At 64.2% G+C, this 104,351-nt stretch carries 101 protein-coding genes and 3 pseudogenes; 62 read left to right on the top strand and 42 right to left on the bottom strand.

Going from position 1 to position 104,351, the window contains the following annotated elements:
• The 9 genes from G559_RS0126060 to metG form a co-directional block, all read right to left on the bottom strand.
• Window positions 1-274, bottom strand: a 274-nt coding sequence (locus tag G559_RS0126060; RefSeq protein WP_028631044.1) for a transposase, incomplete at its 3' end; no start/stop codon positions are given.
• A gap of 104 nt (window positions 275-378) precedes the next feature.
• Complete coding sequence (locus G559_RS0126055; protein ID WP_028631043.1) at window positions 379-558, bottom strand: PA3496 family putative envelope integrity protein; 180 nt, start codon at window positions 556-558, stop codon at window positions 379-381.
• Between the two features lie 107 nt (window positions 559-665).
• On the bottom strand, window positions 666-1,304 hold the full coding sequence (gene nth, locus G559_RS0126050) for an endonuclease III (protein WP_028631042.1): 639 nt from the start codon (window positions 1,302-1,304) through the stop codon (window positions 666-668).
• Window positions 1,304-1,873, bottom strand: a complete 570-nt coding sequence (locus tag G559_RS0126045; RefSeq protein ID WP_028631041.1) for an Rnf-Nqr domain containing protein — start codon at window positions 1,871-1,873, stop codon at window positions 1,304-1,306. Before G559_RS0126045 ends, nth begins: the two co-directional genes overlap by 1 nt.
• Complete coding sequence (locus tag G559_RS0126040) at window positions 1,870-2,478, bottom strand: RnfABCDGE type electron transport complex subunit G (RefSeq protein WP_028631040.1); 609 nt, start codon at window positions 2,476-2,478, stop codon at window positions 1,870-1,872. The genes G559_RS0126045 and G559_RS0126040 overlap by 4 nt, the downstream gene beginning before the upstream one ends.
• Window positions 2,475-3,482: an RnfABCDGE type electron transport complex subunit D gene (locus G559_RS0126035; RefSeq protein WP_028631039.1), complete on the bottom strand. Its 1,008-nt coding sequence runs from the start codon at window positions 3,480-3,482 to the stop codon at window positions 2,475-2,477. Before G559_RS0126035 ends, G559_RS0126040 begins: the two co-directional genes overlap by 4 nt.
• Window positions 3,479-4,858 carry an electron transport complex subunit RsxB gene (gene rsxB / locus G559_RS0126030; RefSeq protein ID WP_028631038.1) on the bottom strand — a complete coding sequence of 460 codons (1,380 nt, stop codon included), beginning with the start codon at window positions 4,856-4,858 and terminating at the stop codon, window positions 3,479-3,481. The genes G559_RS0126035 and rsxB overlap by 4 nt, the downstream gene beginning before the upstream one ends.
• The gene (locus G559_RS0126025) at window positions 4,855-5,409 is read right to left on the bottom strand and encodes an Rnf-Nqr domain containing protein (protein ID WP_028631037.1); all 555 of its coding nucleotides are present in this window, start codon (window positions 5,407-5,409) and stop codon (window positions 4,855-4,857) included. Before G559_RS0126025 ends, rsxB begins: the two co-directional genes overlap by 4 nt.
• Window positions 5,410-5,650: 241 nt before the next feature.
• Entirely contained in the window at window positions 5,651-7,684 is a 2,034-nt protein-coding gene (gene metG, locus G559_RS0126020) for a methionine--tRNA ligase (protein WP_028631036.1), read from the bottom strand.
• Window positions 7,685-7,830: 146 nt separating this feature from the next.
• Between metG and apbC the strand changes: the two genes are divergently transcribed.
• Both apbC and dcd read left to right on the top strand, forming a co-directional pair.
• Window positions 7,831-8,925, top strand: a complete 1,095-nt coding sequence (apbC, locus tag G559_RS0126015) for an iron-sulfur cluster carrier protein ApbC (RefSeq protein ID WP_028631035.1) — start codon at window positions 7,831-7,833, stop codon at window positions 8,923-8,925.
• A 91-nt stretch (window positions 8,926-9,016) separates the two neighbouring features.
• Complete coding sequence (gene dcd, locus G559_RS0126010; RefSeq protein ID WP_028631034.1) at window positions 9,017-9,583, top strand: dCTP deaminase; 567 nt, start codon at window positions 9,017-9,019, stop codon at window positions 9,581-9,583.
• A gap of 260 nt (window positions 9,584-9,843) precedes the next feature.
• On the opposite strand, the gene nadE is transcribed toward dcd, so the two are convergent.
• The 6 genes from nadE to G559_RS0125980 form a co-directional block, all read right to left on the bottom strand.
• Complete coding sequence (nadE, locus tag G559_RS0126005; protein ID WP_028631033.1) at window positions 9,844-10,674, bottom strand: ammonia-dependent NAD(+) synthetase; 831 nt, start codon at window positions 10,672-10,674, stop codon at window positions 9,844-9,846.
• An 11-nt stretch (window positions 10,675-10,685) separates the two neighbouring features.
• Window positions 10,686-11,891 (bottom strand): nicotinate phosphoribosyltransferase, encoded by a 1,206-nt coding sequence (pncB, locus tag G559_RS0126000; RefSeq protein WP_028631032.1) that lies wholly within the window; start codon window positions 11,889-11,891, stop codon window positions 10,686-10,688.
• 322 nt (window positions 11,892-12,213) lie between these two features.
• Window positions 12,214-14,754 carry a penicillin acylase family protein gene (locus tag G559_RS0125995; RefSeq protein WP_028631031.1) on the bottom strand — a complete coding sequence of 847 codons (2,541 nt, stop codon included), beginning with the start codon at window positions 14,752-14,754 and terminating at the stop codon, window positions 12,214-12,216.
• Between the two features lie 82 nt (window positions 14,755-14,836).
• Window positions 14,837-15,487, bottom strand: coding sequence for a glutathione binding-like protein (locus G559_RS0125990; RefSeq protein WP_028631030.1), 651 nt, complete (start codon window positions 15,485-15,487; stop codon window positions 14,837-14,839).
• Between the two features lie 80 nt (window positions 15,488-15,567).
• Window positions 15,568-15,768 (bottom strand): SEC-C metal-binding domain-containing protein, encoded by a 201-nt coding sequence (locus tag G559_RS0125985; RefSeq protein WP_028631029.1) that lies wholly within the window; start codon window positions 15,766-15,768, stop codon window positions 15,568-15,570.
• 7 nt (window positions 15,769-15,775) lie between these two features.
• A complete protein-coding gene (locus G559_RS0125980) occupies window positions 15,776-16,276 on the bottom strand; it encodes an LEA type 2 family protein (protein WP_028631028.1) in 501 nt (166 codons plus the stop codon).
• A gap of 114 nt (window positions 16,277-16,390) precedes the next feature.
• On the opposite strand from G559_RS0125980, the gene G559_RS0125975 reads away from it, so the two are divergent.
• Entirely contained in the window at window positions 16,391-16,954 is a 564-nt protein-coding gene (locus tag G559_RS0125975; RefSeq protein ID WP_028631027.1) for a hypothetical protein, read from the top strand.
• A 42-nt stretch (window positions 16,955-16,996) separates the two neighbouring features.
• Here the strand turns inward: G559_RS0125975 and G559_RS0125970 are convergent, their stop codons facing one another.
• Both G559_RS0125970 and G559_RS0125965 read right to left on the bottom strand, forming a co-directional pair.
• A complete protein-coding gene (locus tag G559_RS0125970) occupies window positions 16,997-17,467 on the bottom strand; it encodes a YchJ family protein (RefSeq protein ID WP_028631026.1) in 471 nt (156 codons plus the stop codon).
• A gap of 3 nt (window positions 17,468-17,470) precedes the next feature.
• Window positions 17,471-17,968, bottom strand: coding sequence for a DUF6231 family protein (locus G559_RS0125965; RefSeq protein WP_028631025.1), 498 nt, complete (start codon window positions 17,966-17,968; stop codon window positions 17,471-17,473).
• 130 nt (window positions 17,969-18,098) lie between these two features.
• Here G559_RS0125965 and G559_RS0125960 point away from each other — a divergent pair, with 130 nt between their 5' ends.
• The 4 genes from G559_RS0125960 to G559_RS0125945 all read left to right on the top strand — a co-directional run bounded on the left by G559_RS0125960 (window position 18,099) and on the right by G559_RS0125945 (window position 20,766).
• The gene (locus G559_RS0125960; protein ID WP_028631024.1) at window positions 18,099-18,788 is read left to right on the top strand and encodes an OmpA family protein; all 690 of its coding nucleotides are present in this window, start codon (window positions 18,099-18,101) and stop codon (window positions 18,786-18,788) included.
• 96 nt (window positions 18,789-18,884) lie between these two features.
• Window positions 18,885-19,610 carry an OmpA family protein gene (locus G559_RS0125955; RefSeq protein WP_028631023.1) on the top strand — a complete coding sequence of 242 codons (726 nt, stop codon included), beginning with the start codon at window positions 18,885-18,887 and terminating at the stop codon, window positions 19,608-19,610.
• A 123-nt stretch (window positions 19,611-19,733) separates the two neighbouring features.
• The gene (locus tag G559_RS0125950; protein WP_028631022.1) at window positions 19,734-20,012 is read left to right on the top strand and encodes a DUF1145 domain-containing protein; all 279 of its coding nucleotides are present in this window, start codon (window positions 19,734-19,736) and stop codon (window positions 20,010-20,012) included.
• Window positions 20,005-20,766, top strand: coding sequence for a hypothetical protein (locus G559_RS0125945; protein ID WP_028631021.1), 762 nt, complete (start codon window positions 20,005-20,007; stop codon window positions 20,764-20,766). Before G559_RS0125950 ends, G559_RS0125945 begins: the two co-directional genes overlap by 8 nt.
• A 34-nt stretch (window positions 20,767-20,800) precedes the next feature.
• Here G559_RS0125945 and G559_RS0125940 read toward each other — a convergent pair whose 3' ends face one another.
• Window positions 20,801-21,265, bottom strand: coding sequence for a CopD family protein (locus G559_RS0125940; protein ID WP_028631020.1), 465 nt, complete (start codon window positions 21,263-21,265; stop codon window positions 20,801-20,803).
• 98 nt (window positions 21,266-21,363) lie between these two features.
• Here G559_RS0125940 and dinG point away from each other — a divergent pair, with 98 nt between their 5' ends.
• The 5 genes and pseudogenes from dinG (at window position 21,364) to pdxH (ending at window position 28,794) form a co-directional block, all read left to right on the top strand.
• Window positions 21,364-23,508, top strand: a complete 2,145-nt coding sequence (gene dinG, locus G559_RS0125935) for an ATP-dependent DNA helicase DinG (RefSeq protein WP_028631019.1) — start codon at window positions 21,364-21,366, stop codon at window positions 23,506-23,508.
• Between the two features lie 175 nt (window positions 23,509-23,683).
• Window positions 23,684-26,011 (top strand): beta-galactosidase, encoded by a 2,328-nt coding sequence (locus G559_RS0125930; protein WP_028631018.1) that lies wholly within the window; start codon window positions 23,684-23,686, stop codon window positions 26,009-26,011.
• Window positions 26,012-26,095: 84 nt separating this feature from the next.
• Window positions 26,096-27,244 (top strand): EstA family serine hydrolase, encoded by a 1,149-nt coding sequence (locus tag G559_RS0125925; RefSeq protein WP_028631017.1) that lies wholly within the window; start codon window positions 26,096-26,098, stop codon window positions 27,242-27,244.
• Between the two features lie 191 nt (window positions 27,245-27,435).
• Window positions 27,436-28,095 (top strand): annotated as a pseudogene (locus G559_RS0125920) (OmpA family protein); the annotation flags it as partial.
• A 51-nt stretch (window positions 28,096-28,146) separates the two neighbouring features.
• The gene (pdxH, locus tag G559_RS0125915) at window positions 28,147-28,794 is read left to right on the top strand and encodes a pyridoxamine 5'-phosphate oxidase (RefSeq protein ID WP_028631015.1); all 648 of its coding nucleotides are present in this window, start codon (window positions 28,147-28,149) and stop codon (window positions 28,792-28,794) included.
• A 6-nt stretch (window positions 28,795-28,800) separates the two neighbouring features.
• On the opposite strand, the gene G559_RS0125910 is transcribed toward pdxH, so the two are convergent.
• Window positions 28,801-29,040 carry a hypothetical protein gene (locus G559_RS0125910; protein ID WP_028631014.1) on the bottom strand — a complete coding sequence of 80 codons (240 nt, stop codon included), beginning with the start codon at window positions 29,038-29,040 and terminating at the stop codon, window positions 28,801-28,803.
• Window positions 29,041-29,198: 158 nt separating this feature from the next.
• On the opposite strand from G559_RS0125910, the gene G559_RS0125905 reads away from it, so the two are divergent.
• From G559_RS0125905 to G559_RS0125870, 8 genes are all read left to right on the top strand, one after another.
• A complete protein-coding gene (locus G559_RS0125905; protein ID WP_028631013.1) occupies window positions 29,199-29,663 on the top strand; it encodes an outer membrane lipoprotein in 465 nt (154 codons plus the stop codon).
• Window positions 29,664-29,893: 230 nt separating this feature from the next.
• Window positions 29,894-32,689, top strand: coding sequence for a monovalent cation/H+ antiporter subunit A (locus tag G559_RS0125900; RefSeq protein WP_028631012.1), 2,796 nt, complete (start codon window positions 29,894-29,896; stop codon window positions 32,687-32,689).
• Window positions 32,689-33,024 carry a Na+/H+ antiporter subunit C gene (locus G559_RS0125895; RefSeq protein ID WP_028631011.1) on the top strand — a complete coding sequence of 112 codons (336 nt, stop codon included), beginning with the start codon at window positions 32,689-32,691 and terminating at the stop codon, window positions 33,022-33,024. Before G559_RS0125900 ends, G559_RS0125895 begins: the two co-directional genes overlap by 1 nt.
• Entirely contained in the window at window positions 33,021-34,520 is a 1,500-nt protein-coding gene (locus G559_RS0125890) for a monovalent cation/H+ antiporter subunit D (RefSeq protein WP_028631010.1), read from the top strand. The genes G559_RS0125895 and G559_RS0125890 overlap by 4 nt, the downstream gene beginning before the upstream one ends.
• Window positions 34,517-35,017 (top strand): Na+/H+ antiporter subunit E, encoded by a 501-nt coding sequence (locus G559_RS0125885; RefSeq protein ID WP_028631009.1) that lies wholly within the window; start codon window positions 34,517-34,519, stop codon window positions 35,015-35,017. Before G559_RS0125890 ends, G559_RS0125885 begins: the two co-directional genes overlap by 4 nt.
• Window positions 35,002-35,271, top strand: coding sequence for a K+/H+ antiporter subunit F (locus G559_RS0125880; protein WP_028631008.1), 270 nt, complete (start codon window positions 35,002-35,004; stop codon window positions 35,269-35,271). The genes G559_RS0125885 and G559_RS0125880 overlap by 16 nt, the downstream gene beginning before the upstream one ends.
• A complete protein-coding gene (locus tag G559_RS0125875) occupies window positions 35,268-35,615 on the top strand; it encodes a Na+/H+ antiporter subunit G (protein WP_028631007.1) in 348 nt (115 codons plus the stop codon). The genes G559_RS0125880 and G559_RS0125875 overlap by 4 nt, the downstream gene beginning before the upstream one ends.
• Window positions 35,616-35,699: 84 nt before the next feature.
• Entirely contained in the window at window positions 35,700-36,605 is a 906-nt protein-coding gene (locus G559_RS0125870; protein WP_028631006.1) for a DMT family transporter, read from the top strand.
• 115 nt (window positions 36,606-36,720) lie between these two features.
• Here G559_RS0125870 and gap read toward each other — a convergent pair whose 3' ends face one another.
• Both gap and G559_RS0125860 read right to left on the bottom strand, forming a co-directional pair.
• Window positions 36,721-37,719: a type I glyceraldehyde-3-phosphate dehydrogenase gene (gene gap, locus G559_RS0125865; protein ID WP_028631005.1), complete on the bottom strand. Its 999-nt coding sequence runs from the start codon at window positions 37,717-37,719 to the stop codon at window positions 36,721-36,723.
• A gap of 71 nt (window positions 37,720-37,790) precedes the next feature.
• Entirely contained in the window at window positions 37,791-38,462 is a 672-nt protein-coding gene (locus G559_RS0125860; protein WP_028631004.1) for a COG3650 family protein, read from the bottom strand.
• Window positions 38,463-38,596: 134 nt separating this feature from the next.
• On the opposite strand from G559_RS0125860, the pseudogene G559_RS31305 reads away from it, so the two are divergent.
• Window positions 38,597-38,686: pseudogene (locus tag G559_RS31305) on the top strand (DUF488 domain-containing protein); the annotation flags it as partial.
• Here the strand turns inward: G559_RS31305 and G559_RS0125855 are convergent.
• Window positions 38,671-39,270 (bottom strand): short chain dehydrogenase, encoded by a 600-nt coding sequence (locus G559_RS0125855; RefSeq protein WP_028631003.1) that lies wholly within the window; start codon window positions 39,268-39,270, stop codon window positions 38,671-38,673. The pseudogene G559_RS31305 and the gene G559_RS0125855 overlap by 16 nt on opposite strands.
• A 122-nt stretch (window positions 39,271-39,392) precedes the next feature.
• Between G559_RS0125855 and G559_RS0125850 the strand changes: the two genes are divergently transcribed.
• Entirely contained in the window at window positions 39,393-40,310 is a 918-nt protein-coding gene (locus tag G559_RS0125850; RefSeq protein WP_028631002.1) for a LysR family transcriptional regulator, read from the top strand.
• 3 nt (window positions 40,311-40,313) lie between these two features.
• Here G559_RS0125850 and G559_RS0125845 read toward each other — a convergent pair whose 3' ends face one another.
• The gene (locus tag G559_RS0125845) at window positions 40,314-41,267 is read right to left on the bottom strand and encodes a LysR family transcriptional regulator (RefSeq protein ID WP_028631001.1); all 954 of its coding nucleotides are present in this window, start codon (window positions 41,265-41,267) and stop codon (window positions 40,314-40,316) included.
• A gap of 179 nt (window positions 41,268-41,446) precedes the next feature.
• Between G559_RS0125845 and G559_RS0125840 the strand changes: the two genes are divergently transcribed.
• The 5 genes from G559_RS0125840 to G559_RS0125820 all read left to right on the top strand — a co-directional run bounded on the left by G559_RS0125840 (window position 41,447) and on the right by G559_RS0125820 (window position 46,736).
• The gene (locus G559_RS0125840; RefSeq protein ID WP_028631000.1) at window positions 41,447-42,955 is read left to right on the top strand and encodes an efflux transporter outer membrane subunit; all 1,509 of its coding nucleotides are present in this window, start codon (window positions 41,447-41,449) and stop codon (window positions 42,953-42,955) included.
• A gap of 9 nt (window positions 42,956-42,964) precedes the next feature.
• A complete protein-coding gene (locus G559_RS0125835; protein WP_028630999.1) occupies window positions 42,965-45,184 on the top strand; it encodes an FUSC family protein in 2,220 nt (739 codons plus the stop codon).
• Entirely contained in the window at window positions 45,174-45,374 is a 201-nt protein-coding gene (locus tag G559_RS0125830) for a DUF1656 domain-containing protein (RefSeq protein ID WP_028630998.1), read from the top strand. Before G559_RS0125835 ends, G559_RS0125830 begins: the two co-directional genes overlap by 11 nt.
• Before the next feature lie 7 nt (window positions 45,375-45,381).
• Window positions 45,382-46,293 (top strand): efflux RND transporter periplasmic adaptor subunit, encoded by a 912-nt coding sequence (locus G559_RS0125825; RefSeq protein ID WP_028630997.1) that lies wholly within the window; start codon window positions 45,382-45,384, stop codon window positions 46,291-46,293.
• A 179-nt stretch (window positions 46,294-46,472) separates the two neighbouring features.
• A complete protein-coding gene (locus G559_RS0125820; protein ID WP_028630996.1) occupies window positions 46,473-46,736 on the top strand; it encodes a DUF2790 domain-containing protein in 264 nt (87 codons plus the stop codon).
• 234 nt (window positions 46,737-46,970) lie between these two features.
• On the opposite strand, the gene G559_RS0125815 is transcribed toward G559_RS0125820, so the two are convergent.
• Window positions 46,971-47,759, bottom strand: a complete 789-nt coding sequence (locus G559_RS0125815) for a helix-turn-helix transcriptional regulator (protein ID WP_028630995.1) — start codon at window positions 47,757-47,759, stop codon at window positions 46,971-46,973.
• A gap of 134 nt (window positions 47,760-47,893) precedes the next feature.
• Between G559_RS0125815 and G559_RS0125810 the strand changes: the two genes are divergently transcribed.
• The 5 genes from G559_RS0125810 (at window position 47,894) to G559_RS0125790 (ending at window position 53,127) form a co-directional block, all read left to right on the top strand.
• Window positions 47,894-48,709, top strand: coding sequence for a carbon-nitrogen hydrolase family protein (locus tag G559_RS0125810; RefSeq protein ID WP_028630994.1), 816 nt, complete (start codon window positions 47,894-47,896; stop codon window positions 48,707-48,709).
• 85 nt (window positions 48,710-48,794) lie between these two features.
• Window positions 48,795-50,117 carry an APC family permease gene (locus tag G559_RS0125805; protein WP_028630993.1) on the top strand — a complete coding sequence of 441 codons (1,323 nt, stop codon included), beginning with the start codon at window positions 48,795-48,797 and terminating at the stop codon, window positions 50,115-50,117.
• Between the two features lie 107 nt (window positions 50,118-50,224).
• The gene (hpaR, locus tag G559_RS0125800) at window positions 50,225-50,647 is read left to right on the top strand and encodes a homoprotocatechuate degradation operon regulator HpaR (protein ID WP_028630992.1); all 423 of its coding nucleotides are present in this window, start codon (window positions 50,225-50,227) and stop codon (window positions 50,645-50,647) included.
• 285 nt (window positions 50,648-50,932) lie between these two features.
• The gene (locus G559_RS0125795; RefSeq protein ID WP_028630991.1) at window positions 50,933-52,102 is read left to right on the top strand and encodes a p-hydroxyphenylacetate 3-hydroxylase oxygenase component; all 1,170 of its coding nucleotides are present in this window, start codon (window positions 50,933-50,935) and stop codon (window positions 52,100-52,102) included.
• Between the two features lie 86 nt (window positions 52,103-52,188).
• The gene (locus G559_RS0125790) at window positions 52,189-53,127 is read left to right on the top strand and encodes a p-hydroxyphenylacetate 3-hydroxylase reductase component (protein ID WP_028630990.1); all 939 of its coding nucleotides are present in this window, start codon (window positions 52,189-52,191) and stop codon (window positions 53,125-53,127) included.
• 231 nt (window positions 53,128-53,358) lie between these two features.
• On the opposite strand, the gene hpaI is transcribed toward G559_RS0125790, so the two are convergent.
• The 7 genes from hpaI to G559_RS0125755 form a co-directional block, all read right to left on the bottom strand.
• Window positions 53,359-54,159: a 4-hydroxy-2-oxoheptanedioate aldolase gene (gene hpaI / locus G559_RS0125785; RefSeq protein WP_028630989.1), complete on the bottom strand. Its 801-nt coding sequence runs from the start codon at window positions 54,157-54,159 to the stop codon at window positions 53,359-53,361.
• 85 nt (window positions 54,160-54,244) lie between these two features.
• Entirely contained in the window at window positions 54,245-55,048 is an 804-nt protein-coding gene (gene hpaH / locus G559_RS0125780; protein ID WP_028630988.1) for a 2-oxo-hept-4-ene-1,7-dioate hydratase, read from the bottom strand.
• Between the two features lie 7 nt (window positions 55,049-55,055).
• The gene (locus G559_RS0125775) at window positions 55,056-55,466 is read right to left on the bottom strand and encodes a 5-carboxymethyl-2-hydroxymuconate Delta-isomerase (protein WP_028630987.1); all 411 of its coding nucleotides are present in this window, start codon (window positions 55,464-55,466) and stop codon (window positions 55,056-55,058) included.
• 11 nt (window positions 55,467-55,477) lie between these two features.
• On the bottom strand, window positions 55,478-56,401 hold the full coding sequence (gene hpaD, locus G559_RS0125770) for a 3,4-dihydroxyphenylacetate 2,3-dioxygenase (protein WP_028630986.1): 924 nt from the start codon (window positions 56,399-56,401) through the stop codon (window positions 55,478-55,480).
• 89 nt (window positions 56,402-56,490) lie between these two features.
• Entirely contained in the window at window positions 56,491-57,951 is a 1,461-nt protein-coding gene (gene hpaE / locus G559_RS0125765) for a 5-carboxymethyl-2-hydroxymuconate semialdehyde dehydrogenase (protein ID WP_028630985.1), read from the bottom strand.
• A 5-nt stretch (window positions 57,952-57,956) separates the two neighbouring features.
• Complete coding sequence (locus G559_RS0125760; RefSeq protein WP_028630984.1) at window positions 57,957-58,730, bottom strand: fumarylacetoacetate hydrolase family protein; 774 nt, start codon at window positions 58,728-58,730, stop codon at window positions 57,957-57,959.
• 10 nt (window positions 58,731-58,740) lie between these two features.
• Complete coding sequence (locus tag G559_RS0125755) at window positions 58,741-59,400, bottom strand: fumarylacetoacetate hydrolase family protein (protein ID WP_028630983.1); 660 nt, start codon at window positions 59,398-59,400, stop codon at window positions 58,741-58,743.
• A gap of 167 nt (window positions 59,401-59,567) precedes the next feature.
• Between G559_RS0125755 and hpaA the strand changes: the two genes are divergently transcribed.
• A complete protein-coding gene (hpaA, locus tag G559_RS0125750; protein WP_028630982.1) occupies window positions 59,568-60,485 on the top strand; it encodes a 4-hydroxyphenylacetate catabolism regulatory protein HpaA in 918 nt (305 codons plus the stop codon).
• 151 nt (window positions 60,486-60,636) lie between these two features.
• On the opposite strand, the gene G559_RS0125745 is transcribed toward hpaA, so the two are convergent.
• Complete coding sequence (locus G559_RS0125745) at window positions 60,637-61,884, bottom strand: OprD family porin (RefSeq protein WP_036997898.1); 1,248 nt, start codon at window positions 61,882-61,884, stop codon at window positions 60,637-60,639.
• A 381-nt stretch (window positions 61,885-62,265) separates the two neighbouring features.
• On the opposite strand from G559_RS0125745, the gene G559_RS29395 reads away from it, so the two are divergent.
• Genes G559_RS29395 through G559_RS0125730 form a run of 3 tightly spaced genes read left to right on the top strand, consistent with a single transcriptional unit; the run spans window position 62,266 to window position 65,144 of the window.
• Window positions 62,266-63,288, top strand: coding sequence for a TRAP transporter substrate-binding protein (locus tag G559_RS29395; RefSeq protein ID WP_036997895.1), 1,023 nt, complete (start codon window positions 62,266-62,268; stop codon window positions 63,286-63,288).
• 6 nt (window positions 63,289-63,294) lie between these two features.
• Window positions 63,295-63,825, top strand: a complete 531-nt coding sequence (locus tag G559_RS0125735) for a TRAP transporter small permease (protein WP_028630980.1) — start codon at window positions 63,295-63,297, stop codon at window positions 63,823-63,825.
• A complete protein-coding gene (locus G559_RS0125730; protein ID WP_028630979.1) occupies window positions 63,822-65,144 on the top strand; it encodes a TRAP transporter large permease in 1,323 nt (440 codons plus the stop codon). The genes G559_RS0125735 and G559_RS0125730 overlap by 4 nt, the downstream gene beginning before the upstream one ends.
• 264 nt (window positions 65,145-65,408) lie before the next feature.
• Here the strand turns inward: G559_RS0125730 and G559_RS0125725 are convergent, their stop codons facing one another.
• Window positions 65,409-66,656, bottom strand: coding sequence for an MFS transporter (locus G559_RS0125725; protein WP_028630978.1), 1,248 nt, complete (start codon window positions 66,654-66,656; stop codon window positions 65,409-65,411).
• A gap of 209 nt (window positions 66,657-66,865) precedes the next feature.
• Between G559_RS0125725 and G559_RS0125720 the strand changes: the two genes are divergently transcribed.
• The gene (locus G559_RS0125720) at window positions 66,866-67,159 is read left to right on the top strand and encodes a hypothetical protein (protein ID WP_028630977.1); all 294 of its coding nucleotides are present in this window, start codon (window positions 66,866-66,868) and stop codon (window positions 67,157-67,159) included.
• Between the two features lie 149 nt (window positions 67,160-67,308).
• Here the strand turns inward: G559_RS0125720 and G559_RS31300 are convergent, their stop codons facing one another.
• Both G559_RS31300 and G559_RS0125710 read right to left on the bottom strand, forming a co-directional pair.
• Entirely contained in the window at window positions 67,309-67,635 is a 327-nt protein-coding gene (locus G559_RS31300; protein ID WP_028630976.1) for a hypothetical protein, read from the bottom strand.
• Window positions 67,636-67,724: 89 nt separating this feature from the next.
• Window positions 67,725-69,059, bottom strand: a complete 1,335-nt coding sequence (locus G559_RS0125710; protein WP_028630975.1) for an aspartate aminotransferase family protein — start codon at window positions 69,057-69,059, stop codon at window positions 67,725-67,727.
• 240 nt (window positions 69,060-69,299) lie between these two features.
• On the opposite strand from G559_RS0125710, the gene G559_RS0125705 reads away from it, so the two are divergent.
• The 3 genes from G559_RS0125705 (at window position 69,300) to feaR (ending at window position 73,346) form a co-directional block, all read left to right on the top strand.
• Window positions 69,300-70,787, top strand: coding sequence for an aldehyde dehydrogenase family protein (locus tag G559_RS0125705; protein WP_028630974.1), 1,488 nt, complete (start codon window positions 69,300-69,302; stop codon window positions 70,785-70,787).
• A gap of 38 nt (window positions 70,788-70,825) precedes the next feature.
• Window positions 70,826-72,235: an APC family permease gene (locus G559_RS0125700; RefSeq protein ID WP_028630973.1), complete on the top strand. Its 1,410-nt coding sequence runs from the start codon at window positions 70,826-70,828 to the stop codon at window positions 72,233-72,235.
• A gap of 160 nt (window positions 72,236-72,395) precedes the next feature.
• On the top strand, window positions 72,396-73,346 hold the full coding sequence (gene feaR, locus G559_RS0125695; RefSeq protein ID WP_028630972.1) for a transcriptional regulator FeaR: 951 nt from the start codon (window positions 72,396-72,398) through the stop codon (window positions 73,344-73,346).
• A gap of 71 nt (window positions 73,347-73,417) precedes the next feature.
• Here feaR and cra read toward each other — a convergent pair whose 3' ends face one another.
• On the bottom strand, window positions 73,418-74,407 hold the full coding sequence (cra, locus tag G559_RS0125690; RefSeq protein ID WP_028630971.1) for a catabolite repressor/activator: 990 nt from the start codon (window positions 74,405-74,407) through the stop codon (window positions 73,418-73,420).
• 205 nt (window positions 74,408-74,612) lie between these two features.
• Here cra and ptsP point away from each other — a divergent pair, with 205 nt between their 5' ends.
• From ptsP to G559_RS0125610, 16 genes are all read left to right on the top strand, one after another.
• Window positions 74,613-77,474: a phosphoenolpyruvate--protein phosphotransferase gene (gene ptsP, locus G559_RS0125685; protein ID WP_028630970.1), complete on the top strand. Its 2,862-nt coding sequence runs from the start codon at window positions 74,613-74,615 to the stop codon at window positions 77,472-77,474.
• Window positions 77,474-78,430: a 1-phosphofructokinase gene (gene pfkB / locus G559_RS0125680; RefSeq protein WP_028630969.1), complete on the top strand. Its 957-nt coding sequence runs from the start codon at window positions 77,474-77,476 to the stop codon at window positions 78,428-78,430. The genes ptsP and pfkB overlap by 1 nt, the downstream gene beginning before the upstream one ends.
• On the top strand, window positions 78,427-80,172 hold the full coding sequence (locus tag G559_RS0125675) for a PTS fructose-like transporter subunit IIB (RefSeq protein ID WP_028630968.1): 1,746 nt from the start codon (window positions 78,427-78,429) through the stop codon (window positions 80,170-80,172). Before pfkB ends, G559_RS0125675 begins: the two co-directional genes overlap by 4 nt.
• A 56-nt stretch (window positions 80,173-80,228) precedes the next feature.
• Complete coding sequence (gene arfB, locus G559_RS0125670) at window positions 80,229-80,642, top strand: alternative ribosome rescue aminoacyl-tRNA hydrolase ArfB (RefSeq protein WP_028630967.1); 414 nt, start codon at window positions 80,229-80,231, stop codon at window positions 80,640-80,642.
• A 338-nt stretch (window positions 80,643-80,980) separates the two neighbouring features.
• Window positions 80,981-81,742 carry an ABC transporter permease gene (locus G559_RS0125665; protein ID WP_051246919.1) on the top strand — a complete coding sequence of 254 codons (762 nt, stop codon included), beginning with the start codon at window positions 80,981-80,983 and terminating at the stop codon, window positions 81,740-81,742.
• A complete protein-coding gene (locus G559_RS0125660) occupies window positions 81,732-83,447 on the top strand; it encodes a GspE/PulE family protein (RefSeq protein ID WP_028630965.1) in 1,716 nt (571 codons plus the stop codon). The genes G559_RS0125665 and G559_RS0125660 overlap by 11 nt, the downstream gene beginning before the upstream one ends.
• Window positions 83,448-83,451: 4 nt before the next feature.
• The gene (locus G559_RS0125655) at window positions 83,452-84,639 is read left to right on the top strand and encodes a type II secretion system F family protein (RefSeq protein ID WP_028630964.1); all 1,188 of its coding nucleotides are present in this window, start codon (window positions 83,452-83,454) and stop codon (window positions 84,637-84,639) included.
• Window positions 84,640-84,727: 88 nt separating this feature from the next.
• Window positions 84,728-85,162 carry a type II secretion system major pseudopilin GspG gene (gene gspG / locus G559_RS0125650; protein ID WP_028630963.1) on the top strand — a complete coding sequence of 145 codons (435 nt, stop codon included), beginning with the start codon at window positions 84,728-84,730 and terminating at the stop codon, window positions 85,160-85,162.
• Complete coding sequence (locus G559_RS0125645) at window positions 85,131-85,544, top strand: prepilin-type N-terminal cleavage/methylation domain-containing protein (protein ID WP_028630962.1); 414 nt, start codon at window positions 85,131-85,133, stop codon at window positions 85,542-85,544. Before gspG ends, G559_RS0125645 begins: the two co-directional genes overlap by 32 nt.
• Window positions 85,541-85,966 carry a PulJ/GspJ family protein gene (locus G559_RS0125640; RefSeq protein WP_028630961.1) on the top strand — a complete coding sequence of 142 codons (426 nt, stop codon included), beginning with the start codon at window positions 85,541-85,543 and terminating at the stop codon, window positions 85,964-85,966. The genes G559_RS0125645 and G559_RS0125640 overlap by 4 nt, the downstream gene beginning before the upstream one ends.
• Window positions 85,966-86,556: a prepilin-type N-terminal cleavage/methylation domain-containing protein gene (locus tag G559_RS0125635; RefSeq protein WP_028630960.1), complete on the top strand. Its 591-nt coding sequence runs from the start codon at window positions 85,966-85,968 to the stop codon at window positions 86,554-86,556. The genes G559_RS0125640 and G559_RS0125635 overlap by 1 nt, the downstream gene beginning before the upstream one ends.
• Window positions 86,546-87,592, top strand: coding sequence for a type II secretion system protein GspK (locus G559_RS0125630; RefSeq protein WP_028630959.1), 1,047 nt, complete (start codon window positions 86,546-86,548; stop codon window positions 87,590-87,592). The genes G559_RS0125635 and G559_RS0125630 overlap by 11 nt, the downstream gene beginning before the upstream one ends.
• Window positions 87,534-88,619, top strand: coding sequence for a hypothetical protein (locus tag G559_RS0125625; protein ID WP_169338783.1), 1,086 nt, complete (start codon window positions 87,534-87,536; stop codon window positions 88,617-88,619). Before G559_RS0125630 ends, G559_RS0125625 begins: the two co-directional genes overlap by 59 nt.
• Window positions 88,616-89,215 (top strand): hypothetical protein, encoded by a 600-nt coding sequence (locus tag G559_RS0125620; RefSeq protein WP_245586551.1) that lies wholly within the window; start codon window positions 88,616-88,618, stop codon window positions 89,213-89,215. The genes G559_RS0125625 and G559_RS0125620 overlap by 4 nt, the downstream gene beginning before the upstream one ends.
• A gap of 75 nt (window positions 89,216-89,290) precedes the next feature.
• Window positions 89,291-89,842: a hypothetical protein gene (locus G559_RS30740; protein ID WP_169338782.1), complete on the top strand. Its 552-nt coding sequence runs from the start codon at window positions 89,291-89,293 to the stop codon at window positions 89,840-89,842.
• Window positions 89,826-92,102: a secretin N-terminal domain-containing protein gene (locus G559_RS0125610; protein WP_028630955.1), complete on the top strand. Its 2,277-nt coding sequence runs from the start codon at window positions 89,826-89,828 to the stop codon at window positions 92,100-92,102. Before G559_RS30740 ends, G559_RS0125610 begins: the two co-directional genes overlap by 17 nt.
• A gap of 122 nt (window positions 92,103-92,224) precedes the next feature.
• On the opposite strand, the pseudogene G559_RS30555 reads toward G559_RS0125610, so the two are convergent.
• A pseudogene (locus tag G559_RS30555) lies at window positions 92,225-92,410 on the bottom strand (IS3 family transposase); the annotation flags it as partial.
• A gap of 376 nt (window positions 92,411-92,786) precedes the next feature.
• Between G559_RS30555 and G559_RS0125600 the strand changes: the two are divergent.
• Genes G559_RS0125600 through G559_RS0125580 form a run of 5 tightly spaced genes read left to right on the top strand, consistent with a single transcriptional unit; the run spans window position 92,787 to window position 97,053 of the window.
• Window positions 92,787-93,437, top strand: coding sequence for a membrane protein (locus tag G559_RS0125600; protein ID WP_036997890.1), 651 nt, complete (start codon window positions 92,787-92,789; stop codon window positions 93,435-93,437).
• A 28-nt stretch (window positions 93,438-93,465) separates the two neighbouring features.
• A complete protein-coding gene (locus tag G559_RS29390) occupies window positions 93,466-94,626 on the top strand; it encodes a hypothetical protein (protein ID WP_155945763.1) in 1,161 nt (386 codons plus the stop codon).
• A gap of 14 nt (window positions 94,627-94,640) precedes the next feature.
• Window positions 94,641-95,090 (top strand): putative periplasmic lipoprotein, encoded by a 450-nt coding sequence (locus tag G559_RS0125590; protein WP_028630953.1) that lies wholly within the window; start codon window positions 94,641-94,643, stop codon window positions 95,088-95,090.
• Entirely contained in the window at window positions 95,090-96,019 is a 930-nt protein-coding gene (locus G559_RS0125585; RefSeq protein ID WP_028630952.1) for a WASHC3/CCDC53 family protein, read from the top strand. The genes G559_RS0125590 and G559_RS0125585 overlap by 1 nt, the downstream gene beginning before the upstream one ends.
• A 20-nt stretch (window positions 96,020-96,039) precedes the next feature.
• A complete protein-coding gene (locus tag G559_RS0125580; protein ID WP_028630951.1) occupies window positions 96,040-97,053 on the top strand; it encodes a hypothetical protein in 1,014 nt (337 codons plus the stop codon).
• Between the two features lie 235 nt (window positions 97,054-97,288).
• Here the strand turns inward: G559_RS0125580 and G559_RS0125575 are convergent, their stop codons facing one another.
• The 3 genes from G559_RS0125575 to G559_RS0125565 all read right to left on the bottom strand — a co-directional run bounded on the left by G559_RS0125575 (window position 97,289) and on the right by G559_RS0125565 (window position 101,571).
• Window positions 97,289-98,620: an MFS transporter gene (locus G559_RS0125575; RefSeq protein WP_028630950.1), complete on the bottom strand. Its 1,332-nt coding sequence runs from the start codon at window positions 98,618-98,620 to the stop codon at window positions 97,289-97,291.
• Window positions 98,621-98,690: 70 nt separating this feature from the next.
• Complete coding sequence (locus G559_RS0125570; RefSeq protein ID WP_028630949.1) at window positions 98,691-99,767, bottom strand: C45 family autoproteolytic acyltransferase/hydolase; 1,077 nt, start codon at window positions 99,765-99,767, stop codon at window positions 98,691-98,693.
• A gap of 76 nt (window positions 99,768-99,843) precedes the next feature.
• Window positions 99,844-101,571, bottom strand: coding sequence for an amidohydrolase (locus G559_RS0125565; protein WP_028630948.1), 1,728 nt, complete (start codon window positions 101,569-101,571; stop codon window positions 99,844-99,846).
• Window positions 101,572-101,679: 108 nt separating this feature from the next.
• Between G559_RS0125565 and G559_RS0125560 the strand changes: the two genes are divergently transcribed.
• A complete protein-coding gene (locus G559_RS0125560) occupies window positions 101,680-102,597 on the top strand; it encodes a LysR family transcriptional regulator (RefSeq protein WP_028630947.1) in 918 nt (305 codons plus the stop codon).
• Between the two features lie 136 nt (window positions 102,598-102,733).
• On the opposite strand, the gene G559_RS0125555 is transcribed toward G559_RS0125560, so the two are convergent.
• Complete coding sequence (locus G559_RS0125555) at window positions 102,734-103,159, bottom strand: VOC family protein (RefSeq protein WP_028630946.1); 426 nt, start codon at window positions 103,157-103,159, stop codon at window positions 102,734-102,736.
• Between the two features lie 118 nt (window positions 103,160-103,277).
• Window positions 103,278-104,186, bottom strand: coding sequence for a LysR family transcriptional regulator (locus tag G559_RS29385; RefSeq protein WP_051246911.1), 909 nt, complete (start codon window positions 104,184-104,186; stop codon window positions 103,278-103,280).
• Window positions 104,187-104,351 lie beyond the last annotated feature (165 nt).

The raw sequence follows: 104,351 nt of genomic DNA, 5'->3' as shown, positions 1-104,351 counted from the left end.
CCTCGACATTGCGCCGGCACTCGGCCTCCAGGCGACGGGAAGAGCGGATGCGCTGGAAGTAGCCGTACAGGTAGAGCTTGAGCAGGTCCGCCGGGTCGTAGGGCGGACGCCCGGTTCGACCCGGCTGCGCCTTGCTGAAACCCAGCGCCTGCAGATCCAGCCGCGCCACGTAGACCTCGATCACCCGCACCAGGTGGTCTTCGGGAACCAGCTCGTCCAACGACGGCGGAAACAGGCTGTCCTGACCGCGCGCCTCTCCCTGGATGTAGCCCATAAACGACAATGCCCGTATCGATCGATACGGGCATTGTCTTCAGCTTCGACTCAGACGGCTAGGTTTTCACACAGTCTGGTCGGCGGGGCTTTGGAAGTAGCCGATTACAGGTCGAAGTCGTAATCGGAAAGTTGCTTCTGCAAACGTCGTTCTTCGAGGTAGTTGTCGATGATGCGGCGCTTGGTGAGGTTGGTTTTCGCGGTTTCTGCCGGGGCTTCCGAGTCTTCGGCATCCTCGGAAACGAATTCTTCTTCGAGCTCGATATCGTCTTTGGCTGTGCTCATAAGGTCACTCCACAAAGCGGGGCGCTATTGGCGCACCTTATAAACGCAAAGCAGAGGCCGGTAAAAAAGATTTTTTCAATCGGATACTTGAGTGAATCAATAGGTTTTCAATCGTCAGAGGTCTTCGCCTTGTACTCGCACAGATCTTCGATGCGGCACGCGCCACAGCGGGGTTTGCGGGCCACGCACACATAGCGCCCGTGCAGGATCAGCCAGTGGTGGGCGTCCAGCAGGAATTCTTTTGGAACGAATTTCACCAGCTTCTTCTCCACCTCCAGCACGTTCTTGCCGGGGGCGATGCCGGTGCGGTTGCTGACCCGGAAGATGTGCGTGTCCACCGCCATGGTCGGCTGGCGGAAGGCCGTGTTGAGCACCACGTTGGCTGTCTTGCGGCCGACGCCGGGCAGGGCTTCGAGGTCTTCGCGGTTGTCCGGGACGACGCTGCCGTGCTTCTCGATGAGGATGCGGCAGGTTTCGATGACGTTCTTCGCCTTGCTGTTGTACAGGCCGATGGTCTTGATGTACTCGGACAGGCCTTCGACGCCCAGGGCATGGATGGCTTCCGGCGTGTTGGCCACCGGGTAGAGCTTGGCTGTGGCCTTGTTCACCCCGACATCGGTGGCCTGGGCGGAGAGGATGACCGCGATCAGCAGCTCGAAGGGCGTGCTGTAGGCCAACTCGGTGGTGGGGTTGGGGTCGTCGTCGTGAAGGCGGCGGAAGATTTCGTAGCGTTTTGCGGCGTTCATCAGGAATCAGCGGTCCGGTTGGTCAGGCGGCGCGACAGTGCCAGTAGCGTACCGAGCAGGATAAAGGCTCCGGGCGCGAGGGCGAACAGGGGAATGCCATCGGCGCCGAACTGCAGGCGCCAGCCCAGGGCGGTGGGGCCCAGCAGCCAGTCGAAGTGGGCGAACAGGCTGGCGTGGCCCAGGACTTCCCGCAGCGTGCCCATAAGCAGGGCGAGCAGGCTGAACGCCAGCCCCGTGCGCAGGCCGTCGAGGGCGTCTGTGGATTCTTTTGCCGCGAGCTGCAGGCAGGGCAGTACCAACAGGTAGACGTAAGGGCCGAGGGCGCGGTGCAGTTCAAAGGCGCCGGCTTGCAGCAACAGGTTGGCCAGGCTGGCCAGCAGTGCGGCCAGCAGGAGGGCGCCGAGCCAGTAAGCGGCACCGCCCAGTTGCCGCCGCAACGTCGGTAGCGCCAGGCCGAAGAGCAGCAACATGGGCAGGTTGGCGAGTGCCAGGCCAACGCCCTTGATCAGCAGGTCGGTGGCTCCTACCAGCAGGGCCACGCCCATCAGGCCAATGTGGCTGGCTTTCATGGCGACGTGCCTCCAAGCAGCAACGGACGATGGCCGTCGAAGAACTGCAAGGCGTGCTGGGTGGCGCTGACCACCGCGCGGGAAGTGATGGTGGCGCCGGCGATCTGGTCGAACTGACCCTTGTCGGCCTTCACTCGCCATTCCGCTTCCGGATGGTTGGCGAGCGAGGCGTCGGTGAATACCTGCAACCAGGCACTGCGGGATGGCTCGATGCGGTCACCAATGCCCGGCGTTTCGCGGTGGCCGAGTACCTTGGTGGCCAGCAGTCGGCCGTCCGGGCGGATGGCGAGCAAAAGGCGGATCGGACCTTTGTAGCCCTTGGCGGTGGCCGGCAGTAACACCGCGACCGGGGTCCCTTCGCGTGTGGCCAGCCAGGCTTGCGTGGGTGCCGGAATGCCCAGCAGCTCGCTGGCGGGCAGGGCGATGGGGTGGGCAAGGGGATGGTTGTCATAGCTGCCGGGGGGCAGCAGATCGAGCAGGGCGCGCTCGTCGGCAGTCTGGCGCTCGGCGTCGATGCGGCCGGCCAGCAGCCGGTCGGTAGCGATCAATACGATCAGGCCAGTCACGGCCAGCAGGAGGAGGAGCGCCAGGCTGCGGCCGTTCACGGCTGCGCTTCCTGGCTGCGCGGAGCGTAGCGGTCGAGGGTGGGGACCAGCAGGTTCATTAGCAGGATGGCGAAGGTCATGCCGTCTGCGTAGCCGCTCCAGGTGCGGATCACGTAGACCAGCAGGCCGGCGCCGACGCCGAACAGCAGGCGGCCGCGGTCGCTGGCGGCGCCGGAGACCGGCTCGGTGGCGATGAAGAAGGCGCCGAGCATGGTGGCGCCGCTGAGCAGGTGGAACAGCGGCGAGCCGTTGGAGTCCGAGCCGGAGCCGTTCCAGCACAGCAGGCTGGCGATGAAGAGCCCCGCCAGCAAACCGACGGGTGCGTGCCAGCGGATGACCTTGCGTTGCAGCAGGAACAGGCCACCCAGCAGGAACGCCAGGTTGACCCATTCCGCGCCACGCCCGCCAAAGCCGCCGAAGGCGGAGTGGCTGGCGAAGAGTTCGTCGATGGTCAGGCGATCGTTGTGCTTGAGGCTGTCCAGGGCGGTGGCCTGGCTCCAGCCATCCACCAGTCCGCCGCCAAGGCCCAGTACCTGTAGCAGGGACTCACTCAGGCCAGGGTGCTGACCGGGTGTGGGCCACTGGTTGAGGTGGGCGGGGAAGGCCACCAATACCAGCGCGTAGCCGAGCATGGCCGGGTTGAAAGGGTTCTGCCCGAAGCCGCCGAACAGCGCCTTGCCGAACAGCAGGGCGAAGGCGCAGGCGCTGGCGGTCAGCCACCAGGGCGAGTAGGGCGGCAGGGCCAGGGCCAGCAGGGTAGCGCTGACCAGTGCGCTGCCTTCACCCAGCAGCGGCAGGTTGAACAGGGAGGCTTCGGCGGTGACGGCCTGCCCCGGCTGGCGGCGCACCAGGGCCTCGCACAGCAGGGCGACCGAAACAGCCACCAGCAGTTGCAGCACACTGCCCCAGCCGTATTGCCAGAACAGTGCGAGCAGGCCCGGCAGGCAGGCGACCAGCACCAGCTGCATGCTGGGGCGTGGGTCGAAGGCCGGGCGCGTGGTCATGGCGACGGCGACTGTTCGGCGAGGGCCCGTTCAGCCTTGGCCAGACGCTCGCGGGCCTGGGCCAGTGCCGCCGGATCGGCTTCGGCCTGGCGCTCCAGCTTGCTGACGTCGGCGCGGGCAAAGGCCAGTTCGGTCTTCATGGCACGCACGGCCGGGTCCACCGGGCGCTTGTCGATGCGCTGCAGGTTGGGTGGCTGCTTGCCCGAGGCGTCTTCGGCGGCATGCAGGGCCGCTTCGGCGTCGACCAGGGCTTGGTGCAACGTCGCCAGTTGGGCCTCATCGGCACCGCTCAGCTCGGCGCTTTTCAGCTCGGCGCGACGGCTGGCGAGGGCGATCTTGGCCTGCTTGAGTCGTGCCTCTCCTTCACTGGCGGCAGGCGCGGTAGGGGTACCCTGGAGGCCATCCAGGTGCTGCTGGGCTTGGTCCACGGCATCGCGCAGTTCGGCCAGTTGGGCTTGTTGTTCCGCTGTGGGGGATTCACCGAAGGCTTTTTCGGCCTTGCTCAGTTGGGCCCGACTCATCGCCGCGGCGATCTTCGCTTGCTTGAGGGCCGCTTCGTCCACCTGTGGGGTCGGTGCTTCCATGGCGGCTTTGAGGGCAGCCTGGGCCTGGTCATTGGCGGCGCGCAACTCGGTGACCTGGGCCAGCAAGTCGGAGGTGCCATAGACCTCGTACTGGGCCTCGGCCTTCTTCAGCGCCACCTGGGCCATGGCCGCTTCGATCTTCAGGCGCTTCTGCTGGTCGCTCAGGCTCGGGGTAGCGGCTTTCTGCGCCTTCACCCGTTCGATGGCGGCCTGCACCGCGTCCGTTGGAGCCGCAGCGCTGCTTTGCTGGGCCTGTGCTGCGCGGGCCGCACGGGCTTCGCGTTCGGCCTGGCGGCGTGCTTCTTCCCGGGCCAGACGGGTATTGCGGAATTCGAAGCGCTGACGGAACTGGTCGGCGCGATGGCGCTGGGCGCTGGCGGCCGGTTCAGCCAGTGGCAGGATGTCGATGCAGTCGACCGGGCAGGGCACGACGCAAAGCTCGCAGCCGGTGCACTCATCAGTGATGACGGTGTGCATCTGCTTGGCGGCGCCGACGATGGCATCCACCGGGCAGGCCTGGATGCATTTGGTGCAGCCGATGCATTCGGCCTCTCGGATGAAGGCGATCTGCGGCGGAACCGGGCCATTGGGGGCTTCCAGGGGCAGCGGCTGAACGCTGAGCAGGTCGGCCAGCGCGATGATGGTCGCGGTGCCGCCGGGCGGGCACTTGTTGATCGCTTCGCCCTGGGCGATGCCTTCGGCGTAGGGCTTGCAGCCGGGGTGGCCGCACTTGCCGCATTGGGTCTGTGGCAGCAGGGCGTCGATGCGCTGGATCAGGCTGGCCTGGTTCATTGCGCCCCCATGCCGTTGAAACCGAGGAAGGCCAGGCCCATCAGGCCGGCGCAGACCAGCAGCATGGGCGTGCCGCGAAAGGCGGCGGGCACCCTGGACTCGTCCACTTGCCCGAGCAGGTCGTCGAACAGGGTCAATACCAGCCAGAAGCCCAGGCCACCGCCAAGGCCAAGGCCGAGGGCTGCGCTGAAGCTGCCAGCGCTGCCGATCAGCATGGCACCCAGCGCCGCACCGTTGGCCAGCAGCAGCGGCCAGAGGCCGTCCTGAGTGAGCGCTGGGCGCAGGCGTGCGAGCAGGCGCAGGCAAAGCCAGGCGAGCGGTGCCAGCAATGGCAGGAAGAGGAACAGTCGCAACGAATCGAGACCCAATGGCGCCAGCATGAGCTGGTCGAGCAGCCAGGCAAGCGGCGTGGCGAGGGCGATCAGTGCACCACCCGCCAGGGCCAGTGCCCGGCTGCGCGGCTGGCGCAGACTGTCGGCACCCAGGGGCAGGCCGAGAATGAGGTTGTTGACCAGCGCTGCACCGAGCAGGGCAAAGATGAAGTCGGTCATAAGGCGTGGCGTCGCCGGGCTGAAAAAGGGCCGCGTATTATCCGGAATGCTGCCGCAGCGGTACAGGGGCGCGGCCGCGGTGGCCAGTGTCCTGATACAAGGCTAGCTCAGGTCCATGCGGATTCGGTTGGCGGGCTTAAGCCAGCGATCGGTCTCGCTTCGCTCCACCACAGCCTACGTATCCGGTGCTCCTGAACAAAAATGCCCGCAGGAGCGGGCATTTTTGCTGGAGCGAGTGGTGTTACTTGACGCGCTGACCCGGCTTGGCGCCGCTGTCGGGGCTGAGCAGGTAGATTTCCTCGCCGCCGGGGCCGGCAGCCAGGACCATGCCTTCGGAGATGCCGAACTTCATCTTGCGCGCCGCCAGGTTGGCGACGTACAGGGTGAGGCGGCCTTCCAGCTTGCTCGGGTCCGGGTAGGCGCTCTTGATGCCGGAGAAGACGTTGCGCTTGGCATCACCGATATCCAGGCTCAGGCGCAGCAGCTTGTCGGCGCCCTCGACGAACTCGGCCTTCTCGATCAGCGCGATGCGCAGGTCGACGGCGGCGAAGGTGTCGAAGGCGATTTCCGCCGCCAGGGGGTCTTTCTCCAACTCGCCATTGCCTTTAGGGGCTGAGGCGGCAGCCAGGTCTTCCTTGGAGGCGGCGACCATGGCTTCGATCTTCGCCGGCTCGATGCGGGTCATCAGGGGGTTGAAGGCATTCAACTGATGGTCGGCGAGCAGTGTCTCGTGGTCGTCCCAGGTCAGCGGGGCGACATTGAGGAACTGCTCAGCGGCGGCGGCCAGTTGCGGCAGTACCGGCTTGAGGAAAGTCACCAGCTGGCGGAACAGGTTGACACCCGCTGCGCAGACGGCCTGCACCTCGGCCTGCTTGCCTTCCTGCTTGGCCAGGGCCCAGGGCGCCTTGTCGGCGATCCAGGCGTTGGCACGGTCGGCGAGCGCCATGATCTCGCGCATGGCGCGGGCGAAGTCACGGTTCTCATAGGCTTCGGCGATGCTCGGCACGGCGGCCTTGAAGTCGGCGAACAGTTCCGGTGCGGCGTTTTCAGCCACCAGCTTGCCGGCGTTGCCCTTGTGGATGAACCCGGCGCAGCGGCTGGCGATGTTGACTACCTTGCCCACCAGGTCGGAGTTCACCTTCTGCACGAAGTCGTCGAGGTTCAGGTCGAGGTCGTCGACGCTGCGGCTCAGCTTGGACGCGTAGTAGTAGCGCAGGTACTCCGGCTGCAGGTGGTCCAGGTAGGTGCGCGCCTTGATGAAGGTGCCGCGGGACTTGGACATCTTCTGCCCGTTCACGGTCAGGTAGCCGTGTACGTTCAGCGCGGTCGGCTTGCGGTAGCCGGCGCCTTCGAGCATGGCGGGCCAGAACAGGGCGTGGAAATTGACGATGTCCTTGCCGATGAAATGGTACAGCTCGGCGTTGGAGTCCTTGTTCCAGAAGGCGTCGAAGTCCAGCTCGGGACGGCGCGCACAGAGGTTCTGGAAGCTGGCCATGTAGCCGATGGGGGCGTCCAGCCAGACGTAGAAGTACTTGCCGGGGGCGTCGGGGATCTCGAAGCCGAAGTAGGGCGCGTCACGGCTGATGTCCCATTCCTGCAGGCCGGCGTCCAGCCACTCGGCGATCTTGTTGGCCACCGACTCCTGCAGGGCGCCGCTGCGGGTCCATTCCTTCAGCATGGCGTCGAAGTTCGGCAGCTTGAAGAAGTAGTGCAGGGATTCCTTGAGCACCGGGGTGGCGCCGGAGATGGCGGACTTCGGGTTCTTCAGCTCGGTGGGGGAGTAGGTGGCGCCGCAGGATTCGCAGTTGTCGCCGTACTGGTCTTCGGTGCCGCACTTCGGGCAGCTGCCCTTGATGAAGCGGTCGGCCAGGAACATCTGCTTTTCCGGGTCGTAGTACTGGGTCACCGGGCGGGTGCCGATGTGGCCGGCGTCGCGCAGCTTGGTGTAGATGCTGCTGGAGAGCGCGCGGTTTTCTTCGGAATGGGTGGAGTGGTAGTTGTCGAAGTCCACCAGGAAGTCGGCGAAGTCGGTGGTGTGCTCGGCGCGGACGTTGTCGATCAACTGCTCGGAGGTGATGCCCTCCTTCTCGGCGCGCAGCATGATGGCGGAGCCGTGGGCGTCGTCGGCGCAGACGTAAACTGCCTGGTTGCCACGCATCTTCTGGAAGCGCACCCAGATGTCGGTCTGGATGTACTCGACCATATGCCCGAGGTGGATGGACCCGTTGGCATAGGGGAGGGCGCTTGTCACAAGGATTTTGCGGGGCTCGGTCATGGTGCTCGGCTACCGGATACGAAACAAAAGGGAAGTCGGCAACTATATAGGCCCGGCGCGATTTTTTCACGCCTGGAGGACCAAGCGGGCGGGTGGTCGGGTAGGATAGCCGCCTGATTTGCTCGGTCTTTATTTGGAGTCCTGCCATGAGCACCGTTTCCCGCGCCCAAGTCGAAGCGACCCTGCGCCAGTTCACCGATCCCCACCTCGACCAGGACCCGGTCAGCGCCGGTTGCCTGCGCGAAATCGATATCCAGGGCGGCAAGGTCCGTGTGCGCCTGGAGCTGGGTTACGCCGCCGGGCTGTTCAAGTCCGGCTGGGCGCAGATGCTGAAGATGGCCCTGGAGAACCTGGACGGCGTGGACAGCGCGGACGTGCAGGTGGATTGCGTGATCGAGGCGCACAAGGCGCAGGAGCAGGTGCCGGCCCTGGCCAACGTGAAGAACATCATCGCCGTGGCCTCCGGCAAGGGCGGCGTGGGCAAGTCCACCACCGCCGCCAACCTGGCCCTGGCGCTGGCCCGCGAAGGCGCGCGGGTGGGCATCCTCGATGCCGATATCTACGGCCCCAGCCAGGGCATCATGTTCGGCATCCCCGAAGGCACCCGGCCGAAGGTGCGTGACCAGAAGTTCTTCGTGCCCATTGAGGCCCATGGCGTGCAGGTGATGTCCATGGCGTTCCTCACCGACGACAGCACCCCGGTGGTGTGGCGCGGCCCGATGGTTTCCGGCGCACTGATCCAGCTGATCACCCAGACCGCCTGGGAAGACCTCGACTACCTGGTGGTGGATATGCCGCCGGGCACTGGCGACATCCAGTTGACCCTGGCGCAGAAGGTGCCGGTGGCCGGCAGCGTGATCGTCACCACCCCGCAGGACCTGGCCCTGCTGGACGCCAAGAAGGGCGTGGAGATGTTCCGCAAGGTGAACATCCCGGTACTGGGCGTGGTGGAGAACATGGCCGTGCACATCTGCTCCAACTGCGGTCACGCCGAGCACCTGTTCGGCGAGGGCGGCGGCGAGAAACTGGCCGCGCAGTACGGCGTGGAACTGCTGGCGTCACTGCCGCTGTCCATCGCCATCCGCATGCAGTCCGATGGCGGCAAGCCCACCACCATCGCCGACCCGGAAAGCCAGATCGCCATGATCTACCAGCAGATGGCCCGCTGCGTCGGGGCGCGCATCGCGCTGTCCGACCAGGCGGCCACCGCCATGCCGAACATTACGATCAGCGACGACTGACGTTCCGGCCATCCGGCGGGGCCTTTGCCCAGGCCAGCGCCGGACTGTAAGATTCGCGGTCAATTTTTCAGCCCCTGACAGGACGCCCGCCATGACCATCAAATCGGATAAGTGGATTCGCCGCATGGCGCTGGAGCACGGCATGATCGAGCCGTTCGTCGAGCGCCAGGTGCGCGGCGCGGACGATAGCCGGGTGATTTCCTACGGCGTTTCCAGCTACGGCTACGACGTGCGCTGCGCCGCGGAATTCAAGGTGTTCACCAACATCCATTCCGCCGTGGTGGACCCGAAGAACTTCGATGAGAAGAGCTTCGTGGACATCAACAGCGACGTCTGCATCATCCCGCCGAACTCCTTCGCCCTGGCGCGCACGGTCGAGTACTTCCGCATTCCCCGCGATGTGCTGACCATCTGCCTGGGCAAGAGCACCTATGCCCGTTGCGGCATCATCGTCAACGTGACCCCGCTGGAGCCCGAGTGGGAAGGCCACGTGACCCTGGAGTTCTCCAACACCACCAACCTGCCGGCGAAGATCTATGCCCACGAAGGCGTGGCGCAGATGCTCTTCCTGCAGTCGGACGAAGCCTGTGAAGTGTCCTACAGGGACCGTGGCGGCAAGTACCAGGGCCAGACCGGGGTAACCCTGCCCAAGGCTTGAGGCCGATCCGCAACGAAGAAGCCGGGCAATGCCCGGCTTTTTAGTGCCTGCGATAGACGTTCAACTGCGCTGGCTGCACTTCCACTCAGGGGGAGATGCGCGAGCTGAGCCTGATCTCAGGCCCGGTTTCGTAGGTTGCGTAGAGGAACGAAACCCAACGTGTCCCTGCCCATCACCGCGCACTCTGACGGGGCAGGCCTTCGGCCTGCCCCTTCTAAAGGTAAGCGAAGAGCATCAGGCGCGAGCCACCCTTCGCCGCATCAGGGCACCAGCGGCAGGATGCGCTTGTGCTGGGTGTTGTCGTAGGTGCGGACGATGGTGGCGTACGCCTCGGGGCTGACTTCCTGGCCGTGGAGGAAGGCGTCGATTTCCTCGTAAGTCACGCCATGGGCCTCTTCGTCCGGCTTGCCAGGACGCAGTTCTTCCAGGTCGGCGGTGGGCACCTTGTGTACCAGGGAGTCCGGCGCGCCGAGGTAATCGGCGATGCTGCGCACCTGGTTCTTCACCAGGCCGGAGAGCGGAGCGAGGTCGCAGGCACCGTCGCCGAACTTGGTGAAGAAGCCCATCACGGCCTCGGCGGCGTGGTCGGTACCGATCACCAGGCCGTTGTTGGCGTTAGCGATGGCGAACTGGGCGACCATGCGGATGCGCGCCTTGATGTTGCCGGTGACGAAGTCGCGGCGGGCATCGGTGAGGTGGTTCAGGTGCGTGACCTGTTCGGCCAGGCCGATCACGCTGTCGGCGATGTTGACGGTCTCTTCTTCATCGGCGCGGATGAAGTTCATCGCTACCTGGGCGTCCGACTCGTCGTGCTGGACGTTGTAGGGCAGGCGCACGGCGATGAAGCGGTAGCCTGCATCGCCGGTTTCGGCGCGCAGTTCCTCGACGCTTAGCTGGGCCAGGCGCCCAGCGGTGGTGGAGTCGACGCCGCCGCTGATGCCCAGCACCAGGACCTTGAGGCCGGACGTGCGCAGGCAGTTCTTGATGAAGGCCTTGCGGCGTTCGATTTCGGCCACCAGGGCGGCTTCGTTGGCGAAGGGCGGAACAACGTCCAGGGCTTTGGCGATTTCTTGCTGGCGGTTGCTGCTCATGTGCGGAGTCCTTACTGGGCGTCGGTGACGCGGAAAACGTGTTTCAGGTAGGTGACGAAGTTCTCGTCACGGCATTGGGTCTTGCCCTGCGCATCAGAAATCTTCGCCACCGGCTGGCCGTTGCAGCCGGTCATCTTGATCACGATGTTCATGGGCTCGACGCCGGGGATGTCGCAGGTCAGGTTGGTACCGATGCCGAAGCTGACGTGAATCCGCCCGCGCAGGGCACGGTAGAGCGCCAGCGCTCTCGGCAGGTCGAGGCCGTCGGAGAATACGAGGGTCTTGGTCAGCGGGTCTATGCCGAGCTTCTCGTAATGCCGAATCGCTTTTTCCGCCCACTCCAACGGATCGCCGGAGTCGTGGCGCAGGCCATCGAAAAGCTTGGCGAAGTACAGGTCGAAGTCGGTGAGGAAGGCCTGCATGTTGATGCAATCGGTCAGGGCGATGCCAAGCAGGCCTCGGTATTCGCGCACCCAGCAGTCGAGGGCGGCGATCTGGCTGTCGATCAGGCGCGGGCCGAGTTGCTGGTGGGCCATCAACCATTCGTGGGCCATGGTACCGATGGGCTTGAGGTCGTACTCGCGAGCCAGGTGCACGTTGCTGGTGCCGACGAAACGCCCGGGAAAGTCACGCTTGAGGATGTGCACCACTTCCTCCTGGACCCGGTAGGAGAAGCGCCGGCGAGTGCCGAAATCGGCCAGTTGGAAGCCTTCCAGTTCGTCGTCGGTGGCGTTGGCCTTGAGCCAGTCGAGCTTGCGGTAGAGCTGCTCGCGGGCCTGGACCAGCCGGACATCTCGATAACGGTAGCGGTTGCGCACCTCGCTGATGATCGCCAGTAGCGGGATCTCGAAGAGGATCACGTGCAGCCACGGGCCGCGCAGGCGCACGCAGAGCTGTCCGTCCTCGATGCCCAGTTGCAGGTAGCGCAGGTTGAAGCGAAAGAGGCTGAGGAAACGGGTGAAATCCGGCTTGATGAAGGGAATGCGTTCGAGGAAGTTCAACTGGTCCGGGGTGATGGAGATGTCCGCCAGCTGCTCGATCTGGTAGCGAATTTCCGCCAGGTGGGGCGTCAGGTCTTCATCGTTGCGGCAACGGAACTCCCACTCGACTTCCGCGTTGGGGTAGTTGTGCAGCACCGCCTGCATCATCGTCAGCTTGTAGAAGTCGGTGTCCAGCAGGTTCTGAACGATGCGGCCGGAAAAGGCGCTGTCAGCCATGGTCGGGTCTCGAAGCTCCGGGCAGCCGGAAAGGGGCAGGGCGCAGGATGCGGCAAGGTCCCGGCGATGTGCAAGACGGCTGGAATCGGCCAAGCCTTGTAGGGGCCAATTCATTCGCCAACCGGAATGCAGTTCCGGCCAGCGGCATCGAAGGGGGATGCGGTGCATCCCTTGGCAAACGAATTCGCCTCCACAGGAAAAGCGGCTCCCTGCCGGCGGCAGGCAAAAGAAAAGGCGCCCGGGGGCGCCTTGAAATGTGATCTATGGAGTAAGTCCACTGGATCAGAGCGACTGGGCGGTGGGAAGTTCCGCCAGCGCCCGATCATTTTTGCGGGGTCAGCATCAGGCGTTTGGTGCCGTAGACGGCATCGAGGTTCTGCGGCTGGAAGGGGAACTTCATGTAGCGCGCCTTGAGCCAGGCATCAATGCCGTCGGCGTAGTGCGGGCTGGCCGGGTTGCCGGACTGGCCTGAGCTGTTCATGCCGAGCATGGGTTCGGGCTGGCCGAAGTCGACGATGATGCGCATGGCCGGGATGAGCCAGGTGTTGAAGTCCTGCCCCCAGTGGTAGGCCGAGACGTTGAGGGTGCTGTGGTCGCCGCCGGCCGGGTAGGGGCCGCGATCCAGATAGCCCTTCAGGGCATTCAGGCCGGTGCGCTGGCTGGCGCTCATGTGCGGCGCCAGTTGGGTGCTCTCGGTCACCCATTCATAGGTGTGCAGCTTGCCCCATTGCCAGGCCTTGCGGTCTGCGCCCAGTCGGCTTTCGGCGTAGCTGACGGCGGCAGCCAGGCTGCGCGCGAGGATGGCCGGTTTGTCTTCCGTCTGCGGGGTGCTGACGTCGTCCCAGAACGGGCTGTCGACGCGGCCCAGCAGGTGGTCGGCCTGGGCCGAGTAGGAGAGGTCGGCGGTCTGCACCAGGGCGCGCCAGGCCGGGCTGGTTTCCGGGCCGAGTTCGTCGAGGAAGATCTGCCGCGCGCTTTCGTGGAGGAAGGCGCCGTAGTAGGCGGCGTCGGCCGACGTGGGGCTGAGACGGCCGTCGAAGGCCAGCAGGCGGTCGAGTCCTTCCTGGGCCTTGGCGCGGTCGGCGGCCGGCAGGGCGTTGATGGCCTGCTTGAGCGGCTGGGCCATGCCCGGCTCCTGCAGCATGGTCTTGAGCTTGGCCGGGAAGGGGCTGGTCTGGTCGTACTGCATGGCGATCATGCTCTGCCAGTCGTGCTTGCCACTGCCGGCGAGTTCGGCAATGCGCTCGGCGCGCTCCGGGTAGTACCAGGAGTTGGACAGCTGCACACCGTAGCCGCCCTGTACGGTGCGGTGGTTGGCGGTGCCGAGCCAGCCCTGGGCCGGGTCCTGGTCGTAGGGGTGGAGCATGGGGTCGGCGTAGCCGTCCCAATCGTAGCGGCCATCCCAGCCGGGGGAGGGCAGCAATCCGCGGCCTTCGCGGCGGTTCGGATAGCGGCCGGTGACCTGCCAGGCGATGTGCTGGGCGTCGGCATAGAGGATATTCAGGGCCCCGGCGCGGATGTTCCGGGTCGCTTCATGGGCTGCTTCCACCGATTGTGCGCGCGACAGGGCGAAGAAGGCGTCCAGGGACTGGTCGGCCTCGAACTGGCTGGTCTGCAGGGCGATGCCGTAGCCGCTCTTGATCTCCAGTGGCTGCAACGGGTGCTTGCGCTGCCCCAGGACGGAGTTCAGCAGCGGGCCGTGGCGGGTTTCGTAGATCACCTCACGCACTGGGCGCTCGCCCTTGATGAAGAAGGTTTCCCTGCGCTCGCTGGCAGGTATCCATTTGCCGTTGGCCTGGTAATAGAGACGGCTGCCCTCGCGCTTGATCTTTTCCAGGAACAGGTCCTGGTTGTCGCCCATGACCATGGTCATGCCCCAGGCCAGTTTGCCGTTGTAGCCGGCGACTACGGCCGGCACGCCGGCAATGGAAACGCCCGCTGCCTGGAATTTCGGCGAGCGGATCTGCACGAAGTTCCACACCGAGGGCATGGACAGCGGCAGGTGGGTGTCGTTGGCCAGGATGCTGCGGCCGGTTCGACTCTTCTGCGGTGCGATGGCCCAGTTATTGGAGGCCGCGACGCCGAGCATGTTCAGCGCAGCGATCTGGCCGGCGGCGTCGTTCAACGCGGTCAGGCCGGGAATCTGGCCACCGAGCTGCAGGCCCTTGAGCTTCTCGGCTTCTTCGAAGGGCAGCGGCTCATCCGGGTAGATTGGGGTCAGCCAGGCCAGCTTGTCGGCGCCGACCTTCTGCGCCATGACCAGGGAGGCGATTTCTTCCTGCAGGTTCACCGCCAGGCCGAAGTTCAGCAGGCTGAACACCAGCACCGAGTCTTCCGGCTTCCAGTACGCCGGCTTGTAGCCGGACTCGGCCAGGTCCATCGGCAGTTTGTCGCGGTAGCGGTACAGGTAGGCGTTGACACCGCGGGCGTAGACTGCGAAGAACTCCTTCAGGCGCGGCGAGGCGTTCTTGTAAAGGATGTCGGCGCTCTTGCGCAGGTTCACCGCGCGCATGAAACGGTCGATTTCCAGCACACCGGGGCCGGCCATTTCGGCCAGGCGGCCCTCGGCCATCAGACGCAGGCCGACCATCTGGCTGAGGCGGTCGGAGGCGTGGACGTAGCCAAGGGTGAACAGGGCGTCGTGGAAGGTGGTGGTTTCGATCAGCGGCATGCCCAGCGGGTTGCGGCGGATCGAGACGCTCTGAGCCAGGCCCTTGACCGGTTGGAAACCGGAGGTGGGCGGCAGGCTGCTGGAGTAGCGATTGTCCAGCCAGGATTGGCAGCCGCTGAGGCCGATCATGGCGCCAGCGGCGGCGGCAACGCAGAACCGGGGAAGGAAGCGCTTGAAGGCTGGCAAAGCCATGGAACGGGCTCTCCTGAGAGGGGCATCTGATCAAACGCGCTACGTTAGTGAGCCGCCCCGCGCCGTGCAAGCGCCGTCCAGCCTACTTTTTCACGGCAGCCGGATTCACCTGTTCCACCAGCGCGTAGGCGCGAACAGTAGCCGGACGGGCCTGGATGTCCAGGTACCAGCGCTTGAGGTTGGGGAACTCGTCCAGGTTCTGCTCCTGCCACGGGTGGCGGTCGATCCAGGGGTAGATGGCCATGTCGGCGATGCTGTATTCGCTGCCGGCAACATAGCTGCGGTCTGCCAGGCGCTTGTCGAGTACGCCGTAGAGGCGCGCGGTCTCTTTCACGTAGCGCTGGATGGCGTAAGGCAGCTTCTCCGGAGCGAAGCGGTTGAAGTGGTGGTTCTGCCCGGCCATCGGGCCAAGTCCGCCCATTTGCCAGAACAGCCACTGCAGGCATTCCTGGCGGCTGCGCAGGTCCTCGGGGATGAAGCGGCCGGTCTTCTCGGCCAGGTAGAGCAGGATGGCGCCGGACTCGAACAGCGACAGCGGCTCACCACCGTCCGCCGGCTCGTGGTCGACGATGGCGGGGATGCGATTGTTCGGCGAGATTTTCAGGAAGTGCGGCTGGAACTGCTCGTCCTTGCCGATGTTGATCGGGTGGACGCGGTAGGGCAGGCCGGTTTCTTCGAGGAACAGGCTGATCTTGTGGCCGTTGGGGGTGGTCCAGTAGTACAGGTCGATCATCTGGAAGTCTCCAAGGGGTATTTGCTCGGTCCTGAAACGAACAGGCCCGCACTAGGCGGGCCTGGGAAAGTGCGCGGGCGTCAGGCGCCGTGGCACTTCTTGAATTTCTTTTGACTGCCGCAGGGGCAGGGATCGTTGCGGCCCACTTCTTTCAGCGGGTTGCGCACCGGCTCCTGGTGGCCGTGGTTGCAATGCGGGCCATGGACGTGGTGCTGATGATCGTGGTCATGGTCATGGTCGTGGTTGCAGTTCGGACCATGGACGTGGGGTTCTTGACTCATGAAAGTTCTACTCCGGGATGAAACTGCCGGGGATTATCTCGCCATTGCGGCTGAGGTGCACGCTCTTGCCGAACATCAACCCGGTCTTCACTTCGCCCTGGAGGCGGTACTTGATGGGCTCGTCGGGTTTTTCCAGGAGCTTGACGATGTACTTCATGTGGCGCCACAGGTTGGTGCGCACCGGGACATCGAACGTCTGGCTGCCATGGGCAGGCACGGTGAACCAGGTGCTGGATTCGCCTGAAGCGAGCTTCACGTCATTGAGGTGAACGGTGTAGACGAGCCCGCGCACTGGCAGGCTGACATCGTTGGGATTGTCGATGCGAAAGCGCAGCACGAACTGTTGTTCCAGCAGCTTGGCACGCACCACGTCCACCTTGAGCAGGCGCACGTCGGGGTCCTGGAAGCTGTCGCTGATCCAGGTGGAACATCCGCTGAGGCCCGAAAAAGGGAGGGCCAAGAAAAACAATAGGCTGAGAATTCTTATCATTTGCGCCTGGGAAAACATTGCAATACTCCAAGTGACGCTCCAGTGTAACAAGCAACTGCTTGGCCGCAACCTGTTGTGGGCCGAAAAAAACCTGCGCCATACTGCAGGGCAATTCGGACAGGAGTGTGACCAATGGGGCGTTACGAGATCGCCTTTTCCGGGAAGCTGGTATCCGGTGCTCGACTGGAACTGGTGCAGGCCAACCTCGCCAAATTGTTCCAGGCGGATGCCCAGCGGATTGCCATGCTGTTCTCCGGGCGGCGCGTAGTCCTGAAGAACAACCTGGATGAAGCCGCCGCAGAGAAATACCGCTCGACCCTGGAGCGCGCAGGCGCGCTGGTCGAGGTGGTGTTCATGGAGCCTGAAATCGAGGAAGTCGAACTGGCCCCGCCGCCCGAACCCCAGGTCCAGTCCGCGCCGGCAGTTTCCCGGGTCCAGTCCGCCGCGCCGGGCCGTTTGAAGGTGGCGCCGCGCGATGAGTACATGGCCGCCTTTGTCGGAGTGGATGCACCGGACTTTGGTATCGCCCCGGTCGGCGCGGACCTGCAGGACGCCAAGCCGCAGGCAACGGCCCCGCGTTTCGACCTGTCGGCCCTGAGCTTGGCGCCAGTCGGTAGCGATATGGGCCAGGAGAAGTCGCCTCCGGCTGCCCCTCCGCCAGATACCTCCCATCTGCGCCTGGAAGAGCGCAAATAGAGTGCAAGAGGCCCGCAGTTCGCGGGCCTCTTCGTTGGTGGTTCAGAAGTAACTCGAACAGCACTTCTTGAATTTCTGGCCACTGCCGCAGGGACAGGGGTCGTTTCGCCCTGCCTTGACCACGACGGTCGGGTCGAGGAAGTACCAGCGGCCATCCGTTTGGACGAAGGCGGACTTTTCACGGTGGCTGTGTTCACCCGACTGGTCATGCCAGCGCGCGGTGAAGGTGACGAAGGCGTGCTCGGGCTGGCCGCCAAGGAGCTCATGGCCTTCCACCTCCAGGCCGAGCCAGGTACTGGAAAGGCTCCAGGCGCGAATTGCATCGACGTTCAGGTCCGCGCGCTGGGCGGGCAGTGTAGTTTCCACCAGGTAGTCCACCAGCCCCAACACATAGGCGCTGTAGCGAGAACGCATCAGTGCCTCGGCGCTGGCGGCGGGGTGGCCGGCGTGATGGCGGCCGCAGCAGACATCGAGGAGGTTGCCGCTACCACAGGGACAGATCGCAGTGCTCATGGCTTACCACCAGTACTTGCCGAAGTTTTCCGGGTTGGCCCAGAACTTGGCGTTCAGCCAGTCGGGGACCTGCTTGTACTCGCGCAGGTCGTAGGTGAAAAGGGTCAGGGTCTGCTGGTCGCGGCGGAAGCGTTCGCTGGCCTGCAGCGCCAGGGAGAAGAAGTCGGTGTCCTGCCAGCCACAGGCGTTGAGGTCCGCGAGCACGGCTACCCGGCTGGCATTCAGGTTGCGAATGCCACCCAGCAGTTGCAGGCCGGTGCGTTTGGGCAGGTGTTCCAGGCAGTCCGCCAGCAGCGCAAGGTCGAAACGACACCCCGCCTGCTCCGGCGGCAACGGGCCGGCGGGGACCTGCATCACCTGGCTGTCCGGGTGGGCGGCAGCAAAGGCTTCCAGTGCAGGGAGGGGGCTGTTGCCTACCAGAAGCAGGCTGCGCGGGGCATAACGTTCGAGCAGAGCCGCGAGGGCTTGCTGGGGCGTGCGGGAAGAGAAGCTGTCAGTCATTGAAAATCCTCGAACCAGTGGGGCAAGACTAGCCTGAAGGCAAGACATGGCCTAGTGCTGGCGGTTTCCGGGGCTGGCGTCTTTACTCCCTATTTGTCGGTATGGGCCGATTCTAAGAGGAGACTCGCTTATGAGCATTACACGGACAGCTTTACCCCTTCTTCTTGTGACCAGCTTGCTGACCGGCTGCGCCGGCTTGCAGAAAACCGACTGGCCCAAGTGCGCTGCAGTAGGGGGTGTGGTAGGTGCGGGACTGGGTGCGATTGAAAGCAGTACCTATGCTGGCTGGGGCGCCCTGATCGGCGCGGGTACTGCAGCCGCCTATTGCTGGGTTCATGGCGATGGCGACGAAGATGGCGATGGTGTGCTTGATAGCCGCGACAAGTGCCCTGGCACTCCGCCCGGTACCCAAGTGGACGCCGATGGCTGCCCGCTCAAGGTAGAAGAGCCGGTGGTCGAAGAGGTCGTCGAGCATGAAACCATTGTTGTCCGCGACCTGCTGTTCGCATTCGACTCCGCCAAGCTTGACCCGGCCGACGAAGCCAAGCTGGACACCGTTGCCAGTCGCCTGAAGAACGAAGCCCCCGACGCCAAGCTGACCATCACTGGTCACACCGACAGCGTTGGCTCCGATGCCTACAACCAGAAACTCTCGGAGCGCCGTGCTCAATCGGTTGCCGACTATCTGGTGAGCAGTGGTATCCCGGCTTCCAACATTCTCAGTGTGGGTGGTGCGGGTGAAAGCCAGCCGTTGGCCGACAACGCCACTAAGGACGGTCGTGCGATGAACCGTCGAGTGGAAATCCAGATCGACCGCTAAACCCCAGGGAAATCCACGGCGTACGCCTTGTGCGCCGTGGTCTCCGGGTCTTAACTCCTGTGTTACCGGTTTGGCCGGTGGCACAGGAGAATCATCATGGGCAAGCAGCTTCCCCGGGTTGCGATTTCCCTTCTTCTGGTCAGCAGTTTCCTGTCTGGTTGCGCCTCCACGTCCAGTGACGGCAGTGCGGCGTTGAATCAGGGGAATTGGCCAATCTGCAGTCTGATCGGTGGTCTGGTGGGCGGTGGCCTGGGTGCCATCGAGAGTTCCGCGTGGGCGGCCGGCGGTGCCGCAGCCGGCGCGATTGCCGGTGGACTCATCTGTTATGCCCAGGATGGCGATGCCGATGGCGACGGCGTTTTCGATCGCCGTGACAATTGCCCGAATACACCATCCGGTTTGACTGTCGACTCTCGTGGCTGCCCGGAGCGGACCTACCCGCAAGCGCCTGTCGAAGCTCCGCCACCCCAGGATGAAGTGATCGTACTCAGCGACATGGGCAATGTGCTCTTCGCCTTCGATTCCGCCGAGCTGACCTCCACGGCCAAGGAGCAGCTGGTGGCTATTGCCAACCGCCTGACCGGTGCCAATCTGGTCAGCGTCAAGGTGGTAGGCCACACCGACAGCACCGGGGCCGACGCTTACAACCAGGGATTGTCCGAACGCCGGGCGCAGAGTGTGGCGGATTTCCTGGCGAGCGAGGGCGTGCCGGCCGGCAAGTTGACGGCTGAGGGCATGGGCGAAAGCCGGCCCGTGGCGGACAACGGAACGGATGCCGGACGTGCGCAGAATCGCCGGGTAGAAATCCATGTTGATCGCTGAATGACGCTTACACCCGAAACCTAGGGGCCGGCCCCAGCCCCACGCTTATCCCGGCGACGCTCTGGTGCGCCGCCGGCCTTCGGCGTATGTTCCGCAAAACTAAAACAATGCTAGGGGGAAGGCATGCGTCTAATCATGGGGCTGGGCAAGCTGGTTGCCCTGTTGTTCTGGCTGGTGGTGATCGCCAATCTGATCTCACCTTTCGCCAGGCCATTCGAGATGCTGCTGAACGGTGCCGGGTTGTTGCTGATCCTGGTGCACCTGTTCGAAATCATGCTGTTCAATTCGCTGCTTCGCGGCCGTGCCAGTCCCTGGCTGGATCGCATGCAACTGCTCCTGTTCGGCGTTTTTCACCTGCTCAGCATTCCACGTCACGCCGCCAAGGAGGCCGGTCATGCGTAAGTTTTGCTTGCTGGCGGTTCTTGTCGCGCCGATGGCCTTGGCCCAGGGTCAGGTGAAAGTGGATGCCCACAACTTCCTCAAGCTACCGCAGAGAGTAGGCAGTCTCAGCCTCGATCAGGTCGAGGTTGCCGACCACGCTACGCTGCTGATCCCGGCGGGTGTCACCGAGCTGAAGATCGGTGAACTGCGCATGGGGCGCGACGCGCGTCTGGGCATCGCGCCATCCGCGCAGGCGTTCCGCCTGGAAGTGCAGCGAGGAGAGATCGGCACCGGTAGCCATATCACGGCATCGGGTGCGGCCGGCAGCATGAACAGGCCGGCCAGCGCCGGCCGTAACCTCGATCTGCGCCTGGTGGATGTCCGTGTGGACGAGATCACTCTGGACGTGCGTGGCGGCATCGGCGCGCCCGGTCGTCCGGGGCTGGATGGTGCCGATGGTGACGCGGCTGGATGCCTGTGGGGCCAGGCAGAGCGGGGCTGGGATGGCCAGCCCGGCGAGAATGGCGAAACGGGTGGCGCCGGTGGCCAGGTGCGCCTGGAAGTGCCTGCAACCTTCCCGGTGGCGCAGGTGCGCGTCCGCCTGGAAGGCGGTGCCGGTGGTGCGCCGGGCGAGGGGGGCGCGGGTGGGCATGGCGGAGCCAGCAAGGGCTGTCTGCTCTACAAGGCTGACGGCGCCAGGGGTGGACGCGCCGGGCAGCCCGGCCACCCCGGTGCTGCCGGCGCTACCGGCAGCCTCAAGGTCGTACGTTTCTGAACGAGAGATGGCGCACAGGGACGTGCGCCTGAATTCAGAAACTGGGGCGGATGGCGACAATCGTCACCAGTGCCAGCCCGATCAGCAGATTGAACCCCACCACCCGGCGGATGCGACCCAGCACCGCACCACCCTCCGGCCAGTTCTCGGCATTCACCGCCGTGCGCAGCTGCGGCAGCAGCAGGGCGCTGACCCGCAGGAACAGCGCCAGCATCGCCACGTACAAGCCGATCATCATGTGCACGTAGCGCGGCGCCGCTTCCATGCTGGCGTACGACAGGTGCAGCATACCGACCCCGGTAAAGGGCAGTACCAGCACCGCCGGCCATACCCATTGGAAGAAACGGCGGAACACGTCCAGCCACAGGCGTAGTCGGGCCGGGGGTTCCAGGGTGGTGACGGCGGCCGGCCGCAAGATCATCCAGGCGAAAAACATGCCGCCGACCCAGATAAGGGCGGCCAGCAGGTGCAGGGCGTAAAGGGCAGCGTGGGCAGTCATCCGGTGAACTCCATTCGGCGGGCAAAATAAGGCGCGCTATCATAGCCGCCCTGTTAAAGTACTGAAAATTTATCCAGCTCCCGCCTTCATTACTGTCCATGCTCAGCACCGAACTCAAGTCCCAGATCCAGGGCGCCTACAGCCGTTTTCTCGAAGCCAAGGGGCTCAAGGCCCGCTATGGCCAGCGCCTGATGATCGCCGAAGTGGCCAAGGTCCTGGGCGCTATCCCTGTCGACGACGAAGGGCATCGCGAGGGCGAGCCCGCGGTGGTAGCGGTGGAAGCGGGGACGGGTACCGGCAAGACGGTGGCCTACAGCCTGGCGACCATTCCTGCCGCCAAGGCCGCGGGCAAGCGTCTGGTGATTGCCACCGCCACCGTGGCCCTGCAGGAGCAGATCGTCCACAAGGACCTGCCCGACCTGATGCGCAACAGCGGCCTCAACTTCAGCTTCGCCCTGGCCAAGGGCCGTGGTCGCTACCTCTGCCTGTCCAAACTCGACATGCTGCTCCAGGAAGGCCAGGCGCAGAGCGCCACGGCGCAGTTGTTCGAAGACGAAGGTTTCAGGATCGACGTCGATGAGAAGGGCCAGAAGCTGCTCAACCAGATGATCGAGCGCCTCGCCGGCAATCGTTGGGACGGTGATCGCGATTCCTGGCCCGAAGCCATCGAGGACCCGGATTGGGCCCGTGTCACCACCGACCACAGCCAATGCACCAAGCGCCATTGCCCGAACTTCCAGCAATGCGCCTTCTATAAGGCGCGGGAAGGCATGACCAAGGTGGATGTGATCGTCACCAACCACGACATGGTGCTGGCCGACCTGGCCCTGGGCGGCGGTGCCGTGCTGCCGGACCCGCGCGACACGCTTTATGTATTCGACGAAGGCCACCACCTGCCGGACAAGGCCATTGGCCACTTCGCCCATTACACCCGCCTGCGCTCAACCGCCGACTGGCTGGAGCAAGTAGCCAAGAACCTGACCAAGCTGTTGGCGCAGAACCCCTTGCCGGGTGACTTCGGCCGCCTGATGGAAGGCGTGCCGGAACTGGCGCGGGAGATCCGTACCCACCAGCAGTTCATGTTCAACGCCTGTGAGGAAATCGCCGACTTCCGTGCCGGCGAGGACATGGAAGGTCGCGACCGCCCGCGGCACCGATTCGAGGCCGGCGTCGTACCCGAGCACCTGCGGGAACTGGGCATCGAGTTGAAGAAGGGCTTCTCCAGGCTGCATGACGTCTTTACGCGGCTCACCGAACTGCTCAAGGAAGCCATGGACGGTGAAGCCAGCATCGGCATCGCCAGCCACCAGGCCGAGGAGTGGTATCCGCTGTTCGGCAGCTTGCTGTCCCGCGCCCAGGGCAATTGGGAGCTGTGGACCGCGTTCACCGCCGAAGACCCGGAAGACAGCCCGCCGATGGCGCGCTGGCTGACTCTGGCCGAGAGCGGTGCCTTGCATGACATCGAGGTCAACGCCAGCCCGATCCTGGCGGCGGAGACCCTGCGTCGCAACCTGTGGAACGTGGCCTACGGTGCCCTGGTAACCTCCGCCACCCTGACCGCCCTGGGCAAATTCGACCGCTTCCGCATGCGCGCCGGCCTGCCCAAGGTTGCCGTTACCGCCGTTGTGCCGAGCCCGTTCCATCACGCCGATGCCGGTCTGCTGCGGGTGCCTGATCTCAAGGCCGACCCCCGCGATGCGGCTGCCCACACCGCGGCTATCGTCCGTGAGCTGCCTGACCTGGTAGAGGGAGCGCGCGGCACCCTGGTGCTCTTCGCCTCGCGCCGGCAGATGCAGGACGTGTTCGAAGGCCTTGAGCGCGACTGGCGCAAGCGCGTGCTGATCCAGGGCAACCTGTCCAAGCAGGAAACGCTGAACAAACACAAGGCGCGGGTGGACGATGGCGAGTCCAGCGTGCTTTTCGGCCTGGCCAGCTTCGCCGAGGGCGTCGACTTGCCGGGCGCCTATTGCGAGCACGTGGTGATCGCCAAGATTCCCTTCGCCGTGCCGGACGACCCGGTGGAAGCGGCGCTTTCCGACTGGATCGAGGCTAGAGGCGGCAATCCCTTCATGGAGATCGCCGTGCCCGATGCCTCGCTGCGCCTGGTACAGGCATGCGGTCGACTGCTGCGTACCGAGGCAGACCGCGGCACCATCACCCTGCTGGATCGACGAGTGGTCACCCAGCGTTACGGTCGCGCCATCCTGGATGCCTTGCCGCCGTTTCGTCGCGAGATCGCCTGAGCGCCCTGAGCTCGACAGCCCGCCCTTGACGCTGTGCTCCCCCCATCTGCGATGATGCCGGGGTTTTGCGGGTGCCCCGTGGCATCCGCCTCGCCCGCTTCGTTCTGTCGCACCCATGGCGAGAGACGAACTTACTGCGGTCTATGCACTGCATTCTCTTGGGAACTCCGGTCCGATGCTTTCGACATCCAAACACCCCCTTCTCCTGGCCATCCTTCTCGGGCTGTCGGGAATCCCCCTGGCTGCCCAGGCAGAGACCCTGTTCAATTTTGTCCGTCCGCTGGACGCCGTGCAGGTGACCACCCAGGACGCCAGCCTGCCGAGCGTGACTGCCGAATCGACTGCCGAGGGTGAGATCCTGCGCCGGCTCACCTTCAACGTCGCCGAGAAGCCCAGCCTGCGCCTGACCCCGCAGAGCGGCAGCTGGGACTGGTCCAAGGCTGAGGCCATGAGCCTGCGTATCCAGAGTGCGCAAGACTGGGCGATCACCCTGGACGTTGCCATCGAGAGCACCGACGGCAAGGTCCTGACCACCCAGGTGGCGCTGCCGGCCGGCCCGGCGCAGACCCTGCTGGTGCCCCTGGCTGCCACTTCGCCCAATGCCCATGGCATGCGTGCGGCACCTCCAGTGCCCTGGACTCGGGACGGCCAGCGCTCGCTGCCTGCCACGTTGGTCAATGGTGAGTTGGACCGCAGCAAGGTCGCGTCCGTGACGCTTTCCCTGAACCAGCCGAACGCCGCCCAGAACGTGCTGCTTGGACGCTTCGGCACGGTGGAGGACGACCAGCAGGATGCCCTCTATGACGGCCTGATGGACGCCTATGGCCAGTACGCCCGCGCTGATTGGCCGGGCAAGGTGAAGAATGACGAGCAACTGAAGAAGGGCGCCGAGGATGAAGCGAAGCAGCTTGCCGGCTGGACGGCCAAGCTGCCGCAGCAGGATGTCTATGGCGGTTGGCTAGGCGGTGAAACCTTCGAAGCCAGCGGCTTCTTCCGGACGGAGAAGCGCAATGGCCGTTGGTTCCTGGTGACGCCGGAAGGCCATCCGTTCTTCTCTCTGGGCGTGAACGCAGTGACCCCCGGCCTGAGTCAGACCTACGTCGAGGGCCGCGAAGCCATGTTCAAGGCGCTGCCCAAGGACAACGAGCCCCTCGCCACTCACTTCGGCAAGGGCGACGACCGCGCCGAGACCGACGCCAACAAGGGCCGCGCCTTCAACCAGGGTCGTTGGTACGACTTCTATGGCGCGAACGTCGAGCGCACCTACGGCGGCAATGATCCTCAGCGTTGGATCAGCCACAGTCTCGACCGTCTCAAGGCCTGGGGCTTCAATACCGTCGGCAACTGGAGTGATCCGGCCTTCAACAACAGCCAGCGCATGCCCTACACCTTGCCGCTCTCCATCCATGGTGACTACGCCACCATCAAGACCGGCTTCGATTGGTGGGGCGGCATGCCCGATCCCTTCGATCCGCGCTTTGCCATGGCGGCGGAGCGAGCCATTGCCATTGCCGCCCGCGACCACCGTGACGACCCCTGGCTGCTTGGCTTCTTTGCCGATAACGAACTGGCCTGGGGCGGCCACGGTGAAGACCCGAAAGCGCGCTACGCCTTGGCCTATGGCACCCTGCGCCTGACCACCGACGTGCCCGCCAAGCGTGCCTTCCTCAAGCAACTGCGCGACAAGTACCGCAATCAGGCGGGCCTCTCCAAGGCCTGGGGCATCGAGCTGCAAGCATGGGAGCTGATGGAGGACCCGGGTTTCGAACCGCCGTTGCCGAATCCCGAACACCCGGCTATCGAGGAAGACTTCCAGCGCTTCCAGCGCTTCTATGCCGACACCTACTTCAAGACCATCGCTGACTCGATGAAGTGGCACGCGCCCAATCACATGCTGCTGGGGGGACGCTTCGCTGCCACCGTGCCCGAGGCCATCGAGTCCTGCGCGCAGTACTGCGATGTCATCAGCTTCAACCGCTACACCCGCGAGCCGCAGCATGGACTGGACATGGACCTGCTGCGTCGTCTGGACAAGCCGCTGATGATCACCGAATTCCACTTCGGCTCCCGTGACCGTGGCCCGTTCTGGGGTGGCGTTGCGGAGGTCTACAAGGAAGAGGAGCGCGGCGCGGCCTATGCCAACTACCTGAAAAAGGCCGCCGAGGAACCGCTGATTGTCGGCGCACACTGGTTCCAGTACCTCGATCAGCCGGCGACAGGTCGCCTGCTCGATGGCGAGAACGGCCACCTGGGGCTCGTCGCTATCACCGACCGTCCCTGGCAGGGCTTTGTCGATGTCGTGCGCAAGGCCAACCTGGGCCTGGCAGCCGGTATCAACAAGCAGGTGGAGCCGAAGGCGCCGGCCAAGCCTGCGGCAGCGCAGAAACCGGCCGCGCCAGTGAAAGAGGCCAGTCAACCCAAGGACGCACCGGCGGAGCAAACCAAGGCCGAGGAGCCCGCCCAGCCGGCGGCGCCCCAGCAGGAGGAAGCCGGGAAGCCCTGATGGGCGACCCGTCTTCGGCACGGTTCACAAGGGGCGGCAAGGCTGGAACAATGCCGCCTCCATTCATTTTTCAGGAGCAACCCGGTGCAGACCCAGGGCTATTTCGACTTGCGCTTCGAGGCGGCGAGAGACGCGTTCGCCGAACTCTTCGCTGACCCGCAGGAGCGCGGGGCCGCCCTTTGTGTGCAGGTGGGTGGGGAGACGGTGCTCGACGTCTGGGCAGGTGTGTCCGACAAGGATGGCCAGGAAGCCTGGCACAGCGACACAATCCTCAATCTGTTCTCTTGCACCAAGACCTTTGCGTCAGTGACCCTGCTGCAGTTGGTAGGGGAGGGCAAGCTCAACCTGGACGCCCCCGTGGCGCGCTATTGGCCCGAGTTCGCCGCCGCCGGAAAGGAAGGCATCAGTGTGCGTCAGTTGCTCTGTCATCGCTCCGGCTTGCCGGCGATTCGAACGGCGCTGCCGGCTGAAGCGCTCTACGACTGGGACGCGATGACCGCTGCACTGGCCGCCGAAGCGCCCTGGTGGACGCCGGGAAAAGCCCACGGTTATGCACCCATCACCTACGGTTGGCTGGTAGGCGAGCTGATTCGTCGTGCCGATGGCCGTGGTCCGGGGGAATCCATCGTGGCGCGTGTCGCCAAACCCTTGGGACTGGATTTCCACGTCGGCCTGGCGGATGAGGAATTCCACCGCGTGGCCCACATCGCCCGCGCCAAGGGCAACATGGGCGACGCGGCAGCGCAGCGGCTGCTCAAGTGCATGATGACCGAGCCGAATTCACTTAGTACCCGCGCCTTTACCAATCCCCCGTCCATCATGACCAGCACCAACAAGCCGGAATGGCGGCGCATGCAGCAGCCGGCGGCCAATGGCCACGGCAACGCGCGCAGCTTGGCTGGCTTCTATGCCGCCTTGCTGGACGGCCAGTTGCTGGACTCGGAACTGCTCTCCGAACTGACCCGGGAACACAGTCAGGGCGAAGACCTTACCCTGCTGACTGCCACCCGTTTCGGCCTCGGCTGCATGCTCGACCAACCGGACGTGGCCAACGCCACTTACGGCCTGGGCCGTTACGCCTTCGGCCATCCCGGTGCTGGTGGCTCCACCGGCTTCGCTGATCCGGAGCGCGAGCTGGCGTTCGGCTTCGTCACCAACACCCTCGGCCCCTATGTGCTGATGGACCCTCGCGCACAGAAGCTGGCGCGAGTGGTCAAGGACTGCCTGGGCTGAGCCACTCGTCAGATAGACTGTTTTTTTCTTTGCTGATTAAAGGCTTGCCGCCAGAATTTAAGCCAGATTGTGAAATTAAATCGCCATCATCCCGATGTTGGCGTGCGGCCTTCAGCGACTACGGAATCCTGCCCATGAAGCTGTTCAAGATATCCACCTTGATCCTCTGCATGTCTGCGTCCGGCTGCAGCATGCTTGGCCACCAGAAGGCCGAAGCCCCCGCCCAACCCGAGAAGGTTGCTTCTGGCAGCCACGGGTGGTGGCCGTTTGGCGGTGAAGCAAAAGCCAAGGCACCGAAGGTGGCCAAGGTGGACGTCAAGGCCACCCAGGCATGGCTCGACCAGTACGAACCGCGCCTGCGTGAAGCCGCGAAAGACAGCAAGCTGGAAGTGGAGCGCCGCGAGAACGTGCTGGTGGTGATCCTGCCGGTTGACCCATCGTTCAATCCGGATCGCCCGAGCATGCTCCTGCCCGTTACCCTGGGCCCGATTACCCGGGTGGCCAAGCTGGTGGAAGGCGATCCCAAGACCGCGGTGCTGGTGCTCGGCCACGCCGATACCTCCGGCAAGGATGAGACCAACCGCAAGATCAGCCAGGAGCGTGCCCAGTCCGTGGCCGCCATCTTCCGCCTGAGCGGCCTGCAGCGTGATCGCCTCTCCCTCAAGGGACTGGGTTCGGATATGCCGCGCGCGGCCAATGACAGCCAGCAAGGCCGTTCGCTCAATCGTCGTGTCGAGATGGTCCTGACGCCGCAAGCCACACTGGTTGCGCTGCTCGCCCAGTACAACACGCCGGCCAAGCCGCAGCAGTCGGGCAAGGCCGAGCAGGTGGTTGCGGCAGATCAAACCAAGTAGGCCGGGCTTGGGTAAGCTATTGGCTTTCCGACCACAGGACCGCCAATCATGACCCAGACCCTGGCCGATATGCGCCGTGACTACACCCGTGACGGGCTCAGCGAGGAGCAGGCTCCCGCCGAGCCTTTCAGCCTGTTCCAGAGCTGGTTCGGCGATGCGGTGAAGACCGAGCAACTGCCAGTCGAGCCCAACGCCATGACCCTCGCCACGGTGGATGCCGAAGCCCGACCCCATTGCCGGGTGCTGCTGCTCAAGGGCCTGGATGAGCGCGGCTTCACCTTCTTCAGCAATTACGACAGCGCCAAGGGCGAGCAGCTCTCGGCCAATCCCTTTGCGGCCATGACCTTTTTCTGGCCGGCCCTGGAGCGCCAGGTGCGCATCGAGGGAAGGGTAGAGCGAGTGACGCCAGCTGAATCCGACGCCTATTACCAGGTGCGCCCGCTGGGTAGCCGCCTGGGGGCCTGGGCTTCGCCGCAGAGCCGGGTGATCAGAGATCGTGTCGAGCTTGAGTCCCTGCTGGCGCAGACTGAACAACGTTTCCTCGACACGGCGCCCAGTTGTCCGCCGCATTGGGGCGGCTATCGCCTGCTACCCGAGCGCATCGAGTTCTGGCAGGGGCGGCCAAGTCGCCTGCACGACCGCCTCAACTATCGACTTGTCGACGGTGCCTGGGTGCGTGAGCGCCTGGCCCCCTGAACAGGCTCAGCCCTGCGCCTGGTAGCGATCGGCTGCCTGGCGCAGCCAATCCGGAAGCTGGCGCCGCTTGATGCCGGCCTCACGCGCCAGCGCCAGTTGCTCCAGCATGAAGGCCTGCTTGGCCTTGTCGCCTTCAGCCAGGGACAATGCGAGGTCGCGATCCATCCAGCGCTTGATGCGTACATAGAGCCACCAATGGAAGTACAGCCCGGCGGCGGTGGTGATTACGATGATGAAGTAGTCCATGGGCTAACCTTGGGTTACATGGGGCGTGGGAAATTTCCCAGGCTGCTGTCAGAAAACTGAATTCCGGCTGAACGAACCCTGAGTAGTTCGCCTGTTCGAGTGACAGCCTCCGCGGCGCGGAGTCTAATGGATAGGTACTCAATCCTGGAGGAAATGCTATGCGTAAACCCGTCCTGCTGGTCGCCTCTTTCACGGCAGTGGCACTGGCATTGGGTGGCTGTCAGTCGAGCCTGACCGGTGACACCTATTCCCGTGACGAGGCTCGGCAAGTGCAGACCGTGCGCATGGGCATGATCGAATCCCTGCGCCCGGTGAAGATCGAGGGTACCAAGACGCCAATCGGCGCCGGTGCCGGTGCGGTGGTCGGCGGTATTGGCGGCAGCACCATCGGCGGTGGCCGCGGCAGCGCGGTTGCAGCGGTGATTGGCGCGGTCGCGGGTGGCCTGTTGGGTGCTGCGGCTGAAGAGGGCATTACCCGTACCCAGGGTGTAGAAATCACCGTACGTGAGGACGATGGCTCGATGCGCGCCTATGTCCAGGAAGTCCAGCCCAACGAAATCTTCCGCGTTGGCGAGCGCGTGCGCATTCTGACGGTCAACGGCACCAGCCGCGTCGCCCACTGAAGCTAAGCTGCCCCAATCGGGACAGCTTGTTCGTTCCCGTCCAGTCCCGAAAAGAAGGCGACAGCGCCATTGGCCTGTCGCCTTCTGGTCTGGGCGCTATTCGGCGTTACTAGCGTTTTGAAATAATTCAATCTATCGCGATGAATCGATAGTAATGGATAATCGCTGGGTTTTTCGCTTGCCATTTCCGTGACTTGGAAGGAAATGGCGCTGACCTAGGGGAGATATGGATGATCCTGGCGCTCATTGTCGCGCTGCCTTTTCTCGGGGCGCTATTTCCGCCACTGGCCGAGCGCCTTGGTCGTTCCGTATGCGCGGGTGTTGCCGCGCTGGTGCCGCTGACCGGCCTCATCCTGCTGCTGGCCCAGACCGACAGCGTCTTCGCTGGCCATACACTGACATTCGTCCAGCCCTGGCTGCCGGGGTTCGGCCTCAGTTTCAGCTTGCGCCTTGACGGGCTGGGCTACCTGTTCGCCCTGCTGATTCTCGGCATCGGCCTGCTGGTCATCCTCTACGCCCGCTATTACCTGTCGAAGGAAGAGCCCATGGGGCGCTTCTTCGCGTTCCTGTTGCTGTTCATGGGCGCGATGCTCGGCGTGGTGCTGTCCGAGAACCTGCTGCTGATGCTGGTGTTCTGGGAGCTGACCAGCTTGTCGTCGTTCCTGCTGATCGGCTTCTGGGGCTATCGCTCCGACGCGCGCAAAGGCGCGCGTATGGCCCTGGCGGTGACAGGCGGCGGTGGCCTGGCGTTGTTCGCCGGGGTGCTGCTGGTGGGGTACATCGCAGGTAGCTTCGAACTGACTCAGGTGCTCGCCGCGGGCGAGCAGATCCGCGCCCACAGCCTCTACCCGGTGGCCCTGGTATTGGTGCTGCTGGGTGTGTTTACCAAGTCCGCGCAGTTCCCGTTCCATTTCTGGCTGCCCCACGCCATGGCGGCACCCACGCCGGTGTCGGCCTATCTGCACTCGGCCACCATGGTGAAGGCCGGGGTGTTCCTCCTGGCGCGCCTCTACCCCGCATTGGCCGGCTCCGACCTCTGGTTCTATCTGGTCAGCCTGAGCGGCCTGGCGACGTTGCTGTTCGGTGCCGGCATGGCCCTGTTCCAGCATGACCTCAAGGGCTTGCTGGCCTACTCGACCATCAGCCACCTGGGCCTGATCACCCTGTTGTTCGGCCTCGACTCGCCGTTGTCCAACGTCGCTGCGGTGTTCCACATCATCAACCATGCCACGTTCAAGGCCTCGCTCTTCATGGCGGCAGGGATCATCGATCACGAAACCGGCAGCCGTGACATGCGCCTGATAAACGGGCTGTGGAAGTACCTTCCGCACACGGCCGTGCTGGCGATGGTGGCGTCGCTCGCAATGGCCGGTGTGCCGTTGCTCAACGGCTTCCTCAGCAAGGAAATGTTCTTCGGCGAAACCTTGCAGCAGGACCTGTTGGGTAGCTTCAGTTGGGTGGTGCCAGCGGCAGCGACCCTGGCCGGGGTATTCTCGGTGGCCTATTCGCTGCGCTTCGTCCATGACGTGTTCTTCAATGGCGAGCCGGTGGCCCTGCCCAAGTTCCCACCCCACGAACCTCCGCGCTACATGAAGGTGCCGGTGGAGATCCTGGTGTTTCTCTGCCTGGTGGTTGGCATGCTGCCGGGCTACACAGTGGCGCCGTTGCTGGCCGCCGCAGCCTCCGCGAGTCTCGGTGGCACGCTGCCGGAGTACGACCTGGCGATCTGGCATGGCTTCAACCTGCCGTTGGCCATGAGCCTCGTGGCGCTGGTCGGTGGAGTGCTCGTCTATGTAATGCGCAAACCGTTGTTTCGTTGGTATGCCGATTTGCCCGACACCGACGCCAAGGAAGTGTTCGAACAGCAGGTGCAGCGCGCCACCCAGGCCGCCCGCTGGATTACCGGATATCTGGAAAACGGTTCCCTGCAACGCTACCTGGCCTGGTTGCTGGGCAGTGCGGTGGTGCTGGTGGCGCTGTCCCTGGCGCCGCTGCCGCAGATAGCCGGCGAGCGCCCACTGACTCCGCTGGATGGCATCACTGCCCTGGGGCTTGTGGTGCTGGCCGCCTCGGGCGTGTTGACGGCGATCTTCCATCGCCAGCGACTGATTTCGCTGATGGTTCTCGGCGTGGCCGGTCTGCTGGTCGCCTTGGCTTTCGCCCGCTTCTCGGCCCCGGATCTGGCCCTGACCCAGTTGGTCGTAGAAGTTGTGACACTTGTACTGCTGATATTGGCGCTCTATTACCTGCCATCCCGAACACCGGGCGAAAGCTCCAGCCTGCGCGGCCTGCGCGACTTCGCTCTGGCCTGCGGCGTTGGGGTAATGGTGGCGTTGCTGGCCTACGCCGTGCTGACTCGTCCCTATGACGGTATTGCCGGGTTCTTCCTGGCCAACAGTGTGTCCGGCGGAGGCGGCACCAACGTCGTCAACGTGATACTGGTGGATTTCCGCGGCTTCGACACGCTGGGCGAGATCACCGTCCTGGCCATTGCCGCCGTCGGCATCTTCGCCATGCTCTCGGGCTTGCGCCTGACCAATCCCACCTGTGATCCCCAGGGACGCCGATGGGCTCACGCCAAGCACCCGCTGATCCTCGAAACCCTGTCGCGCCTCCTGCTGCCGCTGGCACTGCTGATCTCGGTGTTCATCTTCCTGCGCGGGCACAACCTGCCAGGCGGTGGATTCATCGCCGGGCTGGTGACCGCCGTGGCGTTGGTGCTGCAGTACATCGCCAGCGGCATCGCCTGGGTGGAACAACGCATGCCACTGGATTACCAGCGCATGGCTGGCGCAGGTGTACTGATCGCCGCCCTCACGGGCCTCGGCAGCTGGTTCTTCGGGCGTAATTTCCTCACGTCCGCCTTCGGTCATTTCGAATTGCCGCTGGTTGGAGAATTCGAACTGGCCACCGCCATGCTGTTCGACCTGGGTGTCTATCTGACCGTTGTCGGTGCCACCCTGCTGGTGCTGGTCAACCTGGGGCGGGTGAGCCTGGCTCCCGCAGCGATCAAGGAGATTCACTGATGGAGGCGCTGTTCGCCGTAACCCTCGGCCTGCTTACCACCAGTGGTGTCTACCTGCTGCTGCGGGGCCGGACCTTTCCCGTGGTCCTGGGGCTGACCCTGCTGTCCTATGCCGTCAACCTGTTCCTCTTCGCGATGGGGCGCCTGGTCGGTGAGGCCGCGGTGCTTGGGCGTGACGTGCAGTACGCCGACCCGGTCCCCCAGGCCCTGGTGCTAACCGCAATCGTCATCGGCTTCGCCATGACTGCCTTCGTGGTGGTGCTGGCCCTGCGCGGTGTTGGCGATCTGGGCAGCGATCACGTCGACGGTCGCACCGACGAGGAGTCGGCGCCATGATTCACCTGACGATCCTGCCCATCCTGATTCCCCTGTTCACCGGCGCGCTGCTGCTGGTGCTGCCGTCCAATGAGCGTTTGAAGCGAAGCCTCTCCGCACTCGCCACCCTGGCCCTGGTGCCGCTGGCGTTGCTGCTGATGCAACAGGCCGACGATGGTCAATTGCGCGTCTACGCGCTCGGCAGTTGGCAGCCGCCGTTCGGCATCGTGTTGATGCTCGACCGCCTGGCCGCGCTGATGCTGCTGGCCACCGCCGTGCTGGCCAGCGCCGCGGTGCTCTACGCCGTGCGTGGCGACGACCGCATCGGCCTGCGCTTTCATGCACTGTTCCAGTTCCAACTGCTGGGGATCAACGGAGCCTTCCTGACCGGCGATCTGTTCAACCTGTTCGTATTCTTCGAGATCCTGCTGATTGCCTCTTACTCGCTGCTGCTGCATGGCGGCGGTGGCGAGCGGGTGAGGGCAGGGATGCACTACGTGATCCTCAACCTCGCCGGCTCGGCGCTGTTCCTGATTGCGGTGGGCGCCCTCTATGGCATCACCGGCACCCTGAACATGGCCGACATGGCTCGCCAAGTGGCCGCTGCCGGGCCGGAGAACACCCCGGTCCTGGCCGCCGCCGGGCTGGTACTGCTGCTGGTCTTTGCTCTCAAGGCGGCGCTGCTGCCGCTGTATTTCTGGCTACCACGCGCTTATGCCGCGGCCAGCGCGCCGGTGGCTGCACTGTTCGCGATCATGACCAAGGTCGGCATCTACTCCATCCTGCGCGTCTACAGCCTGGTATTCGGCACCGGTGCCGGCGAGCTGGCCAACCTGGCCCAGCCCTGGATTTGGCCGCTGGCGCTGGCCACGGTGATCCTCGGCGCCCTGGGGGCGCTTGCCGCTACCACCCTGCAAGGACTGCTGGCCTACCTGGTGGTGGTGTCCGCCGGTACCCTGCTGGCGGCCATTGCCCTGGGCACGCCCGAGGCGCAGGGCGCGGCACTCTTCTATCTGCTGCACAGCACCTGGGTAGCGGGGGCGCTGTTCCTGCTCGCCGACCTGGTCAGTCGCCAGCGTGGCGACAAGGCCGGCAACCTCGTCCAGGGCCCGGCGCTGCAGAATCCGGGGATCCTGGGGGCGGCCTTCTTCTTCGGCGCCATCGCCGTAGCCGGCCTGCCGCCGTTGTCGGGTTTCTTCGCCAAGCTCTTGCTGCTCCAGGCCGTACTGCCGGGCAGCGGGGCGCTGCCGTTTTGGAGCGTCCTGCTGATCGGTGGATTCGTCAGCCTGGTGGCTTTGAGCCGCGCGGGTAGCACCCTGTTCTGGCGCACCGGCCATCAGGTGCTCGGCAGTGCCGAACTGGATAGCGGCCGGCTGTTCGCCACCCTGTTGCTGCTGGCTGGCAGCCTCATACTGGTCGCCTTTGCCCAGCCGCTGATGGATTACGTTCAGGCCAGCGCTTTGCAGTTGCACGACCTGGACCTCTATCGCGCGATTCTCGAGGAGGCCGGAGCATGATGCGTCGACTCTTCCCCCATCCCGCCGAGAGCCTGTTGCTGCTGGTCGTGTGGCTGCTGCTGGTGGATTCCTTCGCCTTCGGCCACTGGCTGCTGGGCGCCTTCCTCGGTTGGCTGATTCCGTTCTGTTTCCAGCCGCTGCTGATCGAGCGGCCCAAGCGCTGGCACCCGCTCAAGCTGATGCGTTTCCTGCTGATGGTGATGGGTGACGTGCTGGTGGCCAACTTCCAGGTGGCGCGGCTGACACTGGGGCGCGTCGAGACACTGCGTCCGGCTTTCGTCGAGGTGCCCATCGAGCTGGACAACGAGGTGGCCATCAGTGTGCTGGTGAGCGTGGTGTCCCTGACGCCGGGTTCGCTGGCGGCCGACCTCAGCGCCGATCGCCGCACCCTGCTGGTGCACGGCCTCGACGTGCCGGACAAGGCCGCCATGGTGGCCGGGATCAAGTCGCGCTACGAGGCGCCGCTGAAGGAGATCTTCCCATGCTCGCCTACGTGATACCGCTTTGCCTGGCCATGCTTGGCCTGGCGCTGTTGCTGGCCCTGGCCCGGCTCATCAAGGGACCCTGCCTGCCCGATCGCGTGCTGGCACTGGACACCCTCTACATCAACGCCATTGCCTTGCTGATGCTCTATGGCATCTGGAAGGGCAGCGACCTGTTCTTCGAGGTGGCGCTGCTGATCGCGGTGCTCGGCTTCGTCAGCACCGTGGCAGTGGCCAAGTACATGCTGCGCGGAGACATCATCGAATGAGTGGCGAACCCTTGTCCCTCTGGGCGGAAATACTCGTATCGGCGCTGTTGCTGCTCGGCAGTGCCTTCGTGCTGATTGGCGCCTTCGGCCTGTATCGCCTGCCGGACTTCTTCATGCGTCTGCATGGCCCGACCAAGGCCACCACCCTGGGGGTGGGCGGCGTGGTGGTTGCGTCGCTGGTGTTCTTCTCTGCCGATACCGACGGACTCAGCCTGCACGAACTGCTGATCAGCCTGTTCCTCTTCATCAGCGCCCCGGTCAGCGCCTACATGCTGGCCAAGGCCGCGGTCCTGCAGCAGTTGCCCCTGGACCAGAAGACCCGTGGCAAACCCTGGAACCAGTAAGTGCTACAGTTTTTCCCGCTTGCTGTGCCTGTCTGGCCTTGCGAGCGGCCGCCTAGACTGACGCTTTTCTTCCGGAGGTGAAGCATGGCGCAGCAAGGTCGACTGGTGGCGGTGGCCTGCCTGGTGCTGGCCATGGCGCTCTGGGGCAGCTCCTTCATCGCCCTCAAGCTGGCGTTCCAGGAAGTCGCCCCGCACTGGGTGATCTTTGCCCGAATGGCCCTGGGGAGTCTGGTCTTCCTGGCGGCCTGGCGTTGGCGCGGAGCCCTCGATTACCGTCCCGGTGACTGGAAGTACCTGCTCGGCCTGGCCGCTTGCGAGCCCTGCCTCTACTTCATCTTCGAAGCCCTGGCGCTGCAGCACACCAGCGCTTCCCAGGCCGGGATGATTACCGCGCTATTGCCGCTGCTGGTGGCGGTGGGTGCCTACGCGCTGCTGCATGAACGCATCACCCGCAGCACCCTGGCCGGTTTCCTCCTCGCAGTGGTCGGCGCGGTCTGGCTGAGCCTGGCCAGTGAGTCCGACGGCCATGCGCCTCAGCCACTGCTGGGCAACTTCTATGAGTTCCTCGCGATGCTTTGCGCCACCGGCTACACCCTGCTGCTCAAGCACCTGTCCTCGCGTTATTCGGCATTCCTGCTTACCGCCCTGCAGGCGTTCATCGGCAGCGTTTTCTTCCTGCCCCTGGCCTGGATCACCTCGCCGTTGCCGGAGTCCGTCAGCCCGTTGGGTATCGGCGCCATGATCTACCTCGGCACCGTGGTCACGGTGGGCGCCTACGGCCTCTACAACTTCGGCGTATCGCGCCTGCCGGCCAGCCAGGCCACGGGATTCATCAACCTGATCCCGGTGTTCACCCTGGTCTTCGCCTGGGGTCTGCTCGGTGAGCGCCTGACCAGCCTGCAGATGCTCGCCGCCGGCCTGGTCTTTGTCGGGGTGGCACTGAGCCAATGGAGAAGCGCATCCCCGGCGCCGGCCGGGGTGCTGGATTGATGGCCTTGAACAGCCGCAAGCGCACGGCTGGCCTTTGCGGGGTGTCGACCGTTGACCATCCGGCCCGGCGACCCAACGGCTCACGCGTCGCCACGCTCTGTTTCTGGAGCCCAGGCTAGGGATTCAGCCAGGCCAGCACTACATCCAGCATCCGGTTGGCGAAGGCCCATTCGTTGTCGTACCAGGCCAGCACTTTCACCAGGTCACCCTGTACGCGGGTGTGATTGAGGTCCACCACGCAGGAAGTCGGGTAGCCATTGAAGTCGCTGGACACCAGTGGCAGCGCGTTGCACTCCATCACCCCTGGCAGCAACTCGCGCGCACCGGCCTCCAGGGTGGCATTGATTGCCTCGCGGCTGGTTAGGCGTTCGGCAATGAACGTAAGGTCCAGCAGCGACACGTTGGGCGTCGGCACACGCACCGCCAGGCCATCCAGGCGGCCGGCCAGTTCCGGCAGGACCAGGCCGATGGCCTTGGCCGCGCCGGTGCTGGTGGGAATCATCGACACGGCCGCCGCGCGCGCCCGGTACAGGTCGCCGTGGCTTTTATCGAGCAGGCTCTGGTCGTTGGTGTAGGCGTGCACCGTGGTCACCAGGCCGCTGCGGATACCCACCTCGCGATGCAGCAGCATGGCCAGCGGTGCCAGGCAATTGGTCGTGCAGGAGGCGTTCGAGACGATCTGCTGGCTGCCCAACTGCTCATGGTTGACCCCGTAGACCACCGTCAGGTCAGCGGTGTCCAGCGGGTGGGACAACAGTACCCGCGGCGCGCCGGCGGTCAGGTGCTGCTCCACCTGCGCGCGCTTCTTCATCTTGCCCGAGCATTCCAGCACAAGGTCTACGCCCAGTTGGTCCCATGGCAGGTTCACCGGGTCGCGTTCGCGCAGCAGGTGGATGATCTGGTTGTTCACTTGCAGGCGTTCGTCGTGCAGTGCGACATGGCCGGGAAAGCGGCCGAACGTGGAGTCGAAGCGGGTGAGGTGGGCGAGTGACTCGAAGTCACCGAGGTCGTTGATGGCTTCGATGCGCAGGCGCTGGTCGAGACCCCGCTCGAACAGCGCACGAACCAGCGCGCGACCGATGCGCCCATATCCATTCAGGGCGATTCGCAGCATGGTGCTCTCCTTTCCGGTTGTCCTTCACTCAGCTTAGCGATGAAGGACAAGCGAGCAGTCGCTGCAGGGCCTCAGTCGTTGCGGGCGCCGCCGAAAGACGCACAGCCACGCTGCGGTTCGCCGTCCAGGCGCAACTCGGCGGCCAGGTGCTGGACCGCGCCGCTCATGCTGTCGACGCAGCGTTGCGGCGCCACCCAGAGCTCCAGGCGCTGGCCGTTGGCCTCGCTGGACAGGTTGAAGCGACCGTCTGGCAACTGTTCTTCCATGTAGGGCAGTGCCAGGGAGGGTTGGCCGGGGCGGTCGAGCACCAGGCCCTTGCCGCTGACGCTGACACTCCAGTCCGGCTCATGACCGCTGGCGCGCAACAGCAGGCGCTTGAAGTTGAGGTCTTCGCAGCCATGCCCTTCGCGCTGCAGGCGGTAGAGGGTATGCAGGGCCAACTGGCCGTCGGCGCCTTGCACGCTGGTCGATCCCATGCTGGCGCGAATGTCCGCGAACAGTGTGCCTGGGCCGTCCGCAGAGAGGTTGGCCGCCTCAGGCAGCAGACCGGTGGCACCGCTGTCCACCAGGGTAAAGCGGCGTTTCTCGCCACAGGGGCTGAACATCACCTGGCCCGCGTCTACGCTCAGCTCACCCTGTAAGCGCACCAGATTAGTGGCGGGGGCGGGGGCTTTCTCGGCGAACATCTGGCAAGCGCCGAAGAGAGGCAAGAGGCTGAATAGCAAGGGGCGGGCAAAGCGCATCACGGGTCTCCTTCAGGGAGCGGCCACGTTACCGGTGCAGGACGCCCAGCTCAAGGGTGGAGAGGGCGAATGATCCAGTGCAAGCGCGTCTATGAAGCTGCCTACACCAGCGACAGCGGGTATAGGTTGATCGCCGTTGGCCCCGTGGCTGTTGCAAGGAGGCCCTGGGGCTGGCGGCATGGTTGGAGGAGGTAGCTGAGAGGCGTGCTTACCACACGCGATAGGTCTGACCCGTTTGCGCGCCTTCCGTGCTCTTGGCATAGGCCAGCGCCGCGTCGGCGGCCGGTACCGCCTTGTAGCCCCGGAAGTAGGGCCCGTAGCCCGGCAGGGCTTCCTCGACCACTGTGGGGCTGACGCTGTTGATGCGCATGCCGCGCGGCAGTTCCAGTGCTGCGCTGCGCACGAAGGAATCGATGGCGCCGTTGACCATGCTGGCCGAAGCGCCGTAGCGGATCGGATCGTGACTCAGCACCCCGGAAGTGAGGGTGAACGAGGCGCCGTCGTTGGCGAACTCGCGACCGATCAGCACCAGATTGACCTGGCCCATCAGTTTGTCTTTCAGGCCGACGGCGAACTCGGCTTCGCCCATCTCCGCCAGGGCACCGAAATGCACCTTGCCGGCGGCGCTGATCAGCGCATCGAAGGGGCCGACCTGCTCGAACAGGTGGCGGATCGACGCCGGGTCGGTGATATCCGCCTGCTGGTCACCGCTGCTGCGGCCGACGCGGATGATCTCGTGGCGTTCCTTGAGTTCCTGCTCGATGGCTTGGCCGATGGTGCCGCTGGCACCGACGAGGATGATTTTCATAGGACCGGTTCCTGTGTGAGGGAAGGGATGACCGGTTCAGTGTAGAGTGCCGACTTTGGTTGATAATCCATGCAATTGGAAAACTTTGGTTTTCAAATGGAAACAATGGAACGGTATTTCCCATGAGCGAACTGGACGATCTGGCTGCCTTCGCAGTGCTGATGGACGCAGGTAGTTTCACGGCGGCATCGGAGCGCCTGGGCTGCAGCAAGGGCCAGTTGTCCAAGCGCATTCGTCTGCTGGAGCAAGGGCTGGGCGCCGCGCTGTTGTATCGCACCACCCGGCGCCTGGACCTGACCGCTGCCGGCGCTGCGTTATTGCCGGAAGCGCAGGCCCTGGCCGCCCAGGCCGAGCGCGCACGGCAGTCGGTACGTCGCCTGCAGGAGGACCTGGCCGGCTGCGTGAGGCTGACGTTGCCGGTGTCCCTTGGCGAAACCTTCTTCGATGCGTTGCTGCTGGATTTCACCCGCCAGTACCAGCAGATCCGCATCGAGCTGGACCTGCACAACGGTTATCGCGATCTGGTGGCCGACGGCTTCGATCTGGCCATCCGTTCCGGCATGGACGTGGACGAGCGACTGGTGGCCAAGCCGCTGTTCTCCCTGCAGGAAATCACCTGCGCCACACCGGCTTACCTCGCGGCCCACGGGGAGCCCCAACAGCCGGCGGACCTCGCTCGTCATCAGTGCCTTTTGAATACCCACTACAGCGGCTTCGAGGAATGGCTCTACCACCGCCAGCACCAACTGGAGCGGGTCAAGGTGGCCGGGGCGCTGGCCAGCAACCACTACAGCCTGCTGAAAAAGGCGGCCATGTCGTCGGCCGGTATCGCGCGGCTGCCGTCCTACATGATCTACGACGAACTGGCCGACGGCCGACTGGTGTGGCTGTTGCGCGACTGCCAGACGCGGCAGACCCCGGTGTTCCTGGTCCACCCCTGGCAGGGCGGCCTGCCTCGGCGCACGCAGGTACTGGCGGACTACCTGCTGGCCTGGTTCGAACGCAGCCGCCGGATGCTGGACCAGGCGGGGAATCTGTAGGGGCTACCCGCGCGCACCCAACCTCAGGCTGAACTCCGCTACGGCTCTCTCATCGGCCTCGACCCGTTCCGGGACGAACTCGCGGAGAAACTCCACCCAGGTGCGGATCTTCGCGTCGAGGAACTGCCGCGACGGGTAGAGGGCGTAGATGCCCAGCGGGAACAGATTGTGGTTGGGCAGCACGCGCACCAGGCTGCCGTCCTTCAGGCCGCTGATGGCCGAGTACACCGGCACCACGCCCATGCCTATCCCGGCCTTGATGGCTTCGGTCATGGCGTCCGCTGTATTCACCTGGAAGGGCGTCTGGTTGACGCTGACCATCTCCTGGCCGTCCGGGCCTTCGAACAGCCACTTGTCCAGGGACATCACGTTGTTCACCAAGCGCAGGCAGCGGTGCTTCGACAGCTCTGAGGGTAGGCGCGGCGCGCCGTGCTTCTCGATGTAGCCAGGGGAGGCGCAGAGCACGCTGTAGGTAGTGCCCAGCTGCTTGGAGATGAAGCCCGAATCCGGCAGCTCCTGGGCGATCACCACGGAAATGTCGTAGCCCTCGTCGAGGATATCGGTGGTGCGGTTGGCCAGGGTCAGGTCGAAGCTCACGTCCGGGTACTTCTCGCTGTACTGGGCGATGGCCTTGATCAGGTAGTGCTGGCCGATGCCGGTCATGGCATGCACCTTCAGGTTGCCCACTGGCCGCGCATGGGCCTCGCTGGCTTCCGCTTCGGCTTCCTCGATGTAGCCGAGGATCTGCTCGCAGCGCAGCAGGTAGCGCTGGCCGGCTTCGGTCAGGGCGATGCGGCGGGTGGTGCGGTGCAGCAGGCGGGTGCGCAGGTGGGTTTCGAGGGTCGCCACCGCGCGGGAAATATACGAGGTGGTGAGATCCATGCGCTGGGCAGCGGCGGTAAAGCTGCCGGTCTCCGCCACACAGACGAAGGCGCGCATGTTGAAGAGGATGTCCATGGAGGGTCCTGGCCCGGAAGGGAGGGCGAATTTTGTCACGAAGTGTGTCGGTGGATTATGGCTGATTCAGTACACAATCCTTCATCTATCCGTCGCCTTATCCTTCGCTTGGCCCATCTCTAGAATCGCCGCCGATCCAGGCCCCGTGTCTGGCTACCCAGCATTCAGGATATGCCGCAGTGCACCGCAATCCTTGGCCCGGCGTCGCCCGCGCCAGTCTGTTCGCCGTCATTTCTCTCCTATCCGCTTGTATCGATAGTCAGGGCATAGCCCCCCAGGCCGAACGCCTGGACGTTGCCCAACTGGACCCCGGTTCGACCATTCGCCGCGCCGAGCAAGAGGCCGCCTGGCCCCATGCCCAGTGGTGGCGCGCCTATGGCGACCCGCAATTGAACGCCTGGATGGACCAGGCCCTGGCCGACAGCCCCAGCCTGGCGATGGCCGCTGCCCGCGTGCGCCAGGCCCGTGCCCTGGCCGGGGTGGTGGAGTCGGCCGAGCAGCCGCAGGTGAACCTCGACGCCGACCTGCAGCGCAAGCGCTGGCCCGACGACTACTTCTACGGCCCCGGCGAGCTCGCCCGCACCACCAGTTGGAACAACACCAGCCTGCTGGGCTTTTCCTATGATCTCGACCTCTGGGGACGCGAGCGCAGCCGCAGTCACCAGGCGTTGGACCAGGCCCGGGTGGCGGTGGCCGAAGCGCGCCTGGCCGCGCTGGAGTTGCAGGGCAACCTGGTACGCAGCTACATCCGCCTGGCGCTGCTGCATGGGGAAAAGGACGTTGCCCAGGCCAGCCTTGCACAGCAGGAACACATCCTGCGCCTGGCTGAGCAGCGTTTGCGGGACGGCATCGGCACGCGGTTGGAAATCAGCCGCGCCGAGGCGCCCTTGCCGGAAACCCATCGGCAGATCGATGCGCTGAACGAATCCATCGCGCTCACCCGCAACCAGCTCGCCGCCCTGGCCGGCAAGGGGCCGGGGGAGGGCGAGCGCCTGCAACGTCCGACCCTCGACCTGCAACGCCTGCCCAGCCTGCCGGCGCAGCTGCCGCTGGAATTGCTCGGTCGCCGGCCGGATCTGGTCGCCAGCCGCTGGCAAGTGGCGGCGCAGGCCCGGGGCATCGAGGTCGCCAAGGCCGGCTTCTACCCTAACGTCAATCTGCTGGGCGGCATCGGTTCCAGCGCCACCCAGGGCGGCGTGCTGGACTTCCTGCGTTACGACAAGCTCACCTACAACCTCGGCCCGGCCCTCAGCCTGCCGATGTTCGACGGTGGCCTGCGCCGTGGCCAACTGGGCGCCGCTGCCGCCGAGTACGACCTGGCGGTGGAGCACTACAACCAGACGCTGGTCGGCGCCCTGCAACAGGTGGCCGATGCGCTGGTGCGCATCAAGTCGCTGCGCCAGCAGCAGGCACTCGCCGCCGAGGCAGTGGTTGCCGCACAGAAAACCTGCGACCTCGCCTTGCTGGCTCAGCAGCGCGGCCTCACCGGCTTCGACGCCGTGCTGGAAACCCAACCCACCCTGTTCCAGCGTCAGCTCCAGCAACAGCAGGTGCGCGCGGCCTTGCTCAATGCCCAGGCCGACCTGCTGCTGGCCCTGGGCGGCGGCGCGCTGCCCGAGCCGGTCGGTCCGAGCGACGCCAGCCTGGCGCCGCGGGAACCGCGCCTGCGCTTTCTTCCCAAGCCCTGAGGACCCTTCATGGTGCAATCCTTCAACCGCGCGCTGGCCGATTGGGCACGCAGTGACGGCCTGACCTGGGCCTTCATCTTCAAGGCCCTGCTCACCGTCTTCCTCGCCCTCTGGCTCGCCTATCGCCTGGAGCTGCCACAACCGGGCACCGTGCTGGTGACCGTGTTCATCGTCATGCAGCCGCAGAGTGGACAAGTCCTGGCCAAGAGTTTCTACCGGATCATCGGCACCCTCCTGGGGCTGACCGTGATGGTGGCGCTGATCGCCCTGTTCAATCAGGAGCGGGTGCTGTTCATGCTCTGCCTGGCCATCTGGATCGGCCTGTGCACCGCTGGCGCCGCACGCTATCGCGACTTCCGTGGCTACGCCTGCGTGCTGGCCGGCTACACGGCGGTGATGATCGGCCTGCCGGCCACCACCCACCCGGACGACGCCTTCATGCTCGCCCTCTGGCGCGTGCTTGAGATCAGCCTGGGCATCCTTTGCACCGGCCTGGTCAATGGCCTGATCCTGCCGCAGAGCACCCGCACCGACCTGCGCAACACCCTGCACGGGCGCTTCCGCGACTTCGCCATTTTTGCCTGCGAAGGGTTGGCTGGTGGACTGGACAGCACGCGTTTCGATGCCAGCAATGCGCGCTTCGCGGCGGCCGCCGTGAGCCTGGAAAACATGCGCAGCGCCACCGCCTTCGAAGACCCGCACATGCGCATGCGCAGCGGCCGCCTGGCACGCCTGAACAACGAGTTCATGGTGCTTTCCACCCGTTTTCACGGCCTGCACCAGTTGCTGCGGCGCCTGGCTGTAGGAGTGAGCTTTGCTCGCGAAGGCACGGAGCCGATGGAGTTCGCCAGCAGAGCTGGCTCCTACGGAGACGCGGTGCTGCAGGCCTTGCAGCCTTGCCTCGCCGAAGTGTCGCGGTTGCTCATGCCGTTGCGCGACCGCCTGAGCAGCGAGGCCGACGCGGCGCAGCTCGCCATCCGCCTCGAGGCCTGCAAGCAGGAACTGATGCAGTTGATCCGCAGCGGCCGCGCGCAGCTTGCCATGCAGCGGCCCAGTGAAGCCCAGACGCTGGACTACGACACCGCTGCTGAGCTGCTCTACCGCTTCGCCGACGACCTGCACAACTACGCCCAGACCCACGCTTCGTTGCTGGACGATCACCACGTCCGCGAACAGTGGAAGGAGAACTTCCGGCCCCGCGCCAACGCCGTGGCCGCCGCTGTGGCGGGCCTGCGCAGCAGCCTGCTGATCCTGTCGCTCAGCGTGTTCTGGATGGCTACTGCCTGGCCCAGCGGCGGCACCTTCGCCATGACCATCGGCATGGTTTCCGCGCTGGCGTCTTCCTCGTCCAACCCCAGGCGGCTGTCTCTGCAACTCACCCTGGGTGCGACTGCCGGCGCTTGCCTGGGCATCGTTCTGACCTTCTGCGTGTTGCCCGAAATCGACGGATTCGCGCTGCTCTGCTGCGCCCTGGCGCCGGTGGTCGCCCTGGGTGCCTACCTGCTGGCGCGGCCGCAGCCGGCTGGCGCCGGCCTGGGTCTGCTGGTGTGGTTCAGCATGACCTCGATGCCGGCCAACCAGACCCTGTTCGACCCCCATCGGCTGCTCAACGAATACCTTGCCTCGGTGCTCTCCATGGCGTTGGCCACCGCCGCTGCCGCCGTGCTCCTGCCGCCCAACCGGCCCTGGCTCTGGCGTCGCCTGGAGCGCGACCTGCGCATGTGCGTGGTGCGCGCGGTAAGCGGCCGTTTGAAGGGGCTGGTGTCCGGCTTCGAGAGCGGCACCCGTGATCTGCTGAACCAGGCCTACCTGTATTCCGCCGGCCGTCCGGACGTGCAGCGCCAGCTGCTGCGCTGGATGTTCCTGGTGCAGGAAGTGGGGCACGCGGTGATCGAACTGCGCCTGGAACAGGCGCGTCTACCGGCGCTGTCCTGCTATGCCGAATCCATGCCCTGGCGCAACGCCATCCGTGCCATGGGGCGCGCCCTGGTGCGCCTGTTCATCCAGCCTTCGCAAGCGAATCGCCAGCGCGCCTTGGCTGCCGTGGAACAGGCCATCGACAGCGTGCGCACTACCGCCGAGCCCTGTGCGCCGCAGTTCGACACCTCGCCCCTGCGGCGGCTGCAAAGCTACCTGCATTTCATCCGCAGCTCGCTGCTGGACCCGCAGAACCCCCTGGCCGGTGATGAAGCCCCGGTCCGTTTGCAAGGAGTCGCCCATGCCGCGTGAGATTGCCCTGCACGGCGTCTACATGCCGAGCCTGACCGTCCTGTTCCTGGTCACCTTCCTGTTGGGCTGGGGGCTGGACCGCTTCTTCGCCTGGTGCGGCCTGTATCGCCACGCCTGGCACCCGGCGCTGCTGCGCGTCGGCCTGTTCACCTGCCTGTATGGCGCCCTGGCGCTGACCATCTACCGTTGAGGCCCTCATGTCCCTGAAACGAATCATCAGCGTCGGCGCGACCCTGCTCATCCTCGCCCTGGCGATCGTGCTGGTGCGCACGCTCTGGTCGCACTACATGGACTCGCCCTGGACTCGCGACGGCCGTGTGCGCGCCGACGTGATCAACATTGCCCCGGATGTGGCCGGTCTGGTGGTGGATGTCAGGGTGCGGGACAACCAGCAGGTGAAAGCCGGTGACCTGCTACTGCGTATCGACCCTTCCCACTATGAGGTGGTCGTAAAGCAGGCCGAAGCCCTGGTGGCGGCGCGCAAGGCCGCGCTGGACATGCGTAAGGTCAACGCCGACCGCCGGGCCGACATGGACGACCTGGTGGTCTCCCGTGAAAGCCGCGAGGACGCTGGGCACCTGGCCGCCGCCGCCCTGGCCGAGTACCAGGAGGCGGTCTCCGCCCTGGATGCCGCCCGGCTCAATCTGGCACGCACCGAAGTCCGTGCGCCGGTGGCCGGGCACATCACCAACCTCAACGTCTACAAGGGCGACTATGCCGAGCGCGGCGAAGCCACCATGGCCCTGGTGGATGACCGCTCCTTCTACGTAAACGGCTACTTCGAGGAAACCCGCCTGCCGCGCATCAAGGTAGGGGATCTCGCCGAACTCAGGCTGATGAGCGGCGAGCGCCTCACCGGGCGCGTGGACAGCATCGCCCGGGGCATCTACGACCGTGACAACCCGGAAAGCCGCGAGCTGATCGCCGACGTGAACCCCACCTTCAACTGGGTGCGCCTGGCCCAGCGGGTACCGGTGCGTATCCAACTGGACGAGGTTCCCGAAGGCGTGCTGCTGGCTGCCGGCATGACCTGCACCGTGGTGATAGGGGAGAAGGGCGCCAGGCCGGAAACTTCCGGCTGGCTCGATGGATTGTTGTTCACCCAGTAAACAGTCCTTGTTGTATCCGGCGCTGTTTGTGAAGTTTCCCGACTATTAAAATTAACCCGCCTCCCACGATGAGGCGCTTGCTGCCGTAAACATCACCGAAAGGTGTTGCGCTGTACCTTCGGCCAGTTCGTGGAGAGCTGGTCGAAGTTTCAAACTTCCAAGCACTCGGAAACTATCCAATGAAAACTCTTGCCTTGCTGGCGCTTGCCGGCATGTCTGCCTTCGCCTTGGCTGAAGAACCGGAGGAGACCGCTGTCGCCGGAGAAATCGCTATCGAGCAGTATCACTATGGGATGGAGCTCGATATCGCCAGGGTTATTTCAAAAAGTGAAATCCCCGACGTTTGTGGCGTTGTTCCGGCTTATATGACTTACGAAGACCATCAAGGCAAAATTCATCGCCTGGAATATGTGGTTTTCGGCCAGGGTTGCGGTAGTGGTTGATTCGCAGGAAGTAATTGTTTGAGCCGAACTATCGGTTTGCTTGGCGAATGAATTCGCTATATCTGCGTTGGCTGTTGCGAGAATTTACCCTCGGGCCAAGAGCCTTGTAGGAGCTGGCTTGCCAGCGAAACAGGGCCATTCGCTGGCAAGCCAGCTCCTACGGGCAATGCAGCTGCTTTCGGCATTTAACGCAGACATAGCCAATGAGTTCGCCCCCACAGAAGCGCTACTCCCTCACCCCTTCTGTGCCTTCAGGAACAGGCTGAACAGCTCCGACTGCGACTTGATCCCCAGCTTGCTGTAGATGTGCTTGCGGTGGACCTTCACCGTCTCTGCCGAGATATCCAGCTTGCGGGCGATCTCCTTGCTGGAGCAGCCACTCAGCATCAGCCGGCCGACTTCCAGCTCGCGCGTGGTGAGGGCGGTTTCCACCTTCTGCCCAGCCGCTTCCAGCTGCGCTTCCCAGGCTGGTGCCGGTGGCGGAGGGCTGGCCATGAGTTCCTTCTCGAAGGTCAGGCGCTGGCGCATCAATCCGGCAACCCAGGGCTGGATCAGGCTGAGCAGGGCAAGTTGCTCCGGGGAGAAGGGTTGGCGTGAGCCGAGGGATAGGCAGAGGGCCCTACCGCCGTCCAGGGCCACGTTCAGTTGCACCTCGTCAGCCACCACATTGAGGCGAAAGTAGCGCTGGTAGTAATCGGTCTGTTCAAAGCATTCCGGTGCCACGTCGGCCAGACGGAACAGCCCGCTGGCGTGCTGCTCGCGGCTGGCGATATAGAAGGGGTCGAGCTGGTAGAGGCCGTGCAGGTAGTCCTGGAACAGCGAGTCGGGCCCGCCATCGGCACCGGGGCATTCGGCGAACACCTGCGGCCGGCCATCGCTGAAGAGCAGGGCGACCCAGCTGTCGAAGGGCACATACTGCTCCAGCAGGCGCACCAGTGCGAGCCAGAAACCAGGACGGTCGAGCTGTTCGACCAGCCGGCCGATGGCCTGGTGCCAGGCAATGTCCTGCAAGGTTGGATTCATGTTTCTACCCCCGATGGGTTACCACGCCCGCGTAATTACTCCCGGCCCCGACGCGTTCCATACTCCGGACATGCCAGTGCGGGTGCCGAGCATTGTGACCGTTGCTCGCCCGCTGACAAGAACCAGGAGTACCCATGAAGGTCGAACTCGTCCAACTCGCCGGCCGTGACGGCGACACTGCCTACAACCTCGAACGCACCCTCCAGGCCATCGCCGCCTGCGCGCCGAATACCGACCTCGTGGTCTTCCCGGAAACCCAGCTGATGGGCTTCCCCACAGAAGAGAGCGTCGCTGCCGTTGCCGAGCCACTGGACGGCCCCAGTGTCCAGGCGGTGCAGCGTGCGGCGCGCGAGCGCAATGTCGCGGTGGTCGTCGGCGTAGCCGAGAACGACGCGGGTGCCTTCTACAACACCACGCTGCTGATCACCCCGGAAGGCATCGCCCTGCGTTACCGCAAGACCCACCTCTGGGCCTCGGATCGCGGCATTTTCACGCCCGGCGATCGTTACGCCACGGCGCTGTGGAAGGGCGTCCGCGTCGGAATCCTGATCTGCTTCGATATCGAGTTCCCGGAGAGTGCCCGCGCCCTCGGCCAGTTGGGTGCCGAACTGATCCTGGTGACCAACGGCAACATGGACCCCTATGGCCCTACCCACCGCACCGCCATCATGGCCCGCGCCATGGAGAACCAGGCTTATGCGGTGATGGTGAACCGTGTGGGCGAGGGCGACGGCGACCTGGTGTTCGCTGGCGGCAGCGCGGTGGTCGACCCCTTCGGCCAAATGCTTTGCGAGGCCGGACGCGACGAGTGCCGGCAGATCGTCGAGCTGGACATGTCCCGACTCGCGGCTGCCCGTCGCGACTACCGCTACCTGGACGAGCGGCGGTTCGTGCTGCCGGGTGAGCGCATCGACCACGCCGACGGCCGTCGCGAACTGCTGATCACCTGATTCCTTTTCGGCCGCCTATCGCAGGGTGGCCGCTTCCTGCCGACATCGGCTCTGCCACAACAATCAACAATTCGGAGTAGCGGTAATGGCTCATCTTCAGCGCACCCTGTCGCTGGGGTCGGTGGTGCTTTTCGGCATCGCCTACATGACCCCGATCATCGTCCTGGGCACCTTCGGCATCCTCGCCGACACCACTGGCGGCCTGGTACCGGCCGCCTATGTCGCAGCCTCCGTGGCCATGCTCTTCACCGCCCTGAGCTATGCGCGAATGGCCGCCGCCTTCCCCGTGGCGGGTTCGGCGTACAGCTACGTGCGCAAAGCGATCAACCCCAAGCTGGGCTTCCTCGCCGGCTGGGCAGTGCTGCTGGACTACCTCTTCCTGCCCATGGCCATCTGGCTGATCGGCGCGGCCTACTTGCACTCGGCCTTTCCCGCCGTGCCCCAGGCGGTTTGGGTGCTGGCCTTCATCGGTGTGACCACTGCCATCAACGTGGTCGGCCTGCGCCTGGCGAAGAACATCAACGGCGCGCTGATGCTGGTGCAGTTCCTGGTATTGGTCGCTTTCGTCGTGCTCTGCGTGCACTACGTGCTAGGCGATGCGAGCAAGCCGTTGTGGTCGCTGGAACCCTTCCTCAAGGAGGGTATGCAACTGCCGCTGATCATGAGTGGTGCGGCTATCGCCTGCTATTCCTTCCTCGGCTTCGACGCGGTCAGCACCCTGACGGAAGAAACGCGCGATCCGCGCCGCACCATTCCCCGCGCCATATTGCTGATCACGCTGATCGGCGGCCTGATCTTCATCGTCACTTCCTACTTCGTGCAACTGGCCCATCCATCCACCGAGTTCCATAGCGCCGACTCGGCCGCCTACGAGATCGCCCGCAACATCGGTGGCGACTTATTCGTGTCGATCTTCCTCATCGGCCTGGTCGTCGGCCAATTCACTTCAGGTCTTTCCGCGCAGGCCAGCGCCTCGCGCCTGCTGTTCGCCATGGGGCGCGATGGCGTGCTGCCGCACTCCCTGTTCGGCCGCCTGAGCGAGCGCTTTGGCACCCCGGTGGGCAGCATCGTGCTGTGCGGCGTCGTGGCCCTGCTGGCGCTGCAAATGGACGTGACCACTTCGACTTCGTTCATCAACTTCGGCGCCTTCCTGGCCTTCACCCTGGTGAATCTGTCGGTGATCTTCCATTACTGGTTGAACGGCGAGCGCCGTGGCCCGCGCGAGCTGGTGCAGTTCCTGATATTTCCGCTGATCGGAATGCTCGCGACGCTCTGGCTGATGGTCAGTCTCGACCACTTGGCGATCATCCTCGGCCTGTCCTGGCTGGCGCTGGGGTTGATCTACCTTGGCTGGCTCACCGGCGGTTTCCGCCGCCAGCCGCCGGAACTGAGCTTCGAGGAGGCCTGATGCAGCGGGGGCGGGCCCGACGGTTTCGCCCCTTCATCTTGCGGGAACTGTGGTGGTCCGGCTATTTTCGTTAAAATCTTCACGATACGTCCCGGACCACAGCCACCATGCCCGAAACCAGACCCTCCCTGACCCTCACCCTGTTGCAGGCCCGTGAAGCGGCCATGAGTTTCTTCCGCCCGTTGCTCAACCAGCACGACCTGACCGAACAGCAATGGCGGGTGATTCGCCTATTGCGACAGCACGGCGAACTGGAAAGCTACCAACTGGCTGACCTCGCCTGCATTCTCAAGCCGAGCATGACCGGCGTGCTGGCGCGCCTGGAGCGCGATGGCATGTTGGTGCGCCGCAAGGCCCCGCAGGACCAGCGCCGCGTGTTGGTGAACCTGACTGAAAAAGGCCAGCAGTGCTTCGTGTCCATGAGCTCGGGCATGGAAGCCAACTACCAGAAGATCCAGGATCAGTTCGGCGAGGCGAAGCTCAAGCAGCTCTTCGAATTGCTCAACGAACTCAAGCAGATCAAGCCCTGACGGGTGACCTTGTGGGGGTGAATTCATTCGCCAAGCAGGCCGAAGGTCTGCCTGACGGATTTCATGGGGGCAACTGCGTTGCCCTTGGCGAATGAATTCGCCCCCACAGCAAGTCGCTATGAAAAGTGCAATCGAGACTTCGTAACGTCCATTCTGAGGCCCGGGCCTCGCTTCCATAATCGCCCTGCACCCCACTTGGGTTACCGCCTGCGGCAGCGGCCTGATCCGGCTATCCGGACCGCTTCGGCCCAACGGCGCCACCTCTAACAATAAGCAGGGCCCGACATGAAAAAGCCAAACCCCCTTCTCGACGACCTCAAGGCCATCCTGCCGGCCATCGCCGCCAATGCCGCGAAGGCCGAGCAACTGCGCCAGGTGCCGGACGAGAACATCGCCATGCTCAAGGGCATCGGCCTGCACCGCGCGCTGCAGCCGAAGAAGTACGGCGGCATGGAAATCTCCCTGCCGGAGTTCGCCGATTGCGTGGTTGCCCTGGCCGGCGCCTGCGCCAGCACCGCCTGGGCCTTCAGCCTGCTGTGCACCCACAGCCACCAACTGGCGATGTTCTCTGCACGCCTGCAGGAGGAAGTCTGGGGCGAGGATTCCGACGCCACGGCCAGCAGCTCCATTGCACCGTTCGGCAAGGTCGAGGAAGTCGAGGGCGGGGTTCTGTTCAACGGCGAAATGGGCTGGAGCAGCGGTAGCGACCATGCCGAATGGGCCATCGTCGGCTGCCGTCGCAAGAATGCCGAAGGCGAGCCGGTCTACTGCTTCGCCGTGCTGCCGCGCAGCGACTACGAGATCCGTGACGACTGGTACGCCGCCGGGATGAAGGGCAGCGGCACCAAGACCCTGGTCATCAAGGACGCCTTCGTCCCCAACTACCGCATCCAGGCCGCCAAGGACATGATGGAGGGCCGCTCCGATGGCTTCGGCCTCTATCCGGACAGCAAGATTTTCTACGCGCCTTACCGCCCCTACTTCGCCAGCGGTTTTGCGGCGATCAGTCTGGGCATCGCCGAGCGCATGCTGGAGGCCTACAAGGAAAAGACCCGGAACCGCGTGCGGGCCTACACCGGCGTCAGCGTGGGCACCGCCACGCCAGCGCTGATGCGTCTGGCGGAGTCCACCCATCAAGTGGCCGCCGCCCGTTCCTTCCTTGAGAAGACCTGGCAGGAGCATGCCGAGCACGGCGAGCGCCACCAGTACCCGAGCCGCGAGACCCTGGCCTTCTGGCGCACCAATCAGGCCTACGCGGTGAAGATGTGCATCCAGTCGGTGGACCGCCTGTTCGAGGCTGCCGGCGGCACCAGCTGGTTCGAGAGCAACGAGATGCAGCGGCTGTTCCGCGACTCCCACATGACCGGTGCCCATGCCTACACCGACTACGACGTTTGTGCGCAGATCCTCGGCCGCGAGCTGATGGGGCTGGAGCCGAACCCCTCCATGGTGTGAGCCGTCGCGCCACCATTCCCACCTGCGTGCTACTTGTTCGAACCATCGCGCGGCCGTCCCATGGGGCGGCCGCCAGGAGCTGCGTCATGTCGTCTCAAGAGAATGCTTTCGACTCCCGTGCCTTCCGCCGCGCCCTGGGCAACTTCGCCACCGGGGTCACCATCGTCACCGCCACCGCACCCGATGGCACGCGTGCCGGCGTCACCGCCAACAGCTTCAACTCGGTTTCGCTCGACCCACCGCTGATCCTCTGGAGCATCGACAAGCGCTCCAGCAGCCTGGCGGTGTTCGAGCAGGCCAGTCATTTCGCGGTGAACATTCTGGCCGCCGACCAGATCGAGCTATCCAACCAGTTCGCCCGCCCGCGCGATGACAAGTTCGAGGGCGTGGCGTTCGACAGGGGCATCGGTGGTGCGCCTCTGTTTCCCGATTGCGCCGCACGTTTCCAGTGCGAGTTGCACCAGCAGGTCGATGGTGGCGACCACGTCATCCTGATCGGCAAGGTAATGGCCTTCGACGACTTTGGCCGCTCGCCGTTGCTCTATCACCAGGGCGCCTATTCCATGGTCCTGCCGCACACCCGCATGACCCAGAAGGCTGAAGGCCAGCCAGCGTCCAGCGCCTTTCAGGGACGCCTGTCGCACAACCTCTACTACCTGATGACCCAGGCGGTTCGCGGCTACCAGGCCAACTACCAGCCGAAACAGCTGGCCACCGGCCTGCGCACCAGCGAAGCGCGCATGCTGATGGTGCTGGAGAACGACGCCGGCCTCAGCCTGTGCGACTTGCAGCGCGAAGTGGCCATGCCGATGCGCGAAATCGAGGAAGCCGTGGCCATCCTCAAACGCAAGGGCATGGTGGCCGACGCCGAGGAGCGCTACGTGCTGACACCCGTTGGTGTGGACCAGGCCGAGGAACTCTGGCGCATCGCCCGTGAGCAACAGGAGAAGGTTTTTGCGCAGTTCAGCGAGGAGCAGGTGGAGACCTTCAAACAGATGCTCAAGGCGGTGATTGCGCTGGGTTGAAGCCCTGCCTGGCAATGAAAATGGCGCCCAGAGTGGGCGCCATTTTGCGGGTATGGGGTTCGCTGCCGATCCCATCCCGCAAGGCATGTTCAGCGCGCCGCCGTAGGATGGGTGGAGCTTGCGAAACCCATCAAACCTGGGTTTCGCTTCGCTCTGCCCATCGCTGCAGGCAATTCGCTGGCACAAAAAAGCCGGCGCAATCCGCCGGCTTGCCGTTTCTACCCGGACGATTCAATACACTCCACCACCACTCACCGGAGCCTGCGTCCCTTTGAACGCCGCCGCCAGGCTCTGCAGCCCACGCATCAGCACCGTGGTGTCCACGCCCACGGCGACGAAGGCGGCGCCCAGCTCGATGTAGCGCCGCGCCAGGGTCTGGTCGGCGGAGAGGATGCCAGCGGCCTTGCCGGCATTGCGGATGCGGACGATGGCGTCTTCGATGGCGGCCTGTACCTCCGGGTGGCTGGGGTTGCCGCGGTGGCCCATGGCGGCCGAAAGGTCGGCCGGGCCGATGAACACGCCATCGACGCCGTCCACGGCGGCGATCACGTCCAGGTTGGCCAGGCCTTCGAGGTTCTCGATCTGCACCAGCAGGCACATCTGCTCGTCAGCGTTATCCAGGTAGCCGGGGATGCTGTTCCAGCGCGAGGCACGCGCCAGGGCGCTACCTACGCCACGGATGCCGAATGGCGGGTAGCGCATGGCGCGGACGAGCTCGGCGGCTTGCTCGGCGGACTCCACCATGGGCACCAGCAGGGTCTGGGCGCCGATATCCAGCAGTTGCTTGATCAGCACCGCGTCGCCGACCGGTGGGCGGATGATCGGCTGCGAAGGGTAGGGCGCAATGGCCTGGAGCTGGGCCAGCAGGCTGCGCAGGTCGTTGGGCGCGTGCTCGCCGTCCAGCAGCAGCCAGTCGAAACCAGCATTGGCCGCCAGCTCGGCGCAGTAGGCATCGGCCAGACCCAGCCAGAGGCCAATTTGCGGCTGGCCGGATTGCAGGCGCTGTTTGAAGGTGTTGATCGGCAGGTCCATGGGGACTCCTTGGAAGGCGCTGACTGTAGGAGCCAGCTCTGCTGGCCAAAAGCTTCGCTAGCAAGCTCGCTCCTACAGGAGAGGCTCAGACGAAACGGCAGGCAATGGAGCCCAGTTGGTCGTAGTCGACGTGGAAGGTGTCACCGGGGTTGGCGGCCACCGGGCGGGTGAAGGAGCCGCCGAGGATGATCTGGCCGGCTTCCAGGGTGACGTCGTAGGGCGCCAGCTTGTTGGCCAACCAAGCCACGCCCTTGGCGGGGTGGTTGAGCACGGCGGCGGAAACGCCGGACTCCTCGATCACACCGTTGCGGTAAAGGATCGCCGGGACGCGGCGCAGGTCGATCTCGGTCGGGCGCACGGCGCGGCCGCCCATCACCACGCCGGCGTTGGCGGCGTTGTCGGAGATGGTGTCGAAGACCTTGCGGGTGACCTTGGTGTCCGGGTCGACCTGGTGGATGCGCGCGTCGATGATCTCCAACGCCGGGATCACCCACTCGGTGGCCTCCAGCACGTCGAAGACGGTGCAGTTCGGGCCGCGCAGGGGCTTGCCGAGGATGAAGGCCAACTCCACTTCCACGCGCGGGACGATGAAGCGGTCGAAGGGGATGTCGCTGCCTTCGTCGAAGAACATGTCGTCCAGCAACGCGCCGTAATCCGGCTCGGTGATGTTGGAGGACACCTGCATGGCGCGGGAGGTGAGGCCGATCTTGTGACCCACCAGCTTGCGACCGTCCTTGATCTTCTGCGCCACCCAGGCGCGCTGGATCGCGTAGGCGTCGTCGATTCTGATGGCCGGGTAGTCGAGGGAGAACTGGCGCACCTGCTCGCGGGAGCGCTCGGCGGTGTCGAGGCGGGCGGCGGCTTGCTGGATGATGCTGGCGTCGAGCATGGAAACCTCAGGAACTCTTGTTGAACAGGGGATGCAGGCTGCTGTGCTTGGCATCAAAGACCTGGCCGGGGCTTTCATCGATCTGCAGGGTGACACCGATGGGGCGGCGTTCCAGCAGCTCATCGAGGTGCCCGCGCAGCACTGCCAGCAGGGCGTCACCGACCTGCTTGTGCACGGCCGGACTGCGCCCGGCACCCATGCGCAAGTTGGCGTAGAGGAAGCCGTAGTCGCCCTGGCCATCGGCCACGGCGGCGTGTGCCGCGGGGTAGGCCAGCACGCGAGTGCCGCCGGTGGGGAACACCTGGCGGTCAGCCTCGTCGCGCTGTTCCAGCATGCGGTCGGCCAGCGCGCGGCACAGGCCGCCGATGTCCGTTTCGCGCTCCAGGTCGGGGGTGTAGAGCAGGACCAGATGGGGCATGGCGACGCTCCTTACAGGCGGCTGGTGGAGACGACGCCGGCCGGGTTGGAGGCCTGCGCGGCGGGAATGGCCGAGCCATCCTGCGGGGTGACCGGGAAGATGGCGTTGATCTGGCCGGTACCGGACGAGCCGAAGTAGGGGGTGACTACCTCCGCCTTGCCGTCGTACTTCGACCAGCCCAGCGCGCCCAGCAGCATGGCGGTGTCGTGCATGAAGCCTTCGCCGTGGCCCTTGACCGCGTACTCCGGGAGCATGCCGCAGAAGTCTTCCCACTCACCGTCTTCCCACATCTGCACCACACGGTGGTCGAGGGTTTCCAGGAAGGGGCTCCAGACTTTGGTAGCGAATTCCGGTGCTTGTCCGTTCTGGGCGAAGCGGTGGGACAGCGAGCCGCTGGCGAGGAAGGCGACGGTGCCGTCGTAGTGTTCTTCCACCGCCTTGCGCATGGCCCAGCCGAGGCGGGCGCTGTCGTTCAGGTAATGGGAGGTGCACAGCGCCGAAACCGAAACCACCTTGAAGTGGCGGTCCGTGTTCATGTAGCGCATGGGCACCAGGGTGCCGTACTCAGGACCCAGGGTGGTGGCGTCGTGGGCCATGGTTTCCACGCCGAGGCGGTTGCACTCCTCGGCCAGCAGGCGGCCCAGTTCGGGGTTACCCGGGAAGCCGTATTCCATGTTGGCGATGAAGTGCGGCAGCTCGTTGCTGGTGTACAGGCCTTCGAAGTTCGGCGCGCAGTTGATGTGGTAGTTGGCGTTGACCAGCCAGTGGGTGTCGAACACGACGATGGTATCGACGTTCAGCTCGCGGCAGCGGCGGCTGATCTCGATGTGCCCGTCGATGGCGGCCTGGCGGAAGCCCTGGCGCGGGCCCGGCAGTTCGGACAGGTACATGGAGGGGACGTGGGTGATCTTGGCAGCCAGAGCAAGTTTGCCCATGACGGTAACTCCTGGTCTTGTTGTCGGTCGGTTGCACGCCGGCACGGGGAGGGGAGCGGTACTCCCCTCTTTATGGAGTAGCAGTTATCTCACAGGCCCCATCGCGGGATGTGGTGACTGCCCATGGAAACGCACACGTTCTTGATCTCGGCAAAGACCTCGAAGCTGTACTGGCCGCCTTCGCGGCCAGTGCCCGAGCCCTTCACGCCGCCGAACGGCTGGCGCAGGTCGCGTACGTTCTGGCTGTTGATGAACACCATGCCGGCCTCGATGCCACGGGCCAGGCGGTGGGCCTTGCCGATGTCCTGGGTCCAGATGTACGAGGCCAGGCCGTATTCGGTGTCGTTGGCCAGGCGCAGCGCTTCGGCTTCGTCCTTGAACTTCATCAGGCAGACCACCGGTCCGAAGATCTCTTCCTGGGCGATGCGCATGCGGTTATCGACGTCGGCGAACACGGTGGGCTGGATGAACTGGCCGCGAGCCAGGTGCGCCGGCAGGTTCGCCGGGCGCTCCAGGCCGCCCGCCAGCAGGGTGGCGCCTTCTTCGATGCCGATGCGGATGTAGCCGGTGACCTTGTCGTAGTGGGCCTGGGTGATCATCGAGCCAACCTGGGTTTTCGGGTCCTGCGGGTCGCCGACGATCAGGCGCTTGGCACGGGCGGCGAACTCGGCGACGAACTGGTCGTAGACGCCTTCCTGGATGAAGATCCGCGAGCCCGCGGTGCAGCGCTCGCCGTTCAGCGAGAAGATGGTGAACAGCGCGGCATCCAGGGCGCGGTCGAGGTCGGCATCATCGAAGATCAGCACCGGGCTCTTGCCGCCCAGCTCCATGGAGTACTTCTTCAGGCCGGCGGTCTGCATGATCTTGCGCCCAGTGGCGGTGCCGCCGGTGAAGGAAATCGCGCGCACGTCCGGGTGGCGGACCAGGGCGTCGCCAGCGGTGCCACCGTAGCCCTGCACCACGTTGAGCACGCCTTTCGGGATGCCGGCTTCCAGCGCCAGACGGCCCAGTTCGTTGGCGGTCAGCGGCGACAGCTCGCTCATCTTCAGCACCGCGGTGTTGCCCAGCGCGAGGCAGGGCGCGGTCTTCCAGGTGGCGGTCATGAACGGCACGTTCCAGGGTGAGACCAGGCCACAGACACCCACGGGCTGGTAGAGGGTGTAGTTGAGCATCTGATCGTCCACCGGGTAGCTGTGGCCGTCCATGCGGGTGCAGACCTCGGCGAAGAACTCGAAGTTGTGCGAGGCGCGGGGGATCAGCACATTCTTCGTCTGATGGATCGGCAGGCCGGTATCCAGGGTTTCCAGCTCGGCCAGGTGCGGCACGTTCTGGTCGATCAGCTCACCCAGCTTGCGCATCAGCTTGGCGCGTTCCTTGGCCGGGGTGTTGGCCCACTTGGGGAAGGCGTCCTTGGCGGCGGCCACGGCGGCGGCGATTTCTTCGGCCCCGCCGCTGGCGACTTCGCCGATGGCATCGCCGGTGGCCGGGTTGTAATTGACGAAGACCTCTTTGCTCTCGACTTCCTGGCCGTTGATCCAGTGCTTGATCATGTTGCTCATGCCTCTTGTTGCTTGCTGGCGAAGAAGGCCTCTTCGCTGACGATTCGGTTGACCAGGCGGCCCACGCCTTCCACTTCCACCACCACTTCATCGCCGGGCACCACGTCGGCCAGGCCTTCCGGCGTGCCGGTGGCGATCATGTCGCCCGGCTGCAGGGTCATGAAGCTGGAGAAGTATTCGATCAGGTAAGGGATGTCGAAGATCATGTCCGCGGTGGTGCCTTCCTGTTTCAGCTCGCCGTTCACCCAGGTGCGCAGCTTCAATTTCGAGGGATCGGGCACGTCGGCGGCGTCGACAATCCAGGGGCCGACCGGGGTGGTGGCATCGCGGTTCTTCACCCGCAGGTTGGGCCGGTAGTAATTCTCCAGGTAGTCGCGGATGGCGTAGTCGTTGCAGACGGTGTAGCCGGCCAGGTAGGCGAGGGCGTCCTCGCGCTTGACGTTGCGCGCCGGCTTGCCGATCACCGCCACCAGTTCGCACTCGTAGTGCATGTAGGCGACGTTGTCCGGGCGCCAGGTGGCCTGGTTGTGGCCGGTGTAGGTACCCGGCGACTTGATGAAGGCCAGCGGCTCGGTGGGCGCCTTGAAGGACAGTTCGGCGGCGTGGTCGGCGTAGTTCAGCCCCAAGGCGAACATGCTGCCGGTAGCGGGCGGCAGCCACAGGACCTGGTCTTCGGCGAGCAGGCGGCCATCGGCAAGGCGGACAGCATTGCCTGCTTCCACGGTCACGGCGTGGACTTCGCCCTGGTAACGGATGCGTGCGTGTTTCATCTCGGGCTCCTTATTCCGCAACCACGGTGTTGGCGAGGCGGCCGAGGCCGCTGATTTCCACTTCCACGAGGTCACCGGGCTGCACGTCGACGCGGCCTTCCGGGGTGCCGGTGATCAGCACGTCACCTTCGTGCAGGGTCATGAAGTCGCTGATCTCCTCGATCAACTGGGGAATACCGCGCACCAGGTTGGCGGTAGTGTTTTCCTGGCGCAGTTCACCGTTGACGAAGAGCTTGAGCGTTAGGGTGTGCGGGTCCTGAATCTGCGCGGCGGGGACGAATTCCGGGCCGATGGGGCAGAAGCCGTCGCGGCACTTGGCCTTCACTGCCGGGCGGTAGTAGCTCTCTTCCGGCAGGCTGAACTCGTTGACGATCACGTAGCCGGCCACATGGGCCATGGCGTCTTCGGCACGCACACGGCTGGCGCTCTTGCCGATCACCACACCCAGCGCCGGGCCGGGTTGCAGGTGCTCGACGCCCTTCGGATACACCACCGGTTGGCCGTGGCCGTTGCGGGTATTTGGGGTCTTGATGAACAGCACCGGCTTGACCGGCGGCTTCTGGTAGGGGGGCTGCTGGAATTCGTCCAGACGGCTCTCCAGCAGGCCCTGGTAGTTCAGCGCGACGCCGAACAGGGTGCCGGTGGCGACGTGGTCGAGTGCAGGGCGCATGGTGGTCTCCTGTGGATAAAAAGCGGGTGGACCGTGACAGGGGCGCCACCCGTAACGAGGTTTTCATTAATGTGTTAACGTTATATTTAACATGTTAATGATCGTCAAGCCTTGCGTCTTCGCCTTTCGTCATCGAAGGTGTGCAAAGGCAGCGGAGAAAGGTCGCCATGTCAGAGCGCCAGCCCATTCCCAACATCAACATCGGCCAGGTCTACGACCAGCGTTACGCCGACTCCGAGGTGCATTACGAGGCCCTGGGCAAGCTGGCGGACTTCTTCGGCCGCAACATGCCGGTGCATCGCCACGACCGGTTCTTCCAGGTGCACTACGTGAAGAGCGGTGCGGTGCGGGTGTACCTGGATGAGCAGCAGTACCGCCAGGAAGGCCCGCTGTTCTTCCTCACGCCACCGACCATCCCGCATGCCTTCGTCACCGAGCAGGACGCCGATGGCCACGTACTCACGGTTCGTCAGCAACTGGTCTGGCCGCTGCTGGAGGCCGAGCAGGGCCTGGCTGACGGTCCGCAGATTGCGCCGGTGTGCGTCGCCTTTTCGGAGCTGGGGGAGGAATACCGCGAGGAAGTGCAACGCCTGGATTTACTCTTCGACCAGTTGCGCAGCGAGTTCGGTGCCCAGCGTCCGGGGCGCGAGGCGAGCCTGTCGGCGCTGACGCGGCTGATCTTCATCAGCCTGCTGCGTTTGTCGGCCCGTTCGCTCAAGGCGCAGCCGGCGCGTCACGAAGACCTGCAGGTGTTCCACCGCTTCAACGGGCTGATCGAGGCGCACTACCGCGAGCACTGGCCCCTCGTGCAGTACGCCAGCCAGATGGGGGTGACCGAGGCGCGCCTGAACGACATCTGCCGACGCATCGCCGACCTGCCATCCAAGCGCCTGATCCACGACCGGGTGATGCAGGAGGCCAAGCGCCTGCTGCTGTTCACCGGCAACTCGGCCAACGAGATCTGCTACCAGCTGGGCTTCAAGGACCCGGCCTACTTCAGCCGCTTCTTCGCCCGCAACGCCGGCATGAGCCCCGGGGAGTATCGCCATCGCCGGGCCGGGGACAAGGAAGAGGCCTGGCGCTGATCCGCTCATGGCCCGGACGTTGGGCCTCCTTCCTCGGCGCCAACCTGCGGCAGGACTGCGTCCCGCCTGGCGAATGAATTCGCCCCTGCAGGACCGTGCCGGAGGGAAGCCGGGAATCACCCCTTTCCCCTTGGGAGAGGGGGCGGGCGGTCTACCAGAGCGCCAGGGTGTAGCCGAGGATGATGCGGTTCTCGTCGATGTCCTGGGTCAGGCCGTCGCCTGAGCGGAAGGTGACGTTGCGCAGGCGGATATTGAAGCCGCGCAGGCTGCCGCTCTGCACCACATAGGCGAGGTCGGTGTCGCGTTCCCATTCGCGGCCGTCACGCACTGCGCCCTGTTCCACGCCATCGCCGCTGACGTATCGGGTCATGAAGCTCAACCCCGGAATACCCAGGCTGGCGAAGTCGTAGTCATAGCGCAGTTGCCAGGAGTCTTCCTCGGGCTTGGTGAAGGTGTTGTAGGTCACCAGGTTGACCACGAAGGGATCTCCACCGGTGAGGAAGGGGAAGGCGCTATCGCCGGACAGGCGCTGCCAGGCGGCAGAGAAGCGCTGGGCGCCGGCGGTCAGGCTGAACATGCCGTTGAAGTTGCGGTTGTCGACGCGCCCGGCCTTGCCTGCCCCCGTATCGCGGCTGTCGAAGTAGCGCAGGTCGCTGCGCAGGCTGAGGCCCTCGCCCAGGGGCAGGGTGTGCACCAGGCCGGCGAAGTGCTGGCGGTAGATGTCTTCCAGCTCTGAGGTGTACGCCGTCAGCGCGAGGCTAGGCGTTAGCGCATAGGTGCCACCGGCGAAGTCGAAGTGCTCGCTGGTCTGGCCGGCGTAGCCGATGTCGTCTCGGCTGGAGGAGTCCCGCAGGTTGGTCTCGGTCAAGCGCCCGGCATTCAGGGTCAGGCCATCCAGCTCCTGGCTGGTGAGCAGGCCGCCGGTGAAGGTCGAAGGCAGCAGGCGGGTGTCGTTGTACATCGCCACCGGCAGGGTCGGCTGCAGGGTACCCAGGCGCAGCACGCTCTTCGAGGCGCGCAGCTTGGCGGTCAGGCCCAGCTCGCTGTAGTCGTCCACCGGTTCCTTGCTGGAGGGGCCGAAAGGCAGTAGGCCAGTGCCTCGGCGGTCGCGACTGGAGTCGAGCTTCACCCCCAGCTCGCCCAGGGCATCCAGGCCGACGCCGATGCTCCCCTCAGTGAAGCCGGACTCGAAGCGGGCGATGAAGCCCTGGCCCCATTCGGCTGCCTTCGACTGGGGCGCGCCATCCTGGCGGAAATCGCGGTTGAGGTAGACGTTGCGCAGCTCGAGGCTGGCCTTGCTGTCGCCGGCCAGGTCGGCGACGGCGGGCGTGCTGCAGGCGAGCGCCAGCAGGGTGAGGACGGTTGCTTCACGAGTGCGTTGCAGGTGGGGCCTGATCATTGTTCTTGTCTCCAGAGGCCGTTGCGATGGCGCCGACACCAGGTGGGGCCAAGTGGCGGCGACGCAGATTACTAGCATCTGATTAATATCTTAACAATCAATATTTTTGTGTTTCCCTGCCAGGCTTCCGGCGTCAGGGCTTTGCCGGTAATGATGTGTGAATTTATTAAGTAATTGAGTAATAAGGTTTTTTATTCTGTTCGTGGAATGGGTGTGACGAACATGGCTTCTGGCAAAGAGTTGTCTGTGGTTGACAGTGTCATTATAAAGGTTAATGTGTTAACGAGATCTTGAATCTGTTAACGAGATCGGCGCTGCCGATGCTGCATTGCGGGCTTGGCAGGCACACACGCGAGTACAAGAACAACGAGGCTCACCCCCATGAAGATGTCCAAGCTTGCCGTCCTGCTGGCTGCTGCCTGCGTTTCCTCCGCTGCCTTGGCGGAACCGGTCTACACCCTCAAGGTCGCGCACTTCCTGCCCGCCAATTCCAATGCCCAGCGCAACATCATCGAACCTTGGTGCCAGCAGCTCGCCAGCGAATCGGCCGGCCGCCTGAAATGCCAGCTCTATCCCTCGATGCAGTTGGGGGGCACCCCGGCCAAGCTGGCCGACATGGCGCGCAATGGCGTGGCCGACATCGTCTGGACGGCGCCGGCCTACTCGGCAGGCAAGTTCCCGCGCATCGAGGCCATGGAACTGCCCTTCATGCTGCCGGCGGGGGCCAAGGCAAGTAACCCGATCATCTGGCAGTACTACGAGCAGTACGCCAGGGACGACTTCAAGGGCTACAAGGTGCTGTCCATCCATGGTGACGGCGGCATGGACATCCACACCCGTGGCAAGGCCGTGGCCAGCCTCGATGACCTGAAGAATCTCAAGTTGCGTGCTTCCAGCCGCACCGCTGCGAAACTGGTGGAAGCCCTTGGCGCCGCCCCGGTGAGCATGCCGCCGGCGCAGATGACCGAGTCCATCTCCAAGGGCGTGGTCGACGGTGCTCTCGCCTCTTGGGAAGTGGTGCCGCCGACCAAACTGGACGAGGTAACCGACCACCATTCCTCCATCCCAGCCGGCCAGCCCGCGTTCTCCTACACCGTGCTCGCCATGCTGATGAACGAGCGCAAGTTCAACAGCCTGCCCGAGGACCTGCGTGCCATCATCGAGCGCAACAGTGGCCCGACCTTGAACGAGCGCTTCGCCACGGCCTGGGACAGCTTCCTCGACAAGGCCCGCAATGCGACGCCGGCCGCGCAGATGGTGGCCATCGACGAGTCCGCCTACGCGGCCATGCGCCAGGCTGCCGCCCCAGTGGCCGAGGCCTGGGCGAGTGAGGCCAGCGACAAGGGGCTGGATGGCAAGGCCCTGCTGGAAGGCGCCCGCAGCCTGTCGACCCAGGCCCGGTGACCCGCGATGAACGAGTCCCTTTCCTATGACGCCGCGCCCGAAACGGGGCGCGGCACCGCGGGCCGCCTGTTGTACCGCGTGACCCAGGGGTTCGCCCTGGGTGGCGGGTTGATTCTGCTGGCGCTCGTGGCCATGTCCTTGCTGTCGGTTATCGGCCGCAAGCTGTTCGCCACGCCGGTCCATGGTGATATCGAACTGATGGAGATTGGCGCAGCCGTGGCCATCGCCGCCTTCCTGCCGCTTTGTGAACTGCGTGGCCAGCACATCAAGGTGGATGCCTTCACCCTGAAACTGCCGGCGCGGGCCCAGGCCTGGCTGGATGCCTTCGCACATACCCTCTGTGTGATTGCCGCCCTGGTGCTGGCCTGGCGCACCGGCCTGCAGGTGCTGGAGAGCCGAGAGTACGGCGAAGTTTCGACCCTGCTCTCGGTCCCCCTGTGGATACCCCTGCTGTTGATCGTGCCGAGCCTGCTGTTGCTGGCCGTCGCCGCCGCTGCCCGAACCCTCCATTGCCTTGCCCGGGAGCAACACGCATGAGCGGACTCAGTCTTGGCCTGCTGGCGCTGGCCGCCACCTTCACCCTGTTGGTGCTGCGCGTGCACATCGGCCTGACCATGCTGGTGGGCGGCGCCTTGTGCTTCCTAGCGGTAAACGATGGGGACTTCTCGGCGCTGCTGTTCAGCCTGAACAACCTGGCCTGGTCGCGTCTGTCCAACTACGACCTGGCGGTGATCCCGCTGTTCGTACTGATGGGCCAGTTCGCCACCCACGGTGGCCTGTCCAAGGCCATCTTCCGTTGCGCTGCAGCCTTCGTCGGTCACTTGCGCGGCGGCCTGGGGATGTCCGCCATTGGTGCTTGCGCCGGTTTCGGCGCCATCTGCGGTTCCTCACTGGCCACCTCGGCCACCATGAGCCAAGTGGCGCTGCCGGAGCTGCGCCGGCACAACTATTCCGGTCGCCTGGCCACCGCCACCGTGGCTGCCGGAGGTACGCTGGGCATCCTGATCCCGCCATCGGTGCCGCTGATCATCTACGCGGTGCTGACCCAGGAATCCATCGCCAAGCTGTTCGTCGCGGCAGTGGTACCGGGTCTGCTGGCCGCTGTGGGCTACCTGATCGTGGTGCGCCTGATGGTCGCCCGCGAGCCAGAGGGTCACCAGCACAGCGAGCCGGCCAGCGCGGCCGAGCGAATCAAGGCGTTGCTGCAGGTAGTGCCGGTTCTCGGCGTGTTCCTCGTGGTGATCGTCGGGATCTACGGCGGTTGGACCAACCCCACCGAAGCCGCCTCCATCGGCGCTGCCGCCTGTGGCCTGCTGGCGCTGACGCAGGGCGGCCTGCGTTGGGAAGGTCTGCAACGCTGCCTGCTGGGCACGGCCGAAACCTCGGGAATGATCTTCCTGGTGCTGCTCGGCGCCGACCTGCTCAATGCCGGCCTCGCCCTGACGCAGATGCCTACCGAACTGGCCGAGTGGGTCAAAGCCAGTGGCCTGGCGCCGATCCTGGTGCTCAGCGCCATCCTGCTGCTCTACCTGCTGCTGGGCTGCGTGATGGACTCCCTGGCGATGATCCTGTTGACCATCCCGATCTTCTACCCGGTGATCATGGGCCTGGAGTTCTTCGGCATGACCGAGGTGGAGAAGTCCATCTGGTTCGGCATCCTCGCCCTGATGGTGGTGGAAATCGGCCTGATCCACCCGCCGCTGGGGATGAACCTGTTCATCGTCAACAAGGTGGCGCGCGACGTGCCCTACCTGGAAACCGCGAGGGGCGTGCTGCCGTTCCTCGCCTCCGATCTGTTGCGCATCGTCCTGCTGGTGGCCTTCCCCGGCATCTGCCTCTGGCTGCTCAGCCTCTGATCCCGATGCGCGCTGACCGGTTGGCGTAGAGCGAAGCGAAACCCAACGGGCGGAGCCACGGCCCGGCTCCGCTGGTGGGTCGATAAAGCGCGACCCACCCTTGGCCCGCGTGCTGACCGGTAGGTTGGCGTAGAGCGAAGCGAAACCCAACGGACGGAGCCAAGGCCCGGCCCCGCCGGTAGGTCGATAAAGCGCGACCCACCCTACGGCTGTGCGCTGGCGGTGTTCCGACGGCGTCGCCATCCTACAGATGCAGGATGAGGCTCACTGGTCCTCCTTCGGGGCGCTGGCGATGTCTCGCCCCAATTGGCGCTGTCGAGGCAACAACCAGGCGCAATAGCCCAGCAGCAAGACGCCGGCGCAGGCCATGGCCCAGGGGGCGCCGACGTACTCGGCCAGCACGCCCACCAGCAGTCCGCCGATGGCGTCGAAACCGAAGCGCGTCGAGGTGTAGAGCGATACCACGCGGCCGCGCAGGCGTTCCGGGGCGAGGCTCTGCAGAAGGATGTTGGTGCCGACGTTGCAGTTGGTGATGGCGAAGCCGAGTACGGCCATGGCCAGCAGTGAAACAATCAGTTGTTCGCTCGCGGCGAAGGCCAGCAAGCCCGCGCCGCCCGCCAGCGCACACGCCATGATGCTGTTGACCAGACTTGGCAGCGCGTGGCGATTGGCGAGGAACAGCGTGCCCAGCAACGAGCCCAGTCCAGCGGCGCCCCAGAGCCAGCCCAGGGTGCGTGCGTCGCCAACGAAGATGTCCTTTGCGAACACCGGTAGCAGCACGGCGTAGCTGGACGCGGTGAGATTGACCACCAGCACGCTGAGCATCATCAGGCGGATGGTCGGCCGGCTGGCGACATAGGCAAGGCCCTCGCGAAAGACATCCCCAGTGGAGCCGGCGGCGCGTGGCGTCGGGGCCATGCGGATCACCAGCAGACCGGTCGCCAGGCCCAGGTAGGACAGGGCATTGAGCGCAAAACAGGTCGCCTCGCTGGTGAAGCCCAGCAGCAGGCCGGCCAGCGGCGGGCCGACGAAGCGCGAGCTGTTGAACAGCATGGCGTTGAGCGCCAGGGCGTTGGGCAAGTCCTCCTTGCCGCTGACGAACTGGCTCAGGAGGGACTGGCGCAAAGGTGTGTCGAAGGCGTTGAGGATGCCCAGCAGCGCCGCCATGGTGACGATCAGCGTGGGGCTGATCAGGTCAGTGGCCGTGAGCAGTGCGAGGGCGATGGCCTGCAAACCGAGCAGGCCTTGCACGCCGATCAGCAGGCGGCGTTTGTCGTGGCGGTCGATCCAGGCGCCGGCCAGTGGACCGACGAGCAATTGCGGCAACAGAGACGCAAAGGTCGTGACGCCCAGCAACGCGGCCGAACCGGTGAGGCGATAGATCAACCAGGCCAGCGCCACCTGCTGCAGCCAACTGCCCAGAGTGGAAACGGCCTGGCCGGCGAAATACAGGCGGAAATTACGGTGGCGCAGGGCGCGGATTGCGGTTGGCCAAGGGCGAGGATCAGGCATTCGAGTGAGCACGGAAAGCGGCGAAGGATGAAAGTTAATATATTAACTTGAACCAGTTGCCCCTGTGCCTGCTCGTTGATCTTAAAGGGATCGATTCAACATCAACGACGTTGATGTTCTCTATCTGGAGTGATCACTTCTTAATCAACGCCCCATCCGTAAGATTGGCTCCGTACCCAGTTACCAGCCCCCTCGAGGAGCCCACGATCATGAAAACCCAAGCCTTCGCTGCCCTGTTCATCGCCGCCCTGAGCACCTCCGCCTTCGCCCTGCCGTCCGACTATCAGCCGGTGCTGGGTGAGTCCCGGGAAGCCACCACTCTCCAGGTCATCGAGCCAGTGGCTGCTGAAGGTGGCTTCATGGTGCTGGACCGCGTCGCTGAAGGCGGTTCCGACCGTACTCAAGGTTTCCGTGTAGCCGAAAGTGGCTCCGACCGTACCCATGCCTTCCGCGTCGCTGAAGGTGGTTCGGATCGTCTGCTGCAGGCTCAACGCGTCAGCTGATTCCAACGCGCTGCAACCCCTCGAAGCCCGGCGGACGCCGGGCTTTTTGTTTATGGCCGCACAGCCACTGGCAGGCGCCTGTGCCTGTAGACCGTAGGATGGGTTGAGGTACGAAACCCATCGTCACCGAGTTGATAGGTTTCGCATGCTCACGGAACGCCGCGCCATCGTGTGGGCGAACGAGTTCGAACCCATGCCGAGGTCGAGCTGGCGAGCGAGGTCCTTGTTGGACAGGCCGTCGAGGCGCTGCAGGTCAGCAGCTCCACGACGCGGCGTTCGTCCTGGCACAGAGCCGGTTGCAGTGGGTCGAAATCGCGGTAATGGTCGAGGTAGTCGCGGTGGGGGCGGGCGTCCATGCGCAACAGCTGGAAGTCGCGGGCGCGAAGCTGTGGATCGACCCGGTAGAAGGCGAAGCAGGAAGCCGGGACCACCCGGCTGACGGCGTGCAGGCAGTGCAGGCCGAAGTCATCGTGCATGGCGCATCCTCCTGAACGGAAGAGCGCGGCATGGCCGCGCTCTTGAATGGGCCTGGCGCCTTTAGGTGTCGCCGACGCGCAGCTGATCCTTACCGGGCTTCCTGGAAGCCGATCGCCAGTGCGTTGACGATGGTGTCGATCTGCTCCTTCTCGATCACCAGCGGCGGCGAGAGGATGATCTTGGTGCCCACCGGACGCACCATCACGCCGTTGGCGCGGGCGATCTCGGCCACGCGGTTGGCGTAGCCACCCATGGGGTCGATGGGCTCGCGGCTGGTCTTGTCGCTCACCAGGTCCAGCGCGACCATCAGGCCCTTGCCACGCACTTCGCCCACGGCGGCGAAGCGTTCCGGGAAGGTGGCCAGACTCTTGAGCAGGTAGTCGCCCTGTTTCGCGGCGTTGGCCGGCAGGTTTTCCTTCTGCACGATGTCGAGGTTGGCCAGTGCGGCGGCGCAGGCCACCGGGTGCCCGGAATAGGTGTAGCCATGCATGATGGCGCCGGTGAAGTTGCCATTGCCGGCGAAGGCCTGCTCGATGCGCTCGTTGACCACGGTGGCACCCAGCGGGATGTAGCCGGAGGAGATGCCTTTGGCCAGGCACATGATGTCCGGCTTCACGCCCCACAGGCGGCTGCCGAACATGGAGCCGGAGCGGCCGAAGCCGGTGACGATTTCGTCGGCGATCAGCAGCACGCCGTATTTGTCGCAGACCTTGCGGATCAGCGGCCAGTAGTTCTCCGGCGGCACGATCACGCCGCCAGCGCCCTGGATCGGTTCGGCGATGAAGGCGGCCACGGTGTCCGGGCTCTGGAACTGGATTTCGCGCTCCAGCAGGTCAGCGCAGATCTGCCCGAGTTCTTCCGGGTCCTGGCTGTAGGGGTTGCGGTAGAGCCAGGGCGTGTCGACGTGGAAGCAGCCCGGCAGCAGCGGCTCGTAGTTGCGGCGGAACACGGTGTTGCCGTTGACCGACGCCCCGCCGAAGTGGGTGCCGTGGTAGCCCTGGCGCAGGGAAATGAACTTGGTGCGGTCGGCCTGCCCTTGCAGCTTCCAGTACTGGCGAGCCAGCTTCAGGGCGGTTTCCACGGCGTCCGAGCCACCGGAGCTGAAGGCCACGCGGCGCATGCCCTCCGGTTCCAGCATGTCGATCACCAGGCGAGACAGCTCTTCGGCGCGCGGGTGGCTGATGCCGTCGAACAGCTGGAAGTATTCCAGTTCATCCAACTGGGCGGTAATGGCCGCTTTGATCTCCGCCCGGCCGTGGCCGACGTTGACGTTCCACAGGCCTGCCACGCCATCCACCAGGCGATTGCCCTTGTCATCGATGACGAAGCAGCCCTCGCCGCGGAGGATACGGATGGGTTCGCGCTGCTTCATCTCGTTGGGGTGCAGCATGGGGTGCCAGAAGGCGCTGTCGCGGGTACTCATGTGAAATCTCCTCTAGGGCAGCGGTGCAAGCTGCGTGGCTGCATTTGTGCCTCAAACGGTCGACGAATACTTGCATCTGCCTGCCACGGGGTTTGCCTTTTTCTGCCAGAGCGGCTGGCAGCCATTGGCAAGTTCGGCGGCAGCCAGGATCAAGATCGCGCCCAGGGCTTGGCGCACAGTTTCTCTCGACTATCCGAGTGACCCGGTCGCCATGACGGCCGAGCGAGAAGAGGAATCGAGATGAGCATTGCCCTTGACCCCCGCGTGACGGCCTTCGTCCACGCCCACCACGGCCTGTTGATCGACGGCCAGTCACGGTCTGCGCTGTCCGGCGCCGAGATGCCCGTGCACAACCCGGCCACGGGCGAGGAACTGGCCCGTGTCGCCGTGGCCGGCAAGGCCGATGTGGATCTGGCTGTGGCCGCGGCGCGGCGTGCCTTCGAAGGCAGCTGGGCGGCCCAGCGCCCGGCCGACCGCGAACGCCTGCTGCTGAAGTTGGCCGACCTGCTGGAGGCCCATGGCGAAGAGCTCGCGCAGCTGGAAACCCTGAACAACGGCAAGTCGATCAACCTGTCGCGGGCCATCGAGGTCGGCGCCGGCGTCGAGTACGTGCGCTACATGGCCGGCTGGGCCACCAAGATCGAAGGCAAGAGCCTGGACCTGTCCATCGGTGCCATTCCCGGCGGCAAATTCCGCGCTTACACCGTGCCCGAGCCGGTTGGCGTGGTCGGCGCCATCGTGCCGTGGAACTTCCCGCTGTTGATGGCCCTGTGGAAGGTCGTCCCGGCGCTGGCTTGCGGCTGTACCGTGGTGCTCAAACCCGCTGACGAGACCCCGCTGACCGCCCTGCGACTCGGCCAGCTGTGCCTGGACGCCGGCATCCCCGCCGGTGTGGTGAACATCGTCACCGGCGTCGGTGCCGAGGCCGGCGCGGCACTGGCGGCGCATCCGGGTATCGACAAGCTGGCCTTCACCGGCTCGACCCCGGTGGGCAAGCTGATCGCCCACTCCGCGGTGGAGAACATGACCCGCTTCACCCTGGAGCTGGGGGGCAAGTCGCCGGTGATCGTGCTCGACGACACCGCCCTGGACAACGCTGCCGCAGGTGCTGCCGGGGCGATCTTCTTCAACAATGGCCAGGTCTGCACCGCCGGCTCGCGCCTCTATGTGCAGCGCAAGTCGTTCGACCAGGTTCTGGAGCGCCTGCACGGCATTGCCACCTCCCTCAGCATCGGCGCGGGCCTGGACCCGAGCGCGCAGATCAACCCGCTGATCTCCGCCAAGCAGCAGCGCCGCGTGCTGGGCATGATCGACAGCGGCCGCGCCCAGGGCGCCAGCGTCATCTGCGGCGGCGAGGCCCACGGCGAGCAAGGCTTCTTCGTCAAGCCGACGGTGATTGCCAACGTGCGCCCGGACATGCAGGTGGTGCGCGAGGAAATCTTCGGCCCGGTGCTGGTGGCCACGCCCTTCGACGAAATCGACGAAGTGGTTCGCCTGGCCAACGACAGCCCCTACGGCCTCGCCGCGAGCATCTGGTCCAACGACCTGAAGCAGGTGATGGGCCTGATCCCGCGCCTGAAGGCCGGCACCGTGTGGGTCAACGCCCACAACCTGCTGGACCCCTCCATGCCCTTCGGCGGCTTCAAGCAGTCCGGCATCGGCCGCGAGATGGGCCATGCGGCGATCGAGGCCTTCACCGAGAACAAATCCGTGTGCATCGCCTACTGAGCGACGCTCCCCCGCATCCACCCGTGAGGAACACAAGAATGAACAAGACCTCCACCAATGGCCTGGACGTGACGGCACCGGCTGCGCCCGTTGCGTCCGCCCGGCCGGCAAAGAAAGCCCTGGGCTTCACCACCATGATCGCCATCTGTATCGGCGTCGTGGTGGTTCAGGGCGCGATGATGTCGGCGTTGCAGGGACTGGGCTTTGGCGGCCTCGGCTTCATCGCCGCCTTCGCCGTGGCCTTCATCCTGGCGCAGTGCTACGTGCAGAGCTTTGCCGAGCTGTCGCTGATGTTTCCCCAGGCGGGGACCCTGGCGACCTACACGCAGAAGGCCATCGGTCACTTCCCCGCCATCGTTGCGGTGTTCGCCGGCTACGTGATCGTGGCGATGTTCGGGCTTTCCGCCGAGCTGCTACTGGTGGATGCGATCCTCGACAAGCTATTCCCCGGCGTCTTCCCCGCCACCCTGGTGCCGCTGTCCATCCTGGTCGTTCTCACGGTGCTGAACATCCTCGGCACGGATGTGTTCGCCAAGCTGCAGAACGTCTTCACCTTCGCCATGGTGGCGGCTCTGTTGCTGGTGGGCCTGAGCGCGGTGGGCGGGCTGGCCGAAGCACCGGCGGCAGGCTTCGTGCCTGACGTTAACTGGGGCTGGGATGGCATTCTCGATGGCAGCTTCATCGGCCTGGTGGCCCTTGCCATGTGGCTGCTGGTGGGGGCCGAGTTCATCTGCCCGCTGATTGGCGAGGTACGCCAGCCGGAGCGCAACATCCCGCGCTCGATGACGCTGTCGCTGACCATCACCTTCACCCTGTTCGTGATTTTCTGCGTCGGCGCCAGCCGCTACCTGTCGGTGGAAACCCTGACGACCTCGCCGTTGCCGTATCTGGACTATGTGTTCGCGGTGTTTGGCAAGGGCGCGGTGATCATCGCCACGGTCATGGCGCTGACCGCCACCTGTTCGACCGTCAACACGGTGCTGGCAGCGGTACCCCGCATGCTCTGCGGCATGGCCGAGAACGGCCAGGCCTTCCCGCAGATGCAGGTGCTGCACAAGCGCTTCGGCACGCCGTGGATGGCCATCGTCTTCGTGGCGATCATCATCGCCCTGCCGTTCTTGCTGATGGGGCCGGATTCCATCATCACGCTGCTGATCGCGGCGTCCACCAGTTGGCTGCTGGCCTACATCATCGCCCACGTCAACGTGATGGTGCTGCGTCGACGCCAGCCGGACCTGCCGCGCCCCTACAAGTCAGCCTTCTACCCGCTGCCGCAGATCGTCGGCATCCTCGGCATGGGCTACATCGCGCTGAACAATTCCCCGTCGCCGGAGATGACTCAGACGGTGTACCTGCTGACTGGCGCGGTACTGGGGCTGGTGGGCCTGATTGCCTTGGCGTGGGTCAAGCTGGTGATGAAACGCAAACTCTTCGAACCGGATATCTGAGGTTCGCCAGGGCGATTCAAGGGCCGCAATGCGGCCCTTTTTCATGTGCGCCCGTGGGCGAGTGAGTCAGCGGCGATGATGGCTTGCTGATACATTATTAACATGTTAATTATGTGGCCATAACGACAAGGCCGGCTTCAGCCCGCTCCGGAGGTGTCCGATGGTTACCCCAGCTGTCCGCTCCCATGATTTCGATTCCTGGCTCCGTGCCCTACAAGGTGTTTGCGGGCGCTTCGAGTCGCGGCCGGCGCTCAGCCAAGGCCTGTTCATCGGCGAGATCGCCCGCCAGGATATCTCCGGCCTGGAGGTCGCGCAGATTCGCACCAATGCCGGGATGATCAGCCGCCAGCGTACCTCCATCGATCACGACGACGATCGCCACTGCTTCCTGGTCGTCCAGCGCAGCGGCCGCGCCCAGTTGCGCCAGAACGGCGAAAGCGTCGAACTGGCACCCGGCGAAATGGCCCTGATGGATTCGGCGCGCGCTTGCGAGATCCTGCCCCGCGGGCTGATCGAGCACGCTTCTTTCCATTTGTCCCGCGAGGACGTCTGCCGCCATTTGCCGGAGGGCCGGCCGACCTTTGGCAAACTCTCCCAGCACTGCGCCAGCGGCCGTGTGCTGCGCACCCTGGTGGAGCAGATCTGCGGCGGTGAACTGGACCATTACGCCGGCCTGGAGGAGGGCGATGCCCTGCAGGAAGCGCTGATCGCCCTGCTGGCGCCGACCCTCAAGCAGCAAGCCGGACAAACCACCAGCGAACTGGACGGCTCCCACAATGCCGGCCTGCGCAGCCTGGCCCAGCAATTGATCGACCAGTCCCTGTCGGAACCCGGCTTGACGCCGCTGGCCCTGGCCAAGCAACTGAATATCTCGGTGCGACAGCTCTATCGGCTATTCGAGGACCAGGGCGACAGCGTCTGCCGCTTCATCCAGCGTGCGCGCCTGAAGCGCAGCGCCGCCGACCTCGCTAACCCGCGCCTGCGCAATGACTCGATCACGGATATCGCCTTTCGCTGGGGCTTTACCGATTCCGCGCATTTCAGCCGCACATTCAAGAAGCACTTCGAGCAGTCACCGAGGGAATATCGCGCAAACGCGTTCATCGGTTGAGGGTGCGGGTTTGTAGGAGCGGGCTTGCCCGCGAAGCTCTTCTGGCGCCGTTTTCGCGAGCAAGCTCGCTCCTACAGGGCGATCCTCTGTTTCAACTTCCGCACTACGCCGCGCACCCCCGGCTCGTAGACGTCCCGCTCCACCGCCGCCAACGCCAGCCCCAGCACTTGTTCGGCAATCAACTCATGCTGCTGATACATGGAATTCACCGGCAGTGGCAGGAAGTCCAGCAATTGGGTATCGCCGAAGGTGCCCACGCGCAACCGCTCAGGCCAGGCGCCGTGTTCGCGCAGGGCGTCCAGCACGCCGGCCAGCAGCACGTAGGCGGTGGTGATCAATACATCTGGCAACTCGCCCTGTTGCAGCAGGTCGGCCATCAGGCGCTGGCCGCACTCGCGGCTGAAGTCTTCGCCCTGGAGTTCCAGTACTTCGCACGTGTGCCCCTTCAGTGCGTCATGGAAGCCGGAGCTGCGCTCGGCGCTGATGGGCAGGTCTGGCCGGGCGCCGAGCAAGGCAATACGGCGGGGCGCCGGTTGCAGCAGGCTGCGGGTGAGTTGCTGGCAAGCCAGGCGGTCGTCGCTGACCACCGAGCAGAATCGCCGGGGGTCGCGTACCCGGTCCACGGCGATCACCGGCAGGCCCTCATCCAGCAGTTGCCCGAGACTGTCGTCTTCCTTCGGCAGGCAACTGGCGACGATCAGGGCGTCGCAGCGCCGCGCACGGAACAGCTTGAGCAGTTGCCGCTCGCTGTCCGGTTCGTCGTCTGAGCTGGCGATCAACAACTGATAACCCCGTGCCCGCGCGCCTTGTTCCAGCAGCTTGGCCAAGCGGGCGTAGCTGGGGTTTTCCAGGTCCGGAAGGATGAAGCCGAGGGTCCGCGTTTGCCGGCTGCGTAGCCCCGCGGCCTGGGGGTTAGGCTTGAAACCATGCTCGTCCACCACCGCCTGCACGCGCTCCACGGTCGCCGGGCTGATGCGCTTCTGCTCGGCCTTGCCGTTGATCACGTAACTGGCCGTGGTCACCGAGACACCGGCCAGGCGGGCGATATCACTGAGTTTCAAGTTGGCGACTCCTGTTATGCGGATGTGTTTCATCGGACGGGCTTCAAGAATCGAAGATTATCGAGTAACGTGCCAGCTCAGTTTAGTGAAACGATTCAGCAGGCGCTCTGTCTACTCTTTAGCCAACCAATTCGACGGCTGGTAGCGCAGGTTGATGGCAGGTGACAAATACAAGAAGGGCGCAACGCCCGTGAGAGGTGACGCAATGCTCGAACTGACCGCAGGGCAGATTTCCATGGGCCTGGTCGCGACGGATAAAGCCGCCGCATTGCGGATGCTCGCCGAGTTGCTGGAGGGCGAAGGCCTGGTCGCGCCGGGTTATCTTGCCGGGCTGGAGGCGCGTGAAGCCCAGGGTGCCACCTACCTCGGCCAGGGCATCGCCATTCCCCACGGCACCCCGCAAACCCGCGAGCTGGTGTTCACCACCGGCGTGCGCCTGATGCAGTTTCCCGATGGCGTGGAGTGGGGCGATGGCCAGCGGGTCTATCTCGCCATCGGCATTGCCGCCAAGTCCGACGAACACCTGCGCTTGCTGCAGATACTCACCCGCGCGTTGGGCGAGGCGGATCTGGGCAGCGAGCTGCGGCGCGCCGAAACCCCGGAAGACATCCTCAAGCTGTTGCAGAGCGCGCCCCAGGAGCTGGCCCTGGACGATCAACTGATTGGCCTTGGTGTCGCGGCGCAAGACTACGACGAGCTGGTGCTGCAAGGCGCCCGCCTGCTGCGCCGTGCCGATTGCGTGGGCAGCGGATTCGCCGCCGCGCTGCTGCAGGGTGAACCGCTGCCGCTGGGTGATGGCCTCTGGTGGTTGCACAGCGACCAGGCGGTACAACGGCCGGGCCTGGCGTACCTCACGCCGGAAAAGCCACTGCGCTATCTCGATCAACCGCTCAATGGCCTGTTCTGCCTGGCGAGCCTGGGTGACGCCCATCTGGCCCTGCTGGAACGGCTGTGCGCCTTGCTGATCGAGGGCCGGGGGCGCGAGTTGGCCCGTGCTACCCAGCGCCGCGCCGTGCTGGAAGCATTGGGGGGCGAAAGCCAGCCCGACTGGCCCTGCCTGCGTCTACCCCTGGCCAACGCCCATGGCCTGCATGCGCGTCCGGCCAAGGAGCTGGTGCAACTGGCCAAGACCTTCGACGGCGAGATCCGGCTGCGGGTAGCCGACAGCGGTGCTGCTGCCGTGTCCGCCAAGAGTTTGAGCAAGCTGCTGAGCCTCGGCATCCGCCGTGGCCAGGTCATTGAGATCATGGCCGAGCCGGCCATCGCCGACGCCGTGTTGCCGGTCCTGAAAACCGCCATCGAACAGGGACTGGGCGAAGAGATCGAACCGTTACCGATCTGTGTAGAGCCCGTGCAAGAGGAAGAGCCAGAAGCCCTGCCCATCGCCGCCCCGTTGCCGGGTAGCCAGCTCCTGGCGGTGCCCGCTGCCCCCGGCATTGCCGTTGGCCCGGCGCACATCCACTTGCACAAGGAGTTCGACTATCCGCTGCGTGGCGAGTCCCCCGACTTCGAGCGCGAGCGCCTGCTCCAGGCCATCGGCCATGTACGCGGCGAAATCGAGGCGCTGGTGCTGCGCAGCGAGGCCAAGGCCATCCGCGAGATTTTCATCACCCACCTGGAGATGCTCGCCGACCCGGAGTTGGGCGATGAAGTGGACGCCCGCCTCAAGCAGGGCGAAAGCGCCGCCGCCGCCTGGATGACGGTGATCGAAAGCGCTGCCGCTCAACAGGAAAGCCTGCACGATGCGCTGCTGGCAGAGCGCGCCGCCGACTTGCGCGACATTGGCCGCCGCGTGCTGGCCCAGCTTTGTGGGGCCGAGGAGGCGCCTGAACCGCAAGAGCCGTACATCCTGGTGATGGACGAAATGGCGCCGTCGGATGTGGCGCGCCTGGACCGCAACCGCGTGGCAGGTATCCTCACCGCCCGTGGTGGCGCCACGTCCCACAGCGCCATCGTCGCCCGTGCCATGGGCATTCCTGCGCTGGTCGGCGCCGGGGCGGGTGTCCTGCTGCTGGCGGCGTGCACGCCACTGCTGCTGGATGGCCAGCGTGGTCGCCTGATCGTGAACCCGAATGCCGAGCAACTGGAGCGTGCGCGCCAGGAACAGGAAGGTCGCCAGCGTCGCCTGCAACTGGCCGATGCGCACAAGCTGGAACCGGCCCTGACCCGTGACGGTCATCGCGTGGAAATCTGCGCCAACCTGGGCGAGAGCGCCGGTGCGGCCAAGGCGGTGGCCCAGGGCGCCGAGGGCGTGGGCCTGCTGCGTACCGAATTCATCTTCATGGCTCATCCCCAAGCGCCGGATCTGGCCACCCAGGAAGCCGAGTATCGCCGCGTGTTCGATGCTCTTGACGGGCGCCCGCTGGTGGCGCGAACCCTCGACGTCGGCGGCGACAAACCTTTGCCTTACTGGCCCGTGCCGGAAGAGGAAAACCCCTTCCTCGGCGTGCGTGGCGTGCGCCTGACCCTGCAACGTCCGCACCTGATGGAAACCCAGTTGCGTGCGCTGCTGCGTGCCAGCGACGGTCGCCCATTGCGCATCATGTTCCCCATGGTTGGCAGCGTCGATGAATGGCGCCAGGCCCGCGACATGAGCCTGCGCCTGGCCGCCGAGATTCCCCAGGCCGATCTGCAACTTGGGATCATGGTCGAGGTGCCATCGGCGGCGCTGATCGCGCCGGTGCTGGCCAGGGAAGTCGATTTCTTCAGCATCGGCACCAATGACCTGACCCAGTACTGCCTGGCCATCGATCGTGGCCATCCGACGCTCTCCGCCCAGGCCGACGGCCTGCATCCGGCGGTGCTGCAACTGATCGACCTCACCGTGCGTGCGGCCCATGCCCAGGGCAAGTGGGTAGGCGTGTGCGGCGAGCTGGCCGGCGATCCGCTGGCGGTGCCGCTGCTGGTCGGCCTCGGGGTGGACGAACTGAGCCTGTCTGCCGGAGGCATTGCCGAGGTCAAGGCGCGCGTGCGCGAGTTCAGCCTGTCGGCGGCCCGCGAACTGGCCGAGGGCGCGCTCACGATGGAAAGCGCAGCGGCGGTGCGCGAATTGGCGGAGCGCTTCTGATGGCACGCATCCTGACCCTGACCCTGAATCCCGCCCTCGATCTGACCCTGCGCCTGGAGCGACTGGAACCCGGCCAGGTCAATCGCAGCCTGGAGCAGGCCAGCCACGCCGCCGGCAAGGGCGTGAATGTGGCCCAGGTACTGGCCGATCTCGGCCACAGCCTGACCGTCTCGGGCTTTCTTGGAGCGGACAATGCCGACGCCTTCGAGGCGCTGTTTGCTCGGCGTGGCTTCACCGATGCCTTCATCCGCGTACCGGGGGAGACCCGCAGCAATGTCAAGCTGGCGGAAGTCGACGGCCGCATCACCGATATCAACGGGCCCGGTCCGCGGGTGGATGCGATGGCCCAGGTCGAACTGTTGCTCCAACTGGATAGCCTCGCGCCTGGCCATGACCTGGTCGTGGTGGCCGGCAGCCTGCCTCGTGGCGTGGAGCCACATTTCCTGACTGACTTGATTGTGCGGCTCCAGCGCCATGGGCTGAAGGTCGCCCTGGACACCAGCGGCGAAGCCCTGCGTGCCGGTCTGCTTGCCGTGCCCTGGCTGATCAAGCCGAATACGGACGAGCTCGCTGAAGTTGGCCGTCGAGACCTGACCGGGGTGGAGGCCCAGCGGCAGGAAGCCCGTCAACTGCAGGCGATGGGCATCGAGCACATCGTCATCTCCCAAGGCGCCGATGGCGTGAACTGGTTCGGCCCCGGCGTGGCTCTCCATGCCCAGCCGCCACGGGTCACCGTGGCCAGCACCGTGGGCGCGGGCGATTCCCTGCTGGCCGGCATGATCCATGGCCTGCTCAGTGGCTGGCCGGCGGCGCGCACCTTGCGCCATGCCACCGCCATCGCCGCCCAGGCCGTAACCCAGGTCGGTTTCGGCATCAGCGATGCCGCGCAACTGCAACAGCTCGAAGGCGCCGTCGACGTCCAGGCGCTGCCAGAACAACAAGAGGTGTCCCGATGAAACTCGCCATAGTCACCGCCTGCCCCAATGGCATGGTCACCAGCGTGCTGTGTGCGCGCCTGCTGGATGCCGCCGCGCAGCGTCTGGGTTGGAGTACCAGCGTCGAGGTGGTCGACCCGCAGCATCCGGAGAACCAGCTGTCCGCTGCCACGCTCGACGCCGCCGACTGGGTGCTGGTGGTGCGCAGTGGTCCGTTGGACCTCAGCCGCTTCGCCGGTAAGCGCATTTTTCTCGCCAGCCCGAGCGAAGCCCTGCGCGACAGTGAAGCGTTCCTCCTGCGCGGCGCTGTCGAAGCGCGGGAGCAGGAACTCGAAGCTGCGGCTGCCGCACCCGACGCCAACGCGCGCCCGCGCATCGTCGCTGTGACGGCTTGCCCCACGGGCGTGGCGCACACCTTCATGGCGGCAGAGGCGCTGAAGCAGGCGGCCCAGCGCCTGGGCTATGAACTCCAGGTGGAAACCCAGGGTTCGGTGGGCGCGCGCGATCCGTTGAGCCCGGAAGCCATCGCTGCTGCCGACGCTGTTCTGCTGGCCACTGATATCGAAGTCGACACCGGTCGTTTCGTCGGCAAGAAGGTGTTTCGCTGCAGCACCGGCGTCGCGCTCAAACAGTCCGAAGCCACCCTGAAGCGCGCTGTAAGCGAAGGGCAGCTGCTGGAAGGCAAGGCGGGTCGGGAAGCCCAGGCGGGCAAGGCCAAGGCCGAGCCCAAGGGGGCCTACAAGCATCTGCTTACCGGAGTCTCCTACATGCTGCCGATGGTGGTGGCGGGGGGCTTGCTGATCGCGTTGTCTTTCGTCTTCGGCATCGAGGCGTTCAAGGAGGAGGGCACCTTGGCGGCCTCGTTGATGCAGATCGGCGGCGAGGCGGCGTTCAAGCTGATGGTGCCGTTGTTGGCGGGCTATATCGCTTACTCCATCGCCGACCGACCGGGCCTGGCTCCGGGCATGATCGGCGGGCTTTTGGCCAGCACCCTGGGCGCGGGGTTCATCGGCGGCATCATCGCGGGTTTCCTGGCTGGCTATTCGGCGCGGGCCATCAATCGCCATCTGAGGTTGCCGCAGAGCGTCGAGGCGCTGAAGCCGATCCTGATCATCCCGCTGCTTGCCAGCCTGTTCACCGGTCTGGTGATGATCTACGTCGTCGGCAAGCCGGTAGCCGGCATGCTCACCAGCCTCACCCATTTCCTCGACAACATGGGCACCTCCAACGCGATTCTCCTCGGCCTGTTGCTGGGCGGGATGATGTGCGTGGACCTCGGCGGCCCGATCAACAAGGCCGCGTACGCGTTCTCAGTGGGCCTGCTGGCATCCCAGAGCTACGCGCCGATGGCGGCCACCATGGCGGCCGGCATGGTGCCGCCCATCGGCATGGGCATTGCCACCCTGCTGATGCGCCGCAAGTTCGCCCAGAGCGAGCGTGAGGCGGGCAAGGCGGCATTGGTACTGGGGCTCTGTTTCATCTCCGAGGGTGCCATCCCCTTCGCCGCCAAGGACCCGCTGCGGGTGATCCCCGCCAGCATCGCCGGCGGTGCCCTGACCGGGGCGCTGTCCATGTACTTCGGCTGCAAGCTGATGGCGCCCCACGGCGGCCTGTTCGTGCTGCTGATCCCCAATGCCATCAACCACGCGCTGCTCTACCTGCTGGCGATAGTCGCCGGCAGCCTGGTAACTGGCGTGCTCTATGCGTTGCTCAAGCGCGGCGCTGAGCAGGAGATGGTGCTGGAAGGCAGCCGCACCGCCTGAGGACCTGTAGGATGGAGTCCACCCATCCTGCGGATTGTCCTGCGACTGCCTTTGCCATGCTGCTTATCTCCAATACCGTTCACCTGCCCGACGACGAAATCGAGCTGACCGCCATCCGCGCCCAGGGCGCGGGTGGGCAGAACGTCAACAAGGTGTCCAGCGCAATGCACCTGCGCTTCGATATCAATGCCTCGTCCTTGCCGCCCTTCTACAAGGAACGGCTGCTGGCGCTGCGTGACAATCGCATCACCAGCGAAGGCGTCATCGTCATCAAGGCGCAGCAATACCGCACCCAGGAACAGAATCGCGCGGACGCCCTGGAGCGCCTGGCGGAACTGATCCGCAGCGTGGCCAAAGTGGAAAAGGCGCGGCGGCCGACCAAGCCCACGCTGGGTTCGAAGAAACGGCGCCTGGAAGGCAAGGCCAAGCGCGGAGCGGTCAAGGCAGGGCGGGGCAAGGTGGATTACTGAGGTGTTTGGGCGGGACCGTGCGCTTGATTCGCTTCTTGGGTTTCGCAGCATCACCGCACGGGGATGGCCGGACTGGGTAATTGGACAGGTTCCATGCCTTCAGCGTTTCCATGCAACTGAATCATTCGGGGTGGCAGCGCATCGAATAGGTGCTCCTTGGAACGTTCCGTCGACGTAGTCGGAAAAGTCGCCAATCGTCAGGGGCGGCTGCCGATGGTGTCGGATGCGCGAATTTCGCATATTCCCTGGCCTCAAAAGAGCCGCTACCTGTGACGGGTGGCCAGGAGATCTGCGCCTTGAACCTGCTTCCCCCGCTGCCAGACGTGCTTGCACTTCGCATGGAGCTCTTGCTCGCCATGACGAGGCGTGAAGTTGAGTCGCGCTATCGGGATGCAGTAATGGGGCGCATCTGGATCATCGTTTCGCCCGTTCTACTGCTCCTGATCTACACTTTCGTCTTCGGCGTGGTGCTCAAGTCGCGCTGGGGAAGCGACCAGGACACCTTTTCCTTTGCGCTGACGCTTTTCGCTGGGCTCCTGCTCAACGGCATTCTCGCCGAGGGTCTTTCCAGGGCCCCAGGCATCATTCCAGGTAACGTCAACCTGGTGAAGAAACTGGTCTTCCCGCTTGAGATCCTTCCCGTCACCCCCATACTGGCTGCCTTCATCAATTCGGCGCTGGGCTACCTGGTACTTATCGTCTTTCTCGTCATCAAGGGCGTCGCGCCGGGGTGGCCGGTTATCCTGCTGCCGCTGATGCTCCTGCCATTCCTGCTTTGCGTAACGGGGCTGGCCTGGTTCCTATCCGGACTCGGCGTCTACGTTCGCGATACTGGCCAGTTCGTCCAGTTCCTCCTGATCCTCCTGCTGTTCATCAGCCCTGTCTTCTATCCGCTCAGCTCGCTGCCGCCTGCTGTGCAGCCATACCTGTACATGAACCCGCTGACTGTCCCGGTGGAAATGGTTCGTGCCGTGTTGTTCGACTCGCCGCTGCCAGAGCTCGGTGTCATTGCGCTCTACTGTGCTGTGTCGACGCTGGTGTTCCTGCTTGGTTTGACCTGGTTCCGTCGTGTCCAGGAAGGTTTTGCCGATGTCCTTTGATTCCCAGCAGGCGCTTTTGCAGTGGCGGTCGCTTGGGCAGCGGCTACTCGAACGTGGGCTGGTGAACCAGCAAGAGCTCGACCGTGCCCTGGCCATGCAGCGCAAGGTCGGTGGGCGATTGGGAGGCATACTGGTGCGTTCCGGTGCGCTTGCGGAAAGCGCGTTGCTTCAAGTTCTGGCCGAGCAATTGCAGATGCCGTTGGTGGGGGAGCACCTCGAGCCGCCTTCGGAACAAGTGATTACGGCGTTCCTGCAAACCTCCCCGATCAACTCCGATTGGTTCGTGGAGGAGCAAGTGGTGGTGTGGGAGGACGGTGAACAACTGCTGTTCGCCGCCCGAGATCCGCTTTCGCCTTCGATCCCGGAAACCCTCCAGTATTTCTATCCGGGACGGGCCATACGACCGGTGCTGTGTCGAGCCCAGGATATGGACGCCTGGCTTGAACGCTGTCTCGATCTCGCCCGCCAAGGGGCTATCCAGGGGGGGGACGGCCGTGACGACGTGCGCCATTTGCGCGAAATGGCTGAGGAGGCTCCGATAGTCGAGCTGGTCAACAACGTGATGGGGCAGGCTATCGAGAAACGCTCGTCGGATATCCATATCGAGCCGCGTGAATTCGATTTCCGCATTCGATTCCGGATTGATGGCGTGTTGCAGGAACAACTCAACTTGCCGCGCGAGCGATTTGCTGCCGTGGTTTCGCGGATCAAGCTGATTTCCGCCATCGATATTGCCGAGCGTCGACTTCCGCAGGATGGGCGCATGAGCATTCGCGTCAGCGGCACCGAACTGGATGTGCGCGTCTCGACATTGCCCGGTGTCCATGGGGAATCAGTCGTGATGCGGTTGCTGCCCAAGGAACGTGAATCCTTGCGACTAGATCGTTTGGGCATGTTGCCAGATCATCTGGGCATCCTGCGCGAATGGATAGCGGAGCCCCACGGCATCATCCTGGTTACCGGACCTACCGGATCCGGCAAGTCGACCACCCTCTACGGTACCCTTGAGGAGATCAACGATGGTGTGCGCAAGATCATCACGGTGGAAGATCCGGTCGAGTACCAGGTACCCAACATCACCCAGGTACAGGCCCACGCCGATATTGGCCTGACCTTCGCCGCAGCGCTACGTTCGATTCTCCGTCAGGACCCGGACGTCATCATGATCGGTGAGATTCGTGACCTGGAAACCGCAGAGATTGCTGTGCAGTCTTCCCTGACCGGCCATCTGGTGTTCTCGACCCTCCACACCAACGACTCGGTAAGTGCCTTCACCCGCCTCGTGGACATGGGTGTCGAGCCATTTCTCGTAGCCTCTCCGGTGCGCGGGGTTCAGGCCCAGCGCCTCGTCCGCAGGCTCTGCCAGTACTGCGCGGAAACGTGCGCTCCGAGCATTGGCGACGCGGAGCTGGAAGACACTCGCGTGGTCGCTGCCCGATTATTTCCAGGGCAATCGGCGCGGTGGAAACGGGCTCGTGGTTGTGAGCGTTGCGAAGGTACCGGCTACCGTGGGCGCCTTGGAATCTATGAGTTGGTTGATCTGACTCCGGAAATGCGCGAACTGATCGTACAGCGAGCAACTGCCGAGCAACTGCGGCGTTTGGCCTACGAGCAGGGCATGCGAAATCTTCGAGGCGACGGCCTCTTGAAGGCCTGGCTCGGCGAAACCTGTCTCGATGAAGTTCGTCGTGTAACCAGTGGTTGATCTCATGACCTTCATCTATGAGGCCATCGATCGGAACGGTCGGCGATTCACCGGCGAACTCAATCTTCCCTCTCGGCAGGACGCGCTGCGGCAATTGCAGAACCAGGGATTGACACCACTCCGCCTGGAGCAGAAGAGGCGGGCGCTTGGCCGTCGTCGCCATCTGCGTGCTGAGGAGTTGAACATGGCCTTCCATGAACTTGCGACTCTGCTCGCTGCAGGAGTGACGCTAGCGGAAGCTGTGGCGGCTCAGGAGCGGACTGCACACCATCCCGTCCTGGCGGCTGCGTTGGAGGTCATCGGAAGCGGCTTGCGAAGTGGGCAATCGTTTCCCGCTGTACTAGAGGCATCCGGACTGCCCTTGCCTAAGTACGTCTACCAGCTCGTGGCCGCTGGCGAACTGACTGGCGACCTGGCCGGGGCGCTACGCGACTGCGCCCAGCAGCTGGAGTACGAAAGGCGTACTCGTGCGGAGATCACTGGGGCATTGGTGTATCCGAGCATCCTGGTCTTGAGCGGTTTGCTTGCGATAGCGACCTTGTTCGTATTTGTCGTTCCCAAGTTTGCCAACCTGCTCGATGAAGTGGTCGAACTTCCCTGGTTGGCTTGGATAGTGCTGAGCACTGGGGTATGGAGCAACGGGAATGCCGGCCTGTTGATGTTAATCGTCCTGGGCTTGTGCGTCGGAGTCGCGATGGGCCTGAGTAACGAGCGATTGCGGGACTGGGCCTTCGATCAACTGGCGAGGGTGCCACTGGTTGGTGAGTGGCTGCTCCAGGCAGAGATCGCGCAATGGTCCAAGGTGCTTGGAACGCTTCTGGGAAACCGCGTCGCGCTGGTCGATGCCCTGGAATTGGCTGGTGGAGGGATGCGCATCGCTCGACAGCGCCAGGTGCTGGAGCGTGTTACCCAGGATGTGAGGGGCGGCACTGCTCTGTCTGTGGCGCTTGAAGAGCGCCAGGCTATCACGGCCATTGGCGCAAACCTGGTTCGTGTTGGAGAGGCTTCCGGGCAACTCGCTGAGATGCTGCTGAGTCTGGCAACGCTGTATGAAGAAGCCGGTCGGGGCCGGATGAAGAAGACCCTGGTGCTGATCGAGCCGCTGGCCATTCTGCTGATTGGCTCCGTGTTTGGTTTGATCATCACTGGTGTTGTCTTGGCCATCACTAGCGCCAATGACATGGCGCTCTAGGTATCGATTGCAAGCTGCCCCGCTTCGTTCGCGGGAGCGACCGGCAATTTGAATCCCGTCGGAAGGCGGAAACATCTGCGGAATCGGTATGAGCAAAGTGGCACAACGAGGTTTTACCCTTCTCGAGATGATCGTGGTGCTAGTGATCATCGGTCTATTGATGGGGCTTGTGGGGCCGCGTCTGTTCAGTCAGGCGGACAAGGCCAAGGCGCAGACCGCCGATACCCAGGTAAAGATGCTCAAGGGGGCGTTGCTAACCATGCGCCTGGATATCGGTCGCCTTCCGAGCGAGCAGGAAGGGCTTGGACTGCTCAATGCTCCACCGGCCGATGAGCGCATCAAGGCATTTTGGAAAGGCCCCTACCTGGAGGGGGGCGTGCCGCTGGATCCGTGGAACCGCCCCTACGTTTACAGCGATAGATCAAGTACCGAGCAACCGTTCACTCTGTTCAGTCTGGGAGCAGATGGGCAGCCTGGTGGTGACGGGCTGGATGCCGATGTTGGCTACCTGCCGCAGCGCTGATCGGGTGCGAGGGTTTACCTTGCTTGAGCTGCTGGTCGTGCTCGCCTTGGTCGCGGCTATCGCTGCGGTCGTGCTGCCAGGGTTGGCAAACATGCAGTCGGCCTGGTCTCGTCGGGTGGCTCTGCAGGATATTCAGGAGCAACTTCAAAGCCTGGGCCTCCGAGTACGCAACGACGGGAGGGAGCTGACCATCGATGCAGATGGCGCGTCGCGCGCGGAGATGTTGCAGGTGCCTACCGGTTGGTTGATCGTCGCGGAACCTCCCGTGCGCTATCTGGCCAATGGGGTCTGTCTCGGCGGCAGTTTGCGGATCATTCACGATGGCCTGCCACGTGATGTCCGGTTGGACCCGCCATTCTGCGCTCCGCAAGGGCTTCCATGAGAGCTTCGCACCAGGCGGGATTCACACTTCTTGAGGCCGTCGTGGCGATGACATTGCTGGCTGTAGTGGGCGGCGCGTTGCTGGCATGGCTCAACTCCGGTTTCAGAAGCTTGCAGCGAGTCGAGGCCGCCGAGGAACGGATTGAGGCTGCCCAGGTTGCAATGGCGTACCTGGAAACGCTGAATCCGATGCAAGACCCCAATGGAGAAGTTCGGTTGGGGCACTACCTGCTGAGTTGGCAAAGTTCGCCTCGTTCAACGCCCAAACCCGTAGTTAGTCGTCATGGTGCCCAGCCCGGCATCTACGACGCCCAGCTGTTTCGCGTCGAAACGCAAGTGCGAGCGCGGGACGAGCTTCTTTTTCGCTTTCGCCTTGAAAAGGTCGGCCATGTGCGGGTAGCCAGCCGTTCTGGAGACGGATGATGGAACGACGGGTCTGCAAACAGTCTGCGTTCACGCTACTTGAGGTGTTGGTGGTCCTCATGCTGGTCTCGCTCGTCAGCGCACTTCTCATGCAGGCGCTGACCTACATCGGCAAGGTCAATAGTACGTTTCACCTGCATGCGGGCAGCAAACGAGTGGAGACGCTTGCCCATGGCTGGTTCCTGGATGCCGTGCGGAACCTCGTCGCTCCTGAACAGGGGGATGTTGCGATGCGTTTACGTGGGGACGAGCTCAGTTTCGAAGCTGTCTCTCTGGGCACCGTGGACCGTCGACAGGGTATTCCCCAGCCGTTTGCGTTTCGTATCGAAGCGCGGGGCCAAGGGCGAGATGCGGAGCTGATATACGTGCGTCCGCTGTTGGACAGCCGTTGGTCAGTTTCGTCGCTGCCAGCGGATGCCCATTTTAGTTACCTGGATGCCAGGGGGGCGTGGCATCAAACATGGCCACCATCCTCAATGAACGTAGACCAGCTACCTGAGGCCATCGTGCTCGAAGCATTAGAGGACAATCTCTACGTCCTGGCCGTTGTACAGCTACCTAAAGTCAGGCCGTCGGTACATGAGCACTGAACAACATCGCAGTCGTGGTTTCGTGCTGGTCGGCGTGGTCTGGTTCCTGGCCGTCATGACTTTACTGGCAGCAGCAGCCGTGCTCTGGGTCGAGCGCTCCGTGAACGTTATGGAGAACCGGCGTGCGGCCATGTTGAGGGAGATCGAGGAAAGTACATTGTTGGCGCGCGTGCAGTGGCTGATCGCGACACAGGGGTACACCATCGCCGGGCTGACGATTCCGAGTGACGGGGTAGCCCAGGTTCCGCAGCTGGATTCGTCGGTCATGCCGGTGGGCGGTGAGCTGCCTTTGGATGGCCGTCCACTTTGCATGGCAAACGGCTGGTGCCTGGGGCTGACGGATGATGCAGCACGGCTCAGCCTCTCAGCTGTGGATCCTCGTCTTTTAGGTAACCTGCTGCTCGGCCTGGGCGTAACGCCGGAAGAGGTACCGGCCATGTTGGCGCAGTGGTCCGACTACCTCATGCCAGAGGGGGCTCCGCGCCTGGGTAGCGCCGGTGGTCGCGCCACCTGGAGGGGCGGCAGCCAAGACTCGCGTCGCACTCCACGTTCGGTGTTGGAGGTTTTCCTTCTCGATCGCTGGCAGCCCTGGGAGGAGCACTTGCTGAATGCCGACTGGACCGAGTTGGTGACGACCAGCGCGACGCCGTTGAACATCAATACTGCAGATCCTCGTGTCTTGAATCTGGCATGGGGCTTGCCGGTGGAGCAAGTAAGTCGACTAGTGGCGGCTCGCGAGCAGCAGTCACTCGCACGGTCCACCGATTTGCGTGCCCTGTTGGGTGCACACGCAAACCTTGTTCCCGACGATGGCTGGACCCGCCTCGCTAGCTCCACGCTGTCGATCCGTTTGCATCCCACTGGAGTGGAGCGAGCGACGGAGTACGAAGTCAGCTTCAGCTCCGACCATCGAATGCTGCCACCTTGGCAGCTCCAACTGAAAAGGTCCGTGAAGCGAAATGAAGCTGACTCGATCCATGCGTCTGGAGACGTTCCCGGAATTCTCTCCGCCCCGCTTATGGCAGGCCCGTGGTGAGGACGGGCAAGTCGCGCTGAAGTGGACGCGTCGTAGTGTAGGTGTGTTTAGTGGCTGGCCGGTGCAATGGGTCATTGATCGCTCCCTGTGCATCTTCCATTGCTTGGACCTTGAACATGTTCCTCGATCCGATCGTCCCCGGGCGCTGGCGTTGAAGCTCTTATCAGTCTCTCCATTCCGCCATGCCGGACATTATGTGGTCTGGCGAGGCGGGCGAGCGATGGTGTGGTCGTGGGATGAGCGCGAACGTGAGGAAGCGGCTGCGACCCTGAGCGATGCGCCGAAGCGTTATCGCTGCATTCCTGAACCGTTGCTCCAGGCGCTACCCAAGTCCGAGGGGGCGACGGTACGTATGGTGCGACTCGGATCGGGAGTGGATCTGCAGGTGTGGCAAGGAAATACCTTGGTCATGAGTCATTGTTTTCCCATGTTGCCTGACCCCGAGAAGTACCTCCCACTGCTGCGAGGATTGACAGGAGTAGAGGTGTCTTTTGCTGTCGAGGCTACTTGTATCTCTTCGCTCAATCGCCCATGGGCCAATTCCGCAGTCGTCGGTGCTTCATCTCACTGGGAACGGTGGCTTCCGCATGTATTGGCGGCTTCCTTGGCGCTGGGGGGAGGACTGAACATGGGAATCGGATTTTCCTGGTGGTGGGCAGGGCGCGCCTTGCAGGCCCAGTACGATGAGTTGAGCCGTCAGGTCGAGCCTGTGTTAATAGCTCGCAGTACAGCGCTCAGGGCCAATGAAACAAGTGTCAATCTGGTTCAAGCCTCGCGGGCCACGTCACAAAGCAAATTGCTCAGCCAGGTTGCCGCACTGTTGGACCGCGATAGCCGCTTGCTCGCTTGGCGCTTTGGAGGGCAAGAGCTGGAGCTCCAACTGGACACCCGCAAGGTTGATCCTCGCTTCTATGTCAATCGCTTCATGGAGGCCGGAAACTTCGAGAATGTGCGAGTGGAGCCTGTGCCGCGTGATGGGGGAGTAATACTGAGCCTGAGCTTGTCGCACACAGGAGGGGAAGGATGATGTTGAACAACCGAATTCCCTTCCGCGCTCACTGGAATCAGCTCCGACGGCAGTATCAGGAAAGTCTCCCCCTGCGAATGTCGCTTTGGTTGGCAGTAATGCTGTTAGTCGTGCATCTGATTCTGCTTTGCCAGGATTGGCGTGTCGAACGTGAGGAACACTATCGGAGGTTGGCTAAGGATTGGCTCAAGCTGCAAGCGATTTCCCGTCAGACGTCGTGGCCGGAACGTTCGAAGCAGGCGGATGATGTCTTGCTTCGCGTGCGCGAGCGATTCTGGTTGTCCACCAATGCATCTCAGGCGCGCGCGGATGTTCAGGCCTGGTTGGACGATCAGGTCACGATGGCTGGCGTGGATGACGCGAAGATTACTGTTCTGGCACCGACGGGATTTGATCGCGAGGACTCCGTAGCACGCATCGAGGCTGAGGTTCGGGGTGTGTTTCACCCCGAATCGTTCAGCCGGCTGCTACATGCGATCGAGGGAGAGCCACGGCAAATCGTGGTGGACTACCTCGAGCTTAACAACCAGATATCTCCTGCGATTAACCTCCAGCTCTCTTTTCTGTTCCTTCAGCCGTCCCAGGCTGCGCTATAGCGGCGCATGGTCCAAATGAGTGGGAAAGGTTGGGACGTTTCCTACCACTAACTCGGCGTTTGGCGGTGGCCGCAAATGCGAGACTTCTTCGCCTTTGCGCCCGCATCCCATTGCCCGACTCGCGTGACATTCATGGACCACCAATCAACCCTGCGCTGGTACCTGCTGTTCCCCGCACTCACTGTTTCTTTCGGATGGTTGATCGCACCTGATACGGAACCCCCCGGTGCGAGCATCTCGAACCAGGATGACTGGGTGCCTGTGAGCCTCCAACCTCATTCTGTCGATCCGGCTGGGGCCAAGCGATTGGCCGAGATGCTGTGGTGGGGGGGCGAGCGTTCGTCATCGGAAACTCGCGACAAAGAAAAGCGGGTTTCGACAGGAGAGGACGGCGTTGCCAGGGTTGAAGTTGCCTGGCGTTTTCACGGCATCGTTCGGGATCACCAAGGGACCTTCGCGCTGATTTCAAAGGGCGCTACTACGCCGCCTTTGCGATTTTCCCGGGGCGCCATCTTGCCGGGAGGTGAGCGTCTGGAGCTGATCTCGACGCAAGGTATTCGATTCTCTCTCGCCGAAGACGGCGAGATTCAAGGTTTTGACAGGGAACTATATGCACCACAGCAATAACCCCACCGAGCGATTCTCGTGCGGTCCATTGTTCATCGCAACATGCCTGGCTCTATCAGCGGGTTGCAGCACCACTCCCATGCAGATTCCTCACCCCTTGCTGGAGGTTGAGAGTGCTCGTGGCGATGAGGAGCCAGGCGCCAGCGCCACTACCGAGAGCGATGATAAACAGGTCGCGACAGCTCAGTTGGAGACCCATTTCAGCCGGACGCCCAGCGGTTTAGCGGTGGAGCGCGTGGGCATCGTAGATCGTGGTGACAAGGTTGTGCTTGATGACAAGACCGCCGATATCCGGCTCAACATTGAGGATATCCAGTTGCCGGCATTCATAAACGAGGTGTTCGGCAATATCCTCGAATTGCCATTCGAGATCGAAAGCGCCCTGAAGGGCAAGGTTGATCGGGTCACGGTCCGGCTGGAGCAACCCCAAACCCCGCAGATGGTCTATGAAGTGGCTAGGCAGATCCTGGCTAACTATGGCGTCGAGATCGTTCGGCAGGGCGATGTGTTTCGATTCCAGATTAAACAGGTTGGGTTGAGTCCCGACGAACCACCGATCCTGATTAGCGGGGATGCCCGGCCGGAGGTGCCCATCGCATATCGACCCGTGTTCCAGTTCATGCCCCTGAAAAATGTCGATACGCGGGACGTCATTCCCTGGCTCAACAGTGCCTATGAAAAGTCTGGGCTCAGTGTGTCGGCTGACGCGGCGCGAAGCGGATTGATGCTGAAGGGCATGTCGTCCATCGTTCGGCAGGCCTCTGAAGCGGTTCGCCTGCTCGATCAGCCCTTCATGCGTGGTCGTCATAGCCTGAGGGTTGATCCGGCGTTCGTAACTGCTGCTGACATGGCTGAGCAACTCAAGACTCTGATTTCGGCTCAGGGTTACAGCGTGAGTATTGGTCAAGCCTCCGGCACCATTGTCCTTGTGCCGCTGGACAGCTCCAACGGTCTCATCGTTTTTGCCAATGACGAGAGCCTTCTTGGTCTGGTGCGTGAGTGGGCGCAGCAGGTGGATCGAGTTCCCGTTGCCGCGGCGGTCGTAGGGCAGGGCGAAGGAAGCGAAAAAGAAGGGTTGTTCTATTACGAAGCACGCAATACACGGGTCACGGAGCTCGCCCGATCGCTGAGGTCGCTGATATCTGGGCTTGCTGGGGAGGGGGCCTACGGCATCACGTCCGGACTGAGAAACAGTGCTTCAGCGCGCGCGGGGATGGCCACCGGCGGCCGGAAACCAAGCGAGGAAGGAGCTAAGGCTCCCGTTTCTCCCTTGCTGCAGGCTGCCGGAGCTGCCGCTCTTATGGGGGGAGGGCAGGACCGCTTGCTGGGTAGTCTGGCGTCGGACATCACCGGCAGTGGGACGATAGTGGAGGACGAGAACCGAAACGCCATACTGTTCCGGGGCTCAGCCAGGACTTGGCAGCAGATGCAGGGGCTTATCCGTCAGATGGACAAGCCTGCGCGTCAGGTACTCATCGAAGTCACGATCGCGAGCGTGAATCTCAGTGATGCAAAGTCCTTGGGGATGGAGTGGAAGATCCTGAACGGAGACTTCAGCAATGCCAAGCTGAGCGGCACCATGGGGGGCGGGGGATTCAACTACGTGGTCAACACTGCAGGGGGCAATATGGCGACCATTTCCGCCATGGCCAAGGATCAGCGTGTCCGGGTGCTAGCTACCCCGCGCATATTGGTCAAGAGTGGTGAACAGGCCAATATCAACGTGGGTAGCGATATTCCTGTGCCCACTGCACAGATCAACGATGATAGTACGACCGGCGGAACCACCAACTTACGCAACGAGATCGCTTATCGCTCCACGGGTACCATTCTGAACGTCGCACCGGTGGTCTATTCCAACAATCGAGTCGATCTCACCGTGAGCCAGGAGCTGAGCGACAGTGGTGGAAGTGGCGGCGAGGGGAAAGGGAGCAGCCTAGCGGCCCCGACTATTACTCGGACTTCCCTGGAGACGGCCTTGACCCTGAAGAGCGGTGGTTCCGTGCTGATGGGCGGATTGATCCGGGACAACGTCACGGACGCCAGTACCGGCGTGCCTTTGCTTAAGGATATACCTTGGTTGGGAGCGCTCTTCGGTAACCAGGAGGTCGTCAAAAGCCGCGAAGAGGTCATCCTGCTGATCCAGCCATATGTGCTGGAAAGCGACGAAGACGCTAAGGAAGTCACCGCCAAGCTGCGCGCAATGCTAGATCGATCGCTTGCATGCTCCGGAAGGGCAGGACAGTGCGGGTTGGACTGACGGCCCTTTAGCACGGCGGACACGCCGCTCCGTTGGATATCAGATTTCGCAAGTCTTATTAGGCTCGGTGCGAAAAGTGGCTGCGGGCTTCGCGCGTGGTGCTGCGTTAAAATCGGTAGTGGTCAATCCATCCGGGACAGTGGGTTAAGTTTTTCTTCGGCCACTGCAGGTGACAACCCGTTGTTGAATTGATGCGGCCTGATCCGGTTGTAGCGGTGCATCAGGTAATGACTGATGTCCCGCTGGGCCTCCCGACCAGTCAGGTAACCAGTCGCTGGCGTCCACTCCGACTTCAGGCTGCGGAGCAAGCACTTCTCTCAATCTGGAGCCGGATGCGAAGGAACTGAGGCCGTTAGAGACCAGGTCACTGTTAGTACGGATTGATGTTCCGGTAACGGATCAAGACGTCAGTTGCTCGAGCCGATCAGTCTCGACCTGTGCATGCGCCTCGTTATTCCGAATGCGGCGCTTCCTGACCTGCCAGTCTTCGCTTTTGCCATCACGGCAATTCATGGGTTCGCGGTGAAGAACGAGCAACGTAGCCCCGGTTTGTTTTCGATTCTGTAGCACATTGCCATTGCATTGACATCAAGGCTAATCTTCGCCCTCAGAATTCGATACATCAGAAACTCCCACATATCATCACGTCAGAGCCCGCCACAGATGGTAAGAAAACAACCAGGGATGAACGTCGTACGTAGCCATGTTTCGCGGCTTGTTCTGGTAGCCGCTGCCGGTACTATGCTGGCCGGCTGCGCCAGCACGGGAGTGAACAACACCTCGGGCCGGAAAACGGTCTACGAAGATGTCCGAAGCAGCAGTACCGTCGTCCAAGGCGTTGGCATCGAGTCGCAGGATATCGTCGGCGTGACGGACAAGATGATGCGGGACATGCTGGCCACTCCGGTCCTGGCCGGCCGCAACCCGCCGCCACGCATCATCATCGACTCCGAGTACTTCACCAACGAAAGTTCTTCGCGCATCAACAAGAACTCCATCACCGATCGTCTGCGCATCGAACTGCAGCGTGCCGCTCAAGGTCGCATGGTCTTCGTCGGCCGCCAGTACGCAGCAATGGTCGAGAACGAGCGCGAACTCAAGCGCGCCGGTGTGACCGATGGCGGCACCATCCGCAAAACCCAGGGTACGGCGGGCGCGGACTTCCGTCTGGTGGGGCGGATCACTTCCCTGGACGCGGTCGATACCGCTACCAGCACCACCTCGCGCTATCAGCAGATCACTTTCGAAATGATCGATCTCGAATATGGCACCGTCGTCTGGGGCGGCATCTACGAGTTCAAGAAAACCGCGCAAGACGATGTGATTTACCGCTAAGGAAAAGTCCCGCCAGAGGATGGGTGCCATGCGCGTACTGCTAGCTCCGCTGCTGCTCCTGGCGTCGGCGGTCATTGCCGCTCCGGCGCCACCAGCGCTCACCGCGGCCTTGGAAAAGGTCGAAACCGACGCTCCCGCCAACCAGGTCCTGAACCAGCTGCAGGCGGCAACGCTGGCGCTCGACCTCGGACGTGATGACGACGCAGGTCGACTATTCGATGAAGCCCTCACGGGCGTCACCGCCGTCTATGCGGACTCGCCGCAAGCCGCCGCCGCCCGTGGCCTGTGGCGCAACGAGGGGAGCAAGGACTACAAGGGCGAGCCTTATGAGCGCGCCATGGCGTTCTATTACCGCGGCCTGCTCGACATGCAGGCCGGGGATTACGAGAACGCCAGAGCCAGTTTCAAGAGCGGCCTGTTGCAGGACGCGTTCGCTGAGGAGGCGCAGAATCGTGCCGACTTCGCACTGTTGCTGTTTCTCGAGGCCTGGTCTTCGCAGGTGCTCGGCGCCACTTCGCTGGCCGAGGAGCGCTATGCCGAACTGGCGTCGCTAAGGCCAGAAATTCCACGTCCCGGGGCCGACCATAGGCTGCTCATCATCGCCGAGACCGGAAAGGCGCCACGCAAGCTGCAGGATGGCGTGGGCGGCAACCTGCTGGTGTATCGCCGTGGAAAGCGCTTCACCGAGCAAGGGGCTCAGATCCGGATCAACGGGCAGGTCGTGCGCATGAGCCCAGCCGAGGACATCTTCTGGCAGGCGTCGACCCGTGGCGGCAGGCCCATCGACGGCATCCTCGAAGGCAAGGTCCAGTTCAAGCAGGGCAGCGAACGGGTCGCTGCCAACACCGCCGGCGCCGTCGCCCAGATCGCGCCCCAACTTTCCGCCCAGAGCGGCAGCGCGGGCAGCGCAGCCGTCGGCGTTGCGCTGGTGGCCAGCGTGGCAGCCCTGGTCTCCACCAACATGAAGGGACGCGCCGATAACCGCTTCTGGAACAACCTGCCGGACCAGGTGCATCTCTATACCTTGCCCATGCCGACGACCCCCGGCGAACTCACCTTCGAATTCCTAGATGCCTCGGGGACTGTGATTCCCGAGCTCACCCAGACCCGCCGCATTCAGGTCGACGACAAGGGGCGGGGCATCCTCTGGGTGCGCGCTCGCCGGGCGACGGACGTGGACAGCCGATAAGGAAGCATCAGCCAATGAACTCCAAACTGACTTGCCTGTTGGTCGGCGCCGCCCTGGCGCTGAGTGGCTGCAGTGCCGTCGACCCTAACGAGGGCGCCAGGCCTGGCGTTCGCGTGGCCGACGAGCGCGCGCCCAACGCCGGGATCAACCTCGACACCGTAGTCATTCTCGACAAGGCCCTGCAGGACCGCCGTTCCGGCAAGCTCGCCATCGAGAACAGTGGCGCCCGGCGCACTGCCACCGGCACCCTCGAAGTCTTCGCGGTGATTCGCAATCGTACTGACCATCCGCTGCAGATCGAGGCCAGGACGCAGTTCTTCGACGACCTACCGGTGCCCGTCGAGGGCCCGACGCAATGGCAGCGGGTCTACCTCGACCCGCAGTCGGTCGGTGCCTACCGGGAATTCTCGACCCGCGCCCAGGGCATTGCCCACTACTACATCGAAGTACGGGAGGGGCGCTGATGGGTAAGGGCCATTTCCCCCTGGCGGTGCTGACGGCCCTGCTCGCGGGCGGGCCATTGGCCCATGCCGAGGAACAGCCCTTCGACTCGTCCGTCCTGGAGAGTCGCCTGGAGCAGGCAACTCCGGCCGGACGAGTGCCCCCGCCGAGCAGCCAGCCAGGCGCAGCGGCCTTGCCCGACGAGCAGCCCTACATCACCAAAGCTGCCCCGCCAACGGAAGAAGCCTCTGGCGCCACCCTGGCCGAGTTCGACGCTGCCTACCGGCAGGCGCGCTCGCCACGGCTTGCGATCTACTTCAATCGCGAACTCAGCGACGAGATACGCGAGTGGATTCCTGTCCAGCGGCAACAGGTCACCCTGCAATCCACCCAGTCAGCAGCCGGCTACAGCCAGGACGCAGGTCAGTTCGCGGCGCATGGGACGGCTACCCTGCAGGTGGAGAGCACTGACGAGCTGCACCACGGCGCCAGCGGTAAGCGTGAAGACCCCAGTGAGGCCTGGAAATGGCGTTTCGAGGATGCCATCACCCGCCTGTTCCTGGAGGCGAACGTCAAGGTCGTGGATCGCTCGGTCATCCTGCGGCAGATGGCGCGGCAGAACCTCTCGGCCGACTCCACCAGCCTGAACGAGATATCGGCCCTCGACCGGTACGCCGACATCCTGGTGGAAACCAGCGTGACCCGCTCCGGCTCTGAGCCTGGCTACGACTTCCGCGCCACTGCGAAGGACATCCGGACCGGACGCATTCTCGGCACGGCCCTGGTCAATGGCTCGGACGTCGAAGGCGCGCGTAAATCTCGCTTCGTCGCCACCAACAAGGGTTACGAGCGGCAAGAGGAAAGCCCGGAGATGACCGTGGAAGGCATCTCGCGGGCGCTGACGCTGAAGCTCATGCGCTCCCTGTCGCAGCAGATAGGCAACAGATCCTGACGCGGCCGGCCGGTTAGGCCATGGACGCGAACACTTACAACGAACAAGGTAGAGACGCGATCGTGAAGCTCCTCACCACCGCCATTCTGGGTTGCGCAATGCTCACGGGCTGCGTTCACCGCCCGAGCACCGAAGAGATCATGGCCGAGTTGGCCCGCATCGAGGCGGAGACACCCCCCGATGTGCGCGCGATGATGGAGAGTTCCATGGCCGCACGGATAAAGCAGATCCAGCCGGGGCAAACGCTGCAGGGCCAGCTTTCCATCGCATCGGAGATTTACAGCTTCCAGGCGGAACCGGGCTCGCAGGTGACCGTTACGGTTCGTTCGGAAGTATCGGACACCTCGCTCTCCCTGCATCACGTGACCAAGGCGATGGTAGAAAAGCCGATCGCATTGGACCAGTCATATGGCCGGAGCTTCGACATTAATGGCCCCAACTCGGAAGTCGTGATCACCCTGCCGCCGGATGACGACAAGACCTACTTCATTCTTGTGCATTCGATGCCGAAGAATGGCGCGATGCCCCAGGCGGGAGGGGCATACTCCCTGAGCCTGGTATCCGGCGCAGCCCCTGCGCAGGACATCCTCCGCCTGCCGCAACCCATCCTGGGCAGCGGCGGGAAATACATGAGTCCTTTTACCGAAGACGATACTGTGGCGCCCTGGGTCGAGAAAGGGTTGACCGTATCCGCCGGTATGAGTACCGGCAGTGCCGTGGGCAACCTTGCGGCGGCGAGCCAGAACGGAGGCGCTGCCCTGGTTGGGGCTGGAGCCACCTTGGCAGCCCGGGAGTTGGCGTTACAGGCGGTGGGTGGGTGGGACTTCATCAAGGCAAACTCGGACCTCTCGTTCAACTCCGCCGCAGATCTCGCCCGTGACCTCCACTTTCGTCACGCCGGGCATCCCCAGTACAAAGACGTGCTGACCGCCGTCTACCCCATCTACCCGGAGGTTCAGGGAGAAATCCAGCTTCTGGAGCGGGACCAGGCTGCGGAAGCGGCTACTGCCGCGATGTGGTCGAAGGGTCAGTGAGTAAGTCCAGCGAATAGCCGCCCGCTTCACTCACGCGGCCTTCAACGTTCATGGACAGAACTGCATTCGCTAAAACCGGCTGGGCTGCATTCTGCGAGGATGAAGCGGTGGTTGGTCGGCGCGTTCATATCGGCGAGTACAACACCCAAAAGAAAACGGGCCCTGCTGGGCCCGTTCTTCATTTGAACAGGAGTTACCTTGGCGTGTGAGTGAAAGGGCGGTTCCTACTGGCCGCTCATGCCGACTGCACCATTCCCGCACCCACTCCAGTCCCTGCCTCCGCATCAATCGCTTCCATGCTCAGATGCGCCGTCTCCCGTAGCAGGAACGAACACAGCGCCACCAGGGCCAACGCCGCTGCGCCGTACGCCGCCACACCAAAGGGGCTGCCGGTGGTGATCAGGATGGCGGTGGCCAGGCTGGAGGCGGTACCGCCGCCGAAGGCTGCGCCGATCTGGTAGGCGGCGGACATGCCGGAGTAGCGCATGTCGCGGGGGAATTGTTCGGCGAGGAAGGCCGGGATCGGGCCCTGGGTTGCGCCCATCAGTGCACCGATCACGATGTACGCCATGCAGGCGATGGGCAGGCTGTGGCGACCCACCAGGGCGAAGAAGGCGAAGAAGCCGGCGGCCATCAGGGCGGCGCCGAGGATCATCACGGTGCGGCGGCCGATTCGGTCGGAGAGGCTGGCGAATAGCGGTGCGCTGATGACGATGGCCACCGACAGGCAAACGTCGAACAGCAAGGCTTCGGTGCTGCCGTAGCCCAGTTGCGTGGCGTAGGCGAGGAAGAAGGTGCTGCCTATGTAGGCGATGGTCACGTAGCCGAAGGCGATGCCGGTGCACAGCAACATTTCCCGGGGGCGCGAGCGCAGGGCGGCGACCAGGGGCAGGCGGGGGCTTTCGTTGCGTTGCAGCGGCTTGCTGGCGGGGTTGGACAGGCGTGCGTAGAGGCCGATCAGTACCAGGATACCGCCGAGCCAGAAGGGGATGCGCCAGGCGAAGTCGGCCAGGTTGTCATCGTATGCGGTGCTGACGATGGCGAACACCGCAGAACCCAGGATGCCGCCGATGCCGATGCCCATGCTGGTGAAGCTGCCCCACAGGCCGCGCTTGCCGCGGGGTGCCGACTCGATGCCGAACAACGCTGCGCCGCCCCACTCGCCGCCCGCGGCAAAACCTTGCACAAGGCGCAGCAGCACCAGCAGCACGGGGGCCGCGGCGCCGATGCTCTCGTGGGAGGGCAGGCAGCCGATGGCCAGGGTGGAAAAGCCCATCAGCAGCAGGGTGATCACCAGGGCTTTCTGGCGGCCGGCCTTGTCGCCGAGGTGGCCGAACACCATGCCGCCCAGGGGGCGGGCGAAGAAGCCGGCACCGAAGGCGCCGAACGCCACCAGCGTTGCGGTGAGCGGGTCCAGGTCGGGGAAGAACACCTGTGGAAAGACCAGGGCGGCGGCGATGCCGTAGATGACGAAGTCGTAGAACTCCAGGGCGGTGCCCATGCCCGAGACGAAGAACGTCCGGAGCACCGATTGCGAACCCGTTGCCGGGGAGGGTTGATTGGCCATGTGCCTTTGCTCGTCTTGTCGTTGTTGAGGGGAGCTGTTGGCGGCCGGTGGCGCCGGCCGCCGATCAGGGTCAGAAACGCACGCTGCCCGAGCGGGCCAGTACCACTGGGTTGCCCGCGGCGTATTCCAGCTCGAACTGCTCGGTGTCGATGCCGATGGTGAGCAGGGTTTCCCAGCGCTCCTTGGGCGCCAGGGCCAGGTCCGGGTGGAAGCAGATCGGCGCCTGCTCGCCCAGGTCGCCGCACATGGCGCTGGCGCGGGAGGCCAGGGTTCTGCCGGTCATGGCGTCCAGATTGCCGTTCACGTGGTCCAGGCGGGCGTAGGTGGTTGACACGTCCAGGGTGCGTTCGCCGGGCACCAGCTCCGGGGCGAGGAAGTGGTTGGTGTGGGTGATCCAGCCGTCCTCGCGAGGGAGTACCACGGCGGTGGCTTCGCGGGAGAGTTCGATGCTCGCTGCGCGGGGCGATGCATCGTGGCGCGAGAACACCGTCAGCACGGTGGACGCGCTGACCCGCGCCGAGCGGGCGAGGGCAATGGCTTCGTCCACGCTGCGGGCTTCTTCCAGCAGGCGCCGGGCGATGGCGTGCACCGGCACGCCGGCGCTGTCGTTGTCGCTGCGGTGGTGGAGGATGTTGAAGTGCAGGCCGAGGCCTGCGCTGTTCACGCCGATCTTGCCGAGCATGCCGAACTCGGTGAACAGCTTGACACCAAGGCCGGTGCTGCCCGTGAGCTGCAGCATCAGGCCATTGGGCACCAGGGCGTCGTGCCAGTCCCAGGTCTGGATGGTGCGCGGGGCCTTGGCGCCGCGCGGGGCGAACACGGCGGTGGAGCATTCGCCTTCGGGCGGTGTCGGCATCACCGCGAGGATTTCGGTGCGGGCGTTCAGTGCCGCCAGTTGCCAGACCGGCAGCCCGGCACCTTCTGCGGTGGCCGCCACTTCCTGGGCCAGTGCCGGGCTCCAGGCTTCCAGGGCGCCGAGGCTGGCTTCGCCCAGCTGGCGGACCTGGGCAGGATCGACATCCACCTGGGAGAAGAAATCGAGGTAGAGCGATACCGTTTGCCGGATCTGCTCCGCCCACCGTTCACCGATCTGCCGGCCACGGATCTGTGGGTTCTGGGTGTCGGTGACGAAGGTATGGACTTTCACTGCAAGTTACCTGTTGAACGTTGGATTGTTTCGGGGCAGCACACCGGAGCGGTGCCCTGTGGCGGGAAGAAATAGGTCAGCGATTGCGGGTGAAGACATCGCGCCCGGCGAACCAGGTTTTCAACACCTGGGTATCGCGCAGGGCCTCGGGCTCGACCTGGAACACGTCGCGGTCCAGCAGGACCAGGTCGGCCTGTTTGCCCGGTTTCAGCGAGCCGATCCGGTCGTCGAGGCGAATGGCGCGGGCGGCGTTCAGGGTGTAGGCCTGGAACATCGTTTCCCGGTCGATTTCCTCGGCGGCGTTCAGCACGCCTTTCGGGCCCTTGCGGCTGACGGCCTGGTAGATGGCCTTCCACGGCTCGGGCGTGGTGATCGGCCAGTCGCTGGCCCCGGCGATGATGGCGCCGCGCTTCAGCAGCGAGCGGGCCGGGTACTGGTACTGGAAGGCCATGGCGCTGACATAGGGCTGGACCAGGTCGACGCTCAGCTCGTCGGCGCTGGCCCAGTAGAGCTGCATGGAGGCGATCACATCCAGCGGCTTGAAACGGGCGAACTCCTTCGGGTTGACCATCTGCAGGTGCGTGATGGAGTGGGGGATTCCACTGTTGCGGGTCTTGCGCGCCTGCTCGATGCCATTGAGGGACTCGCGCACGGCGCGGTCACCGATGGCGTGCACATGCACCAGCCAGCCACGGGCGTCGGCGGCATCCACCAGCTCGCCGAAATGCGCCGGGTCGATCAGCAGCTCACCGCTCTTGTTGGAGTTCTTGTAGGGCTCCAGCATCGCCGCGCTCTGCGCCGGGTGCTCCGCCACGCCATCGGCGAAGACCTTGATGCCGGGCAAGCTCAGGTTCGGCACGCCGTGGAATTGCTGGCGCACCTTATCGAGTTCGTCGAGGTCCTTGGGCGTGGCCTTGGAGTCGGCCATCAGCAGGGCGGCGACATGGGCGGTGAGCTCGCCGGACTCGGCCAGCGCCTTGTAGGTGGGCAGTACGCCAACCGAGCTGTTGTCTAGTGGCCCGCCGGGAATCTCGTTGGCCAGCGGGTCCATCCAGGCGGTAATCCCCAGGCTGTTGTAGTACTTCAGCGCGTCGCGGCCGCCGGCCAGCAGGTCGCGGTCGGAGGGCAGGGGGATCAGCTCCTGCGCTGCATAAAGGCCTGCGTCAACCAGAAAACCGTTTGGCTGGCCGTCTTTGCTGTGACCGATGGTGGCCAGCGCTTCGCCCGTCAGGCGCTTCACCTTGGCGGCGTCGATACCCGCGCGCTTCAGCATGGCCTGGTTGGCCCAGCCGGTGTGGTAATCCCAGCCGGCGAAGAGGATTGGCGTATCGGTCCATTCGCCGTGGTTGAAGCGCTGTCCGAAAGCGTCGAGCTGGTCCCAGTAGCTGGAGGGCAGACCGCCGACTACCAGGAACTCGCCACGCTTGGCCTTGCCGTCTTCACGCCATTGGCGCAGGCGTTGCTCCAGCTCATCCAGCGGAATCTCCTCGCCATTGAGGTTGGCCTGGCGCATCTGCAGCCCACCCTTGATCACATGGGCGTGGGAGTCGATGAAGCCCGGCATCAGCACCTTGCCGCCGAGATCCAGCACGTGTGTCTCCGCCTGCTTGAGCTTCAGGACCTCGGCGTCGGAGCCGACGGCCAAGATCTTGCCGTTCTCGATGGCGACTGCCTGTTGCAGGGGGTGGCCCGGTTCGGCGGTGTAGACCTTGCCGTTGTGCAGGATGAGATCGGCGGCTGCCATAGTTTCCATGGAAGAAAAGGCGAGGGCGACGGAGAGTGCCAGGGAGACAATCGGCTTCATGGGTGGGTGGCCTTGATTCTTGTTGGTCTGTGGGCAAAGACTAACCAGTCGGCCAGCCTGGAATAACGCCGGGCTCGGCATAACTTCTTTTCTGAAGTGGAAATAAAAATGGACCGATTGACCGCGCTGGGCATGTTCGTGGCCGCCGCCGAACAGGGTAATTTCAGCCGCGCCGCCGAGCAGCTCGGCACTACGCCGTCCTCGTTGACCAAGGCCATCGCGCAACTGGAAGAGGGCCTTGGCGCCAAGCTGTTCGAGCGCACCACCCGTCGGATGTCACTCACCGAGGCTGGGCACATCTACCTGGAAGGCGCTCGTCAGGCGCTGATGCAGTTGCAGCTCGCTGGCGAGGGGGTCGAACAGTTGCAGCACGAACTGCGCGGCAGCCTGCGCATCACCGCGCCGCCGTCATTCGCCCCGGCCTTCCTCAATGCCGTCTGCTGCCGCTTCCTGCGCGAGCATCCTCACGTGCACCTGGAGGTGGACCTCTCTGACACCTACGTCGACCTGGTGGACGGTGGCTATGACCTGGCCTTGCGCGATGGTCCCACCGACCTGCCCGGCGTGATCGCCCAGCCGCTGGTGGAGAACCGCATCACCCTCTGCGCCAGCCCTGCCTACCTGGCGAGTCGGGGCGGGGAGGTGACCCTGGACAATTACCTACAGCACGACTGGCTGATCCTCCGGCATCCCTTGCTCAACCGGCATTTCTGGTGGGTGACCAAGGACGATCAGCGCATCCGCCTGAACCAGCCCGCGCCGCGTGTGTCGAGCGACAACTACGACTTCCTGCTCGCCTGCCTGCTGGACGGCCAGGGCCTGCAGTTCATCCCGCAGTGGAGCGCGGCACCTTATCTGGCGCGAGGCGAACTGGTTGAGGTGATGCCCGAGTGCTGGCGCGAACCGAGTGGCTTCGGCCCGCAGATCTACGTGCTCTACCTCACCCACCGGCGCAACACGCGCAAGGTGAAGGTGTTCATCGAGTACCTGAAGACGTACTGGCAGGAGCACGGCGCCAGCGCGTGAAAGGCACCGGGCGCGTTTGTCGGACGCCACCGTCGGCCGTGGCTGCTGGCAGGCCCGCCTCCCTGAAATGTCCGGCAGGAAACCCCTGCCGCGATCCACCCCGTGCGCTCACAAGGTGGGACGCGGATCAAAGGGCTTACTTGGCGAACAGCTGGCCGATGTCCTTGAAGGCCTTGAACTCCAGGGCGTTTCCGCACGGGTCGAAGAGGAACATGGTGGCCTGCTCGCCGACTTGGCCCTTGAAGCGGATGTGGGGTTCGATCACGAACCGGGTGCCGAGTGACGCCAGGCGCTCGGCTAGGGCTTCCCACTGGGACCATTCCAGCACCACGCCGAAATGCGGCACGGGCACATCGTGGCCGTCTACCGCGTTGGTGTGGGCGTGGCTCTGCGAGTCGGTCTTGGGATGTTCGTGAATCACCAACTGGTGACCGAAGAAGTTGAAGTCCACCCACTGGGTGCTGGAACGGCCTTCCTCCAGGCCGAACACTTCGCCGTAGAAGGCACGGGCGGCGGGGAGGTCGTAAACGGGAATCGCCAGGTGGAAGGGGGAGAGGCTCATCGAAGTCTCCGAGCGGTTGCCTGTAATTGGAGGCTTCAATGTTCGATTCTAACCCTTCGGGGCGAAAGCGAATATGCGCATCGCTCAGCCCAAAGGATCTTTATGCTTGGTGTCGCCGTCAATTTCGCTGGGCGAAGCGGACGCTCAGCTCCTCCATGTAACCGAGCGCTGACTGCTGCAGTACCCTGCGGAACAGGTCGACCTGTGGCAGTGCCTTGTTGCCGTAGCGGCACACCAGCACAATCTCCCGCGTGAACGCCCACTCACCCAGGGCACGTACCTGAACCGTGGATGCGCTCCGCAACCAGACCCCGGCAAAGGGAATGATGGCCACGCCCAGGCCGGTTTCCACCATGCGCACGATGGCGTCCAGGTCATCCAGCTCCATGACCTGGTCCACGTGCAGCTTGCGGTCCTTGAGGAACTTGCCCACCAGCCGCCCGCCGAACGACTTGCTGTCGTAACGGATGAAGGGGTGGCACTCGAGCATTTCGGCGATGCTGTCGAAGCGCGTTCCCGGCGGGTGGATCAGTACGAAGGGCTCCTCCAGCACTCGCTCCATATGGATTTCCTTGGCGAGCGGGAAGGGCGGCTCGATGATCAGCGCCAGGTCCAGGTCACCGGCCTCCACCTGGCCCACGAGGTCCAGCGAAACGCCGGGAATCAGCCGGGCTTCCAGCAGCGGCGCGGCCTCTTTGAGGCGCTTGAGGGTTTCCGGCAATACACCGGTCTGCACCGTACCGATGGCGCCTATGTTCAGGCTGCCACGATAGCCCTCCAGGGTTTCCGGCAGGCACATGCGGGCGTACAGCGCCAGCATCTCTTCCGCCATCGGCAGAACTCGCAGCCCGTTGGCATTGAGGGTGACCGACTTGGCCGTGCGGTCGAATAGCGGCATACCGAGTGCATCTTCCAGGCTCTTCATCTGCGCGCTGACCGCGGCCTGGGTCAGGCTGACCTGGCGGGCGGCAGCGGAGAAACTACCAAGCCTGGCCACTGCCACGAATGTCCTGAGTTCTCTGATCACGTTCGCGCTACCCGTCCTGGAAATGCTGCCGCCATGCTACTGGAGTCGCCCCGGCGATGGTGGACCGATGGCACGTGGATCGTTGGGTTTCGCTGCGCTCTACGCCAACCTACGGGTCTGTAGGATGGGTTGAGGCACGAAACCCATCGGGCGGAGTGGCAGGGG

It is taken from the genome of Metapseudomonas resinovorans DSM 21078 (genome assembly GCF_000423545.1).
Classification (GTDB): domain Bacteria; phylum Pseudomonadota; class Gammaproteobacteria; order Pseudomonadales; family Pseudomonadaceae; genus Metapseudomonas; species Metapseudomonas resinovorans.
The sequence above is the reverse complement of the archived record's forward strand: the minus strand, read 5'-3'. Positions and strand labels throughout refer to the sequence as shown.

What these genes read in the sequence shown, in the direction of transcription:
- G559_RS0126025 (WP_028631037.1), bottom strand. Translation starts at nt 5,409, where the DNA reads ATGACCGACTTCATCTTTGCCCTGCTCGGTGCAGCGCTGGTCAACAAC.
- hpaE (WP_028630985.1), bottom strand. Translation starts at nt 57,951, where the DNA reads ATGATCAAGCACTGGATCAACGGCCAGGAAGTCGAGAGCAAAGAGGTC.
- G559_RS0125860 (WP_028631004.1), bottom strand. Translation starts at nt 38,462, where the DNA reads ATGCGCTTTGCCCGCCCCTTGCTATTCAGCCTCTTGCCTCTCTTCGGC.
- G559_RS0125950 (WP_028631022.1), top strand. Translation starts at nt 19,734, where the DNA reads ATGCGTCTAATCATGGGGCTGGGCAAGCTGGTTGCCCTGTTGTTCTGG.
- G559_RS0125735 (WP_028630980.1), top strand. Translation starts at nt 63,295, where the DNA reads ATGAACGAGTCCCTTTCCTATGACGCCGCGCCCGAAACGGGGCGCGGC.
- metG (WP_028631036.1), bottom strand. Translation starts at nt 7,684, where the DNA reads ATGACCGAGCCCCGCAAAATCCTTGTGACAAGCGCCCTCCCCTATGCC.
- ptsP (WP_028630970.1), top strand. Translation starts at nt 74,613, where the DNA reads ATGCTCGAACTGACCGCAGGGCAGATTTCCATGGGCCTGGTCGCGACG.
- G559_RS0125575 (WP_028630950.1), bottom strand. Translation starts at nt 98,620, where the DNA reads ATGGCCAATCAACCCTCCCCGGCAACGGGTTCGCAATCGGTGCTCCGG.
- G559_RS0125825 (WP_028630997.1), top strand. Translation starts at nt 45,382, where the DNA reads ATGTCCCTGAAACGAATCATCAGCGTCGGCGCGACCCTGCTCATCCTC.
- G559_RS0125620 (WP_245586551.1), top strand. Translation starts at nt 88,616, where the DNA reads ATGATGTTGAACAACCGAATTCCCTTCCGCGCTCACTGGAATCAGCTC.
- G559_RS0125885 (WP_028631009.1), top strand. Translation starts at nt 34,517, where the DNA reads ATGATGCGTCGACTCTTCCCCCATCCCGCCGAGAGCCTGTTGCTGCTG.
- G559_RS0125830 (WP_028630998.1), top strand. Translation starts at nt 45,174, where the DNA reads ATGCCGCGTGAGATTGCCCTGCACGGCGTCTACATGCCGAGCCTGACC.
- G559_RS0125970 (WP_028631026.1), bottom strand. Translation starts at nt 17,467, where the DNA reads ATGAGCACTGCGATCTGTCCCTGTGGTAGCGGCAACCTCCTCGATGTC.
- G559_RS0125560 (WP_028630947.1), top strand. Translation starts at nt 101,680, where the DNA reads ATGGACCGATTGACCGCGCTGGGCATGTTCGTGGCCGCCGCCGAACAG.
- gap (WP_028631005.1), bottom strand. Translation starts at nt 37,719, where the DNA reads ATGCTGCGAATCGCCCTGAATGGATATGGGCGCATCGGTCGCGCGCTG.
- G559_RS0125820 (WP_028630996.1), top strand. Translation starts at nt 46,473, where the DNA reads ATGAAAACTCTTGCCTTGCTGGCGCTTGCCGGCATGTCTGCCTTCGCC.
- nadE (WP_028631033.1), bottom strand. Translation starts at nt 10,674, where the DNA reads ATGAGCAGCAACCGCCAGCAAGAAATCGCCAAAGCCCTGGACGTTGTT.
- hpaI (WP_028630989.1), bottom strand. Translation starts at nt 54,159, where the DNA reads ATGGACCTGCCGATCAACACCTTCAAACAGCGCCTGCAATCCGGCCAG.
- G559_RS0126055 (WP_028631043.1), bottom strand. Translation starts at nt 558, where the DNA reads ATGAGCACAGCCAAAGACGATATCGAGCTCGAAGAAGAATTCGTTTCC.
- G559_RS30740 (WP_169338782.1), top strand. Translation starts at nt 89,291, where the DNA reads ATGCGAGACTTCTTCGCCTTTGCGCCCGCATCCCATTGCCCGACTCGC.
- G559_RS0125580 (WP_028630951.1), top strand. Translation starts at nt 96,040, where the DNA reads ATGGACGCGAACACTTACAACGAACAAGGTAGAGACGCGATCGTGAAG.
- gspG (WP_028630963.1), top strand. Translation starts at nt 84,728, where the DNA reads ATGAGCAAAGTGGCACAACGAGGTTTTACCCTTCTCGAGATGATCGTG.
- G559_RS0125725 (WP_028630978.1), bottom strand. Translation starts at nt 66,656, where the DNA reads ATGCCTGATCCTCGCCCTTGGCCAACCGCAATCCGCGCCCTGCGCCAC.
- G559_RS0125720 (WP_028630977.1), top strand. Translation starts at nt 66,866, where the DNA reads ATGAAAACCCAAGCCTTCGCTGCCCTGTTCATCGCCGCCCTGAGCACC.
- G559_RS0125990 (WP_028631030.1), bottom strand. Translation starts at nt 15,487, where the DNA reads ATGATCGACCTGTACTACTGGACCACCCCCAACGGCCACAAGATCAGC.
- hpaA (WP_028630982.1), top strand. Translation starts at nt 59,568, where the DNA reads ATGTCAGAGCGCCAGCCCATTCCCAACATCAACATCGGCCAGGTCTAC.
- G559_RS31300 (WP_028630976.1), bottom strand. Translation starts at nt 67,635, where the DNA reads ATGCACGATGACTTCGGCCTGCACTGCCTGCACGCCGTCAGCCGGGTG.
- G559_RS0125760 (WP_028630984.1), bottom strand. Translation starts at nt 58,730, where the DNA reads ATGAAACACGCACGCATCCGTTACCAGGGCGAAGTCCACGCCGTGACC.
- G559_RS0125655 (WP_028630964.1), top strand. Translation starts at nt 83,452, where the DNA reads ATGACCTTCATCTATGAGGCCATCGATCGGAACGGTCGGCGATTCACC.
- hpaR (WP_028630992.1), top strand. Translation starts at nt 50,225, where the DNA reads ATGCCCGAAACCAGACCCTCCCTGACCCTCACCCTGTTGCAGGCCCGT.
- G559_RS0125730 (WP_028630979.1), top strand. Translation starts at nt 63,822, where the DNA reads ATGAGCGGACTCAGTCTTGGCCTGCTGGCGCTGGCCGCCACCTTCACC.
- hpaH (WP_028630988.1), bottom strand. Translation starts at nt 55,048, where the DNA reads ATGCTCGACGCCAGCATCATCCAGCAAGCCGCCGCCCGCCTCGACACC.
- G559_RS0125900 (WP_028631012.1), top strand. Translation starts at nt 29,894, where the DNA reads ATGATCCTGGCGCTCATTGTCGCGCTGCCTTTTCTCGGGGCGCTATTT.
- G559_RS0125775 (WP_028630987.1), bottom strand. Translation starts at nt 55,466, where the DNA reads ATGCCCCATCTGGTCCTGCTCTACACCCCCGACCTGGAGCGCGAAACG.
- G559_RS0125965 (WP_028631025.1), bottom strand. Translation starts at nt 17,968, where the DNA reads ATGACTGACAGCTTCTCTTCCCGCACGCCCCAGCAAGCCCTCGCGGCT.
- G559_RS0125745 (WP_036997898.1), bottom strand. Translation starts at nt 61,884, where the DNA reads ATGATCAGGCCCCACCTGCAACGCACTCGTGAAGCAACCGTCCTCACC.
- G559_RS0125980 (WP_028631028.1), bottom strand. Translation starts at nt 16,276, where the DNA reads ATGTTTTCCCAGGCGCAAATGATAAGAATTCTCAGCCTATTGTTTTTC.
- G559_RS0125755 (WP_028630983.1), bottom strand. Translation starts at nt 59,400, where the DNA reads ATGCGCCCTGCACTCGACCACGTCGCCACCGGCACCCTGTTCGGCGTC.
- hpaD (WP_028630986.1), bottom strand. Translation starts at nt 56,401, where the DNA reads ATGGGCAAACTTGCTCTGGCTGCCAAGATCACCCACGTCCCCTCCATG.
- G559_RS0125960 (WP_028631024.1), top strand. Translation starts at nt 18,099, where the DNA reads ATGAGCATTACACGGACAGCTTTACCCCTTCTTCTTGTGACCAGCTTG.
- G559_RS0125630 (WP_028630959.1), top strand. Translation starts at nt 86,546, where the DNA reads ATGAGCACTGAACAACATCGCAGTCGTGGTTTCGTGCTGGTCGGCGTG.
- G559_RS0125940 (WP_028631020.1), bottom strand. Translation starts at nt 21,265, where the DNA reads ATGACTGCCCACGCTGCCCTTTACGCCCTGCACCTGCTGGCCGCCCTT.
- dinG (WP_028631019.1), top strand. Translation starts at nt 21,364, where the DNA reads ATGCTCAGCACCGAACTCAAGTCCCAGATCCAGGGCGCCTACAGCCGT.
- G559_RS0125590 (WP_028630953.1), top strand. Translation starts at nt 94,641, where the DNA reads ATGAACTCCAAACTGACTTGCCTGTTGGTCGGCGCCGCCCTGGCGCTG.
- G559_RS0125705 (WP_028630974.1), top strand. Translation starts at nt 69,300, where the DNA reads ATGAGCATTGCCCTTGACCCCCGCGTGACGGCCTTCGTCCACGCCCAC.
- G559_RS29390 (WP_155945763.1), top strand. Translation starts at nt 93,466, where the DNA reads ATGCGCGTACTGCTAGCTCCGCTGCTGCTCCTGGCGTCGGCGGTCATT.
- arfB (WP_028630967.1), top strand. Translation starts at nt 80,229, where the DNA reads ATGCTGCTTATCTCCAATACCGTTCACCTGCCCGACGACGAAATCGAG.
- G559_RS0125675 (WP_028630968.1), top strand. Translation starts at nt 78,427, where the DNA reads ATGAAACTCGCCATAGTCACCGCCTGCCCCAATGGCATGGTCACCAGC.
- G559_RS0125635 (WP_028630960.1), top strand. Translation starts at nt 85,966, where the DNA reads ATGGAACGACGGGTCTGCAAACAGTCTGCGTTCACGCTACTTGAGGTG.
- G559_RS0125600 (WP_036997890.1), top strand. Translation starts at nt 92,787, where the DNA reads ATGAACGTCGTACGTAGCCATGTTTCGCGGCTTGTTCTGGTAGCCGCT.
- G559_RS0125660 (WP_028630965.1), top strand. Translation starts at nt 81,732, where the DNA reads ATGTCCTTTGATTCCCAGCAGGCGCTTTTGCAGTGGCGGTCGCTTGGG.
- G559_RS0125855 (WP_028631003.1), bottom strand. Translation starts at nt 39,270, where the DNA reads ATGAAAATCATCCTCGTCGGTGCCAGCGGCACCATCGGCCAAGCCATC.
- G559_RS0125850 (WP_028631002.1), top strand. Translation starts at nt 39,393, where the DNA reads ATGAGCGAACTGGACGATCTGGCTGCCTTCGCAGTGCTGATGGACGCA.
- G559_RS0125910 (WP_028631014.1), bottom strand. Translation starts at nt 29,040, where the DNA reads ATGGACTACTTCATCATCGTAATCACCACCGCCGCCGGGCTGTACTTC.
- G559_RS0125880 (WP_028631008.1), top strand. Translation starts at nt 35,002, where the DNA reads ATGCTCGCCTACGTGATACCGCTTTGCCTGGCCATGCTTGGCCTGGCG.
- G559_RS0125565 (WP_028630948.1), bottom strand. Translation starts at nt 101,571, where the DNA reads ATGAAGCCGATTGTCTCCCTGGCACTCTCCGTCGCCCTCGCCTTTTCT.
- pfkB (WP_028630969.1), top strand. Translation starts at nt 77,474, where the DNA reads ATGGCACGCATCCTGACCCTGACCCTGAATCCCGCCCTCGATCTGACC.
- rsxB (WP_028631038.1), bottom strand. Translation starts at nt 4,858, where the DNA reads ATGAACCAGGCCAGCCTGATCCAGCGCATCGACGCCCTGCTGCCACAG.
- G559_RS0125875 (WP_028631007.1), top strand. Translation starts at nt 35,268, where the DNA reads ATGAGTGGCGAACCCTTGTCCCTCTGGGCGGAAATACTCGTATCGGCG.
- feaR (WP_028630972.1), top strand. Translation starts at nt 72,396, where the DNA reads ATGGTTACCCCAGCTGTCCGCTCCCATGATTTCGATTCCTGGCTCCGT.
- G559_RS0125945 (WP_028631021.1), top strand. Translation starts at nt 20,005, where the DNA reads ATGCGTAAGTTTTGCTTGCTGGCGGTTCTTGTCGCGCCGATGGCCTTG.
- G559_RS0125700 (WP_028630973.1), top strand. Translation starts at nt 70,826, where the DNA reads ATGAACAAGACCTCCACCAATGGCCTGGACGTGACGGCACCGGCTGCG.
- nth (WP_028631042.1), bottom strand. Translation starts at nt 1,304, where the DNA reads ATGAACGCCGCAAAACGCTACGAAATCTTCCGCCGCCTTCACGACGAC.
- G559_RS0126045 (WP_028631041.1), bottom strand. Translation starts at nt 1,873, where the DNA reads ATGAAAGCCAGCCACATTGGCCTGATGGGCGTGGCCCTGCTGGTAGGA.
- G559_RS0126035 (WP_028631039.1), bottom strand. Translation starts at nt 3,482, where the DNA reads ATGACCACGCGCCCGGCCTTCGACCCACGCCCCAGCATGCAGCTGGTG.
- G559_RS0125895 (WP_028631011.1), top strand. Translation starts at nt 32,689, where the DNA reads ATGGAGGCGCTGTTCGCCGTAACCCTCGGCCTGCTTACCACCAGTGGT.
- G559_RS0125640 (WP_028630961.1), top strand. Translation starts at nt 85,541, where the DNA reads ATGAGAGCTTCGCACCAGGCGGGATTCACACTTCTTGAGGCCGTCGTG.
- G559_RS0125815 (WP_028630995.1), bottom strand. Translation starts at nt 47,759, where the DNA reads ATGAATCCAACCTTGCAGGACATTGCCTGGCACCAGGCCATCGGCCGG.
- G559_RS0125985 (WP_028631029.1), bottom strand. Translation starts at nt 15,768, where the DNA reads ATGAGTCAAGAACCCCACGTCCATGGTCCGAACTGCAACCACGACCAT.
- G559_RS0125665 (WP_051246919.1), top strand. Translation starts at nt 80,981, where the DNA reads ATGGAGCTCTTGCTCGCCATGACGAGGCGTGAAGTTGAGTCGCGCTAT.
- G559_RS0125975 (WP_028631027.1), top strand. Translation starts at nt 16,391, where the DNA reads ATGGGGCGTTACGAGATCGCCTTTTCCGGGAAGCTGGTATCCGGTGCT.
- G559_RS0125710 (WP_028630975.1), bottom strand. Translation starts at nt 69,059, where the DNA reads ATGAGTACCCGCGACAGCGCCTTCTGGCACCCCATGCTGCACCCCAAC.
- G559_RS0125905 (WP_028631013.1), top strand. Translation starts at nt 29,199, where the DNA reads ATGCGTAAACCCGTCCTGCTGGTCGCCTCTTTCACGGCAGTGGCACTG.
- G559_RS0125870 (WP_028631006.1), top strand. Translation starts at nt 35,700, where the DNA reads ATGGCGCAGCAAGGTCGACTGGTGGCGGTGGCCTGCCTGGTGCTGGCC.
- pncB (WP_028631032.1), bottom strand. Translation starts at nt 11,891, where the DNA reads ATGGCTGACAGCGCCTTTTCCGGCCGCATCGTTCAGAACCTGCTGGAC.
- apbC (WP_028631035.1), top strand. Translation starts at nt 7,831, where the DNA reads ATGAGCACCGTTTCCCGCGCCCAAGTCGAAGCGACCCTGCGCCAGTTC.
- G559_RS0125805 (WP_028630993.1), top strand. Translation starts at nt 48,795, where the DNA reads ATGGCTCATCTTCAGCGCACCCTGTCGCTGGGGTCGGTGGTGCTTTTC.
- G559_RS0125995 (WP_028631031.1), bottom strand. Translation starts at nt 14,754, where the DNA reads ATGGCTTTGCCAGCCTTCAAGCGCTTCCTTCCCCGGTTCTGCGTTGCC.
- G559_RS0125555 (WP_028630946.1), bottom strand. Translation starts at nt 103,159, where the DNA reads ATGAGCCTCTCCCCCTTCCACCTGGCGATTCCCGTTTACGACCTCCCC.
- G559_RS0125890 (WP_028631010.1), top strand. Translation starts at nt 33,021, where the DNA reads ATGATTCACCTGACGATCCTGCCCATCCTGATTCCCCTGTTCACCGGC.
- G559_RS0125810 (WP_028630994.1), top strand. Translation starts at nt 47,894, where the DNA reads ATGAAGGTCGAACTCGTCCAACTCGCCGGCCGTGACGGCGACACTGCC.
- G559_RS0125955 (WP_028631023.1), top strand. Translation starts at nt 18,885, where the DNA reads ATGGGCAAGCAGCTTCCCCGGGTTGCGATTTCCCTTCTTCTGGTCAGC.
- G559_RS0125625 (WP_169338783.1), top strand. Translation starts at nt 87,534, where the DNA reads ATGCGTCTGGAGACGTTCCCGGAATTCTCTCCGCCCCGCTTATGGCAG.
- G559_RS0125795 (WP_028630991.1), top strand. Translation starts at nt 50,933, where the DNA reads ATGAAAAAGCCAAACCCCCTTCTCGACGACCTCAAGGCCATCCTGCCG.
- G559_RS0125790 (WP_028630990.1), top strand. Translation starts at nt 52,189, where the DNA reads ATGTCGTCTCAAGAGAATGCTTTCGACTCCCGTGCCTTCCGCCGCGCC.
- pdxH (WP_028631015.1), top strand. Translation starts at nt 28,147, where the DNA reads ATGACCCAGACCCTGGCCGATATGCGCCGTGACTACACCCGTGACGGG.
- dcd (WP_028631034.1), top strand. Translation starts at nt 9,017, where the DNA reads ATGACCATCAAATCGGATAAGTGGATTCGCCGCATGGCGCTGGAGCAC.
- G559_RS0125835 (WP_028630999.1), top strand. Translation starts at nt 42,965, where the DNA reads ATGGTGCAATCCTTCAACCGCGCGCTGGCCGATTGGGCACGCAGTGAC.
- G559_RS0125845 (WP_028631001.1), bottom strand. Translation starts at nt 41,267, where the DNA reads ATGGACATCCTCTTCAACATGCGCGCCTTCGTCTGTGTGGCGGAGACC.
- G559_RS0125930 (WP_028631018.1), top strand. Translation starts at nt 23,684, where the DNA reads ATGCTTTCGACATCCAAACACCCCCTTCTCCTGGCCATCCTTCTCGGG.
- G559_RS0125610 (WP_028630955.1), top strand. Translation starts at nt 89,826, where the DNA reads ATGCACCACAGCAATAACCCCACCGAGCGATTCTCGTGCGGTCCATTG.
- G559_RS29395 (WP_036997895.1), top strand. Translation starts at nt 62,266, where the DNA reads ATGAAGATGTCCAAGCTTGCCGTCCTGCTGGCTGCTGCCTGCGTTTCC.
- G559_RS0125645 (WP_028630962.1), top strand. Translation starts at nt 85,131, where the DNA reads ATGCCGATGTTGGCTACCTGCCGCAGCGCTGATCGGGTGCGAGGGTTT.
- G559_RS0125585 (WP_028630952.1), top strand. Translation starts at nt 95,090, where the DNA reads ATGGGTAAGGGCCATTTCCCCCTGGCGGTGCTGACGGCCCTGCTCGCG.